Origin of the sequence: Pseudomonas sp. MH9.3 (assembly GCF_034354675.1) — a bacterium.
Lineage (GTDB): Bacteria > Pseudomonadota > Gammaproteobacteria > Pseudomonadales > Pseudomonadaceae > Aquipseudomonas.
In genome coordinates, this window is the sequence record NZ_CP133785.1 from 3,438,648 (window position 1) to 3,551,920 (window position 113,273).

Below are 113,273 nucleotides of genomic sequence, written 5' to 3' on the forward strand. Positions count from 1 at the left end.
AAAGCACACCACAAAACAAATGTGGGAGGGGCTTGCTCCCTCCCACATTTTCAGACCCTATTGTCTGTTAGTTCACCGACAAAATCGGGCTACCCAGCTTCTCCAGCAACGTCGCTTGCGCACTGCGCGGGTTCTGGTTGCCGGTTGGCGTGTTGCGCACGTAGCGGCCGTCCGACTGCAGGCTCCAGCTGTGGGTGTTATCGGTGAGATAACTTTCCAGCTCCTTCTTGACCCGCATGATCAGCTTCTTGCCCTCTACCGGGAAGCAGGTCTCCACGCGCTTGTCGAGGTTGCGCTCCATCCAGTCGGCACTGGAGAGGAACATCTGCTCTTCACCGCCGTTGAGGAAGTAGAACACCCGTGTGTGCTCCAGGAAGCGGCCGATGATCGAGCGCACGTGGATGTTGTGCGACACCCCGACGATGCCCGGACGCAGGCAGCACATGCCGCGCACCACCAGATCGATGCGTACGCCGGACTGGCTGGCCTTGTACAGCGCGCGGATGATCTTCGGATCGGTCAGCGAGTTGAACTTGGCAATGATGTGCGCCGGTTTGCCGTCGAGGGCGAACTGGGTCTCGCGGGCAATCATGTCGAGCATGCCCTTCTTGAGCGTGAACGGCGCGTGCAGCAGCTTCTTCATGCGCAAGGTCTTGCCCATGCCGATCAACTGGCTGAACAACTTGCCGACGTCTTCACACAAGGCGTCGTCGGAGGTCAGCAGGCTGTAGTCGGTGTAGAGCTTGGCGTTGCCGGCGTGGTAGTTGCCGGTACCCAAGTGCGCGTAACGCACGATCTCACCGGCCTCGCGGCGCAGGATCAGCATCATCTTGGCATGGGTCTTGAAGCCGACCACGCCGTAGATCACCACCGCGCCGGCCGCCTGCAGGCGGCTGGCCAGTTGCAGGTTGGACTCTTCGTCAAAGCGCGCACGCAGCTCGATCACCGCCGTGACTTCCTTGCCGTTGCGCGCGGCGTCGACCAGGGCGTCGACGATTTCCGAGTTGGCGCCGGAACGGTACAGGGTCTGGCGCACGGCCAGCACATGCGGGTCCTTGGCAGCCTGACGCAGCAGGTCGACCACTGGCGTGAACGACTCGAACGGGTGCAGCAGCAGGATGTCCTGCTTGCTCACCACGCTGAAAATGTTCTCGCTGTTTTGCAGCAGCTTGGGGATCTGCGGGGTGAACGGCGTGTATTGCAGCTCCGGGTGACTGTCCAGGCCGGTGATGCTGAACAGCCGCGTGAGGTTGACCGGGCCATTGACCTGGTACAGCTCGGACTCGGCGAGGTTGAACTGCTTGAGCAGGTAGTCCGACAGGTGTTTGGGGCAGGTGTCGGCCACTTCCAGGCGCACGGCATCGCCGTAGCGTCGCGAAAACAGCTCGCCACGCAGAGCGCGGGCCAGGTCTTCGACGTCTTCGGAATCCAGCGCCAGGTCGGCGTTACGGGTCAGGCGGAACTGGTAGCAGCCCTTGACCTTCATGCCCTGGAACAGGTCATCGGCGTGCGCGTGGATCATCGACGACAGGAATACATAATTGTCGCCAGCGCCCCCCACCTCTTCCGGTACCTTGATGATGCGTGGCAACAGGCGCGGCGCCGGGATGATCGCCAGGCCCGAGTCGCGGCCGAACGCATCGATGCCTTCCAGCTCGACGATGAAGTTGAGGCTCTTGTTCACCAGCAACGGGAACGGGTGCGTCGGGTCGAGGCCGATGGGGGTGATGATCGGCGAAATCTCGTCGCGGAAATAGCGACGCACCCAGGTCTTGATCTTGGTGGTCCACTGACGACGACGGATAAAGCGAACCTGATGCTTTTCCAGCTCCGGCAGCAGGATGTCGTTGAGGATCGCGTACTGGCGGTCCACATGGCCGTGCACCAGCTCGCTGATGCGCGCCAGTGCCTGGTGCGGCTGCAGGCCGTCGGCGCCGGCCTGTTCACGGGCGAAGGTGATCTGCTTCTTGAGGCCAGCCACGCGGATCTCGAAGAACTCGTCCAGGTTGCTGGAGAAGATCAGCAGGAACTTGAGCCGCTCCAGCAGCGGGTAGGACTCATCCAGCGCCTGCTCCAGCACGCGGATGTTGAATTGCAGCTGTGACAGCTCGCGGTGGATGTACAGGCTGCTGTCATCCAGGTTGGTCACCGCGACCACCGGGGCCGGCGCAGGCACATCGGCGACCACGGCAGGCGGGGCCTGCTCAAGCTCCGGCGGGGTCTCGGCGACTTGTTCAACCACCGGGTGAGCGTCTTTTACGGCAACGTCGGTAAGTCCTTCGGTATTCATCGAGTGTTCCTGTGAGGGCTATTGTTGCTCTCTAAGCAATTGGGCTGCGCGGGCGGCAAAATAGGTCAGGATGCCATCGGCCCCGGCACGTTTAAAGGCAGTCAGGGATTCCAGGATTACCCCTTCACTCAACCAGCCATTCTGTATTGCCGCCATGTGCATGGCGTATTCGCCGCTGACCTGATAGACAAAGGTCGGCACCTTGAATTCCTGTTTGACCCGGTAAAGGATGTCCAGGTACGGCATACCGGGCTTGACCATCACCATGTCGGCGCCTTCGGCCAGGTCGGCCGCCACTTCGTGCAGGGCCTCATGGCTGTTGGCCGGGTCCATCTGGTACGAGGCCTTGTCGGCCTTGCCCAGGTTAAGCGCCGAGCCCACCGCATCGCGGAACGGGCCGTAATAGGCGCTGGCGTACTTGGCCGAATAGGCCATGATCCGCACATTGACGTGGCCGGCCAGCTCCAGGGCTTCGCGGATCGCCTGGATGCGACCGTCCATCATGTCCGACGGCGCCACCACCTGGGCGCCTGCGGCGGCATGGGACAACGCCTGTTTGACCAGCGCATCGACGGTGATGTCGTTCTCGACATAACCGTCCTGATCCAGAATGCCGTCCTGGCCATGGGTGGTGAACGGGTCTAGCGCCACGTCGGTGATGATACCCAGTTGCGGGAAGCGCTCGCGCAGGGCGCGGGTAGCGCGCTGCGCAATGCCTTGCGGGTTCCAGGCTTCGGCGGCATCCAGAGACTTGAGCGCAGGCGGCGTCACGGGAAACAGCGCCAGCGCCGGGATCCCCAGTTCAACCCACTGCGCCGCTTCTTCAAGCAGCAGATCAAGGGTCAAGCGCTCCACACCCGGCATCGACGCCACCGCTTCCCGGCGATTTTCACCGTCGAGCACAAACACCGGCAGGATCAGGTCATTCGTCGTCAGCACATGTTCACGCACCAGGCGGCGAGAAAAATCATCACGACGATTGCGACGCAGACGAGTGGCGGGGAACAGGCGATTGGCAGGGGTAAAGCTCACGACAGACTCCTGAGCCCGCGTTTCACGGGCGAGCGTTGCAGTTATAAGCGGCCATTATGACGAAGGAATGACAGTTGTGCTTATCGGCGCGACCTGTAGGCACATTCGTCATTCACGTAGGAATTGTTCACTTCGTGACACATCTCGATACTTTCATGAATCTTCGTGAAGGCGTAGGCTGCGCGTTCATTTCGCCAGCACCCAGACCATGCTTCAACAATTTCTGCATGACTTCGGCTACTTTGCCCTCTTCCTCGGCACGTTCTTCGAAGGTGAGACCATTCTGGTACTCGCAGGCTTCCTGGCGTTCCGTGAATACATGGACATCAACCTGGTGGTGGTGGTGGCCTTTTTCGGCAGCTACGCCGGCGACCAGCTTTGGTATTACATGGGCCGCAAGCACGGCCGCAAATTGCTGGCGCGCAAGCCGCGCTGGCAATTGATGGGTGACAAGGCCCTGGAGCACATCCGCAAGCACCCGGATATCTGGGTGCTGAGCTTCCGCTTCGTCTACGGATTGCGCACGGTGATGCCCGTGGCAATCGGCCTGTCGGGGTACCCGCCGCTGCGCTATCTGGTCCTCAACGGCATTGGCGCTGCGATCTGGGCCGCAGCGTTGGGCGCAGCGGCCTATCACTTTGGCGCTGTGCTTGAAGGCATGCTGGGCAGCGTGAAGAAATACGAGCTGTGGGTGCTCGGCGCCCTGATCCTGCTGGGCTTTGTGCTGTGGCTGCGGCGCCGCTTCAAGAATGCGCGGATTGCCCGCGAAGAATGCGCCCAGGCCAGGGCCCGAGAGGCGGCCGACCCCGTTGCGGCCGAAACGCCTGTCGAGCAAACCGACCGCAAATAATGAACACCCCGCCGCCGTTGCGATCCATCTAGAGAGCGTTCCATGCGCGGGGTGCCGGTTACCCGTCAATCGCCATCCCACGCCATCAACCAGGAGAAATGCCCATGAGCAAAAAAATTGCAGTGATCCTTTCCGGCTGTGGCGTGTACGACGGTGCAGAAATCCAGGAATGCGTGATCACCCTGCTGCGCCTGGATCAGCGCGGTGCTCAGGTCCAATGCTTTGCTCCGGATATGGCGCAGTTGCACGTGATCAATCACCTCACGGGCGAAGAGATGCTCGAGTCGCGCAATGTGCTGGTGGAGTCGGCGCGCATCGCCCGTGGTGAGGTCAAGGACATTGCTGAAGCCAGCGCCGCCGACTTTGACGCGCTGATCGTGCCGGGCGGGTTTGGCGCGGCGAAGAACCTGTCGAATTTCGCCGTGCAAGGTGCCGCTTGCAGTGTCAACCCGCAGGTACTGGCGCTGGCCGAAGCCTTTGCCGAAGCCGGCAAGCCAGTGGGCCTGATCTGCATCTCGCCAGCCCTGGCCGCGAAGATCTATGGCCCGGGCGTGACCTGCACCATCGGCAACTGCGCCGACACCGCCGCCGCCCTCGACAAGATGGGCGCCACGCATCAGGAATGCGCGGTGGAGGATATTGTCGAGGACTACGCGCGCAAGCTGGTGAGTACGCCGGCCTACATGCTGGGCAAGAACATCAGTGAGGTGGCTTCGGGCATCAATAAGCTGGTGGATCGCGTGCTGGAACTGACTCACGAGAACGACTGAGGGTCAGGACTGGCGCATCAATTGGGTCAGAATACGGTCCAGTGAGTTGGCGAACGCCTGTTTGTCCTTCTCGCCATGGGGCGGCGGCCCGCCACCCATCTGACCTTGTTCACGCAGGTCGGTGAACAGGTTGCGCACCGCCAGCCGTTCGCTCATGTTGGCCGGGCTGAATTCCTTGCCACGCGGGTCAAGGGCGGTGACGCCCTTTTTCACCAGGCGATCGGCCAGAGGCACATCGCTGCAAATCACCAACTCGCCGGGCGCGGCGTGTTCCACCAGGTAATCGTCCGCCGCATCCGGCCCGCTGGGCACCACGATCAGCTTCACGCAGGCAAAGCCTGGCTTGATCTGACTCTGCCCGGCTACCAGAACCACTTCGAACCGGCGCTTGAGGGCGAACTTCACCACCTGATCCTTGGCCGCCCGAGGGCAGGCGTCGGCATCGATCCATACGCGCATACAGCATCTCCACACATGCAATTGTGGGAGCAAGCCCCCTCTTATCAAACACAAAATAGCGTGCTGATTTCAAACCCTGAAATTTCAGGCAGCCACAAAGGCTCCAGTTTGCTGCGCGACAGCGCTAAGCCGAAGACCCGGCCGAGCCTCCCACATTTTTTACCGGCTGCGGCGGTACAACACCACAATCGCCAGGATAGCCACCGCCTGCGCGCTTAACGAATACGCGTCGGCGTGAATCCCCAGCCAGTCGAACTCAAAGAACGCCACCGGCCGTGTGCCAAAGACACCGGCCTCCTGCAGGGCCTTGACGCCATGCCCGGCGAACACCACCGACAGCGCGCACAGCAGCGCTGCGTTGATGCCGAAGAACAGTGCCAGCGGCAACCTCGCCGAGCCGCGCAGAATCACCCAGGCCAGGCCCACCAACAACACCAGCGCCGTGGCGCCACCGGCCAGTACCGCGTTGTGCCCGGCCGGGCCGGCTTGCAGCCACAGGGTTTCGTAGAACAGGATCACCTCGAACAGCTCGCGGTACACCGAGAAGAACGCCAGCAGCGCAAAGCCGAACCGCCCGCCGCCGCCCACCAGGCTGCTCTTGATGTAATCTTGCCAGGCCGCCGCATGACGGCGGTTGTGCATCCACACGCCAAGCCACAGCACCATCACGCTGGCGAACAGCGCCGTGCAGCCTTCGAGCAGTTCGCGCTGGGCACCGCTGACGTCGATCACGTACGCCGCCAATGCCCAGGTCGCGAGGCCGGCCACCAGCGCCAGGCCCCAGCCCACATTGACACTGCGCACCGCCGATTGCTGGCCGGTATTGCGCAGGAACGCAAGGATCGCCGCCAGCACCAGAATCGCCTCCAGGCCTTCGCGCAGCAGAATCAACAGGCCGGAGATATAGCTCAGCGACCAGCTCAAACCGTCGCTGCCGAGCAGGTCGGCGGACTCGCCGAGCTTGCCCTTGGCCACGTCCAGGCGCTGCTGCACCTGTTCCAGCGGCAGGCCGTCCTGCAGCGACTGCCGATAGGCCATCAGGGCTTTCTCGGTGTCCTTGCGCACGTTGGCGTCGACGTTGTCCAGCGAGCTTTCCACCAGCTCGAAGCCTTCCAGGTAGGCCGCAACGGATAAGTCGTAGGCCTGCTCGTGATCACCGTTACGGAACGCGGCGATGCTTTTGTCCAGCGTGGTGGCGGTGTATTCAAGCAATTGCGCGGGGCCGCGCGTGACCTGCGGTGGCTGCGCACGCTGGGCGCGGAAGGTCGCGGCGGCGGCCGGGCCGCTGGTGGTCAGCACCTCATTGGGGGTCTGCCGGGCCAGGTCAGCGAGGTTGAAGGGCTGCCCGCTCCTGGCCGCGGCCGGGTCGGCGGTGAAGCCCGCAAGGTAGGTGGCCAGGTCCCAACGCTGACGGTCGTCCAACTGATCGGCGAACGATGGCATATCGCTGCCTTCGATGCCCAGGCCAAGGGTGTTGTAGATCGCGTAGAGGCTCAGGCGGTCGAAACGTGCCGCGTCGCGCAGGTCACCAGGCGCAGGCTCCATGCCCAGCGCGGCCGGGCCGTCTCCGGCGCCGGTGGCGCCATGGCACACCGAGCAATGCTGAGCGTAGAGCGGCGCGCCGCGCGCCGGGTCCGGCGTAATGGCCGGTGCCTGGCTGATTTCATAGGCCACCGCCAGCCTGGCGCCCAATTGCCGGGCCTGGCGGGCGACTGTGGCGCCGTCCGCACGGGCGCTGACAGCGGCCAGCAACTGATCGACGCCTGTAACCAATTCGGCGCGTTCAGGCTTTTCCGGCAACTGCGCGACCAGCCCCTGCAATGCGCCGATAGACTCCACTTGCTCGCGGTAGCGCGATGGATCCACCACCTCGCCCGCCGCCACGGTCGGTGGGTAGTCGGCGCTAACGTAGTCCAGCAGATGCAAGGCTTGTGGGGCACCTTCGGCGGTGGCGGCCAGCAGATTGAGGCTGCACGACATCAACCCCGGCAACAGCAGCCAGGCGAGAAAACGGAAGGGGGCGGTCATGAATGAATCTCAGGGGGAAATACGAAGTAACACTATTGTTCAGCTTTAACCGATTGGACTCAAGCTTATTTGACACCGCCACACACCACTGTGGGGGGACTTGCTCCCTCCCACAGGTCGATCTGTGTTCAGTGCACGTTATGCCGTGGCGCGGTGCAGGCTGGCGAGGAAACCTGCTGCCCCCACGAACAACCCGGCGAACGTGCGGTTCACGCGCTTCTGCTGCGTGGGCGTGCGCAACAGGCGCAGGACTTTGGAGGCCAGCCCGGTGTAACCGGCCATCACGATCATGTCGACGCTGATCATGGTCGCGCCGATGATCAGGTACTGGATCGCCAGCGGCGCCTGCGGATTCACGAACTGCGGCAACACCGCCAGCATGAACACCAAGGCCTTGGGGTTGCTGGCATTGACCAGGAAACCGCGAAACATCATGGCCATCGGCTTGCCGATCTGGCGCGGAGTGGCGTCATCGGTGAGGTCCATGGGCAAGGCGCGCCATTGCTTGATGGCCAGGTACACGAGATACGCTACGCCAAACCATTTGATCGCATAGAACGCGGTGGACGACGTCGCCAGAATGGCACCCAGCCCCCCCGCCACCACGGCAATCTGCATCGCCAGGCCCAGTTGCAGGCCAATGGCGTTCCAGTAGCCACGCGCAAAACCGTATTGCAGGCCGCTGGACATCGAGGCGATAGCGCCCGCGCCAGGGGACAGGGAGATGATCCAACTGGCGAGGAAAAACGCCAGCCATGTGTCGAGTGCCATTGCACACCTCAAGGGGGAGTTTGCTGTTGTGCCCTAAGCTAACGCCGCCGAATGAACGCTGGCTATCAGTTTTTTACAGCGGCGAGATATTGCCGGGCCAGCGCCGCACCGAACGCTGGAAGAACAGGCTGTTGGGCACCTGCACAATGGCACTGTTGGTGCCGGCCTCTTCCACTTCGATCAACGTGGTGTAAAGCAGGTTGATCGCGACCACGCGCCCCTTAACGCCGGGCTTGTCGACGGTGTCCACCAGTTCGACGATGTCACCCAGGCGAAACGGCCCGACGGTAAAGATCAAAATCGCGCACAGCAGGTTGGACAACACCGACCACATGGCGAAGAACGCCACCGCCGCCACCGCCACGAACCCTGACAACGCCGTCCACAACACCGTGGCGGAAACGCCCAGGCGGCCCAGCACGAAGATCAACGCACTGCCCATGATCAGCCAGCGCAGCCCACCGCGCAGGGGCATCAGCAACTGGGGCGGGAACGGGTAGCGCTCACCCAAGCGAGTCAGGCCCTTGGCAACGAAGCGCTGGGCAAAATAGCCGGCCAGCAGAATGAGCAGGATCTGCACACCGATCCAGATCGGCGCCACCCATTGCGCCGGCAGTGGCAGTTGCAGCGCTTCCATCAGGACAGCGCCTCCAGCTCCGCTTGCAGGGATTCCAGCAGTTCGAGGGCTTCCATCCAGGTTTCCTCCAACTGGCCTTCACGCACCTTGAGTCTGGCCTGCTCGGCCAGCAGGTCGCGCAACTCATCCTTGCGTGCGGCCTCGTACACGGCGCTGTCACCCAGGCTGGCTTCGATGCTGGCCAGGCGCTCGTGCACCTTGCCCAACTCAGCTTCCAGCTTGTCGGCTTCGCGCTTGTGCGGCGCCAACTGCTGGCGCAAGGCGGCAGCGGCCTGGCGCTGGGCCTTCTTGTCGGTCTTGTCCGGGTTGACTGGCGTGTTGCTGGCCGGCGCGTTGCGCAGACGGTAATCAGTCAGCCAGCGCGCGTAGTCATCCAGGTCGCCATCGAACTCTTCGACTTTGCCGTCAGCCACCAGCAGGAAGTTGTCGGTAGTGCTCTTGAGCAAGTGACGATCGTGAGACACCACCAGAACCGCGCCGCTGAACTCCTGCAGGGCCATGGTCAGCGCCAGGCGCATTTCCAGGTCCAGGTGGTTGGTCGGTTCGTCGAGCAGCAGCAGGTTCGGCCGGTCCCAGGCGATCAAAGCCAGGGCCAGGCGGGCCTTTTCGCCGCCGGAAAAGTTCAGCACCGGTTCATCGATGCGCGCGCCACGGAAGTCGAAACCGCCGAGGAAATCGCGCAGGACCTGTTCGCGTTCGGTCGGCGCCAGCCGCTGCAGGTGCAGCAACGGGCTGGCCTTGGAATCGAGCGAGTCGAGCTGGTGCTGGGCGAAGTAGCCCACCACGGTGTTTTCGCCGCGGGTGAGGCGGCCGGCCAGCGGCGAGAGCTCACCGGACAGGTTCTTGATCAGCGTCGACTTGCCCGCGCCGTTGGGGCCGAGCAAACCAATGCGCGCGCCCGGCGTAAGCTGCAGCCGGACCTTCTCCAGGATGGTCTTGTCGCCGTAACCCAGGCGCGCATCCGAGAGGTCCAGCAACGGGCTGGAGATTTTCACCGACTCGCGGAACACGAAGTCGAACGGCGAATCCACGTGGGCCGCCGACAGCTCTTCCATGCGCTCCAGGGCCTTGATGCGGCTCTGTGCCTGGCGCGCCTTGGTGGCCTGGGCCTTGAACCTTGCGATGTAGCTTTCCATGTGCGCCCGCTGCGCCTGTTGTTTCTCGAACGCCTGTTGCTGCTGGGCCAGGCGTTCGGCGCGCGCGCGCTCGAAGGCGGTGTAGCCGCCACGGTAGAGGGTGATTTTCTTCTGTTCGACGTGGGCGATGTTGTCGACCACGGCGTCAAGGAAATCCCGGTCGTGGGAAATCAGCAGCAAGGTGCCGTGGTAGTTCTTGAGGAAGTCTTCCAGCCACAGGATCGCATCGAGGTCCAGGTGGTTGGTCGGCTCATCGAGCAGCAGCAGGTCGGAGGGGCACATCAGCGCCTGGGCCAGGTTCAGGCGCATGCGCCAGCCGCCGGAGAAGTCGGCGACCGGGCGGTCCATCTGTTCGTTGGCAAACCCCAGGCCGGCGAGCATTTTGCGCGCGCGGGCGTCGGCGGTGTAGCCATCGGCGCTGTCCAGCTCGGCGTGCAGGCGGGCCTGGGCGGCGCCGTCCTGGGCTTTCTCGGCCTCGGCGAGGTCGTGTTGCACCTGACGCAGACGCAGGTCGCCATCGAGCACGTAGTCGATCGCGATGCGGTCCAGGGTGTCGATCTCCTGGCGCATATGGGCGATGCGCCAGTCGGCCGGCAGCAGGCAGTCTCCGGAATCCGGGGTCAGCTCACCGAGCAACAAGGCGAACAACGTGGATTTTCCGGCGCCATTGGCACCGATCAGGCCGGCTTTGTGACCGGCGTGCAGGGTCAGCTCGGCATCTTCAAGAAGACGTTGCGGGCCACGCTGTAATGTTAGGCTTTGAAGTCGGATCATAATGGCGGCGGAGTCTACCAGCTTCGTTGGCCGCTGGCTTGGGTGTGAATATGTGCGCTGACCTGTGGAGCTTTGCCCTATCGACCTACGCCCGTCCCGGCGTCGAAGCCGCGTGCCTGCGCTTGCAGGAAACTGGCGCGGATGTGTGCCTCTTACTGTGTGGCGCCTGGCTGGAGGCGCGGGGCGTAGCGCCGAAGGCCGAACGTCTGGAGGCGTTGCAGCAGCTTGCTCGTCCGTGGCGCGAACAGGTTGTCGAGCCGTTGCGAGCGCTACGCGTGCAATGGCGTGAATTGGCGCAGCAGGAGGGTCAACTGGAGACGTTACGCACGGCGGTCAAGGCGCTGGAACTGGAAGCGGAACGGGCGCTGTTGACTCGCCTGGAACAACTGGCGCAGGGCTGGCCGCAGGATGAGGCGAAGGGTCACTACGGATGGCTTGAAGGCCTGGCGACCGAAGTCGCCAACCTTGACCACAACGCGCTCCAGCAACTGCGCGTCGTGGTTGCCAGTACTTAGGAAGCGCTGGTTGGCGTGGTGCCTGGTGCAGCCGGTGCAGAGGTGCTGCTGGCCGGCGCGGTTGGAGCGGTGGATGCTGTCGAAGTAGCGGTCGATGCAGCAGGCTTGGCCGGTGCTGGTTTTGCAGCAGCTGGTTTGGCAGCTGGCTTGGCGGCCGGTTTTGCAGCAGCTGGTTTAGCAACTGGCTTGGCGGCCGGTTTTGCAGCAGCTGGTTTAGCAACTGGCTTGGCGGCCGGTTTTGCAGCAGCTGGTTTAGCGGCTGACTTGGCGGCCGGTTTTGCAGCAGCTGTTTTGGCAACTGGCTTGGCGGCCGGTTTTGCAGCAGCTGTTTTGGCAACTGGCTTGGCGGCCGGTTTTGCAGCAGCTGTTTTGGCAACTGGCTTGGCAGCAGGTTTTGCAGCAGCTGTTTTAGCAACCGGCTTGGCAGCTGGTTTTGCAGCAGCTGTTTTAGCAACCGGCTTGGCAGCTGGTTTTGCAGCAGCTGTTTTAGCAACCGGCTTGGCAGCTGGTTTTGCAGCAGCTGTTTTAGCAACCGGCTTGGCAGCTGGTTTTGCAGCAGCTGTTTTAGCAACCGGCTTGGCAGCAGGTTTTGCAGCGGCTGTTTTAGCAACTGGCTTGGCAGCGGCTTTAGCCGGAGCCTTCGCTGCAGCGGCCTTGCTCGCAGGCTTTTTAGCCGTGCTTGCCGCGACCGCTTTGGCTGGCGTACGCGCGCCCAGGGCCTTGGCGACGGCCTCTTTCACACGACCAACGCCCTGGGCCAGCTTCAGGCTTTCCTGAGCGTCTTTTTTCAGTTGGGCAATATAAGTGCGGGTCTCAGACTGGCGATCTTTGAGAGCGTCCAGCAAGTCTTCGAGTTCTTTGACTGCGTCTTTGGCCTTGGCTTGTGCCTTGGACTTGCCGGCAGTGGCGGCGTCTTGCAGTTTGGTGCGGGATTTGTGCAGCTTTTCCTGCGCTTTGCCGCGTTGTTTTTCCAGTTTGGCGAGCAGTTTTTCTGCATCGGCCAAGGCCTGGGCACAAGCGCTTTCCAGATGTTCGAGCAGGCTGCCCGACAGTTGTTGGAGCAAATGCAACGGGGTATTAACAGGCTTCTGTTTGGCCGACATGGTTTACCTCCTGACTGACGTGGGTGCGGCTCATACTAGCCCTCTGCTCTTACCGCCGCTAGCGCATGTTGACAGTATCGATTGACTTGCGTTGCGCCCTGCGAAAATTCTTATCGGCCTGACCGGAATCCACGACACTTTTTACCCTTCCACACTGGCATAATCCGTCGCACTTTCGGCGGGAGCATGCCCATGTCGCGTTACCTTTTTCTTGTGCTTGGCTTGAGTGTTTGTGTCGCTGACGCAAGCGAACAATCGCCGTCCAGCGCGGCTACCCAAGACCAGCATGACCTCGCGTACAGCCTGGGCGCCAGTCTTGGTGAACGGCTGCGCCAGGAAGTCCCCGACCTGCAGATCCAGGCCCTGATCGACGGACTCAAACAAGCCTATCAAGGCAAGCCGTTGGCGCTGGACAGCGCGCGTATCGAAAAACTGCTTGCCCAGCACCAGGCACAGACTGAGGCCGATGCACAGGCGCCCCAAAGTGAAAAGGCACTGGCCGCCGAGCAACACTTTCTCGCCAAGGAAAAAGCCGCGCCCGGTGTGCGCGAATTGGCCGATGGAATCCTGCTCACGGAGCTGACGCCGGGTAACGGCAACAAGCCGGCAGCCAGTGATCAGGTTCAAGTCAAATACGTGGGTCGGTTGCCGGACGGCACGGTGTTCGATCAGAGCACGCAACCGCAGTGGTTTCGCCTGGACAGCGTGATCAGCGGCTGGCGCAGTGCGTTGCAGCAGATGCCGGTGGGCGCAAAATGGCGCCTGGTGATTCCATCGGCGCAGGCCTATGGCGCAGACGGCGCGGGAGAGTTGATCCCGTCCTACACACCGCTGGTGTTTGAGATCGAATTGCTGGGCACGCGTCATTGAGCCAAAAAAACGGTGCGACATGCGCACCGTTTTTTGTACCGCCAAGGGTCAGGCCTGGGTCACAGCCTCGTCCTTGTGAGCGTTGTGCAGCACTTCGATCAGGCAATCTTCCAGTTCGAAACGCTCATGCAACAATGCACCCAACTCTTTGAATTTTTCAGCAACACATTTGCCCGCATCACACAGGTCGTTGAAGGCAACGAGCTTCTCAGTGATCGCGTCGAGGCGAGGATAAAGCGTATCTGCCAACTCCAACCCACGCTCATCACCGAAGGCTTCTGCTTCCTTGGTCAATTGATCGTAGACGCCGAAATGGCCGGCTGACACGTAGTCCATCAGCACACCGCAGAAGTCCTGCAGCAATTCGCCGTTTTCGGCCAGCGCTTCGGGCTTGGCGCCTAGCGCATCGAAGGACCGAATCAGTTCGTGACGTGCCTTCAACCAGCTGTCTATCAGCTTGTGCACCCCACCCCAGCGTTCCTGGGCATTCCGGCAACTTTCCAACATGATGATCTCTCTTCCCTAGGGGATGCGTTCGCCTTGTGCCGCGCAACACTCAACGGTGAAGCGCCAGCCGCACGAAGCTGCAACTGACAATCGGTTTCAATGACGCGTGCGGGCCAGATTATGCCCGCATGACTATGGCTTCAAGGTACGCAGGACAGAAAGTTCATACAAGCGTTTAATCCCGTCCTACGAATAGCCTTGCACAGTCATTGCCTCGCAACGGCCGCTCGGCGACCGGACAACAGCGGTGAAAACTGCAGGATGCCCAGTATCAGCATCGCTACGAAAAACAACAGGCTCCACTCTGGAAGGCTCAGGTCAAACAGTGTCCAGTTGATCTCGACGCAATCGGCGGTGCCCCTGAACGTCAGTTGCAGCGCCTGCCATGGCGACAGGTTTTCAATCATGTATTGCAGGTTCGGCCAGCAGTCGCCTGTCTGCTCCGGAGCGGCATTCTGCAACAGCACTTGGCGCGCGGCCGTAACGGCACCGAGTAATGCGCAGCCCATGCTCGCCAGACCGTAAAAGTAGCTGGCCGAACGTTTTGGATTATGGAGGGCGGCGAGAAGATTGATCAGCACGAAGGTGGCAATCAGGATGCGTTGCACCTGGCACAGGAAACAAGGCCGTAACAACGCACCGTACTCAAGATAAAAAGACGCACCCAACGTCAGCGCACCGGCCACGAAGGCCAGAAGAAACAAGGAGCGTGAAGGGGCCAAAGACATTGTTATCCGTACCGCAAGAGATAGGTCGTTACGGTAGAGGAAAGTCCTGCCGCCTTTCAATACGCGCAGGGGCAGACAATTCCGCGAGAACACAGGGATATGCCGTCAGACCCTGGATGACTTCAAGAAGCTGTCGGTAGGAATTTACTACGCGGCGACCTGAACCAGGTGTTACGCGGTAATTGATGGGTTGACCCTCAGAATCGTCCGAGCCAACCCACATCACTTTTCCTACTTCAAACCCGTGCGGGGACCGGCAAGGGAGACGCCAGAAGCCGGCTGTCCAACAAGCCCAGGCCTTCCTGGAACAACTGGTTGCTGCGCTCGGTATCGCCCAATTGAGCCAACAGGCGTGCCAGTTCAGCACAGGCCTCAGGATTGCGCTGCACCCGCAGGCTGCTTTCCAGGTAGTCACGTGCCTTGCCCCACAGACTATTCTGCAGGCACAGGCGGCCCAGAGTCAGCAACAGGCTGGCATCGCCAGGGTGGTCCTTGAGCCAGCCTTCGGCAAATTTCAGCTGCCGCGCCGGATCGCTGCCGCGCAGCAAACCGTAGAGTCGGATCAGGTGACTGTCGTAGCCGCGCTTGATAGCACCGCGCAGGGCTTCCTCGGCTTGCGCATCCGCCCCCAATTGGCGCAGTTGCTCAGCGTAGGCCAGTACCAGTTGCGGCTCCTGACGCTGTGCGGATGTCAGCTGCTGCCAAGCCCGCTCCAGCGACTGCAACCCCGCTTCGCCCTGTTCTTCGCGCTGTACGGCCAGACCGAGATTTTCACCCCAGGCGCGGCGCTCCAGTTCAGCCAGCTCGGCGGCAGGCAGCACCTTGTCCTTGCGCAACTCGGGCAGCAATCGGATCACCGACGACCAATCGCCACGCTGCTGATGCAGACGTTGCAACTGGCGCAGCACCTGCGCGTTATGAGGATGACGTGAATGCATGGTCTGCAGGGTGGTCAACGCGCCGTCGGTATCGCCGCGATCCATCTGCAACTGTGCATGACTCAAGGCGACCGCCAGTTCGGCCTGGGGCTGACGCTCCAGCGCGCGCTCCAACAGGCTGTCGCACTCCTCGTAACGCCCTTGCTCGTTGGCGGCGCGGGCGGCGCCGAGGTAGTAAAGCAAAGGCTGACGCTCCGCCTCGGCAGCGCGGTGCAGATGGCGCTCGGCGCTGGCCCAACGGCCTTCGGCGAGGTCCATCTGGCCTTGTTCGATTGCGATCTGCACGCGACGGCTGCGATTGCGCCGCGACCACGGGTTGACCACACCACCGGAGGTCATCACCAGACTCAGCAATACCCGCAGCAGGTAGATCACCAGGCCGATCACAAAGATCGCGACCAGCGTCGCCCAAAGGCTCGACTCATAATGCAGCAGGTGCGGATAGGTAATCAGCACGTAGCCGGTGTGTTTCGAAATGCCCACAGCCAGAGTCAGAGCAATGACAATCGCCAGCACCAGGATCACATAGAAACGCTTCATCGGCTCTACTCCTGGGTCGTCGGCTTGCTTGCCGACGCCTTGGCCTCATCGGCAGACAAATGACGACGCTCGAGGTAGGCCTGCACAGCAGCCAGGCTCGCGGCGAGGTCCGGCGTCACCACCGAAACGGCCTTGGGCTCAAGCTCGGCGATACGTGCCAGCATGGCCTTGCTCTGCGGATTGTCCTGATTGAAGTTGTCCTGCAACACGCTGCGCGCCTCGCCCAGCGAGCGGCTGTACACCGCCGATTCGCCATTGAGCGCCGCCCACTGCGCCTGCTCCAGGGCCAGGCTGAGGGCCAGGCGCACCTGATTCAGGCCCTGGCCTGCCAGCAATGGGCGAATCGTGTCGTCAGGGTTGAAGTTGATGCGGAAGTAACGGGAAATCTGTTCCCACCACTGGCTCAGGCGGTTTTGCGTATCGTCGGTAGGGCGCCCCTGGGACGCGGGCTCGGTGAGTGAATACTCCGGCGCGATAGCCGACAGTTGCACCACCTGATCACGCAGGGCCGCCAATTGCAGGTACAACCCGGTGCGGTCCGGCTGCTCGGTGCTGCGCAGCGCCGCCAGGCTCTTGGCCAATTGTTCACGGGCGGCGTAAGCGCCAGGATCGCTCTGTTCGCGAAGGATCTCGTCGGCACCCTGGACCAGCGACTGGGCACTGTTGATGTCCTGCAGGGCAGACAGGCGCAGGCTCGCCAGGCGGATCAGGTGCTCGGCCTCAGCCAGACGCCAATCCTTGCGGCTGGCGCCCAGCACGGTTTCCAGGCGCTGGTTCAGCCGCTGCTGGTCACCCTGCAATTGGGCAACCAGGCGCCGACGCTCTTCCAGTTCATCCGCAGCCGGCAGTTGCGCCAGACGCGCGGCCAGTTGCTGCTGGCTCTGCTTGAGGCTCTGGGACTGGTCGTCGAGGGTCTGCACCTGGCCCAGCTGTTGCTGGCTGCTGGCTTGCAGCGCACGCACCTGCCACACCCCCCAACCGCCAACGGCAACGCCTGCGGCGCCGAGCAGCAAGGCGACGATTGCCAGGCCATTACCACGGCGTGGCGCGGTAACCGGTGTCTCGACCGGCGCATCGAGCGCGGGCTGAGTCTCATCTTTAGGCAAGGCTGTTTCGCTCACGTATCCGTCCTTTGCGTATCAGAGAGTGGGAACGGGATAACTCCGTAACGCCACTAACAAAGCCGCGGCACTCGCACCGCGACAATCCACAACTTTTTCTGCGCCGGCAGCCTGCGCCATCTCACAGACTCGCGGGCTGGGCACGAACAATGGCAACTGTGCCACCAGCGGCCAATCGGCGCCCGCCAGGGCCTGCAGGTGTGTAAAACCCTGCCCACTGCTGACCACCAGCCCGTTCAAGCGTTCCAACTGGATGCGTTGTACCAGCACCCGCGAATCATAGGTCGGAAGAAAACGCCGATACAATTCCAGATAGTCGACACTAGCACCTCTGGCGCGCAAACACTGCGCAAGCAACTCCCGTCCGCCTTCGCCGCGCAGGATCAGCACCCTTGCACCGGGACGTGAGACGGCCTCCTGCAGAGCGGGCAATGCGAGCAACGCCTCGCTGTCATCGCCGGTTTGCGGGCAGTGAACCTTGAGGCCCTGATCGGCCAATACCTGCGCCGTCGCGGCCCCCACGCTGAACCACGGCACTTGCCGCCAATGGGGTTGCATCTGTTGCAGGGCCGCGCGGGCGGCCGGCTTGCTCACGACGATGACTGCGCAATAGCGGCCCAGGTCACGGAACACCGCCTGCTGCTCGGGGGTGACGGGCAACGGTTCGATGTCCAGCAAGGGCAGGCTGCTGCTGAAAATACCGGCGTCGGCCAGCGACGCCGCCAGGGCCGTCGACTCCTCGGCCGGCCGCGTCAGCAGCACCCGCCAGCCGCTCACTGCGGTCCGGCCTCGCCGTACACTTTTTGCAGAATGGCGCCGGCGCCTTTTTCCAGCAATGCTTCGGCCACCTGGATGCCCAGTGCCGTCGCTTCACGCTGTGGCCCGCGCGTCTCGGCGGTGAGCAGCAAACCACCGTCCGGGTCGCCAACCAGCCCGCGCAGCCACAGGTTTTCGCCCTCAAGCACCGCGTAGCAGGCAATGGGCACCTGGCAGCCGCCGTTGAGGTGTTTGTTCAGGGCGCGCTCGGCGGTGACCCGCACCTCGGTGTCCTGGTGATCCAGCGGCTTGAGCAGCGCGTGGATTTCACTGTCGACGGTGCGGCATTCGATGCCTACCGCGCCCTGCCCGCCGGCGGGCAAGCTGTCTTCGACGCTGATCGCCGAGGTGATACGGTCTTCGAAGCCCAGGCGGATCAAACCGGCGGCGGCCAGAATGATCGCGTCATATTCACCGGCATCCAGCTTGGCCAGGCGGGTGTTGACGTTGCCCCGCAGAAAGCGGATTTGCAGGTCCGGACGACGCGTGAGCAACTGGGCCTGACGGCGCAGGCTCGACGTGCCGACGATGCTGCCAAGGGGCAGCTCATCCAAGGATGCGTAAGTATTGGAGACAAAGGCATCACGCGGGTCTTCACGCTCGCAGATACAAAAAAGGCCCAGGCCTTCAGGGAAGTCCATGGGCACATCTTTCATCGAGTGCACGGCGATGTCGGCGTGGTTTTCCAGCAGTGCGGTTTCCAGTTCCTTGACGAACAGACCCTTGCCGCCAATCTTGGACAGTGGCGAGTCGAGCAGCTTGTCGCCGCGACTGACCATGGGCACCAGACTCACCTTGAGGCCCGGATGGGCCAGCTCAAGACGGGCCTTGACGTATTCGGCCTGCCACAAGGCCAAGGCACTTTTACGGGTGGCGATGCGGATTTCGCGAAGAGACATTGAACGATCCGTACTGGGTAGATACGGCAGATAATAACAGCTCAGGCCAGTGCGCCTTGACTTGAATCAGCACGGGCAGCACCCCATCCGTGGGGCTAAAGCTGCTGCATCATCTTGCGCACGCCGGCGACATGGCGCCGACTCACGATCAACGCATCGCCATTGAGCCCTTTGAGAAACAACTGAAAGTGTCCCAGCGGCGTGCGCTGCAAACGTTCGATACGCTCACGGGCCACCAGCGCATTGCGATGGATGCGCACGAAGCGCTCGCCAAACTCATCCTCAAGCGCCTTGAGCGGCTCGTCGAGCAACACTTCGCCGGCCTCGTGACGCAAGGTCACGTACTTGTGATCAGCAATAAAATAGACCACCTGATCCAGTGGGATAAGCTCGATGCCTTTGCGGGTACGCGCGCTGATATGGCTGCGCGGCCCGTTACCGCTTTGGGCAGCAGGCTGAGTCAGGGCGGCCAGTTGCAGGCGGTTCGGGCGCTCGGCTTTTTTCAGGGCCTTGAGCAGACCTTCGCCGGCCACCGGTTTGGTCAGAAAGCTCACACCGCTGTCTTCCAGGGTCTGCGCAGAAAATTCTTCCTCTGCCGCACACAGCACCACCGCCGGCGGGGATTCGCGCTCGCTCAGGCGGGCTGCGACTTGCAGGCCATCGAGGCCCGGCATGCGAATATCGAGCAGCACTACGTCGGGCTTGAGGCTGTCGATCAGCGTCAACGCCTCTTCGCCGGTGGTGGCACTCGGTTCCAGGACTGTATAACCCTCGAGCTCTTTGACCAGACGGCTCAGACGCTCGCGGGCTTGGGGTTCGTCATCAACGATCAGGACATTCATATTGCGCTGGATTCCTGCGTGAGTCTCGCACAAGGATAGCGTAGACAGGTGCGGTGACTTGCGTCACAGCGATCCACGCTAAGACTGGTACGAACGGCAAAAAGTGCCCCGGCAGCGGCACCCATGTTTACCCGGACCTGTTCATTAGCGCCCAGGACCTGCTGCCTCCGGGCATCTTCGTAGGGTTTGCTGATACACAATCCGAATACCCCCTTTTTCAATGGACAGTCAGCCTCTGACCGCATTACCCGACTTTGGTGCGTTCATACACTGTCAGTCCAACTGTAGACGCTCGCCAGAACGATATTGCTCAATCGTCAAATATCGTATCAATAAGCCCGCGCTTGCAGTCTCGTCTCGGACGCGGCCGGCGGCAAGGCGCTTGGCCACCTCTGGCACAAATAAATTGCCGATCACCCGCAGCAGCGCCTCCAAGGGCAACCCTGTTATTATCGGCGCCACATTCCACGCCTCTTTCAAGCAGACCACGAGCGAATCCATGAGCACCGACAAGACCAACCAGTCCTGGGGCGGCCGCTTCAGTGAACCCGTCGACGCCTTCGTCGCCCGCTTCACCGCCTCCGTTAATTTCGACCAGCGCCTGTACCGCCACGACATCATGGGCTCCATCGCCCACGCCACGATGCTGGCCAAGGTCGGCGTGCTGACCGATGCCGAGCGCGACAGCATCATCGACGGTCTGACCACCATTGGCGGTGAGATCGAAGCCGGCACGTTCGACTGGCGCGTCGATCTGGAAGACGTGCATATGAATATCGAGGCGCGCCTTACGGACCGCATCGGCGTAACCGGCAAGAAGCTGCACACCGGTCGCAGCCGTAACGACCAGGTGGCCACCGATATCCGCCTGTGGCTGCGCGATGAAATCGACCTGATCCTGGCCGAAATCACACGCCTGCAAAAGGGTTTGCTGGAGCAGGCCGAGCGTGAATCGGACACCATCATGCCAGGGTTCACCCACCTGCAGACCGCGCAGCCAGTGACTTTCGGCCATCATTTGCTGGCCTGGTTCGAAATGCTCAGCCGCGACTACGAGCGCCTGGTGGACTGCCGCAAGCGCGCCAACCGCATGCCCCTGGGCAGCGCCGCACTGGCCGGCACCACGTACCCGATCGACCGCGAATACACCGCGCAACTCCTTGGCTTTGATGCCGTGGGCGGCAACTCCCTGGACGGCGTGTCGGACCGTGACTTCGCCATCGAATTCTGCGCTGCCGCCAGCATCGCCATGATGCACCTGTCGCGGTTCTCCGAAGAGCTGGTGCTGTGGACCAGCGCGCAATTCCAGTTCATCGACCTGCCGGACCGCTTCTGCACCGGCAGCTCGATCATGCCGCAAAAGAAAAACCCCGACGTGCCCGAGCTGGTTCGCGGTAAGAGCGGCCGCGTATTCGGCGCGCTGATGGGCCTGCTGACCCTGATGAAAGGCCAGCCGCTGGCCTACAACAAGGACAACCAGGAAGACAAGGAACCGCTGTTCGACGCCGCCGACACTCTGCGCGACTCGCTGCGCGCGTTCGCCGACATGATCCCGGCGATCAAGCCCAAACACGCGATCATGCGTGAAGCGGCCTTGCGTGGTTTCTCCACCGCGACAGACCTGGCCGACTACCTGGTGCGCCGTGGCCTGCCGTTCCGCGACTGCCACGAAATCGTCGGGCATGCGGTGAAGTACGGCGTGGACAGCGGCAAGGACCTGGCAGAAATGAGCCTGGAAGAACTGCGCCAGTTCAGCGACCAGATCGAGCAGGACGTGTTCGCTGTACTGACCCTGGAAGGCTCGGTGAATGCCCGCAACCACATCGGCGGCACTGCACCGGCACAGGTGAAAGCTGCGGTCGCGCGCGGCCAGGCGCTGCTCGCCAGCCGCTGAAACCATTGCAGGCGAGCAGCTCCCCCGCTGGAATGCATTCCAACGGTGGGAGTGGACTTGCTCCCGATAGCGCAGAGTCAGCCAACACATGTGCTGACTGACATACTGCTATCGGGAGCAAGCCCCCTCTCACACTGGCTTACTTTTTCGCCGCAATCATCGCCCGAAACGCCGGCATCGCCGCCTGCCGGTCCGCCTCGACCTTACGTGCGTTCGGCATGTCATTCAAACGCTCGAGCAACGCCCTCGCCTTCGGCAACTCAGCCAGCAAATCCAGGCCAAACAGCTTCTCGCCCACGCCACACGCCAGGTTCAAGCTGTACATGAAGTACAGGTCGGCAATCGTGAAGCTCTCCCCCGCCACATACGGCGCAAACTTGCCGTGACGCCCCAGGGAACCAACGCCCAACAGCAACTCGGCGCGGGACTTTTCCTTGATCGCCTCCGGCACCGACAGGCCAAAAAATGCCTCGGCGAAACACGCGCGGGCGGGCAACTCGATGTACAGCTCGATTTCCCGGCACAGCGCCAGCACCTGGGCCCGCGCGAAGGGGTCGCCCGGCAACAGCGCCGGCCCTTCCTGGGTTTGCTCGATGTATTCGAGGATCACACTGGTTTCGTTGATGAAACCCTGTTTTACCTCCAGCACGGGCACTTTGCCGCGCGGGCTGATCGTCAGGGTTTCCTGAGTTTGTCCGGCATAAAAAGGCACCTCTTCAAAGGGCAGCCCCTTTTCCAGCAGCGCCAGCTTGACCATGTTGTAGTAGTTGCTGACCGAAAATCCGTAAAGCTTGAGCATCGCAAAGCCTCCAGGCCGTGTGCGGGGTTGGCTGCAAGCGTTATAGATCCTCGCGACCTGCCTGACCAGCAGCATCACCCACCTGAATGGAGGTAGACTGGCGCCCTTTCCTTGAGGAGCCTGCCATGAGCGAGCCAACCGACATCGACAACGACGAAGAAGAATTCACTGAAAACACGCTGATCGAAGCGATCGAAAACCAGATCGAAAGCGACAACCCGCCGGCTGCCAAAGCTGTGTTCAACAAGCTGACGCTGGTGGGTTACGAGCGCGAAGACATCCTGAATTTGATGGCCCATGTGCTGGCGTTCGAGATCGACGCGATGCTCGACGAAGACCGCCCCTTCGATACCCACTGGTACGAAACAGCGTTGCGGGCACTGCCTGAGCTGCCACCGGAAAAGGAATAAGCCCGGCACGCAGCAACACGCTGGACAGTTCGGCAAAGTGCGTTCACCTTATGGCCTGCTAGCCTCTAATAAATTTAGAACGTCTGGAGTCCTTATGTCGTATACCCCTGAGTTGGTTGCCGAACTGGAAATCCTTGCACTCTTCAACCTGGACAGCTCCCAGGAAGGCCTGAAAGTCCATCAGACCGCCGCCCCCACTGCCGTTGCCGCCGCCAGGCGCCTGTTTGACAAAGAACTGATTACCCAGCCCGATGGTGGCTATCTGACCAGCCTTGGTCGCGATGCTGCCGAACACGCCCAAGGGCTGCTGACCATCCTGAGCACCACCCAAAAAGAAGCCGCCTGACACCTGATACCGCCCATGGAGTCCGCTGCCTGCGGATTCTGCGGGCGTTGCTGTGGGTGAGCGAAAAATTCCGGCACTAAACACCACTCCCCTCTAAAACTCCTGCGCATCTGACTGTAGACTCCTACACGGCCGCCCGCGTCGGGCTCTGCGAGCCACCGAGTTCGACATGACCCGCACCCATGAAATACGCCCTGACCTGGACGAGGGCATCGACCGCAAGGTGCTGGCCCAACTGCGTGGGCGTTTCATGGCGCTCAACGAAGGTCGCATGGCCCGTGCCGTCGAAGGGCTGACGCCGCGCCAGCACAGCGTATTGACGCTGCTTCCGCTGTTTTTCCACGTCAACCATCCGCTGTTGCCCGGCTACGTATCGGGCAGCACGCCGGCCGGACTGTCGAATTTCGAACCCGATGCCCAGGCCCTGGCCGAAGCCCAGCGGCTGACCCGCTCGTTCTCCTACAAGCCGCGCCCCGGCAACCAGCCCAGACCGATCCACGGCCTGTTTCTGATGGGCAGCCTGGGCACTCTGGCCCAGGCGGACCAGAGCGACATGGACGTGTGGGTGTGTCATGCCGCAGACCTTGGCGACATCGAACTGGCCGAACTGCGTAAAAAATGTCAGTTGCTGGAAGCCTGGGCGCTGACACTGGGCGCCGAGGCGCATTTCTTCCTGATCGAGCCGACGCGGTTTGTGCTGGGGGAGCGCGATACGCAACTGAGTTCCGACGATTGCGGCACCACTCAGCACTACCTGCTGCTGGACGAGTTCTACCGCACCGCCATCTGGCTGGCCGGTCGCACCCCGATCTGGTGGCTGGTGCCGGTGTACGAAGAATCGCGATATGCCGAGTTCACCCACACGCTTATTTCCAAGCGTTTTATCCGCGCCGATGAAACCCTCGACCTCGGCCACCTGGCACGCATTCCCCCGGGCGAATTCATTGGCGCCGGGCTCTGGCAACTGTTCAAAGGTATCGAGTCACCCTACAAGTCGCTGCTCAAGCTGTTGCTGACCGAGGTCTACGCCAGCGAACACCCGAACGTGGACTGCCTGAGCCTGCGCTTCAAACGCGCCGTGTTCGCCGACCGTATGGACCTGGATGAGCTGGATCCATACATCGTGGTGTACCGCCGTATCGAGGAATACCTCAACGCGCGCAACGAACCCGAGCGCCTGGAGCTGGTACGACGTGCGCTGTACCTGAAGGTCAACTGCAAGCTCAGCGCCGGCCAGCGCACCGCCAGTTGGCAACGCTTGCTGCTCGAGCGCCTGGCCGATGAGTGGGGCTGGGACCCGCGCCAACTGGCCCTGCTGGACAGCCGCAGCCAGTGGAAAGTGCGCCAGGTGGCGGCCGAGCGCCGCGCCCTGGTCAACGAGCTCAATTACAGTTACCGGTTCCTGACCCAGTTCGCCCGTACCGAACAGACCGTCAGCCTGATCAACAGGCGCGACCTCAATGTACTGGGCCGGCGCTTGTACGCAGCGTTCGAGCGCAAGGCCGGCAAGGTCGAATTCATCAACCCCGGCATTGCCCCGGACCTGGCCGAAGACACGCTGACGCTGGTGCAGTCGCCTAACCGCAAGGAGCCCGACCAGCACCACTGGGGCCTGTACAACGGCAGCCTCACCGCCCTGGAGTGGGAGCACTTTGCACCGATCAAGCGCAGCCGTGACCTGCTCGAAATGCTCACCTGGTGCCACCGCAACGGCGTGATCGACAGCAGCACACGCCTGGCCCTGCACCCGGGCACCAGCGACATGACCGAGTTCGAACTGTTCAACCTGCTGGGCAGCCTGCAGCAAACCCTCCCCCTGCCCTTGCCCAGCGTCGATGAAACCCGCCTGCTGCGCTCGGCGGTGCCCGACGAGGTGTTGCTGCTGATCAACGTCGGCGTCGATCCGCTCAAGCACCACCGCGACCTGAATATCCTGATGACCACCGAGCGCACCGACTCCCTGAGTTACGCCGGTGTGCGCGACAACCTGGTGCTGACCCTGGACCAGGTCACCCTCAACAGCTGGAACGAGGTGATGGTCAGCCGTTACGACGGGCCCCACGCGCTACTCGACTGCCTGCGCGACTACCTCAACCAGTTGCCTCTCGACCATCTGCCGCGCCTGCGCGTGCGCTGCTTCTGCCACAACCGTGCGCCGTTCATTGCCCAGCGCGTGGAGGAGATTTTCGACACCGCGCAACACTTGATGCTGGGGCAATCCAACCACCGTTACCTGCTGCAGGTACAACAGCACTATCACGTAATGGAATTGACGCCTGGCCAGGCCAACCATGTGTCGCTGCCGACTCAGCAAGCACTGATCGCCTACCTCGGCGAAGAACTGGCCAGTTACAGTCCCTGGCACCTGGATGCCATGGCCCTGGAAGGTCACGACCTGGCGCTGTTGCTGCCGATGGGCCTGGCCGATTGCGTGCAGGTGTTCTACCGGGTCAATGAAGGCTTCGCCGAGCTGTATGTGCTGGATGAGTTCAATGCGCTCTGGCAACAGCGCTTGCCGCTTCACGACGAGCAGAGCCTGCTGGCGCCGTTGCAGCGTTTTCTGCAATCGATCATCTATCGGCGTGACGCGTTATCGCCGCTTGACCCACAGCAACCGCAGGGCGCAGTCCACGTCCTGTATTACCAACTGCTGCCTTCGGGCAGCAACCGCGCGCGCGGGGTCGAGCCGCGTCCGGCGCCTTCGACGCCGGCCAACACGTCCTTTTATGAGGTGCAGGCAATCATCGCCAGGGCGGCGCCAGGCCAGGTGGGCATTACCCTGTACTGCAATCAGCGGGAGTTTTGCGAACTGGAGTTCGGCGACCAGCTGTTCACCGTGGTCGCCCGGGAAATCGTCGGGCAACGCCGGGAAACCGAGCGCTACCGCTGCTACATCACCGACCTCGACCTGTCCGGCCTGCTCGGTGATGTGCAAAGTCCGAGCAACCTGTACCTGCGCTACAAGGCCGAACTGGAAGTGTCGCTGAACGAGGCACTCAGCCAGATTTAAAGCGGAAAGGCGCCGCCGTCCTTTGGCTGGCCTTCGACGCTGAGCAACTCCAGCTTGAGGGTCTTGCCGCCGGGCGCCGGCCAGTCGATGTGCTGGCCAACCTGCAGGCCGAGCAGCGCGCTGCCGACCGGCGCCAGGATCGAAACCTTGCCTTCGTCGGCATTCGCGTGCTTTGGGTACACCAGGGTCAGGTGGTAGTCCTTGCCGCTGCCTTGTTCGCGGCAATGCACGCTGGAGTTCATGGTCACGACACCCGCAGGCACTTCATCGTGGCCAACCACGTCGGCGCGGTCGAGTTCGGCTTGCAACGCTTCGACACCGGGAAACTCGTCGCCCAGGCGGTCGATCAGTTGCTCCAGACGCTGCACGTCAAGACGGGTGAGGATGATGGACGGTGCGGTGGTCATGATTCAGGCAGACTCCTTTTTTCTGCACAAAAAAGCAAAACCCCGCCAGGAAAGGCGGGGTTCTCACAGGCCTCGATGGGTTGAGGCGTAGCCGGACACTACCACAGCGTCACAAATAAACAAGACGACCTCAGGCGAGTGCCCGGCGCTGCTCGGCCTCGGCACAGATAGTGCGGCGCCGGGCATCGTCGGCGGAGCGCCATTCGCGGATGTCTTCCACGTGACGGAAGCAGCCACGGCAGACTTTCTCATCGTCCAGGCGACACAAACTGATACAAGGTGACGGCACCGCCGGGCTCACATTACTGAACAGCGGCTTGGGCGGACGCGTGGGGGCAGGCTGGCTCACGGTCAAATCTCGTCGAAATCCAGCTCGGCGCCGGATTGTTCCAGAACCAGACGGGCCAGCATCTCGCTGAGCAGCTCATCGCTGGTATCGCACTGCCAGTTGTTGTCTTCTTCGTTGTAGTCGAAGTGAAAACCACCGGAACGTGCCGCCAGCCACAACTGCCGCAACGGTTCCTGCCGGCTGAAGATCAACTGAGTGCCGTTCTCGAACTTGACCGTCAACACGCCGGCCGAGTTTTCCAGGTCCACGTCCAGGCCGCTGTCGTCGAAAATATCCTCCAGCGCCTGCTGGGTAGAATCCACCAGATCGTGAAAACGGGCTTCGGTCAAACTCATTGTGGCAACCTCAAAAGTGTCGGGTTCTGCTCAAGCGCCGCACGATACGGAGGCGCCTGCGTGAATGCAACGGATACCGATTTCATTACCGATGACGGTACGAATTATCACCGGCCAGCGTAGCTCTATTCCCGAACAAGTCGGCAAACCCCCGCCGGACGGGTATTTCGGCGCATAGGCAAGCTGCCGGGTGGTCGGTATACTCGGGCGCAATTAATGCATATTCAAGGATTTCGCCATGAAGCGCCTGATCTCTTCCCTTGCTGCGCTCGTCGCGGTCGCTTGCCTCGTTAGTGCTTGTGGACAAAAAGGCCCACTGTACCTGCCCGATGACAGCAAGGACCCCAACGAACAGGCGCAATCGTCGCAGAAGCCTTCAAAAGCGCACAAGCACGACACTTACTAAGGGAACACCATGGACGCTTTTAACTACCGGGACGGTGAACTGTTCGCGGAAGGCGTGGCGTTGTCGGCAATTGCCGAGCGCTTTGGCACCCCGACCTACGTGTACTCGCGTGCGCACATCGAGGCGCAGTACCGCTCCTTCACCGACCCGTTGAACGGCGTGCCGCACCTGGTGTGCTACGCAGTCAAGGCCAACTCCAACCTGGGCGTACTCAATGTCCTGGCGCGTCTGGGCGCCGGTTTCGACATCGTGTCCCGTGGCGAGCTGGAGCGCGTGCTCGCCGCCGGCGGCCAGGCTGACAAGATTGTGTTCTCCGGTGTCGGCAAGAGCCGCGACGACATGCGCCGCGCCCTGGAAGTAGGCGTGCACTGCTTCAACGTCGAATCCACCGACGAGCTGGAGCGCCTGCAGGTGGTGGCCGCCGAGCTGGGCGTTCGCGCGCCGATCTCGCTGCGCGTCAACCCGGACGTCGACGCCGGCACCCACCCTTACATTTCCACCGGTCTCAAAGAGAACAAGTTCGGCATCGCCATTGCCGACGCCGAAGACGTGTACATCCGCGCCGCCCAACTGCCGAACCTGGACGTGCTGGGCGTCGACTGCCACATCGGCTCGCAACTGACCAGCCTGCCACCGTTCCTTGATGCCCTCGACCACCTGCTGGCGCTGGTCGACCGCCTCGGCGACTGCGGCATCTACCTGCGCCATATCGACCTCGGTGGCGGTGTGGGGGTGCGTTATCGCGACGAAGAGCCGCCGCTGATCGCCGACTACATCCAGGCTGTGCGCGAGCGTATCGAAGGCCGCGACCTGGCGCTGTTGTTCGAGCCAGGCCGCTACATCGTCGCCAATGCCGGCGTGCTGCTGACTCAGGTCGAGTACCTCAAGCACACCGAACACAAGGATTTCGCCATCGTCGATGCGGCGATGAACGACCTGATCCGCCCGGCGCTGTACCAGGCCTGGATGAATGTCACCGCCGTGGCCCCTCGCGACAGCGAAGCGCGCGCCTACGATATCGTCGGGCCGATCTGCGAGACCGGCGACTTCCTGGCCAAGGATCGTCAACTGGCGCTCGCCGAAGGCGATCTGCTGGCCATTCATTCGGCCGGCGCCTATGGGTTTGTCATGAGTTCCAACTACAACACGCGCGGGCGTACCGCCGAGGTGCTGGTGGACGGTGATCAAGCATTTGAAGTGCGTCGCCGCGAGACGGTAGCCGAGTTGTATGCTGGCGAAAGCCTGCTGCCGGAGTAAGCCATGCTGCTGCGTTTTACCAAGATGCACGGGCTGGGTAACGATTTCATGGTCCTCGACCTGGTCAGCCAGCACGCGCACATCCTGCCCAAGCACGCCAAACAATGGGGCGACCGGCACACCGGCATTGGTTTCGACCAGTTGCTGATCGTCGAGGCGCCGAGCAATCCGGAGGTGGATTTCCGCTACCGGATCTTCAACGCCGACGGCACCGAAGTGGAACAGTGCGGCAACGGCGCCCGCTGCTTCGCGCGCTTTGTGCTGGACAAGCGCCTGACCGCCAAGCGCCAGATCCGCGTCGAAACCAAAGGCGGCGTGATCGAGCTGGATATCCGCAATGACGGCCAGATCAGCGTCAACATGGGCGCGCCGCGCCTGGTGCCGGCGGACATCCCGTTCCAGGCCGACGCACAGGCCGCAAGCTACCCGTTGGACGTGGACGGCAACAGCGTCGAGATCGCCGCCGTGTCCATGGGCAATCCCCATGCGGTGCTGCGGGTCAATGACATCAACAACGCGCCGGTGCATGAACTGGGGCCTAAGATCGAGCATCATCCGCGCTTTCCGGCGCGGGTGAACGTGGGCTTCATGCAGGTGATCGACCGCTCCCGCGCGCAACTGCGTGTGTGGGAACGCGGCGTCGGCGAAACACAGGCCTGCGGCACCGGTGCCTGCGCCGCCGCCGTGGCCGCGATCAGCCAGGGCTGGATGGATTCGCCGCTGCTGATCGACCTGCCCGGTGGACGCCTGTCCATCGAATGGGCAGGCCCGGGCCACCCGGTACTGATGACCGGGCCGGCCTCGCGCGTCTACGAAGGACAGGTCCGTCTATGAGTGAGCCAAGCCAATGACCGATAAACCTCGAGTACCCGCACACGCTACCCCGAGCGAAAGTCTGGAGGCCGCTGCAGTCGCGGCGTACCTTGAGGCTAATCCGGACTTCTTCGTCGAACACGAAGAGCTGCTGCCGGCCCTTCGTATTCCGCACCAGCGCGGCGATACCGTGTCGCTGGTGGAGCGGCAGATGAAGATCCTGCGCGAGCGCAACATCGAAATGCGCCATCGGCTCTCGCACCTGATGGACGTGGCCCGTGATAACGATCGCCTGTTCGACAAGACCCGTCGCCTGATCCTGACCCTGATGGACGCCGCCAGCCTGGAAGAAACGGTAATGGCCGTCGAGGACAGCCTGCGTGAGGACTTCCAGGTGCCTTTTGTCAGCCTGATCCTGTTCAGCGAAAACCCGATGCCGGTAGGGCGCTGGGTCAGTGGCAGCGACGCACAGACCGCCATCGGCGGCCTGTTGTCCGAAGGCAATAGCATCAGCGGCACCTTGCGTGAACACGAGCTGGACTTTCTGTTCGGTGCCGAACAGCGCAAGCAGATTGGCTCCACCGCCGTGGTCGCCCTTAGTCACCAGGGTCTGCACGGCGTACTGGCCATCGCCAGTCGTGACCCGCAGCACTACAAAAGTTCGGTAGGCACGCTGTTTCTGACCTACATCGCCGAAGTGCTGGGCCGCGTGTTGCCGCGCTACACCACCGCCCTGCGCGCGGTGCGCTAGCCATGCAAGGGCAACTGGACGCTTATTGCGCGCACCTGCGCAACGAGCGCCAGGTGTCGCCGCACACCCTGGAAGCCTACCGGCGCGACTTGAACAAGGTGCTGGCCTGGTGCGAAAAGCAGCACGTCACCAGTTGGAAGGACCTGGACATCCAGGCACTGCGCAGCCTGATCGCCAGGCTGCACCAGCAAGGCCAGTCGTCGCGCAGCCTGTCGCGCCTGCTGTCGGCGGTGCGCGGCCTTTACCATTTCCTGAACCGCGAAGGCTTGTGCGACCACGATCCGGCCAATGGCCTGTCGCCGCCCAAGGGCGAACGGCGCCTGCCCAAGACCCTCGACACGGACCGCGCCCTGCAATTGCTCGATGGCGCGGTGGAGGATGATTTCCTCGCCCATCGCGATCAGGCGATTCTGGAGCTCTTCTACTCCTCGGGGCTGCGCCTCTCGGAGCTGACCGGCCTGAACCTCGACCAGCTGGACCTCGCGGATGGTCTGGTGCAGGTGCTGGGCAAAGGCAGCAAGACCCGCGTCCTGCCGGTCGGTAGAAAGGCCCGCGAAGCCCTGCAACTGTGGTTGCCGTTGCGGGCACTGGCCAATCCGGTGGACGACGCAGTATTCATCAGCCAGCAAGGCCGGCGACTGGGGCCGCGAGCCATCCAGGTGCGGGTCAAGGCGGCGGGCGAGCGTGAGCTGGGGCAGAACCTGCACCCGCACATGCTGCGGCACTCTTTTGCCAGCCATCTGCTCGAATCCTCCCAGGACCTGCGCGCGGTCCAGGAACTGCTCGGCCACGCCGACATCAAGACCACGCAGATCTACACCCACCTGGACTTCCAGCACCTGGCAACGGTGTACGACAGCGCCCATCCACGGGCCAAACGCATCAAGGGCGGCGACTCATGAGTATTAAGCTGATCACCTTCGACCTGGACGACACGCTCTGGGACAACGTACCCGTCATCATCAGCGCCGAAGCATCGATGCGCGAATGGCTGGCGCTCAATGCATCCAAAGTCGGCGACCTGCCCCTGGAGCATTTCGCCAGCTTGCGCCAGCAAGTGCTGCAGCGCCATCCGGAGCTCAAACACCGTATCAGCGTGCTGCGCCACCGCGTGCTGATGCTGGCCTTCGAGGAAGCGGGCTACCCACAGCCTGAAGCCACGCAGATGGCCGACATCTGCTACGAGGCGTTCATCCACGCACGGCATCAGCTCACCGTGTTCCCCGACGCCGAGCCCATGCTCAAGGCACTGCGCCAGCACTTCCTGCTCGGCGTAATCACCAACGGCAACGCCGACGTGCAGCGTGTGGGCCTGGCGGATTATTTTCACTTTGCGCTGCGCGCCGAAGACATCGGCATCGCCAAGCCGGACTCGCGATTGTTTGAGGAAGCGCTGCAACGTGGCGGCGTGGCGGCCAGTGAGGCGGTGCATGTGGGCGATCATCCCGGGGATGATATTGCCGGCGCGCAGCAGGCCGGGTTGCGTGCGGTGTGGTTCAACCCGACGGGCAAGGCGTGGGAGGCGGACAAGCACCCGGATGCCGAGATTCGCAGCCTGACGGAGTTGCCGGGGTTGCTCACAGGCTGGAAGTGACGCGCTTGCTGCAACACTGAGTATCAATTGTGGGAGGGGGCTTGCTCCCGATAGCGGGCTGTCAGCCCATACACCTGTTGGCTGACCCACTGCTATCGGGAGCAAGCCCCCTCCCACATTGCCTTGTGTTGATTTATAAATTTGTATCAGGCATGAAAAAGCCCGCAGCGACGGCGGGCTTTTTCCTACAGGCAGGTAGCTGACCTCAGATAGGTCGGCTGCCGTACTTGTTATCCGGTTTTTTCGGCGGATCCGCTACGACATTGGGCTCGACCTCGACCACTTTGCCGCCTTTGGCGAGGAACTCTTCCATCGCACGGGCCAGGGCATCGCGCTCTTTGTTCTTGGCTTCAACGCTCGGCAACTCGTCTACCGACACGGCAGCCTTGGCTTTGCCTTTGGCCTTGGGCGCCGCATCATCGCCACCGCCATCATCGGCCTCGTCGGCAACGTCTTCAGCCGCTGCCTCAAGACCTTCTTCGGTGTCGTCTTCATCACCTACTTCGAGGTCGTCTTGTTCCAGATCATCGTCGCTCATGTTCTACCTCATGACTTGCGAAAAGCAGATTAGTTATAGCCCAGCTTTATCCTCTGTCGAGGTCGCCGGAAAAAAATCACATCCACCGGATAACCAGTGGCTTACGCCTCGTCACCGTACAACGTGGCGAGGACTTTTCGAGCACCGCCTTGATCACGGTGCTCGCCCAGATAAACACCTTGCCAGGTCCCCATCGCCAAGCGGCCGGCGCTTACCGGCAGACTCACCTGGCAGCCCAGCAGACTGGCCTTGAAGTGCGCAGGCAGATCATCCGGTCCTTCGTCATTGTGTTCGAACCCGGAACGACCTTGCGGCACCAGCGAGTTGAAAAACCGTTCGAAGTCACGACGTACCGCCGGGTCGGCATTCTCGTTGACCGTCAACGAGGCCGAGGTGTGCTGCAGCCACAGATGCAACAGGCCCACGCGACACGACTTCAGCTCAGGCAAGCCGGCAAGCAGCTCGTCGGTCACCAGGTGAAAGCCCCGAGGCTTGGCCCGCAGGGTAATCAGGGTCTGTTGCCACATACAGTTCTCCGCCCATCGGCGCGCATTCTAGCGCGCTCTGGGAAAAAACAAAGTGCCGAATACGCCTACATGCCTGTAAGACTTTCGCACCCTTGAAAGCACCGAGTGCGCCCCATTACAAACTCGGCGCAAAAACCGGTACAGCATGTTATGACTGACAAACGCCAGACAAAAAAATGCCCGGCAAGCCGGGCAGTTTTTTTCGCATGCTTACAAGTTGTAACCACGCTCGTTGTGTTGCGCCAGGTCGAGGCCCACCGCCTCTTCTTCTTCGGTAACCCGCAGGCCCATGACCATGTCGAGTACCTTGAGGATGACGAAGGTCACAATGGCTGTGTAGATCACCGTGAAACCGACGCCTTTGCACTGGATCCAGACCTGTGCAGCGATGTCGGTCACAGTGCCGAAGCCGCCCAATGCAGGGGCTGCGAATACACCGGTGAGGATCGCACCAACGATACCGCCGATACCGTGCACGCCGAAGGCGTCCAGGGAGTCGTCGTAGCCCAGTTTGCGCTTGAGCGTGGTGGCGCAGAAGAAGCAGATGACACCGGCCGCCAGGCCGATGATCAGCGCGCCCATCGGGCCCACGGTACCGGCAGCCGGCGTAACGGCAACCAGACCGGCGACAACACCCGAGGCAATACCCAGTGCGCTTGGCTTACCGTGCGCGATCCACTCGGCGAACATCCAGCCCAGCGCCGCGGCAGCGGTAGCGATCTGGGTCACCAGCATCGCCATGCCAGCGGTGCCATTGGCCGCCGCCGCGGAACCGGCGTTGAAACCGAACCAGCCGATCCACAGCATCGCCGCGCCCACCAGCGTGTAACCCAGGTTGTGCGGAGCCATCGGGGTGGTCGGGAAACCTTTACGCTTGCCGAGCACGATGCACGCCACCAGGCCAGCCACACCGGCGTTGATGTGCACCACGGTGCCGCCGGCGAAGTCCAGCACGCCCCAGTCCCACAGCAGGCCGCCATTACCACTCCAGACCATGTGCGCAATCGGCGCATAGACCAGGGTGAACCAGATGGCCATGAAGATCAGCATCGCGGAGAATTTCATGCGCTCGGCGAATGCACCGACGATCAGCGCCGGGGTGATGATGGCGAAGGTCATCTGGAAGGTGATGAACACTGCTTCGGGGAACAGCGCCGCAGGCCCGGTGATGCTGGCCGGGGTCACGCCCGCCAGGAACGCCTTGCCCATGCCGCCGAAGAACGAGTTGAAGTTGACCACGCCCTGTTCCATACCGGTGGTATCGAACGCGATGCTGTAGCCGTAGACGACCCACAGGATGCTGATCAGGCCAGTGATGGCAAAGCACTGCATCATCACCGACAGAATATTTTTGGAGCGGACCATGCCGCCGTAGAACAGCGCAAGGCCCGGGATGGTCATGAACAGCACCAGGGCGGTGGCGGTCAGCATCCAGGCGGTGTCGCCGGAGTTGAGGACTGGAGCCGCCACTTCGTCTGCCGCCATGGCCAGGCTTGGCATTACGATGGACAACAGGGCTCCGAGCCCTGCGAGTTTACGCAGAGTCATATTGTTTTCTCCTGGGGCGTTGGGGTTTGGCGGCTTAGATTGCGTCGGTATCGGTTTCGCCGGTACGGATGCGAATAGCCTGTTCCAGATTGACCACGAAGATCTTGCCGTCACCGATCTTGCCGGTGTTGGCGGCCTTGGTTATCGCTTCGATAACCCGGTCAAGATCCTTGTCGTCAATGGCGACATCAATCTTCACCTTCGGCAGGAAATCCACCACGTATTCCGCGCCGCGATACAGCTCGGTGTGACCCTTCTGCCGACCGAAGCCTTTGACCTCAGTAACGGTAATGCCCTGCACGCCGATCTCGGACAATGACTCGCGGACATCGTCCAACTTGAACGGCTTGATGATGGCAGTGACTAGCTTCATGAAAACTCTCTCCCGAATTGGTGGACTTGCCCCAGGAAAACAAACCCGACTCAAGTCTAAGCGCAGTGCCTGGCTTTGTAACGCATCGTTGCCTCGGCATTCACCGTTGCAACGCAAGCAAACCACTGGTGACGAAACCTGTACCCCTGATCCATCGGCGCACTGCATTCGTCACAACGACTGCATCAGTGCATGGGTCATGATCGACTAAGCAGAAACCTTGCCAGCTCCGTAAAAACCACTTAAATCAGCCATTTGCCCGTTTATGCCGCAACGCACGTGAGCCTGGCGGTCGCAATGCGCACAAAAACAGTGCGCAGCCGCCCGGCGCGATGCGCGAAAAGCGTGCGTCTGCGCGTTTGAAAAAGACTATAGACGCTGCGTGATACACTGCCGGCCAACAGTTATTCCGGAATATTTCCCATGCTCGCGCCCAAAGACTTCCTCGACGCCCTGAGCGGCCACGCCTCTCGCCTGTTCAGCGGCGACACCCCGCTGCCCCGCAATGAAATCGAAAGCCAGTTCAAGGCATTGCTGCAAAGCGGCTTCAGCAAACTCGACCTGGTAAGCCGCGAAGAATTTGACAGCCAGATGGTGGTATTGGCCCGCACGCGTGCGCGGTTGGAGAGCCTGGAGGCGAAGGTGGCAGAGCTGGAGGCGCGGCTGACACCCACTGCCGCTGAATAACCGCGAAAATTGTGGGAGGGCTTGCTCCCGTTATCGGCGTGTCATACACCCCATAGACGCCTGACACACTGCCATCGGGAGCCAGCCCCCTCCCACATTTATCCTGTGTCGTGCACCGGATACGTTCTGTAAAACCTCCTCGCCTCGCTCTGTCCAGTCTCGTCTACCCTTGAAAAACCCGCACAAGGCGGCCCTCCATTTCAAGGAACGAGCATGTCCCTCGCCATCGTCCACAGCCGCGCCCAGGTTGGCGTCGAAGCGCCCGCCGTCACCGTCGAGGTGCATATGGCCAATGGTTTGCCGTCCCTGACGCTGGTGGGGTTGCCCGAAACCGCCGTCAAGGAAAGCAAGGACCGCGTACGCAGCGCCATTCTCAATTCGGCCCTGCAATACCCGTCGCGCCGCATCACCCTCAACCTCGCGCCCGCCGACCTGCCCAAGGACGGCGGGCGTTTTGATTTAGCGATTGCGCTGGGCATTCTGGCGGCCAGTGTGCAGGTGCCGACGTTGATGCTCGATGACGTGGAGTGCCTCGGGGAATTGGCGTTGTCCGGCGAGGTGCGCGCCGTCAAAGGCGTGCTGCCGGCGGCGCTGGCTGCGCGCAAGGCCGGGCGCACCTTGATAGTGCCGCGGGCGAATGCCGAGGAGGCCTGCCTGGCGTCGGGGTTGAAGGTCATAGCGGTGGATCACCTGCTGCAGGTGGTCGCGCACCTGAATGGGCATGTGCCGATTGAGCCCTACAAGTCAGACGGCTTGCAGTACCTGAACACGCCGTATCCTGACCTGAGCGAAGTGCAGGGCCAGCTCTCGGCCAAGCGCGCCTTGCTGATCGCGGCGGCGGGCGCGCATAACCTGCTGCTCAGCGGCCCGCCCGGCACCGGCAAGACCTTGCTCGCCAGTCGCCTGCCCGGTCTGTTACCCCCGCTGAGTGAGCAGGAGGCGCTGGAAGTCGCGGCGATTCAATCGGTCGTCAGCCTGGCGCCCTTGAGCCACTGGCCCAATCGGCCGTTTCGCCAACCCCATCACTCTGCATCCGGCCCGGCGCTGGTGGGCGGTGGGTGTGACAATTGAAAATAATTGCAACTGTACGGAAATAGATGCAACTGAGGCTACGCCGGCACTCACGACTGAACTTCCGGCCAATCCCATTAAAGACGGGGGCTGCAGCGAGGTTAGAAGTGCTACTGAAACGTGGGTACGATCATTGGTCACGGCAACCGGGGGCTCCGCCTATTTTGAGCTTCACAACATCAGCGATGCCTGGTGTTTACGAAGTCATACACCTGTGATACCAATGTGCCACCCGTAACCCAGCGTTCGGGACTGTGAAAAACCTCGATGTATAAGGATGAGTAATGTCTAGTCCAGACAGCGCCGCTCTGCGGGTGGCATACCTGAACATTGTTCAGGGAATAGTTTCACGCTTGGCCAATAGCTCCTCGGTCATCAAAGGTGCCAGCGTTACAGTGTTGAGTGCACTGCTAGCCTTCGCCGGCGGAGAACATGTCACGTTTCATGCCTGGATGTTCCTTCTGCCAGGCGTGATATTCATGTGTTACCACGCCTACTTTTTGCAGCAGGAACGTGCATTTGTAAAGCTCTACAATGCAGCAGCGGCGCAGCCACTCTCCAAGGAAGTAAGTTTCGTGATTGATGCGGTAACGATCAATGCTGTCAAGGAAGCCTACTGGTCTGTATTGGCAAGGAAGTCTATCTGGGGGTTCCATATCCCCATGATCGCTGGTTTTGTTTTCGCCTTCTGGCTTTCATCGAGAGGTTGATATGTTTCTGGACTTACAGATAAATGGATTTTCCGGGGCGGGTTTGAGCGCCACCAGTGATGAAATTGCGGTGTTTGAATCGCGAAATGCCAACCTCACCGCCGATATGGAGAAGTACCTAGTCGACGGCGAAAAAAACCTCAATGCCGCAGCGATCGAGGATCACCTCTTTCCCAAACTGCATGTTGACATCTTCATCTCACACGCTCATGCAGACCAAGCTAAAGCGATCAACCTCGCTATCGCTTTTCAGAGACTCGGGCTGACTGCGTTTGTGGATTCGTGCGTGTGGGGCCATGCGGACGACCTCTTGCTAAAGGTAGACAAGAAGTTCAGCGCTAACAAAAAGGCAGAAAATTCGTATTTTTATGAATTGAGAAATCGGACCACATCCAACGTCCATATGATCTTGAATTCAGCGTTGCATGAGATGATCGACCGATCTGAGCTGCTGATTTTTTTGGATACGGATCACTCCGTGAAGGTTAGAGATCTCATGGAAGATGACCAATATCTTTCCTCTCCCTGGATTTTTTCCGAGCTCATGTTTGCCAAACGCGCCAGACGTACGCCCAGGCAGGCTATACGAATGTCACTGGAACACCAGTTCGAGGCGTACGCCGGCACCGAGAAGCGCAAGTTTGAATTCCAGTACGAACTCCCTCAACTCACCAGCAGCGTCTCGTATCCTGAATTCCTGATGTGGATAAAAAGCGGCAACACCTCGTCTACGAATCGGCTCAATGCTCTTAAGCATCTTGATGTGCTCTACAAGCAAGTTGGCGTGTCAGCGGAGCTGCTAAAAGACCCTCGGTTCTTCGGCTGACAGGATGATCACATCGTGGGCGAAAGCCTGAACCATGATCTGGCCTTCATGACCTTCTTGATAGGTGTTGCCCACGGAGTCGGCGGTGAATGGACCGACAGTGATCAAGCCTTGTTTTTCGCTGGTGACCGAAATGTACGCTGGTGTTGTCACGGGGCGCTCTCATTGCTTGAAAAGACATACCTCAAAGGCACCATTGCCTGAAAGGATGGATACGAAATCAAAATACCGCCAGCTTTTATGCAGCCAATCCGGATCAAGGCTTCGAGCTCATAGGCTCATTGCTTATGAGTCCGCCCCCTCCAGAATACAGCAAGAAATGCGCAACTCTTGCGCAACTCAACAATCAGATTTTTTGAGTAGGAAGGCGTTGCCCTGGGAATTAGCCATGATTGGGGCTGAACGAGACACCGCTCAGCCCAGTCATCCAGCTAGATATTTTCATCAATGTAATGGTACAAAGGAAAATAGATTCGTGATCTCATTAAGAAAATTGCCGTGAAGAAAGAATTCTCTACCGCAGCATTTCGCTCCTTCAAAACGTTTGTTGGCGAGTTGACAGCTACCGCTGCTGGTATCTACATAGGAATACAGGAAGTCTTACCCTCTATAGATGAACTCGGGCTAGTTGATCCATGGGAATTCGTAGCTAAAAAACACAAAATAAAGCTTACGGGACTTAAATCAGAGCGAGTTCTCAGTAGCGCGATCCGACTGAATCTGGTCAGTCTTTACAGCGGTCTTGATCTGTTTTTTGCAGACACTCGAGGTCAGTTCCATCTTCTTCACGGCAAACAATGGAAACACTTTGAAGGTGATAGTCCATTTGCGGCGGTCGCACGAAATACACCGTCGACAATTCAAGTGCACGAAAGCAGACTCGGTTTGGGACGCATCGCATCTTTAAATTATTACAGGCTCGTCCGTAACTCCATCGCTCATCCAAGCGAGGAAGCTGAGGCATCAGCAAAAAAATTCTATGCTGAAAATAAAGAACTACTTGCCGGCACCGCTGACAGTTACGGTATGGAATCAGTCCCCAGCCAAGTTGACTCTCTCAGCTTTCATGATATTAAGTATCTGGCGCGTTTGGCCCTCGACCTGGCTTCAGCCGTAGACGCCGATTTCGATCCAGGGAACGAAAGGCTCGCAGCCCTAGTACCGAAAAAAATTTTGAAGTTGCCTAAAACCGAAGAACGACTTCATAATGCACGAAAGGGTTGGCTTTCTGTCACATACGGTATTAAGTCTGAGCGCGCAGAACAAATCCTTTCCCTCATTAAGACTCATTAGCTTAGTGGTTGAGCGTCCTCCTTCACAAGCGAATTGCACCCAGTTCGCTTGTGAAGGGGAAGGGTCCAGTTCGATTCTGGAATGAGTCACCAATTCTCTGGCTTGGTTCGCGCGCTGCCATTCGAACAAAGGCCGTCAAGTCCAGCGCGAACCGGTGCCTCAAGCAAGTCACCTATAGCCTGCCCGCTCGCCCTAGTCCACGACCTAGTCTCTATAGGTCGTTGGGATCAGCTTGCTTTTGCGTGCCATCAAATACCCGTGTTTTTTCCTCCAAAGAACCAGTGCTAGCGTGAATTTGAGAATCGAGCCGCTGCGTTGCAGTTGTGACATTTCAGAATAAATGAAACTTTCGGGCAAGGCGATTCAATTAGAGGCCATTGCTATGCTGAGCACCTATGACTGGCGTAGTGCTTTAAATCCGCGCGCTTAATTGCAGGACGCTCTTCTCCTGCCTAAGCTATGTCAGCATGCGATAAATTCATATCCGTCGCGGCATAGAGGAAGGGATCCTGTGCTAATCGAATCTGTAGTCCTATCTGGTTTCCGTTGCTTTGCGCCCCGTCCTATCAGCGTAACAATCTCGCCAAAGATCACGACCATCGTCGGCCCTAACGCGGCAGGGAAAACTGCACTTCTACACGCGTTAGCGAAGCTGTTTGGAGTGACTCGGGTACAACGCACCGTACGTCGCTCGGACTTTCATCTGGGACCTGATGACGATCCCACCAGTCTCGAATCAAAGCACCTCTACATTGAGGTTCTGATCACCCTTCCCGAACTGATTGATGGTACTGCAACACCAGAAACAATCGCACCTTCATTTCGGCATATGCTAATCGAGCGACCAGACGATGCTCCCGTCTGTCGTCTTCGGCTTGATGCTCAGTGGGAGGACGATGGAACCGTGGAAGGCGAGGTTTCGCAAACCCTGCACTGGGTCGACACGCTCGACGATGAACCGCAAGAAGACAAGTGTCACCCCGTCTCCGTGGCCGATAGGGGACTAATTCAGTTGTATTACACACCGGCAAGCAGAGACGCTGCTGCTCAGACCCAGGCGACAGCCGGAGCATTGGCGGCTCGTTTGTTACGCGCGATCGAGTGGTCTTCCGATACCGAAGAGGCGGTTCATGACGCTACCGAAAATCTTGCCTCTGCCTTCGAGGGAGAAGCGGCAATTGCCGCAATCACACAAGCTCTGCAGACGCGGTGGTCGGCACTTCATGATGACGTCGTCGACACTAATCCGCGACTGAGTCTGGTAAGTCGCAGGTTCGAGGAGGTCGTCAACAAAATTGCAGTCATGTTCGAACAGGGGCCTGACGGTCAGGAACGCAGTATCGAGGCGCTCAGCGACGGTCAACAATCGCTCTTTTACTTCGCTCTGGCTGCGGCAGTCTTCGACCTAGAGCGTGAGGTTGTAGCGGGGTCAATTGAGGGCTTCCGAAGTGACGCTCTGCGAATACCGGCGTTGACGATCTTCGCTTTGGAGGAACCAGAGAATCACCTTTCGCCATACTTCCTTGCTCGCATCATCCGCCAAGTCCGATCACTCACAACCGATGGCAGCGCGCAAGCCATTGTCACCAGTCACTCACCGGCCGTGCTTAGCCGCGTCAATCCGACGGAAGTTCGATACTGTAGATGCGACCCCAAAACGCGCGTGTCTACGGTCAAGCGGATTAAGCTTCCAGTCAACGACGTGGAGGCTAGCAAGTTTGTACGGGGTGCGATGTTGGCCTACCCAGAGCTTTATTTTGCGCGGTTTGTTTTGCTGGTTGAGGGAGATTCGGAAAGAATTGTTTTACCAAGACTCGCAGAGGCGCTGGATTTGCTGATCGATCCAGCCTTTGTCGCCATTGTCCCATTGGGTGGACGCCATGTTCAGCATTTTTGGCGCTTGCTTAAACATCTGGGCATTCCTCACGCCACGCTGCTGGATCTTGACCTAGGGCGCGATGGGGGCGGTTTTGGACGAGTCAAAACGGCGCTCGAAAAGCTGATCGAGTTCGGTGCACCGAAAGCCGAAGTGCTGAGAATTACAACTGGCATCTTGTCCGATGCTGACTTAGCGAACATGCATAATTGGTCTGATTCGGTCGATCATAGCGTCCTCCTGTCATGGATCAACAACAACCTAAAAGCTCATAGCGTGTATTTCTCCTCACCGCTGGATTTAGATCTAGCAATGCTGGAAGCATTCCCCGCCGCCTATGCAGCCATCGTCCGCGAGGGTGGGGGTCCTCGCATGGCCGCTGACAAAGCCGCCGAAGTGGTCTTAGGAACGGCAGGCCCCGGGCTAAAAGTCTACACCGGCCCCTTTGAGAATTATCCCCCTCAATTCCCGAGTTACCGCTACCACTTTCTCACCAACAGCAAGCCTGCAACCCACCTTGCAGCGCTGACTCGGATCACAAAGGCGCAACTGGTGGAGAACATGCCGGAGGTGCTTGCTTCAGTGCTCAAGCACATTTCCGCGTCGTTAAGGCGGGACTAAACATGACCTTATCGTCACGCAGAATCCGCTTAGTAGACTGGAAACCCATAGGGGTAAAATCGCTCGAAACGCACGCACTGGAGGTGGTTCGTTCACACGAGAACCGATCAGTCATCGCAGGCCCCGGCGCGGGCAAGACGGAATTGCTCGCGCAACGCGCCGCCTATTTGTTGCAAACCGGCGCGGCACCGGCGCCTAGACGTATTCTTGCGATTAGTTTCAAACGCGATGCTGCCTCCAACCTCGCCGCGCGAGTGCGAAAACGCTGCCACCCTGACCATGCCGGACGCTTGGATTCCATGACGTTTGATGCGTTTGCAAAGAGCCTGGTCGACCGCTTTGGCCAGTCACTGCCCGATCGTTGGCGACCACGACCCGATTACGACATCACCAGCTACTACGAACGCGACTACAAGGACTTCCTCTTTCAAGAGGTTGGCTTGCCCCCAGCAACAGTTGGCACAAGGGCTGATCTGCGCGCAATAGGACCGAAAACCTTCGAACGCAGCCATCTGCTCGGTCAGCCGCTGCCGATTGATGGATGGTCCTGTCCGACTGTCGGCCAATGGGCTGCGGATTGGTTCTGGCAGGCATCCCTGCACGGTGGGAAGAAAAGCGTCTTGTCCTTCCCCATGATAGGCAGGCTCGCTGAGCTCTTACTGCGAGTCAATCCCATGGCACGGGATGCGCTGCGGCTGACTTACTCACACCTGTTCATGGACGAGTTCCAGGACACAACACAGGTCCAATACGATCTTGTAAGCACCATCTTCCGAGGTACCGACACTGTGTTAACCGCCGTCGGTGACAACAAACAGCAAATCATGCGCTGGGCGATGGCCATGGATGATCCTTTCTCCGAATTCGACGCAGATTTTGCGGCTAAGCGGATATCCCTCTACAACAACTACCGCTCTTCACCCGACCTGGTCCGGATCCAGCACGTTCTAGCTCAGGCTTTGGACGCCGCAGCCGTTGCGCCTGTTTCCCAGACGGCAGGTACGATAAGCGGAGAAAGTTGTTCAATCTTCGACTTCCCCAGCCCGCATGCAGAAGCACGCAATCTGGCCATATCCGTAGCGTCGAACGTCGCGACTGGCAAGTTTACGCCACGCGATTTTGTTCTCCTTGTTCGCCAGAAGGCGGGGGAATATGCCGAAGTGTTGGAGCCGGCTTTTACAGCCCAGGGGCTGAGCTTGCGAAACGAGGCGGGATTGGTCGGAGCGATCATGCTGCAGGAGCTGCTTGTAGAAGAGGTATCGGTACTCCTGGTTTCGCTACTGCGCCTTGCCATGACATCGCGGGCAGGACGCTACTGGTCTGAATGCCAAAAATGGATGGCATCGTTGCGGGGAGTCGAGTTCGACGATGAAATTGGGCACTCCAAACTTACACTCGAACTGGACGCCTGCGCGATCTGGCTTGGTGCGAACCGGTCAAGATTACCAACTACGCTGAAAGCCGCACGATCACTAGTTGATGAGGTCATGGGCTTTGTTGGGCTTGACCACCTCAAGAGCCAACACCCTGCTTACGCGCAAGGAGAATGGCTCGAAAAGGTGCTCGACTCTGCTGCAACACATCTATTTAACTGTGCAATCAAATGTGCAAGTTGGTCTTCGGCACTCGACACCTATGAAGGCGTCAACGCCATTCCACTGATGACCATTCACAAAAGTAAAGGGCTGGAGTATCACACTGTCATCTTTGTTGGCTTGGACGACGGAGCATGGTGGAGTTTTTCCAACGATGAGATTGAAGCAACCGCCGGATTTTTTGTCGCCTTCACCCGAGCCAAGCAGCGTGTAATTTTCACATATTGTGCCAAACGCGGAGGCCGCACGAAAATTGCCACGTTGTATCACCTGCTTCAGACAGCAGGCGTTCAAATAACACAAATATCCTGATTACTAGTAAACTCCATTGACCCACATCTTGATGTCCGCAGGCGTAATTCGGAACGTAGTAGTGCTTCAGTCCTATATTTAAGTGAATTACTTAGGATTCTCCGATCAAGTCAGCACAGGCCGTCTGACCTGTGCTGAAATAGCCATCCGCTCAACTGCCCCCGTCAGTCCTCCATCCATGAGTCGGATGAGCTTTTCCGATTTCGAGTACGCCGGTAAGCGCAAGCAAACACGCCGCGAGCGTTTTCTGGCCGAGATGGAGCAGGTCGTACCGTCGAGTGGGTTGATGGCGCTGATTGAGCCTCTCTACCCAAAGGCCGGTGGTGGTCGCAGCCATACCCATTGGAAACAATGCTGCGTGTCCACCTGCTGCAAAACTGGTTCTCATTGAGCGGCCCGGCCATGGAGGAAGCGTTGTATGAGATTACCTCGATGCGCCAGTTTGCTGGACTGGCGCTCAACGCTACAATTCCCGAAGACACGACGATCATGAACTTCCTGCACCTGCTGGAGAAACACCAGCTCGCGGAATGGATTCAGGGTACGCGCCCGGCAATCCCGTCTTGCGTAATGTCATTGCCTGGCAAGCAATGACTGGCGGGGCCATCTTGATGACCTAAGCCCGAACGCCTTAGATAACTGCGAGCATGCCACGAAACGCTTGTGCCTCCATCTCCACGAGACTAGAAGAGGTACTGCCCTCATGCTCCAGCAGGAATCGTTTTACGAGCTGAAATCCAAGGGAATAGCCCAACCATCTCGGGAGGTCGGATGCACCAAAGAACCACGCGTCGTGGCCATAATCCTTGCGACTCCAGTAGCTCGCCGCCATTCCGACATGGCGTCGAATGTCAGACACATCAAGGCGCTCCCATGGTTCAGGTAAACCACCACAGATTTCCTGTGCAAAAGCGCCCGCCAGCCCCTCCGAAACAAGCGCTTCACCTAATGATGATCCATAACCTGGCCCATCCCATCGGGCAGCATGGTGAAGCTCATGTGCGAACATTCGTTCGAGCGACGCTTCTTGGTTTGCTCTGAAAATGTCACTCGCAGGATCTACGGTCAAAAAAATAAGGCCTGGTTCGGGCGCATATCCTAGATGCCCCTTTTCTGGAATGACATGAGTGCCAGCTTTCACGATCACATCAAGTGGGCGCAACGGCATCAACACAATTGCTTTTTCGTAGGTTTCTAACAGGCGGGTGTGAAGCCAATTACGGTGATCGATAAGCGCGCCACGCGCGTCGATGAAATGGAAATTTATGGATGTCATTGGTATGCCTCCTTGCGTAAAGCCTTGCGTAACGAGATAGGTTGCCACCTATGCGGCAACAACTGATCGATTTCACTCGCCCGCTGCGTCGGCAGGCGCGTGAGCACGTCCTTCAAATAAGCATACGGATCATGCCCATTGAGCCGCGCAGATTGGATCAAACTCATGATCGCCGCCGCCCGTTTGCCGCTACGCAACGACCCTGCGAAGAGCCAGTTCTTGCGTCCAAGAGCCCATGGTCGGATCTGGTTCTCGCACCAGTTATTATCAATGGGTACAGCCCCGTCATCGAGGTAGCGCGACAGCGCTGCCCAGCGTTTCAGGCTGTAATCCAGCGCTCTGCTGATAGCCGAACCTTCAGGCACAAGGTCGCGCTGGGCGATCATCCAGGCATGCAGCATCTCCACCACCGGTACGGCTTTTTCTTGCCGTATTCGACGGCGTAAATCCGGTTCCAGGTCGCGGACTTCGCTCTCGATTTCGTAAAGCAACTGGATGTAGCGCAGGGCCTGCTCGGCGAGCATGCTCTTGTTGGTGGCGTGCAGTTCGAAGAACTTGCGCCGCGCATGGGCCATGCAGCCGATCTCGGTCACGCCGAGTTCAAAACTGGCTTTGTAACCGCCAAAATCATCACAGACCAGCTTGCCCTTCCAGTCTTTCAGGAAGTTGCGAGCATGCTCTCCGGCACGGCTGGGGCTGAAGTCATAAACCACCGCTGCCAAGTCCGAGAACTGGCTGGTGGCATAGGCCCAAACATAAGAACGGTGGGTTTTCTTCGAGCCGGGAGCAAGCATCTGTACGGGTGCTTCATCGGCGTGGATGACTTGCTGCCCAAGCACCACGTCGCGCAGCGCGTCGACCAGAGGCTGTAACTGCACGCCAGTCATGCCAACCCATTGAGCCAAAGTTGAACGTGGAATTGCCAAGCCGGCACGACCGAAAATCGATTCCTGACGGTACAGCGGCAGATGGTCGGCAAACTTGGCGATCATGACGTGGGCCAGCAACCCGGCGGTCGGGATGCCTTTGTTGATGACCTGCGCCGGAACCGGTGCCTGGATCAGGGTTTCGCAGTCATCACATACCCATTTGCCACGGACATGGCGCTCGACGGTAAATACGCCGGGCGTGTAGTCCAGCTTCTCGCTGACGTCCTCACCGATGCGTTTGAGTGCGCAGCCACATTGGCAGTGAGTGTTGTCCGGTTCGTGATGGATCAACGTGCGTGGAAACTCTGCCGGCAACGCAGTGCGCTTAGGCTTTTGCTTTTTCTCGATCGGCGATGGAGCGGTTTGCAAGGCTTGAAGCTCAGCTTCAATCGCCGCGATATCGGTATCGATCAGGTCATCGAGCAAGCTGGCCTGCTGCGGATTCAACTGCTCGCTGCGCTTGGCAAACTTCAAGCGCTTGAGTTGCGCGATCTCGTGGGTCAGCTTCTCGATAACCGTTTGGTCGCGGTGGATCTTCTTGCCCATTGTCTCGACTGTCTGATCGAGACTCTCCACACGCTGCATCAACTGCGCTGCCAGAGCGCGCAGTTGTTCAGGAGTAAGATGGTCGAGATTGGGGTGCGAAGTCATGGCGCCGATTTTGCCAGAGCAGGCAGTTCGCGGCGATAGACCGATAGGCTAATGGCAGCCGTTAAAGCAGTGTGATCGCGCCGCCAGACCCCACGCGCTGCCAAGGCAGGCCCAGCACCAAGACCTGAAGTTGCTCAGTATCCAACTGTATTTCAGAGCCATGGCGAATGCTTGGCCAGTGGAACTTGCCTTGGTTCAACCGGCGAGCAGCCAGCCAGATGCCGAAACCGTCATGCACCAGAACTTTCATACGAGTGGCGCGGCGGTTGGCGAATAGATAAGCACAGTGCGGCTTCGCCGCACCGAACACCGCGATCACTCTGGCCAACGCGGTCTCGGTGCCAGCGCGCATGTCCATCGGCTCGGTGGCGAGCCAGATGGAGTCGATGCGAATCATCGCAGCAGGTCTCGAAGGAAGGTCGCGCACGCAGCAGCACTTTCAGTTGGCCAGTTCACTTTGACGGTGCCACGCGGGTGCTGGATCTCAACGCAGATAGTCGATGATGCAGCTTGCGAATTTACTCCGGCCAGCTGCATGGGTAACGGAATAAACGCAGGTTGCAGCGCCGTGCTTTTCTGCGCTTGTACCCGAATCCATTTATGGACGAGGTTTGCGTTGAGGCTATGGCTGAGCGCGATGCTGGCAATAGAAGCGCCTGGCTGGGCACACTCTTGAATGACTTGAGCCTTGAAGGACTTGGAGTAGGAACGGCGTTGTGGCTGCATGAAATACCCGCTTAAAAGGCTAGAACTGGTGCCCACTTAAATTTAAGTGGACACCATGTCGTGGCTTTGCGGGGCTGGGTAGATGACTTGGCCGGACGGATACGATTCAGGAAACCATCAGTAACTACCTACGAGACCAAGGCCTGTCGTTGCGCCAGGGAACGATAGTCGATGCCACCATCATCCATGCGCCCAGTTCGACCAATAACAAGGAAGGCAAACGCGATCCTGAAATGCATCAAACCAAGAAGGGCAACCAGTATTTCTTCGGTATGAAGGCGCATAGGTCACTAAGGCATTCCACCAGCGGCATAGGTATTAGCTAATAGCCAAGCGCAGCTTCGGCAAATTGATCTAGAGAACCATAGATGCTTCGGCCCTGCCGATCCAGCCAGAACCCTCTCATCCCGAACGCACTTGGGCCATCGCAATCGCACTCTTTGGAATCACCAATCATCCAAACCTCTGTAGGCGAAGCCGATACAGCGTGAATCGCATGGCTGTATATTTTGAAAGAGGGCTTAACAGCGCCAATCTCAAAGCTGTAGGAGTATCCATCGAGTGTTGGATAGAGGCGTTCAATGGCCGCCGCATAGGGTTTTGCAAGATTTGAACAAACCGCTACCTTAACGCCCGCGTCTTGCAGCAGTCGAACGGCATGAATGCCATCCGAGTAGGCTTGGATGTCAGCAAGTTCACGATTGAGGCCTGACTCCAAACAACCCATCACTGATGGATCGATACTAATCCCGAAAAAATCAGCAGCCTGGCGCAAGTCCATAGGCAAAGACAGGATGTATTCTCCATCGCGTGGCTGAGGGCGGCGCCCCTGCTCAATCCCGATTTTAAGGATTTTTCGGTAAGGGCTACTGCCTTTACTGATCTTTATGAGCGTGCCGAAGGCGTCGAAGATGACCGCGGGAATGGGCATAAAAGCACAGGTTCTCGAAAGGATGCGTTTCTAGACAATTTGAAAAATTCAGCCTATTCCAAACAATCATTCTCCAAGCCGCTTGTAACTTTACCTGCCAAAGGCCCCACAGGCTCGAGCGACAGTGCGCATGCCAATCGATCAAGCAACTGAATATCCGTGCGATTGGACTTCGCTACAACCCGCCTCAAACTCTCGATGCGAGCTACCGCAGCTGTCTTAGGCCGGCTAGGGTTTGGTCGTTTGCGTGGACTACTCATAAATCAGACCTTCGATCAGCTAAAAAACAGCCAGAGCACTTACAAAACGATGGATCTCTGAGAATGGCTCTCCACGACTGTAATCTTCGTACTGGTCCCGCGCACGGTCAAGGATGTGACGTAATCACCGTGCTGCCGCCCCTAGAAAACTCGCAAGAAAGCCGATGAGCGGGCGCGGGGAGCATCGTGAGTTCTAATCGATTGAAGACAAAGAGCTACTCACAGACATACTTGCGGGAAGCTCCGCGACGACAACAAGGCTAAGGAATATCGAAAGCCCAGAGATGCCAGAGGCTAATCTCCCCAGGTTCCCCGCCGGCTTGGTAATTCCACTGACGCTCATGCGTGGTCTTGCCACAGGCAGGCACCGGCAGCCCGGACTGAATGAGATGCTGAGCATTGTCTTGAATTACCAGCAATGACTTATCCTTTTTCAGCGGTGCCTCTAGCGTAGCTATTCCCCGATGGGGCTGCTTTCGATACGCGATCATGAGCCCATCTTGCATTGCCCAAGCATAATCACCACGCACAAATCGAGAAACGCCTTCCCTGGTGTAATTAGTGAGACTTTTCTTTTGGGATACGACTTTTGTCTCAGCAAATATGCCAACGTAACGGCGAGTATTAGAGATCGGACGATTCGCAAGACGGATCACGAGGTCCGGCTGTTTGTTGATGACTTTTAAATCGAAGTTTCCAATATTGGGTGAGCGCTCCACATTTTCAAACACATCGGAAGTAAAACCATCAATAGGACAGTCATCAGAATCCAGAAAATGAGAAAGTATTTCGCAAAGAGCGTCCGTGTAGCGATCTTCCTCTGGATTGCCTGGCGTAATAGGCGAGAGGTGCTCTGTCGGGTCTGAGCAGATAACTGTCCATGCCTGCTGCAATGCTTGGATCACTACGGCCAAGATATTCGGGGAGACCCTAACGGGGAATCCGGCGTTACCCGAGATCAATTTTCCAGGACTTCCATGTGGACCAATCATCTAGCGACCCTGCTCCTTGTCACACGGTTGAGGATTGCATCGTTACGTTTGATTAAGTCCAAAGCAAGCGTACGTGCAGCGGTTCGGGTCCAGTATCGACGCTGATTCAAGATGCCTAAATAGACAGCGCTCTCCTGATGGAACTCCACAAGTGTACATCCCATGTCATCTGCCATGTTCAACGCCCCAAGCAAATCAGAAGTTTTGGGCATGTCATCAAGACTGCGTTCCCCGACTCTTATGAATCGCCATGGTGAAAGCGGACTCTGTGGGTATGCAGTTAGCTCAAGAGGTTCATCACTAAGATCGAAAGGCGTAAGGATCTTTTCAAGCGACTCTAGGTATCGGTTTACATCCGCGTCATTGGGTGGGGACACAGCGAATCGTTTAACCCGAGAGAAAGGAAGAGCAGTGGACAGGCGGTCCTCAACGAGAGTGATATCCGCCGGTGCTAATCGATAGATAGCGCTGACAATCGAATCAACGTCCCGCATTACGAACTCACGAGATTCGGCCTGCGCGAGGAGTTCGTGTAAGAGATCGATACTCTTCTTAGGTAGCGAATCGAGCGGGATCACCGGAAATTGCTCGATATCCGATTTTTGTATAGCTTCTCGCTCGCAGCCAAAGATGCTGCTGGTCATCAATGCGTAGTACAGAAACAGCTTGCTGTTCATCAAAGCCCACAGGTACACGGACATAAGATGAGGCTCTGCCACTGCTGCGCAGCTGTATCCAATATAAGATTCGCGATAGGCGACTCGGTCAAGAGCCAGCATTGCTGTAGGCGCGTTGTCCTGAGTACTAGGTGACTTCCTCAGCAACACCAACGGCGGATCATAGATATTGGAATGGCGTTTGCGGTGCACGCGCTCAAGTTCGAACGGGAGCAAATCTTGAGTTGGTACTACGTGCCATAGCGCATCCCTAGGATCCGGCATCATCGGCAACCCAGTAAGAAACCCAGCGTCTTCTTCTTCGCTACTGGTCTGATATCCATGGCCATGGTGGATGCCGACACTATCGGCATATGCTCTTAACGTTGGCCGATGCGCATCGGGTTGCACGCCAGGCCCACGCTTTTCGGAACTCTTGGGAGACCGCTTAACGTCACGCTGTATTTTCTCCAGCAACGCAACATCCAATCCATTCCCTTTTGCGAGCGTTTTAAACAGATGAGGCATTTGACCGACCATATCGGCATCAGATGCCCATGCATCTTTGTGATCGATACGTATACGGCCCTCTGCATTGAGCACTCGGTCAATTGCAGGTGTCACTGCATAGAACTGACTTCCCGCCTCAGCGGCGCGATTGCGCGCGAAAAGAAGACAGAAATATGCGGCGTTGCTAGGCCAAACCGGGGTATTACGCAGCTCCATTCCGTTCAGAACGTATTTGACATCCAATCCGCTGAAAAGCGCCTTGCGCGCATCCAGCCCCTGCGGTGTCGTTTTGATCAGTAAACGGGCATGGAGAGCGAAAGCCAACACGGCATCGGGCTTTGCCCAGCGGGTGGACTGCCAAACGAATGGCAAATCTGGCACCCCATCAGGATTGGCCACCGGAGTGATGCCACGCTCTACCATTGCCTGACGCGAGACTTGGTCAAACGCTTTCTTTTGCTTGGGCGCGGCAACGGAGGTCCAGGGTGGATTACCGACGATCACATCAAACTGTCCGCACAAGAACTCGTTGGCCGGACTACTCAAACTGCCTAAATGCAGGCCACTGGTCTCATCTACCCAGTTTTCGGCGTCAAGCAATACCCGCCCTTGGAGATGATCAAACTTTAGATCCTGCAACTTGGCGACATCAGGATCCAGCTCCAAAGCGGTCAAATACAAAGCCAAAGCACTCAACTGACGTGCTGCCGGGTTGATGTCCATTCCAACCAACTGGTTGTTCAGTATGTGCCGTATAACTTTCGTAGTTGGCTGCTTGCCGGTAGCTCGCCAGTATCCTTGGACAAGTCGTCGAAATGCAGCAAGCAGGAACACGCCACCACCTGCAGCAGGGTCTAATACCTTGGCCTTGTAGGCTTCTTCGCCCAGCATACCCAATGCTTGGTCTACGACGTACTCTGCCAAGTGCCGGGGCGTGTAATAGACACTCTGCGCTTTGGCAGTTGCCGTCTCAAAGCGATGGATGTACTCCTCATACACTTGACTGAGGAGGCCTACGGGAATATAGGCAAAGTGAAGATCGCTCCAAGAAAACTGCGTCTGATAAGCACCACCACCCACCGGCTTGTCGCCTCTGATTATCGCGCTCAGATCGTCCAAAGCCGAGGTACCGTTGATGACATTCAGTCCCTTGAAATAGAACTCACTTCCATCATTCGGGAGGGTCAGCAAATCGCCGTTAAAAGTCTCGTCAAGCCACGCCGAACTGATCGCGGCGAACTCTGGCGTAGACAAGCAATCCATAAAACGCGGCACGCCAGGGAACGGATTTTGATCCTTAAGAATTCCCCGGTCGTGCAGGAATCGAAGAAAAATTGCTCGCCCCGTCAATGCCAAAGCCTCAGTTGCACTGACTCCTCGGAACTCAATCAACTCCTCAGTGACGACATTCAGCAACTCAAGCATTAGGGCGTGCGTACTGATACCGTCTGAGCGTGCCGATACATCCCCAAAGGCAAGTTTGGCAAGCAGACCTGGATGCAGCTCTGCAGTCTCCAATAGCGGAGAGGCATTTACATCCCGAGCTTGCCCTAGTGCGTAAACCTGCACACTGCCAGGACGCAGAAATACGACATAGGGAGCATCCGCCCTGAGTGCTAGTCGAGACATGTCCCGGCATCGATCTTGAGAATGCTGCAGGGGCTCATGTCTAAGATCCCAGATGTAAAACAGTGGCTGATCGTCCTTAAGCACCACTGCATCCGGTGTAGGTTCCTCACGAGCGTACGCATTGACCAGACCCAAGAAATCTAGGTGCTCTGGCCGAAGTGCAAATGACGCCTGCGCAAAAGTCACCACTGTCTCAGGCTTTGTGCCCAAGGCAGTAGCAATGGTTTGGCGGGTTAACTCAGCAGGCAACATCGTCAACTTTTCCCTGTTTTTGCACTGTGTAGAGTGGTTTCTCTACCCGCAAGCAACGTGATGAGCAGCTTTGTATTGGCATCACCCCGGCCTTCCTTTCATCATTTCGAGCGGAGGAAACACTAAATTGGACTGAGGGCTCGCCTCATCAACAGAGAGACATTTACGAAGCGCTGAGATCAACGGGCTAAGCGGTATCACGATGCGAGCGCACACATTCCATTTCGGCTCAGCAGCTAAGCCAATCAACTCAACGGACGTCCCATCGAAAACAACCGCCTTGTCCTCAAGACCAAACCAGGCCACTTGAGAGCAGCTCTGGAATAAAGCATCAGCATAGGGGGCGACGTGGCGCACTTGAATACCCAATGCATGCAGTTGAGCCACGACCTTAAGCGAGAGTAGATCGCCAGAGGAAAAACAAGGGCCGTAACCACGCTTCCCTTTCAGAGGTGAAAGTGTCTGTCGCCAATGCCGGAATGTCTCTTCTGAGATTCCGATGGCTTCTTTGACTTGGGCAGGTACAAATCTCATATCGGGAGTATACCCATTTTAATTCGTTGCTATCCACGAATTAGAATAGCGCTAATCACGTAACCATGCACGCTGAGTAGACGGACGCAGAGCCGACGTCGCTCTTCCGAGAAATCTTTTGCGTTTCGCGAGCGCACATGACACCGATAGCTGCTCTAGTTTTCTCCAAGTAGGATCTCCTTCATTGGTGCTTGCTCCTCTGCCGTCAATCCAGTCAAGCGGCCTGGCTGTTGCCGCTCTCAACAACTCTCAGAAAGTGAAAAATGACAGAAGTAGAAAACCGTGGCTCGATCTTCATTTCCTATGCATGGGGCAATGAATTAGAAAACAAGGAATGGGTACGTCAGCGCATCGTTAGCAGTGTGGATTGGAACCACGACGTATTTTGGGATCGCGACAGTATTGCCTATGGGGAATCAATCGATGGTGTAATTGCTCAGGCATTGGCTAACCGCCCGATACTGATCCTGTGCCTATGTGACCAGGACTATGTGAGGGCCGCTCATCAAGTGGGCTCGGGACTGTTCCGCGAATTGCAGATGCTGGCCAAGATTGCCGAGGAGCCAGGAGTTCGTATCGTCCCTCTCATCCTTGAAAACGGATGTACTGACAATCTGCCCGCCCCTCTGGCTGGTCGCCTCTACCTAAATCTGCAACCCCTACACCAACTGAACATCGATCTCGGGATGGCTGTAATGAGCGTGGCCGAAGGTATGAAACCGGCACAGGTACAAAACGGCATCAACTCTCAACTGGCTGCTTTCAAGTTACGCCAGCGCGCACTCGACTTCCTGCGCAAGCGCCCAGTGACGATCTGGGGTAATGGCCGCACCCACGAGGTGATGATTTATCGACAAGATGCGGCACCCCATCCATTGCTGCCGGCACAGTGGATGTGGGAAAGCGATCACTGGAATTACATGCTCAACGACGACGGCCCTACGTTCTGCCCAACCAAGGGTCGCTGGCATTGGGAGCTATCGTCCTCGTCAATCGATATGCGTCCACTCGCGACAGCAGTGTTGTCTACATTCTTTGAGCAGCTAACCGGCGAGAACGAACAAAAATTCCTAAATCAGGGAGGCGTCGTGCTCGCTAATACGTTCTTCAGAACGGTCATGATTACCGAGCCATTCAGTTTTGATGCGGAAGACATCGTTGGATTCATGATGCGCCGCGATGAGGGTTACGAAGCACTGGAGATGCTATTAGACGCATCAGATACGGATCTCGAAGTCGCCTCGTGACAAGCAGCATAACGCTTTAATCCCAGAGCTAAGGGCCACGGCCCTTCGTCCGACGTACTGCCCCCTTGGTGAGACTGCGACATACAACCTACGAAGCCTAACTGAGCAACACCATTCGCCCGATGCGTTACTCCCTTAATCGCGATGAAGGTGTAAGTAGCTACCGTCCCACTATAAGGTAAAGCCTTGAGATATGCCTTTTGACTACCAGCCGAAACACTCTCACCCTCAAGCTCAGACGCAATCGCTGACGTGCGTTGATAAGAGTATCAATGAGGACATTGCGCTTCAGCGCGCACCTCAGCTCACAACTTGGTGCTGCATCGTTTTGCAGGTAACGTACGGCTCCTCTGGAGGAGCTTCAAACAGAATGAAGACGATATGTGAAGTAGGCCAGGAGTCTTGTTTAGTCAGCCAATAATCAGCGACGAGCTTGATACCCCTGCATATTCGGAGCTGCGAATTGATCCAACGAATTAAGCGAGTCCCGCCCCGCAACAATCTATGCACTACTAATGACGGCGAAGCCATTAAGCATATCCGCAACGGAACGGTGGTGGTTTGGTCTTACGAGCGCATCAGAAAAAACTTCGAAGCTGAAAGCATTCCGTACGTGGACGTCATCTTTCGGTTTCTAGATCGTAATGATGATCCCGCAGGCGTGACAGAAGCACGAATCGGCGTGAGCCGTCTAGGAAGCTTTCGGTTGGGGACGATTTGGCAAAGGGGAAAATGCATTGCTGAAACCGACCTTGGTAAAGACCGTGAGTTTTCTGTGGACTTCACTACCGGCACCTGGTCTTACATCAGTATCCAGGGCAATCACCAACCTGTTTCATATTTTAAGAACGACTATCCGCTTCGAAGCCAACCAACGGATAAGGTACTGACCGAGTTTCTCAGCTTCCCCATATCGGGGAACAAAAACCTCCTGGTTCCCTGTATCGAATTCTTGTACCGGTGTTATGGCAGTACTTCCGACATGGCCAGAATACTGACGACGTACCCGTGGCCAAAGGTGCTTGAGCTTCTCTATGCCGACACCACGAAAAATCCCCACTCTTGGGTTGTGCGACCACAACCCCATGTTCCCAACGACGATGGGTTATTTCTGGCATATGCTCAATACGATGAATACGCAGAAAATACTGCAAAACGGATTTACGCAGAGCTGGACAATGCACACGGCAAGCGCATGAAAGAGACGAGCCTTCGAGTCAAACCCTGGTTCCAAGGCCCTGCAAAACTGAAGGTGCGTGGCCGCTGGATCAACAATAACAATTCATTTCTGTGCTACGAAATCACTGGCATGAGCCAGCCGCAGGATCATCCCTACGAGATAAGACGGGTCAAATACTCCAAGGAAGACACCGAGCAGGATGAGACCCTTATCGACACGATCAGGGTCAAGGTTGACGTATCAAAGCCAACGGATCCTTTTGCGCTCACCGACCGTCAGGAACCGGATCAAGGATCTGCCCACTGGTCAAAGCCAGACCCAGGGTTCCAAATCCTGCATCCAGAATGCCCCCATGCCGTGTCATATGAAGAGCGTTCGCTCGTTAAGAAAAATGTCAACCTGATTCCGTCGGGAGCGGCCAAAATGCTCTCCACCGGGGACCCTCGGGGCTACAACAAAGACGTCGGCAAATTCACCGCGGTCGCGAAGCGCGTTCTGGGGGATGGAGGTGCAGTCCAGGATGTATGGGAATCGCTTCAACGCTTGAAAGACAATAACCGCATTTCAAGCTTGGCTTGGCAGTCAGAGCGCCAAGGTTTCGTACAGAGCGCAGATCTTAGATTACTGGCACTTGCGGCCTTTGCCCATTCCGAAGCCCCTAAAGGTGGAGACCGAACTTGGCTGTCTTACAAAGAAAATGCCAACCGTCGACGAGGAATATTGGTCGCACGCGCCGTGATTGGTAGCCGCTCTTTCTATCTGTTTGAGCTGCAGCGCAAGAAAATTCGAAAAGGAACAGTGTACGGTGAAGAAAAAATTTCAGGGCTACTGATAGAAATCAATAATGACGCCGAGGCGTTGGTCGAGATCTCCAGAATCTGCTGCGAAATTCGATTTACCAAGGGTAACTTTCGAAATCTGAAAACACCCTTTAAACATCCGTACGTCATATTCCGCCACCACCCGGATGTCGGTACGACGATATTCTACGCTTTCTACCACTTTGGCATCCTATGCAGATAAACCACGTGAATGCCTGACGAAAGCGCGACCAAGTAAATCAGTGCCCCCTACGGCGTGGCAATAAGTATCAGATTATGAACTCCATAATTTCAGTTCACCTGCGCTTAGGCAGAACAGTACATGCGATTAGTGGCAGCATTGTCAGCCTAGACTTAGGGATGACGGAAAATGGTCGAGCACCAAGGCAGCAAGCCTTGATGCCTTTAATCAACGCTGGAGGCTATTGTCCTGAGCGCTTAGTTCATTAGCTTATTTTTATCACGCTCAGCTTTGCCAGAGCGCAGGTAGAGTTCGACAACATCAATGAATTTCTCAGCGAAGTGCGCATCGTTGCTGATCTTGAATTTATTCAGTCGGTGCAGCTTGAGATCGGACGCAGCCCAGATTTGCAGGACTTGCTAGGTGGTAACGCGAGCGTACTTGGCCATCAACCAGACGCTCCAATGCGTTGCTTCCTTGGGAACCCGGTGCGTTGTCAGGGTCAGGATTTTTTTGACTTTCTCAGCCCCAAGCTTCAAAGGCTGACCGCTACGCGGCAGGTCGCTCATGCCTTCGATGCCCGACTCCAGCTAAGGCTTTCGCCACTTGGACACCGTCGGTGACGTGATCCGTAACTGCCCACAGATGGCCCCCGTCATTGAGCAAAAGCAGTATCAGCGCCCGCTGAGCGAGGCTCTGCTCCACAGTACCCATGCGCCGCCAGCCTTGAGGCGTAAGAACGTCGGCGGGTTGCAATGCAAGGGGAGCGATTGGACGAGGCATGCCTGGAACCATCTCGTGGTGAGGGTTGCACAGTGTGTGGCTGCACGTTAGAAAATGAACTAGCCGCTCACGACGCTAGGAGCGGTGTTGATCATTTTTTGCTCTATCTAATACCGCTAAAAATTTTGCACATAAAAATCTAGACTCCACGCCATCAAAATAGTAGCGTCTGAGTGAGTGGAGAGTGCGGATAAAAAAACACCTTCTAAAATTAAAGTAAATCATAATAAATTCATACCACAAGGATTAGGTCATGACAAAAGTAGTTAGCTTCATCAATCTAAAAGGTGGTGTTGGAAAAACCACTACCACTGTGAATATTGCTGCAACTCTTGCAACAGACGGTTACAAGGTTCTAGTAATCGACCTAGACCCACAAACAAATGCCACTGTATCGCTAATCGACCAGGAGGACTGGCAAGATCGGCATGACTGCGGGCAAACGTTATATCACATGTTCAATGACATGTTAAAAGGTGAGAACCAATTCAACATAGATGAAGCCATACTCAACGATGTCGGGGACATAGACGGATTAGACTTATTACCATCAAGCATACACCTAGTAGAGATCCAGGATGACATACCTGACATGGACAACAAAGCATATGTCAGTCACGTCGACGTGCTTGGCAATATAATTGAAAACATAAAAGAAAATTACGATTTCATACTCATTGACTGCCCACCGAATCTTGGTGCAATCACATTAAACGGAATAAGTATTAGTGACTATTATATAGTCCCAACAGTCCCAGATATTTTATCAAAAATCGGTATAAGCCTGATACTAAACAGAATAAACTCCTTCAAAAAAAGAAAGCACAGTTGCAAAATAGAGTTAGCAGGAATTATTTTTACAAAAGTTGACTATAGAACGAACTTGCACAAGTCCACCATGACAGAGTTACGCTCAGGCGACTATAGTGAAGTCGTTTTCAAAAATGATTTCCCTCAAAGAATCTCGGTCGCTGAAGCACCAGTAGATTCAAGGCCATTCATAACATCTGCTACAGCCAAAAGAAAACCGGACTTCCACGACACGAAAGGAATTATCACCGCACTCACTAATGAGTTTCTTGAGCGAGTAGGAGATTAAAGTATGAAAAACATAAGCAGAAAAGACATAGAAGTATTTGGAAAGGTACTGTCTGAAATCGGCGAAACGATTGAAGAAAATCCAGAAATTCTTCTAAGCTTATTAAGGCCATTTTATGAAAAAAATCAAAAAGAACAAAAAGCCAAAGAGCTAATCCGAGCAGAAGTTGAAGATCTAAATATTTTCGACTCATTCAAGGAGAAGAAGAAAAGTGAAATCGAAAAAGAACTCACTGCATTTAACAAAGAGGAATTAAAATTTATAATTAAAAAATATAGCCTTGGCGCAACCAAGCTAACCTCTAACGAAAAACTATCTGAGTTCATTGCTGACCAAGTAACAAAAAGAACAAAAGATGTATTTATAAACCAAGAATAAAGCAACTTCAGCTGCGTTGATTTTCTCAGCGCAGCCAAACCTTCTCCACGACCCTGCCCATTTTCAACTAACTAAATGACTCAGCACCTACGAGCGCTGAGAGGTACCGAAGGCGAATCAAGGATGTTCACTCCAAGCAGATCATCAACTACTCATCGAAATCGGCAGTTGGCCGCTCGGAGGACTCGGTCGCAAAGGAAGGAGCCGATGTTGGGCCTGGAACCCAGTAGACTTTTGCGTTGAGCACCACGTTAAAGCCATCCACACCCTGCTGAGTCAGAGCACCGTAAGTTAGCGCCTTCTTGTTCACGCTTTTCACTCTGTGCAAAAGCATCAGAGCGGTCTTGATCCATGTACGTTCGAAGGCTTCACCTTCACAATTAGTGGAATATAGAGCGTACAGCTTCGCTTCCAACTTATGTTTTTTTGCCCGTGTGACCGCACGCTCGCTCAGCTCTGTTTTAAGATTCAGACTATGAGTACGGTTCAGGTACCCGATAAAACCCTGCGCAGCCGCACGCTGTCCGGGCGTCTGCGTGAGGTAGGCCGTGACCGTCTTCTGCGTGGGCAACATATCAAACAGCTGGGAATCAGATGCCAACACATTTTTTGCGGCGCGCAAGGAGAGCCGAACGGAGCTGATCGACGTGCTTCCATCGGCTTGCTTAGCCCGGAGATGTGCCCAATATCCTAGCAACGCGTCTAGGCCGACACCGGCGGGCGTCGATTCGATCATCTCTTCAATTCTGCGCTTTTCGGAATGCTCCTTGCGCAGTTGTTCATCGGCCGCGACGCCGTACCGAGTATTGAGCCATAGCATCGGGGTCTGCATTCGGCGAAGGCCTTCGGCGCTGAAGTGCTCAAGCAGAAAAACGTACGAAGGCAATCCAACGGGATGCGCATCCAGGAAACTAAAAAAGGGGACGTAGTGTTTGAGTTTCAGCGCAGCTTTGTGAGCTCCCATCTGGTTTTTGAGCCATTGACAGAACTCATTGAAGCGTTGACGCGTGCTGGCATTGTCAAACACCTCGACATGAATACGCGCGCGCCTATCGAGGCTCTTTTCCCAGGCGCAGTTCTCGCATTCGTTTTTGCGTCCCGCCGGCATCAACCGGGCGCAGGTGGCGCACTGGACCTCGCCTTTTTCAGCGCACAACTTGCACCGCATGCAACCATCGTCGCACTGGACCAAGAAACGGTGATGCCGGCAATCCGGGCATGTTGCCGCGCCTTCTCTTGCGCATTGAGGACAGCAACGAACATCGGGGTCGGTCGCAAGCACTCGGGTTAATCGCGTAGACACTCTGCCGCACCGTTCACACGGTTCAGGCTCGGAAAAGTGATGAGCGCAGCTAGCGCATGCAGGGCCATAGGGCGTCATCACTCCAACCGGCTTGCCGATCTGCTTGCACCGTACACAAGGCGCCTTCGATTCGCAGCGAATGCATTTTGCATCCTTTTCAAATATCGGTAGCCGCCCGAAATTGCCACAGCACGAACACAACCGGCGCTTGAACAGTCGGGCATAGCAAGTGTTGCAGAATCGCCGCCCATTGTGGACCCGATGAATCTTCGTTGCGATGCATTGGCATTCATCGCATTGCAGCGACAATTCAGAGGGCGTCATCGTTGAAACTTCCTGAGCAATCGTTGCCACCTCATCAACACGCTTTTGACAGAGCGCGGATTATCGATTGGAGACTGGCGGTTGTTGCGGTGTCGCATGCTTTTCAGCACTGCATCCAGCCCAGAAAGTGAGACGGGTAATTCACCAGCGCGTGGCAGCAACAGCGACGGCCGGATGCGCTCGCGTTCGGCCACTGCCATCAATCGTTCGGGACCGACTTCCAGCATGCTCCACACGTTGGCCAGAAGGCTTGCGCGGTCTGCGGGTGACAAATACTCGAACGGCAGGCCTGTCGGTGGGGGCTTAAGATCGGTCAAGTTGACACCAAGCTCACGAAAAAACATCTGCGCGCAGGAGCTGGGTGCACGCGCTGCGGTGCGCAATATAGCAATCATCCAGCGTGATAGCGCAAGCCATTCTTTCAGCAGCAGAAGGTGATCGCCATAGTGTAGCGCTGGTCGGGAAAATAGGCCGTCGGTTGCCCGTTGAAAACTCAGCGCATTGACCTCTGCCCCCTCCGTTGACGCGCAGCGCAGCTCATATTCACACCGATGACACCGACCAAGCGTCTCTTTCGGTGGGCTTATTAACTGGGGGCACAAAGGTGCCTGGCAGCATTCACAGCGATCAAGCAGGATCACCTGATGCACCGGGCATGTGCTGTGCCAGGCCAGTCGATCCTGAATCAAGTAATGAGGGATTTGTTCCTTGAAGCACTCTGGGCAGTATTGAAGGCCGCCACATCGGCGTCGGTTTCGAGATCCCAGACAAAGAAACCAGGGAGCTATGCCTCTTGGAAAGTTGAGTGTCCCCGTCATCGCCTCGTACAGCGGCTGTAGAGTGGCCGCCTGAAGCGCAGCTGCAGGTATGCCCGAAACCAGACTTAAGCAGTGGGCTTGCTCAAGGGGTAACTCCCTGTCCGGATCGCGGCACCAGAATCTCAGCCTTGGCCAGACCTCGCCTGTGAGCGTTGTTCCATCGCACCCCTCCGCCAAAGCGCATCGCATCAACCAAGATGAGATGACCTCGTCCTGGAGAAGAGGTGGCACCAATGGCCACACGGCATTTACAGGACTCGCTCCCGCACCCCATCTGCGCTGGTAGGACGCATCCATTGGTTTTTCTCCAGCAATCGACGGTCAATCACTTCCGAGCCGTTTCGGATCGCCTCTCTTGCACACTCACGTAAAAGGTATTCGATGTTGCCCGTGTTGCCATTGGAGATCGCGTGAATGAGCGGGGTGAGCTCCGGCGAGTACAGTTTTGAAGCGAATTTGAGCGGGAGCACTGACTCAAAGCTTTTCAGGAAACGTTGGAATTCGACATTGACCGACCAGTTGGGCAGCGAGACCACCTCAAACCGGCTTGAGTACTGCGAATCCAGCACCAATAGCTGAAGTGCCGTTCGAGTGCCGACCAACACCAAAGGAATGTGGAGAATGTTCGAGAGCATCTTCAACTCGTTCATAACATCCATACGTTTGGCAGCCGATCCGTTATTAATCGTATGCACTTCGTCAAGGATGAGCATGCGAGTGCGCGCATCACGCAAGAGATGGATAGCCTGATGTCGAAGTTTTTCCAACGGCGCGACGGGGTTGTGAGGTGCCCAAAACTCTCGGAGGATGGCGTTATAAAGCTCTCGCTCCTCGGGCTTGTGAACTTCAGCGCAAATCACGGGCCGCACGCTCACTGCATCATCGCTGATGTAGGGCTGCCCTGATAGCTCCTTGAACCGCGTGACCACTGTGGTTTTGCCAGTGTTGGATTCACCGACAAGCATGAGGTTTGGCATACGAGGACGCTCGGGCTTACGTAACAGGCCGTTGAGGATGTCCATCAGGTTATTAGCCGCCTGGTAATCAACCCAGCGCGGCTCATCCAGAAATGCGAGCCGATCAAGATCGGACTTTTGCATCACGTCTCTGAACTGGGGTGTGATATGAGCGTAATCGGTCACCAAACTTCTCCAAACGTATCCACTTCATCAACCGACAACAACTGCGGCGATTCAGGTAAACCAGTAGGTGGAAACTTAGGCTCAACGTGTGGCGTGGGCCGCGCCGGCGTAGTTTGCTTGGTGTTGTTCGTACGCTTTTGAGCACTTTTTCGGGCCTGCTTGGTGCGCACAGCAGCCTCAGTCTCCTGCTGCTTGTTCTCGTCCAACATCCGTTCGATAACGTCGTGGTTCACCGCGTCGCGTCCTGCTTTCCTCGCTTTTTTCTTGGCATTGACGTATTCACCAACCGTAACGCCGGCGTATCGGCCTCGAATGATCGGCACCTCGAAGTGTTCTTTCAAAGCTGGGTCATAGAACCAGATCCGGTTGATGTCCCGAGGGTCGCGCCGAAAAAGGAATTTTCGGGCCTTGCCTGTTTTGGAATCGGTTGCACCTATCCACGGCCGAAGTGCTTCAGCGAAATACATCGCATCCATTTCCACACCATAGGGATGGATGGTTCGCAGCTTCGAGGGCAAGAAGTCGAGTTGGAAACCCCAAGGATCCGCGACCCTGGGCGGTAGCGGCACAATAGGGTCGTGCTCTTTGTCTCCGAAGAACGCCAGATTCCATTTTTTGATCGGTGCCATATCGATCTCTTCATGGAACTTGTTGTTGTACTTGATGAGGTTTCTGACCAACCGCTGCTCGTACTCTGCAAACGTGTAGATCGACTGCTTCTCAGAGTCGTATTCACGACGCTCGGCAGGATTGCTGAAGGTAGCGCCCCGGTCTTTTTTGTTGATGCCGGCGAACGTGCCCATCCAGCGCTCAATGTGTCCGCCCCATTGCGGGTTTCTCTTTGGCCTGAAGTCACGACGGATATTGTGATTCACACAAGACTGCACAAGGCTGTTGGTCTTGAAGTCAGCGCCGTTATCACTGTGCAGGGTGCCCATTTTGCCCCAAACCGGCCATTCAGCATCCACCCCATGAAGTGCCAGCCACTTTTCCTTGGGTAGGATGGAATGAACAACGCACATTGCCACCGAGACCGCAGAGGGGGCATCCATCGACAGGTAATAGCCGGTCACCATTCGCGAGTAGACACAGATTGCTAGAGTCAACCAAGGACGACCGATGGGACGCCGGTAGACGTCGTCAACAATGATCATGTCCGCAGGCGTGTGGTCGATCTGGACGATCTGGAGTGGGTACTCAGTGTTGAGCCCGCCCGGACGCGGGTCATATTTATTGCCCGCGAGCTCTTTATCGCCGCGTCTTCGCAAACGCATACGATCAGGAATTTTCTTGATGCGCGCCTGCACCGTCGACACGGTTGGAGGAGACAGCTTCAAAGCCTTGCAACGCTTTCGGACTTCATAAACTGTCGAGGCAACATCCGGGCGTTGCTCGGTCAGGTAAAAATCTTCGATAGTTGACGCAATAACCTTCTCGACGCCTTCAGAGATCCTGGAACGACCTTTGCCCCATCCACGCTTGAACGGAATGAGTGCGGTCACTTCGCCTTGCTCTTTGTAACGGCGCAGCCATCGGTAAACCGTAACGGCATCAACACCGGCATCTTTCGCACGTTGCTCGACCACGCTACGTGACTGACCGTCGATGCCCAGAAGAGGTGCAATGACGGCGTAGCGTTTCTGTGCAATGGCCCATTCCTCGGCACCGATGTCCTCCAAGTCGTAATCGGCATACGGTCCTTTAACCTTGTCTCCAAGAAAGGGCTTGAGCTCGCCGATTTGCAGCACCTTCGGTTGCCCGGTTTCGACATTGATCGCAAGCACGGATTGAAAATCCAATACCTGAGTGATCCGAAATACCTCTTTCTGGTAGCAGGCAAGCTCGCCCGGCGCGATATTGACGAACGACCGATCGATCTTCCCGCTCTGCGGCTGTCCAACCACGTATTCATTCATTCGGCCACCATGACCTCTAGGGAATCGCTCAGAGGCCCAGAAATGTCGCAATCCAGCTCACGGGTCGCGATGAGATGAAAAATGTGGGACTTGCCCAAGGCTTCAGCGCCTTGAAAGTGCAGTGCCAAGAGATAGCTGATTGATGCAATGCCCTTGAAAGCGACCGTGCGAATAATGGCGTCCAGATCCTGATCCGCGTAATCCGCATTCTTAAATCGTTCCAGGTACTGGATATTCTTCAGCGATTGGCCTCTGATCCGCGATTCGTCATAGATATGGAAGCGCCAGCTTCGCTCCTTCGCATACCGCAACGCTGCCTTCCATTTTGGTAACAGGTCGCGCCAGTTCTCACGCCAGTTTTCAGCCGGTTTGACCTCCACCAGCATGGGGAGCTGGTGGGTGTGGGAATGGAAATGGACAAGATAATCGGGGGTATAGGTGTAAGACCGGCCGCTGCGAGCAACGAAATCCAGTTGCACCGGCTGCGATACGACAGTCAGAACGTCCTTCCTGAAATCCATGCGACTGAGGAAGTCGCGTTCAAGCATGGATTCGAAAGCAACGCCCTGTCCGCGAAAAGCAAACACTCCAGAAAGGCTACGCGTCGTAGATTTTATGCGCCTCGCAACTGAGAACCGAGGCTGGTTGCAGCTATTGCTATCCATAATCTGGCCAGTTGCACCTATTGATAGGTTTGAGTTGCATATTATTCGGGTAAATCATACGACAGAATGCGGGTAGCAGCGTAGCTGCGTTGCATCTATTGCCATATGTCACAGTGGGTCAAAACCGCAACCGGGTGAAATCACCCTGGCGCACCATGGCGTGCTGTTCCTCGATGAATTGCCGGAGTTTGATCGCAAGGTGCTGGAGGTGCTGCGCGAACCTTTGGAGTCGGGACACATCGTGATCTCCCGTGCCCGCGACCGCGTGAGCTTCCCGGCGCGCTTTCAACTGGTGGCGGCGATGAACCCGTGCCCCTGCGGGTATATGGGTGAGCCCAGTGGTCGCTGTCGCTGTACGCCGGAACAGGTTCAGCGCTATCGCAACAAGCTCTCCGGACCGTTGCTGGACCGGATCGACCTGCACCTGACCGTGGCACGGGAGACCACAGCTCTCAACCCCATTCAACACGGCGGTGACACAACAGCCACCGTCTCGGCGCGAGTAGCCGAGGCCCGTGAGCGTCAACAGCAACGCCAGGGGTGTGCAAATGCCTTTCTGGACCTGCCGGGATTGCGCGAGCACTGCACGCTGACAAAGGTCGACGAGCGCTGGCTGGAGACGGCCTGCGAACGGCTGACGTTGTCCCTGCGTGCGGCGCATCGGCTGCTCAAGGTGGCGCGCACGCTGGCGGACCTGGAACAACAAGACGCCATCGCGCGTCACCATCTGCAAGAGGCACTGCAATACCGCCCGGCAGCACTCACTTGAGCCTTGGCGCAGGCTCAACTGTGGGAGCGGGCTTGCCCGCGGAGACGTCGGCCCAGCCAACATTGACGTTGACTGATCCACCGCTTTCGCGGGCAAGCCCGCTCCTACAGGGGGCATTAGGGCAAGCCCCCTCCCACAGTTGATTGTGTCTGTAAGGTCTTAGCGGAACCGGTCCACTTCATGGCGCAAGCCTGCCGCCAACGTCTCCAGCTCCTTGGCGGTAATCGCCAGGTTCGACACCACTTCGCGCTGCTCGCTGTTGGCCATCGCAATGCTCTGCAGATTGCTGCTGAGCAGCGTCGCAGTGCTGCTCTGCTCTTGGGTAGCCGTGGTGATGGCGGCAAACTGCTGACCGGCCGAGCGGCTTTGCTCGTCGATACGCGCCAGGGCCGAGGCCACGTCGGCGTTGCGCGACAGGCCTTCCTGCATCAGGACATTGCCTTGTTCCATGGTGCTGATGGCGTTACCGGTTTCCTGCTGGATGCTCTGGATCATCACGGAAATTTCATCGGTGGCCTGGCGGGTGCGCGAGGCCAGGTTGCGCACCTCGTCGGCGACCACGGCGAAGCCACGGCCTTGCTCACCGGCGCGGGCAGCTTCGATGGCCGCGTTGAGCGCCAGCAGGTTGGTCTGTTCGGCGATGGCGGTGATCACACCGACAATGCCGCCGATTTCCTCGGAGCGCTGGCCGAGGGTATTGATCACCGTGGCGGTGCTGTTCAGGGCGGTGGCGATATGTTCCAGAGACGACGACGCCTCTTGCATCGAGGTACGGCCGATGCGGGTTTGCTGGGCGTTTTCCTGGGCGAGACGCTCGGTGTTGCCCATGTTGTCGGCGATGTTCAGGGAGGTGGCGCTGAACTCCTCCACCGCGCCGGCCATGCTGGTGATCTCACCCGACTGCTGCTCCATGCCTTCATAGGCACTGCCCGACAACCCGGACAACGCCTGGGCACGGCTGTTGACCTCTTCGGCCGCCTTGCGGATCTGCGACACCATGGTCGACAGCGCTTCGCCCATCTGGTTGAAGCTGCGCGCCAACTGGCCGATCTCGTCATGGCTGGAGACGTTGAGGCGTGCGCTCAAATCGCCCGCACCCAAGGCTTCGGCCTGACGCACCAGGTCGCTCAGCGGCGCCAGCTTGCTGCGCAACAGCCACACGATTGCGCCCACCGCCAGCAACATCGCCAGCACACTGCCGATCACCAGCCGCATGCCGACTTCCCAGGTCACGGCACGAATTTCGGCTTTCGGCATGCTCGCCACCACGGCCCAGGGGCCGCCCTCGAAGGGCACCGACACGCTGTAGAAATCTTCGTTTTTGTCACTCCAGAAGCGGCCTGCGCCAGGCTTTTTCGCCAGGTCCAGCATCACCGGCACTGCTTGATCCGGCGCCTGCACGCCAGCGGGCGGCACCAGCCAGTGCTTCTGTTCGTCGAGCAGGGCCAGGGAACCGGTCTGGCCGATGCGGAAGCGCTTGAGGTTTTCGAACTGCGCGGCCTGCGCATCGGTGTAGTCAAAGCCGATGAACAGCACGGCGATGACCTTGCCGCTGCTGTCGCGCACCGGGCTGTACTGAGTCATGTAGGAGCGGTCGAACAACACGGCGCGGCCGATATAGACCTGGCCATTGAGCACGCGCTGATAGGCCGGGCCCTGGCGGTCCAGCACGGTGCCGATGGCGCGGCTGCCGTCCTGCTTGGTCAGGGAGGTGCTGACGCGGATGAAGTCGTCGCCGCTGCGCACGAACACCGTGGCCACACCGCCGGACATCTGCTTGAACTCATCCACTTCCGTGAAGTTGTTGTTGAGCACATCGCTGCCCAGCAACAGGCTCGGGGTCTGCACGCCGCCCACGGCGATCATCTGATCGGCGCGCACGCTCAACCCGGCGCTGAAGCGCTTTTCAAACAGGCCGGTGAGGCGCTGCGTGCTCTCGCGCAGGGTGCTGTGGAAGGTATTGAGCTGATCGGCGAGCAATCGCGCCTCGCTGGCCAGATGCTCCTCGCGGGTGGCAAGGTTGGCGGAGTCGAGAGAACGCAAGGCGAAAACGGTACTGCCGCCGATGGCGACAGCCAGAATCACGGCCAGTGCGAGACCTAACTGTGAGGCAATCCGGGCGCGAGGTTGAGACATGACAGCTCCTGACCGAGGCCAGGATCATCCTGATCTCATAGCGATGCTCGGCAAATTATCTAGTGGGAAACGTCGGGGTGAAGGTCCGACACACCTACTTCGGCGGGGTTTGCCAATACTTGAGAGAATCAAGGGGGCATTACGCAAACGATTGCATTCATCTCTTTTTACAATTGCGCGCAAAGCACCGAGAATCCCCCTTCGCCATCCTTCCGCCTTTTCGAGTGTGATGATCATGCAGCCTGCGGCACGTACCGAACTCTGGGCCATTCTGCGGCTGTCTGGGCCGTTGATCGCCTCACAGCTGGCGCACATGCTGATGGTGCTGACCGACACCTTGATGATGGCCCGCCTGAGCCCGGAAGCCCTGGCCGGTGGTGGCCTGGGCGCGGCGACTTATTCGTTCGTGGCGATTTTCTGCATCGGCGTGATTGCGGCGGTGGGCACGCTGGTCGCCATTCGTCATGGTGCAGGGGATATCGAAGGCGCCACCCGCCTGACCCAGGCCGGGCTGTGGCTCGCCTGGTTGATGGCGTTGGCGGCGGCCTTGCTGTTGTGGAACCTCAAGCCGGTGCTGCTGATGTTCGGCCAGACCGAAACCAACGTGCATTCGGCGGGGCAGTTCCTGACCCTGCTGCCGTTCGCCCTGCCCGGCTACCTGAGCTTCATGGCCTTGCGCGGCTTCACCAGCGCCATCGGCAAGGCGACGCCCGTGATGGTGATCAGCCTGGGCGGCACGGTGGTCAACTACCTGCTCAACCATGCATTGATCGAAGGCATGTTCGGCCTGCCCAAGCTCGGCCTGATGGGCATCGGCCTGGTGACTGCCATTGTCGCCAATGGCATGGCGCTGGCCCTGATGGCGTACATCCGCAGCAACCGCGTCTATGCCGCCTACCCGCTGAGCACCGGCCTGCTGCGCCTCAATACCCATTACCTGCGCGAGCTATGGCGCCTGGGCCTGCCGATTGGCGGCACCTATGCGGTGGAGGTCGGGCTGTTCGCCTTTGCGGCGCTGTGCATGGGCACCATGGGCAGCACGCAGTTGGCGGCGCATCAGATTGCCCTGCAGATCGTCTCGGTGGCGTTCATGGTCCCGGCGGGTATGTCCTACGCGGTGACCATGCGCATCGGCCAGCACTACGGCGCCGGGCAATTGCTGAAGGTGCGTACGGCCGGGCGCGTAGGCATGGGCTTTGGCGGCGTGGTGATGCTGGGGTTTGCCGGGGTTTTGTGGCTGTATTCCGACCCGCTGATTGGTCTGTTTCTCGACCACAACGACCCGGCGTTCCACGATGTGATCGTACTGGCCGTCAGCCTGCTGGCGGTGGCGGCCTGGTTCGAACTGTTCGACGGTGTGCAAACCATCGCCATGGGCTGCATCCGTGGGCTCAAGGACGCCAAGACCACCTTTCTGGTGGGGCTCGGTTGCTACTGGCTGATCGGCGCGCCGTCGGCGTGGTTGATGGCGTTCACCTTTGGCTGGGGGCCGACAGGGGTGTGGTGGGGGCTGGCGCTGGGATTGGCGTGTGCGGCGGTGAGCCTGACCTGGGCGTTTGAAGCGAAGATCAAGCGGATGATTCGGCAGGCGGCACTGCCTGGTTAAAACGGTGGGAAGCGGCTTGCTCTCTCCCACCGTTTATGGGGTTTGCACGTCAGCCCAGTTGCGCCTGCTGGCCCTTGCCGTGAGTCAAATACTGCACCAACTCCGGCAACGGTAACGGCTTGCTGATCAGGTAGCCCTGGGCCTGGTCGCAGCCGAACAGGCGCAGCAACGCCAGTTGCTCCGGCGTTTCCACGCCTTCGGCCACCACTTCCAGGTTGAGGTTGTGGGCCAGGTTGATCATGGCGTGGACCAGCTTGCGGTTCTCTTCGCGCTCCTCCATGCCGCCGACAAAGCTCTTGTCGACCTTCAGCAAGGCAATCGGCAGGCTGTTGAGGTGCACGAACGACGAAAAGCCAGTGCCAAAGTCGTCCAGGGAAAACCGCACGCCGAGGCGGCCGAGGGCGTCCATGGTCTGCTTGACCAGGTCGCTGCGGCGCATCACGGCGGTTTCGGTCAGCTCGAATTCCAGCCATTGCGCTTCCACGCCACGCTCGGTGATCAGCCGACTGAGGGTGGACAGCAACTGGCTGTCCTGGAACTGGCGAAACGACAGGTTGACCGCCATGTGCAGCGGCGGCAGGCCGCGTTCGCGCAGGTCCTGCATGTCGCGCAGGGCGCGGGAGATCACCCAGTAACCCAGCGGCACGATCAGGCCGCTCTGTTCGGCCAGGGGCACGAATTCGCTGGGCGCCAGCAGCCCGCGCTCGCCGTGGCGCCAGCGCACCAGGGCTTCGAGGCCGACGATACGGCCGTCGCCCAGGTCCAGGCGCGGCTGGTAATGCAGTTCCAGCTCGTCACGGCGCAAGGCGCGGCGCAGTTCGCTTTCGAGGTCGGCAAGGCTGCGCGCATTGCGGTTGATGCGCTCGTTGAAGATATGAAAGGTGCAGCCCTGGGTGCTCTTGGCTTGCTGCATGGCGATGTGCGCATGCCACATCAACGGGTCGGCGCCAGCGCGCGCGCGGGCATGGGCCACGCCCAGGCTGCAGCCGATCAGCAGGCTTTCACCGTCTACCCAGTACGGCTCGGCCATGACCTCGGTGATGCGCTCGGCCATCCATTCGGCGCGCTGAGGGGCGCGGCGGGTGTCGATCAACAGGGCGAATTCGTCGCTGCCCAGGCGTGCCAACTGGTCGCCGGCTTCGAGTTGGCTCTTGAGCCGTGAGACCACTTGCAGGATCAGCCGGTCGCCGGCCTGATGGCCTAGGGCGTCGTTGGCATGGCGGAAGTTGTCGAGGTCCAGATGACCGAGCGCCAGGCCGCGTCCTTCATTATCGGCCAGCCGCGCCGCCAACAGGGTCTGGAAGCCCTGGCGGTTGGCGATCCCGGTGAGCGGGTCCTGCTCGGCCAGACGCTGCAGCGTGTGTTCGAGCACGCCACGTTCACGCACATGGCGCAGGCAACGGCGCACCGTGCCGGCGTCCAGTGCATCGCGCACCAGCCAGTCACTGACCCCCAGCGGTGAAACCAGCGGCTCCTGCTCCAGCAACAATACGCACGGCAGGCTGCAGCGGCCTGGCCCGGGTTGCAGGCCGGGGGTGGTCAACAACACGGCGCTGTGGTCGTCATCGAACAGACGGCTCACCGAGTCCCAGTTGGGCGCGCTGATCAACACAGCTGCGTCGCCCATCGGCGCCAGGCACTCGCGCAACAAGGCTGCCCACTCAGGCGCATCGGACAGCAGCAGCAAACGCAAGGGTTCGACAGGCGTAGCCAAGCTAGCTCCCTAGACTCTGCAAAATTTCGTTGGCGGCGGGCATTATGACGTGCGGCCTGATAATCACCAATGATAGGGGTTATCAAATACGCAAGTTGTCAGAAAAAGTCCTGAAAACGCGTCACATCCTGCGGCAAAGTAACAAAACCGGCAAATTTAGATCGAGTGGTACGTCACACCGTCGATCCAGAGCAGCAGAATCTTGCCAGCCTGTTAAAATGCCCGCCCTTTTGAACAACGACTTCCCGAATTCTGTATGTCCCGACTCAATCCCCGGCAGCAAGAAGCCGTGAACTACGTCGGCGGCCCTCTATTGGTGCTCGCCGGCGCGGGCTCCGGCAAGACCAGCGTGATCACCCGCAAGATCGCGCACCTGATCCAGAACTGCGGCATCCGTGCCCAGTACATCGTCGCCATGACCTTTACCAACAAGGCGGCGCGGGAAATGAAAGAGCGCGTCGGCACCCTGCTCAAGGGTGGCGAAGGCCGTGGGCTCACCGTGTGTACGTTCCACAACCTGGGGCTGAACATCATCCGCAAGGAGCATGCGCGGCTGGGCTACAAGCCGGGCTTTTCGATCTTCGACGAGACGGACGTCAAGTCGCTGATGACCGACATCATGCAGAAGGAATACGCGGGCGACGACGGCGTCGACGAGATCAAGAACATGATCGGGTCGTGGAAAAACGACCTGATCCTGCCTGCCGAGGCGCTGGAAGCGGCGCGCAATCCCAAGGAGCAGACCGCCGCCATCGTCTACACCCACTACCAGCGCACGCTCAAGGCGTTCAACGCGGTGGACTTCGACGACTTGATCCTGCTGCCGGTAAAGCTGTTCCAGGAACACAAGGACATCCTCGAAAAGTGGCAGAACAAGGTGCGCTACCTGCTGGTGGACGAATACCAGGACACCAACGCCAGCCAGTACCTGCTGGTGAAGCTGCTGATCGGCACGCGCAACCAGTTCACCGTGGTCGGCGACGATGACCAGTCGATCTACGCCTGGCGCGGCGCCCGCCCGGAAAACCTGATGCTGCTCAAGGACGACTACCCGTCGTTGAAAGTCGTCATGCTGGAGCAGAACTACCGCTCCACCAGCCGCATCCTGCGGTGCGCCAACGTGCTGATCTCCAACAACCCTCACGCGTTTGAAAAACAGCTGTGGAGCGAGATGGGCCATGGCGACGAGATCCGCGTGATCCGCTGCCGCAACGAAGACGCCGAAGCCGAGCGCGTGGCGGTTGAACTGCTCACGCTGCACCTGCGGACCGACCGGCCCTACAGCGATTTCGCCATCCTGTATCGCGGCAACTACCAGGCCAAACTGATCGAGTTGAAGCTGCAGCACCATCAGATTCCCTATCGCCTGTCGGGCGGCAACAGCTTCTTCGGGCGCCAGGAAGTCAAAGACCTGATGGCCTACTTCCGGCTGATCGTGAACCCCGATGACGACAATGCCTTCCTGCGCGTGATCAACGTCCCACGCCGGGAAATTGGCTCGACTACGCTGGAAAAGCTCGGTAACTACGCCACCGAACGCAAGATCTCGATGTACGCCGCCACCGATGAAATCGGCCTGGGCGAGCACCTGGACACGCGCTTCACCGATCGCCTGGCGCGCTTCAAGCGCTTCATGGACAAGGTGCGTGAACAATGCGCCGGCGAAGACCCGATCAGCGCCCTGCGCAGCATGGTCATGGACATCGATTACGAGAACTGGCTGCGTACCAACAGCTCCAGCGACAAGGCCGCGGATTACCGCATGGGCAACGTCTGGTTCCTGATCGACGCGCTGAAGAACACCCTGGAAAAAGACGAAGACGGCGAAATGACCGTCGAGGACGCCATCGGCAAGCTGGTGCTGCGCGACATGCTCGAGCGCCAGCAGGAAGAGGAAGACGGCGCCGAAGGCGTGCAGATGATGACCTTGCATGCCTCCAAAGGCCTGGAATTTCCCTACGTGTTCATCATGGGCATGGAGGAGGAAATCCTCCCGCACCGTTCCAGCATCGAAGCCGACACCATTGAGGAAGAACGCCGACTGGCCTATGTGGGCATTACCCGCGCACGTCAGACGCTGGCCTTCACCTTTGCCGCCAAGCGCAAGCAATACGGCGAAATCATCGATTGCGCCCCCAGCCGGTTCCTGGACGAACTGCCGCCGGACGATCTGGCCTGGGAAGGCAACGACGACACCCCGACCGAGGTCAAGGCCGTTCGCGGCAACACTGCCCTGGCCGACATACGCGCGATGTTAAAGCGCTAGAATCGACTACTTTTTAATCTACTTTCGGCGCAGACCGCGCCATTAGAGGAAGCTTTCCGTGGAAGCACTGCACAAGAAAATTCGCGAAGAAGGCATCGTGCTTTCCGATCAGGTTCTCAAGGTCGACGCCTTCTTGAACCACCAGATCGATCCGGCGCTGATGAAACTGATCGGCGACGAGTTCGCCGCGCTGTTCAAGGATTCGGGCATTACCAAGATCGTCACCATCGAAGCCTCGGGCATCGCGCCGGCGATCATGACCGGCCTGAACCTCGGCGTGCCGGTGATTTTCGCCCGCAAGCAGCAGTCCCTGACCCTGACTGAAAATCTGCTGTCGGCGACCGTATATTCCTTCACCAAGAAGACCGAAAGCACCGTGGCCATTTCGCCGCGCCACTTGACCAGCAGCGACCGCGTACTGGTGATCGATGACTTTTTGGCCAATGGCAAGGCCTCCCAGGCACTGATCTCGATCATCAAGCAGGCCGGCGCGACCGTTGCCGGGCTGGGCATCGTGATCGAGAAGTCGTTCCAGGGCGGCCGTGCGGAACTCGATGCGCAGGGTTATCGGGTTGAATCGCTGGCGCGGGTGAAATCCCTGGCCGGTGGTGTCGTCACCTTCATCTGAGCCAACACCGCTCTAAAAAGTGGGAGGGGGCTTGCTCCCGATAGCAGGGTGTCAGTCGCCGGATGGACGACTGATACACCGCCATCGGGAGCAAGCCCCCTCGCACGTGAGTCTTTCAGTGTGCGGTGGCCTGGAGGCCCGCGAGCAGCAGGCGCTGATACAGGTCTTCTTTTAACCCCTCGGGCTTGTTCAGGCGCATCCGCTCCAGGTGCCTGGGAAAGGCCTCCGGCTCCGGCGCATCCAGCGCCGCACGGCCCAACTCAAGAATCTCCGTCAGCTTGAATTTGCTCTTGAGCCAATTCAGCGCGCGCAACAGATCCCGTTCTTCGTCGGTAAAATCAGTGCCCAGCGGGTACTCAGGGAACAACCGGCCATGCCGTGCCTGAATCGCTTTCAAGCGCTCCGGCGTGTTGTCACGAAAGCGCGGATCCAGCTGGAAATCCCTGGGCAACTTGCCGGCCTTTTGCGCGCGCTCGATCAGGTCACCCTGAAACCGTGAGTCGGTGATATTGAGCAGCGCCTCGATCACCTGGGCATCGGTCTGACCCCGCAGGTCGGCGATGCCGTACTCGGTGATGACGATATCGCGCAGGTGCCGAGGAATGGTGCAGTGGCCATATTCCCAGACGATATTGGAGCTGACCTCCCCCGCCGACTCGCGCCAGCTGCGCAGGATCAGGATCGAGCGTGCACCTTCCAGCGCATGCCCTTGGGCGACGAAGTTGTACTGCCCGCCGACGCCGCTGAGTACCCGGCCATCTTCAAGCTGGTCAGCCACGCCGGCGCCGAGCAGGGTCACCATGATCGCGCTGTTGATGAACCGCGCATCCAGGCGTTGCAAGCGCTTGAGTTCTTCCTGGCCATACAGTTCGTTGATGTAGCTGATGCGCGTCATGTTGAATTCAAGGCGCTTGGCGTGCGTCATTTCCTGCAGGCGCTGGTAAAAACTGCGCGGGCCCAGGAAGAAGCCGCCGTGAACCGACACACCGTCGGGCTGCGCCGCATCATCGAGCAGGCCGGCGTTGGCCTGCTCCTGAGTCGCCACATCCGGGTAGACCTTGCGCCGTATGATCCCGGCATCCGCCAGCACCAGCAGGCCGTTGACGAACATTTCGCTGCAGCCGTAGAGGCCACGGACGAAGGGATCGACACCGCCTTCACGGCTGATCAGGCGCGCCCACTGGTACACATTCAGGTCGGTAAGTAGCAGACGGTAGGCCTCGTTATCGGCCTGGCGCGCGAGCAAGGCGGCGGTCAATGCGTCGCCCATGGAGCCGATGCCGATCTGCAGCGTGCCGCCATCGCGCACCAGGGTGCTGGCATGCACGCCGATAAAGTGGTCCTGGAAGCCCACCGGCATATTGGGCGTGGAGAACAGCGTGGTGTTGTCTTTCTCGTCGAGCAGGTAATCGAAGGCGTCCATGCCCAGCTCGGCATCGCCGGGCATGTAGGGCAAATCGCTGTGCACTTGGCCGACGACGAGAATGGTTTCCCCGGCTTCGCGGCGCTTGGCGATCATCGGCAACAGGTCGAGGGAAATATCCGGGTTGCAGCTCAGGCTCAGGCGGTCGGGATGCTCAGGGCTGCTGGCGACCAGTTGCGCCACCAGGTTCAGCCCGGCGGCGTTGATATCGCGCGCCGCGTGGCTGTAGTTGCTGCTGACGTAATCCTGCTGCGCGGCCGCACTGTGCAGCAGGCTGCCGGGCTGCATGAAAAACTGCTGCACGCGGATGTTCTTCGGCAGGCTGTCCTTGTTCAGGTCAGCGAGGAAATCCAGCTCAGGGTAATCGCCAAACACGCGCTCGATGAAGGGTTCGAGGAAACGTTTCTGCAAGCCATCGCCCATCGTCGGGCGGCCCAGGCTGAGTGCGGTGTAGACAGTCAAGGCGCGGTCCGGCAGCGTGGCGATGCGCCGGTAAAGCGCATTGACGAACTGATTGGGTTTGCCCAGACCCAGGGGGATGCCCAGGTGGATATGCGCCGGCAACCGCGCCAGTACGTCGTCAACTGCTTGCTCGATTGAACACAACTGCACCATCCGACCCTCCTGACATTCCATGATGTGGGGTTGGACCGAGATTGCCGGGTCTTTGCTGCAATGAACAGCATCGAAACAAAAATGACGCCCACAAAAAAGCCACGGCGCAGCGGCTTTTTGACGAAGATCGGACTATTTCAGCCCAGACATTTTCTCGATGGCGCCCTTGAGTTCGTCATCCGAGCAATCCCCGCAGGTGCCCTTGGGCGGCATGGCATTGATACCGGTGATGGCTTTGGCAAGCAAGCCATCAAGACCTCCCTGCTCCTGGGCGCGTTTACCCCAGTCTGCCGCATCGCCAATTTTCGGCGCGTTCAACAGGCCGGCGCTGTGACATGCGGTGCAATGCTGGGCGATCACCTCATCCGGCGTTCTCGCACTGGCGCCGCCCGCTGTTACGGCAACGTCCGTGCCTGTGCAGGCCTTACCCTGAACGCACACCTGGCCTACAGGCTCCAGGCGCTTGGCAATGTCGTCGTCGGTTGCCGCCTGGGCGCTGAACGCCCACAGGGCCAATAAAGTGGCTGGTGCAGCCAGCATTCTGCTGATCCGGTTCACGCGTTCACCCTCATGGTGGCTGTTCACGCCTGCGGCCAGGGTTTCGCAGGCAGCGCGCCTCGTTGCTTAAAAATTCGCGGGGGTGGCTGCGCTGATCAGTCGCGCCGGCACGTCGAACGGGTTGCGAAAACGATGAGGTCTGCTGCTCTCGAAGTAGTAGCTATCGCCCGCTTCGAGCACAAACGTTTCAAGACCGACCACCAACTCCAGACGCCCTTCCACCAGGATCCCGGTTTCTTCGCCTTCGTGGGTGAGCATTTCTTCGCCCGTGTCGGCGCCCGGCGGGTAGATCTCGTTGAGAAACGCAATCGCCCGGCTGGGGTGCGCCCGGCCGACCAGCTTCATGGTGACGGCGCCGTCGGAAATGTCGATCAGCTCGTGGGCCTTGTAGACGATCTGCGTGGGGACTTCCTGGAGAATCTCCTCGGAAAAGAACTCGACCATGGACATGGGGATGCCGCCCAGCACCTTGCGCAAGGAGCTGATCGAGGGGCTGACGCTGTTTTTTTCGATCATCGAAATGGTGCTATTGGTGACACCCGCGCGCTTGGCAAGCTCACGCTGGGAAAGACCTTTGAGTTTACGGATGGATTGCAGTCGTTCGCCGACGTCCAATGCTGGTGCCTCCTGGGATTCAGGCTTTGTTGTAGTTGAGCGTTATCATGGCGACAGCGTTCAGTATTTACAACACTTGGGCCTGAATCCCGGACGGCCGTCTCGCTCGCTTGCGATCAAGCGCCGCAATAGAGCCTTGGCACGCGGCGCAGATTGCAGAAGATCTGATAGGGGATGGTCTCGGCGGCAGCGGCTACGTCACTGGCAAGAATGTGTTTGCCCCATAGCTCCACGGTGGAACCGAGGCCGGCGTGCGGGATATCCGTGAGATCGACGCACAGCATGTCCATGGACACACGCCCCAACAACTGGCTGCGCTGGCCCGCCACCAGCACCGGCGTGCCGGTAGGTGCATGGCGCGGGTAACCATCGGCGTAACCCATGGCAACCACGCCGACGCGCATCGGCCTGGGCGTGATGAACCTGGCGCCGTAACCCACCGGCTCGCCGGCCGGCAGTTCACGCACGCAAATCACCTTCGACTCCAGGGTCATCACCGGCTGCAGGCGCGCGGCGATGGCCTGGTCTTCGCCAAACGGGGTGGCGCCGTACAGCATGATGCCGGGGCGTACCCAGTCGCTGGAGACCTGTGGCCAGCCCATCACCGACGGTGAGTTGCGCAGGCTGACCTCGGCCGACAAGCCCTGGCGCGCCGCCTCGAACACCGCCACCTGTTCATCACTGCGCACGCAGTCGAGTTCATCGGCACGGGCGAAGTGGCTCATGAGTACGATCTTCGCCGCCTTGCCACTGGCCAGCAGGCGCTGATAAGCCGACGGGTAATCCTCGGGATGCAGGCCGACGCGGTGCATGCCCGAGTCGAGCTTGAGCCAGACAGTCAGTGGTTTGCTCAAGGGGGCCTGTTCGATGGCCTCCAGTTGCCACAGCGAATGCACCACGCACCAGAAATCATGCTCGATGATCAGCGGCAGTTCGTCGGCTTCGAAAAACCCTTCCAGCAGCAGCACCGGCGCACGAATGCCGGCCGCTCGCAGTTCCAGCGCTTCCTCGATGCACGCCACGGCAAACCCGTCGGCTTCGGCTTCCAGCGCCTGGGCCACGCGCACGGCGCCGTGGCCATAGGCGTCGGCCTTGACCACCGCAAGGGCCTTAGCTCCCGCGACCTCACGGGCCAATTGGTAGTTGTGGCGCAGGGCCTGGAGATCAATGAGGGCACGGGCAGGACGCATGGCGGCGGGCTTCTATCCAGTAGGCGGCAAGGTGAAAAAAAACCGGCACCGACTGAACGCGTCGGCGCCGGATCGGTAGTTATGGCAACGCAGCCACGACGGACAGCTCTACCAGAATGTCCGGTTCGCACAACCTGGCCTCAACCGTGGCGCGAGCCGGGGCGACACCCTTGGGCAGCCACTGGTCCCACACCGCGTTCATGCCGGCAAAATCAGCGTTGATGTCTTTGAGGTAGATGGTCACCGACAGCAACCGGGTTTTGTCGGTGCCGGCGAGGTCCAGCAAACGCTCGATGTTGACCAGGGTTTCGCGGGTCTGCTGTTCGATACCGGCGCTCATGTCGTCGCCGACCTGCCCCGCCAGATAGACAGTGCCGCTGTGGACCACAATCTGACTCATGCGCTCATTGGTGAGCTGGCGCTGGATGGACATGTTTTGCGGACTCCTGGTGACTACCGTAACGGGAAATATCGAGGCCTTCGGCGCTGATCTGCGGAGTTTTACGCGCGATCAGGTCGGCCAGCAAGCGACCGGAGCCACAGGCCATGGTCCAGCCGAGGGTGCCATGGCCGGTATTGAGGAACAGGTTCCTGAACGGGGTGGCACCCACAATCGGCGTGCCATCCGGCGTGGTCGGGCGCAGGCCGGTCCAGAAATTCGCCTGGGCCAGATCGCCGCCCTGAGGATAAAGGTCGTTGACGATCAGCTCCAGGGTTTCGCGTCGACGCGGGTTCAGCGACAGGTCAAAACCGGCTATTTCGGCCATGCCGCCGACGCGGATGCGGTTGTCGAAACGGGTGATCGCGACCTTGTAGGTCTCGTCGAGAATGGTCGACGTTGGCGCCATCGCCGGGTTGGTGATCGGCACGGTCAACGAGTAACCCTTGAGCGGGTACACCGGCGCCTTGATCCCCAGCGGTTTGAGCAGCTTGGGCGAGTAACTGCCCAACGCCAGTACGTAGCGGTCGGCGGTTTCCAGCTTGCCGTCGACCCACACGCCATTGACGCGGTCGCCGGCCCAGTCGAGGCGCTGGATATCCTGTTCGAAGCGGAACTCCACACCCAATTGCCTGCACATGTCAGCCAGGCGCGTGGTGAACAGCTGGCAATCGCCGGTCTGGTCGTTCGGCAGGCGCAGGGCGCCGGCAAGAATATCAGTGACACTGGCCAGGGCCGGCTCAACGCGGGCGATGCCGGCGCGGTCGAGCAACTCGAACGGCACACCCGACTCCTGCAGCACGGCGATGTCCTTGGCAGCGCCGTCGAGCTGCGCCTGGGTGCGGAACAACTGCGTCGTTCCCAGGCTGCGGCCTTCGTAGGCAATGCCGGTTTCGGCGCGCAATTCGTCGAGGCAATCGCGACTGTACTCGGACAGGCGCACCATGCGCTCCTTGTTCACCGCATAACGGCTGGCCGTGCAGTTGCGCAGCATCTGCGCCATCCACAGGTATTGGTCGATATCGGCAGTGGCCTTGATCGCCAGCGGCGCGTGGCGTTGCAGCAACCACTTGATCGCCTTGAGCGGCACACCCGGCGCGGCCCATGGCGAGGCATAACCTGGCGACACCTGGCCGGCGTTGGCGAAGCTGGTTTCCATGGCAGCGGCAGGCTGACGGTCGACCACAACCACCTCATAGCCGGCCCGTGCCAAATAGTAGGCACTGGTCACACCAATGACGCCGCTACCCAAAACCAGAACGCGCATTTTTTATCCTCATCGCGGGCTCAGCCGCTGACGTGTGTTATTGGAGCAATGATGGGCGCAGTGTAAAAAAGAATCTCCAGTGCATTTCACTATATAAGTGCCTATATTTGGCGACAATTCTCGGCAAAAACCCTTTTCACAGAGGCGTATCCCCTATGCGTACCAACACCCAGACCAAGCGGGAGCTGGACAAGATCGACCGCAATATCCTGCGCATCCTGCAAGCCGATGGGCGTATTTCGTTCACGGAGCTGGGGGAAAAGGTCGGGCTGTCGACCACGCCCTGCACCGAGCGGGTGCGGCGCCTGGAGCGGGAGGGGATCATCATGGGCTATAACGCGCGGCTCAATCCGCAGCATTTGAAGGGGAGTTTGCTGGTATTTGTCGAGATCAGCCTGGATTACAAGTCGGGCGACACCTTTGAGGAGTTCCGCCGCGCGGTGCTGAAACTGCCCCATGTGCTGGAGTGCCACTTGGTGTCAGGCGACTTCGATTACCTGGTGAAAGCGCGGATTTCCGAGATGGCGTCGTACCGCAAATTGCTCGGCGACATCCTGCTCAAGCTGCCCCATGTGCGCGAATCCAAGAGCTATATCGTGATGGAAGAGGTGAAGGAGAGCCTGAACCTGCCGATTCCGGACTAACCGCGCGCATTCAATTGCTAGACCAGCACCTGGCGAGTGCTGGCCATGTAGGCGTGAATCTGCTTTTCCACCCGTGGATGGATCAACTCCACCGGCCGCCGCCCATTGGGGCAAGGCAGGGTTTTGGTTGTGCCAAACAGCCTGCAAATCAGCGGGCGCTCGTCATACACGGTGCAGCCGTTGGGGCCCAGGTGCACACAGTTCAGCTCATCCATTGCCGCGTCCTGTTCGGCAGCCGTCTTGCGCGGCAGGCGTGACATTTCCTCGGGCGAGGTGGTCACCGGCCCACAGCAATCATGGCAGCCGGGGACGCACTCGAACGAAGGAATCTGCTTGCGCAGTGCGCTGATTTTCTGGCTATTGCAACTCATCGAAACCCATACCAAACGGCGAACAGGCGTGGATTCTGCCGCAAAACGCCGCCCACAGACAGCTCCGCCCGACCGTTGTATCCTGCGTCAAATTTTTCACACAGGGAGGCTCCCATGACCATCAGCGCCCGGCACACCACGTCCTACTACGCCGCCAGCAGCGTGCCGCAGCCCGATTACCCGGCGCTTGCAGGCGACGCGAGCGCCGACGTGTGCGTGATCGGCGGCGGTTATTCGGGGCTCAACACGGCGCTGGAGCTGGCCGAGCGCGGCTTCAGCGTGGTGTTGCTGGAAGCGCGCAAAATCGGCTGGGGCGCCAGCGGGCGCAACGGCGGTCAGCTGATTCGCGGCGTCGGCCATGGCCTGGATCAGTTCGCCAATGTGATCGGCAGCGACGGCGTGCGCCAGATGAAACTCATGGGTCTGGAAGCGGTGGAAATCGTGCGTGAGCGCGTCGAGCGCTTTCAGATCCCCTGCGATCTCACCTGGGGCTATTGCGACCTGGCCAACAAGCCCCGCGACCTGCAAGGCCTGGCCGAAGACGCCGAAGAACTGCGCAGTCTCGGCTATCGCCACGAAGTGCGCCTGCTGCAAGCCTCAGAGATGGGCAGTGTGATCGGCTCCGAGCGCTATGTGGGCGGCATGATCGACATGGGTTCCGGCCACCTGCACCCGTTGAACCTGGCGCTGGGCGAAGCGAACGCCGCGCAGCAACTGGGGGTGCGACTGTTCGAACAATCCGAGGTCACGGGCATCGACTACGGCCCCGAGGTCACCGTGCACACCGCCCACGGCCAGGTACGCGCCAAGACCCTGGTGCTGGCCTGCAACGCCTACCTGAACGGGCTCAACCCGCACTTGAGCGGCAAGGTGCTGCCCGCCGGCAGCTACATCATCGCCACCGAACCGTTGGACGAGGCGCAGGCTGCCAGGCTGTTGCCGCAGAACATGGCTGTATGCGATCAACGGGTGACAGTGGATTACTTCCGCCTGTCTGCCGACCGCCGCCTGCTGTTCGGCGGTGCCTGCCACTATTCCGGGCGCGATCCCCAGGATATCGGTGCCTACATGCGGCCCAAGATGCTGAAGGTGTTCCCGCAACTGGCCAACGTGAAGATCGACTACCAATGGGGCGGCATGATTGGCATCGGCGCCAACCGTCTGCCGCAGATCGGCCGGCTGGCGGACCAACCCAATGTGTATTACGCCCAGGCCTACGCGGGGCACGGCCTCAATGCCACGCACCTGGCCGGCAGGCTGCTGGCCGAAGCCATCAGCGGCCAGCAACAGGGGCGCTTCGACCTATTCGCCCAGGTGCCGCACATGACCTTCCCCGGCGGCAAGCATTTGCGCTCACCGCTGCTGGCCCTTGGCATGCTCTGGCATCGTCTCAAAGAACTGGTGTGATCAGTCGCGCCAGAACGGCTTGAGTCCTTCCTCGCGCGCCTGTTCTTCGGTCAGGCCGATGTCACGCAATTGCTCGCGGGTCAGCGTCAGCAGGGCCTTGCGGGTATGGCGACGCAGCCAGAACAAATCCCAGCGCTCGCGGGCAGGCGCCGACCGCACGCGCCGCTGCCCGGCTTCCAGTTCCTGACCCTGTAGCGCCAGCCGCACATCACAGATCCCGTTCATATTGCTGCCCCTTTGTTGGCTCGCTGCCTTGAGTGACAAGCATGGGCGTTGCGGCAAAACCAATACAGATCCAACACAGCTTTATTAAATCCATACAGACGCTGCCTATTTGTGGCTGAATCCTGTATTTTTCGCCTATCTGTATTGGTCTCCGGGAATGGCCGTCATGACGCTTTACGTCAATCTTGCCGAATTGCTCGGCACTCGGATCGAACAGGGCTTCTACCGCCCCGGCGACCGTCTTCCTTCAGTGCGGGCTTTGAGCGTGGAGCACGGCGTCAGCCTGAGCACCGTGCAACAGGCTTATCGCGTGCTGGAAGACAGCGGCCTGGCGACGCCCAGGCCCAAGTCGGGCTACTTCGTACCGGTGAGCCGCGAGCTGCCGGCGCTGCCCGAAGTGGGCCGCCCGGCGCAGCGGCCGGTTGAGATCTCGCAGTGGGATCAGGTGCTGGAACTGATCCGCGCAGTGCCGCGCAAAGATGTCATACAGCTGGGGCGCGGCATGCCGGATGTATTGTCGCCCACCCTCAAACCGCTGCTACGCAGCCTCGCCCGCGTGAGTCGGCGCCAGGACCTGCCGGGCCTGTATTACGACACGATCCTCGGCTGTATGGAGCTGCGTGAGCAAATTGCGCGGCTGTCACTGGATTCCGGCTGCCAGTTGACCGCCGACGACATTGTGATCACCACCGGCTGCCATGAAGCGCTGTCGGCCAGCATCCACGCGATTTGCGAACCCGGCGATATCGTGGCGGTGGACTCGCCCAGCTTTCACGGCGCCATGCAGACCCTCAAGGGCCTGGGCATGAAAGCCCTGGAAATCCCCACCGACCCGCTCATCGGTATCAGCCTGGAAGCGCTTGAGCTGGCCCTGGAACAGTGGCCGATCAAAGTCATTCAACTGACCCCAAACTGCAACAACCCGCTGGGCTACATCATGCCCGAGGCACGCAAGCGCGCACTGCTGACCCTGGCCCAGCGCTTTGACGTCGCGATCATCGAAGACGACGTGTATGGCGAACTGGCCTACAGCTACCCGCGCCCGCGCACCATCAAGTCCTTCGACGAAGACGGTCGCGTGCTGCTGTGCAGTTCGTTCTCCAAAACCCTGGCGCCGGGCCTGCGTATTGGCTGGGTGGCGCCGGGCCGTTACCTGGAGCGGGTGCTGCACATGAAATACATCAGCACCGGTTCTACCGCCACCCAGCCGCAGATTGCGATTGCCGAATTTCTCAAGGGCGGGTATTTCGAACCGCACGTGCGGCGCATGCGCGCGCAATATCAGCGCCAGCGCGACCTGATGCTCGACTGGGTCAGCCGCTATTTCCCCGCTGGCACCCGCGCCAGCCGGCCGCAGGGCAGCTTCATGCTGTGGATAGAGTTGCCGGAGGGCTTCGACACCTTGAAGCTCAACCGCGTCCTCGTCGAACAAGGCGTGCAGGTAGCGGTGGGCAGCATCTTTTCTGCGTCGGGCAAGTACCGCAATTGCCTGCGCATGAACTACGCTGCCAGGCCGACGCCGCAGATTGAAGAAGCCGTGCGCAAGGTCGGCGCCGCCGCGATCACCCTGCTGGCCGAGGCGGCGCACTGACCTTTCCCGTAAACTCGCCGTCAGATGTCGACAACCGCCCTGATCTGGAAACCACGCCCTTGATGATTCGACGGCTTTTACCGTTTTGCCTGTTGGGCGCCCTGGCGCTGGGCGGTTGCGCCACCACGAGTGCACCGCGTATCCCCAGCGACGCGCTGCCCGCCGCGCAATCGTCATTCGGCCGCTCGATCCAGGCTCAGGCGGCGCCGCATCAGGGTCAGTCGGGCTTTCGGCTGCTGCCCAACAGCAGCGAAGCCTTCATGGCCCGCGCCGAGCTGATCCGCAATGCCCAGAGCAGCCTCGACCTGCAGTACTACATCGTTCACGACGGCATCAGCACGCGCATGCTGGTGGATGAGCTGCTCAAGGCCGCCGACCGTGGCGTGCGCATCCGCATTCTGCTGGATGACACCACCAGCGATGGCCTCGATCAGATCATCGCCACCCTCGCCGCCCATCCCAAAATCGACATTCGCCTGTTCAACCCGCTGCACCTGGGGCGCAGCACCGGCGTCACCCGGGCCATGGGCCGCCTGTTCAACCTGTCGCTGCAACACCGGCGCATGCACAACAAGCTATGGCTGGCGGACAACAGCGTGGCCATCGTGGGCGGTCGCAATCTGGGGGACGAGTACTTCGACGCCGAGCCGAACCTGAATTTCACCGACATCGACATGCTCAGCGTTGGACCGGTGGCCGAGCAACTGGGCCACAGTTTCGATCAGTACTGGAACAGCGCCCTGAGCAAACCCATCGATGAGTTTGTCTCCAACGTGCCCACCAAAGGTGACCTGGCGGTTGCGCGCAAGCGGCTGGAGGCCTCGCTGGCCGAGTCACGCCAGCAGAATCACGTGCTGTACAACCGCTTGCGCACCTACCAGACCCAACCGCGCATGGACATCTGGCGGCGCGAACTGATCTGGGCCTGGAACCAGGCGCTGTGGGACGCGCCGAGCAAGGTACTGGCCAAGGCCGACCCGGACCCGCGCCTGCTGCTGACCACCCAATTGGCGCCGGAGCTGGAAGGCGTCAAGCAAGAGCTGATGATGATCTCGGCGTACTTCGTGCCCGGCCAGCCGGGCCTGGTGTACCTGACCGGACGCGCCGACGCCGGCGTGTCGGTGAGCCTGCTGACCAACTCGCTGGAAGCCACCGACGTGCCGGCCGTGCACGGCGGCTACGCGCCCTATCGCAAGGCGTTGCTGGAACACGGTGTGAAACTCTATGAACTGCGTCGCCAGCCCGGCGACCCCAGTGCCGGCAGCGGGCCGCACCTGTTCCGGCGCGGCAGTTTCCGGGGCTCGGACTCCAGCCTGCACAGCAAGGCGATGATCTTTGATCGGGAGAAGTCGTTTATCGGCTCATTCAACTTCGACCCGCGCTCGGTGCTGTGGAACACCGAAGTGGGCGTACTGGTCGACAGCCCGGAGCTGGCCGAACACGTGCGCAACCTGGCGCTGCAAGGCATGGCGCCAGCGTTGAGTTATGAGGCGCAACTGCAGGGTGGCAACGTGGTGTGGGTGACCGAGGATAACGGCCAGATGCACACCCTGACCCGCGAGCCGGGCAACTGGTGGCGGCGCTTCAATGCCTGGTTTGCCACCAGCGTTGGCCTGGAACGCATGCTCTAAAAGCAATACAGATCAGGCGGGTTGGGCGGTGCCGAATGCGCCTTGGCGCAGCAAAAGTATGACCAACCCCAGCGCCCCTGCCGCCATCAGCAACGGCAGCGCATGCCCACTGATCCACTGGCTGCCCGCACCGGCCACCAGCGGCCCGATCAGGCAACCGATGCCCCACAACTGGGCCACGTGGGCGTTGGCACGCACCAGCGCATCATCGCGATAGCGTTCGCCGATCAGGATCAGCGACAGCGTAAACAACCCACCCGCACTCGCACCAAACAGCACCCACACCGGCCAGATCAGCGGCGTATGCATCACCAAGGGAATCGCCAGGCTCGATGCCAGCAACAGCACCGCACAACTCAGGAACAAGGTGCGCCGTGGCAGGTAATCCGCCAGGGCGCCGATGGGCAATTGCAGCAGCGCATCGCCGACCACCACCGTGCTGACCATCGCCAGCGCGACCTCGGCGGTGAAGCCTTGCTGCAGGCAATACACCGGCAGCAGCGTCAGAATCATCGCCTCGAACGCGGCGAACAGCGCCACCGCCCAGGCAATCGCAGGCAGGCTCAGGCAGAAGCGCCACAAGTCGCCGAAGGTCACGCTGAAAGCATCCGCCGTCGGCGCGCCGGAGCGGCCCAGCAGTGACAGCGGCGCCACCAGCAGCAGGCCCACGCCCACCCAGAAACCATAGTCATGCCCGGTGCCGATCACGCCCAACAGCAGCGGCCCCGACAATTGGCTCAGCGCATAACTGCAGCCATACAGCGCCACCAGCCGGCCGCGCCACTGCTCCACCACCAGTTGGTTGATCCAGCTTTCGCCGAGGATAAACACGATGGTCAGGATCACCCCGATCATCAGCCGCAACACCAGCCATACCGGGTAGCTGGGCAGAATCGCCAGCAGGCCGATGGACACGGCCCCTGCCCACAGGCACAGGCGCATCAGGTTGGCCGTGCCGAGCCACGCCGCCAGCCGGCTGGACACCTTGGCGCCAAGCAGCACGCCAAACGCCGGCATCGCCGCCATCACGCCAATGGCGAAACTGCCGTAGCCCCAGCCTTCAAGGCGCAGGGACACCAGCGGCATGCTCACGCCCAACGCCAGGCCGACGCTGAGTACCGAGGCCAACACGGCGAAGTAGGTCGCCCAACGCATTGCCATGCTCCAGTGGATAATTCTTGAGTACACACAAAACAGTGCGGGAGGGGGCTTGTCCCCCGATAGCGGTGAATCAGCCAGCACTCGTGGTGCCTGACACACTGCTATCGGGGGCAAGCCCCCTCCCACATTTCTACTGCTGTGCTGGTTAGAGCTTGATCCAGGTCGACTTCAGTTCGGTGTATTTGTCGAACGCATGCAGCGACTTGTCGCGACCATTACCCGACTGCTTGAAACCACCAAACGGCGCGGTCATGTCGCCGCCGTCGTACTGGTTGACCCACACACTGCCCGCACGCAGCGCCTTGGCGGTCAGGTGAGCCTTGGAGATATCGGCGGTCCACACCGCGGCGGCCAGGCCGTAGACGGTATCGTTGGCGATCCTGACCGCCTCTTCAGCACTGTCGAAGGTGATCACCGACAACACCGGGCCGAAGATCTCTTCCTGGGCGATTTTCATGGCATTGGTCACGCCATCGAAGATCGTCGGCTCGACGTAGGTGCCACCGGTTTCCTCAAGGATCCGCTTGCCGCCAACGACCAGCTTGGCGCCGTCCGCATGGCCGGCTTCGATGTACGACAGCACGGTGTTCATCTGCTGGGTGTCCACCAGCGCGCCGACAGTGGTGGCCGGGTCCAGCGGGTTGCCTGGCTTCCAGCCTTTGAGGGCTTCGATCACCAGGGGCAGGAAGCTGTCCTTGATTGAACGCTCGACCAGCAGGCGCGAACCGGCGGTGCAGACTTCGCCCTGGTTGAAGGCGATGGCGCTGGCGGCGGATTTGGCGGCGGCCTGCAGGTCCGGCGCATCGGCGAACACGATGTTCGGGCTCTTGCCGCCGGCTTCCAGCCACACGCGCTTCATGTTCGATTCGCCGGAGCGGATCAGCAGTTGCTTGGCAATCTTCGTCGAACCGGTGAACACCAGGGTGTCGACGTCCATGTGCAGCGCCAGCGCATTCCCCACGGTGTGGCCGTAGCCCGGCAGCACGTTGAACACGCCTTTGGGAATACCGGCTTCAACGGCCAGGGCGGCGATGCGGATGGCGGTCAGCGGGGATTTTTCGGACGGCTTGAGGATCACCGAGTTGCCGGTGGACAGCGCAGGGCCGAGTTTCCAGCAGGCCATCATCAGCGGGAAGTTCCACGGCACAATTGCGCCAACCACGCCGACCGGCTCGCGGGTGACCAGACCCAATTGATCGTGCGGGGTGGCGGCGACTTCATCGTAGATCTTGTCGATCGCCTCGCCACTCCAGCTCAGCGCATTGGCGGCGCCGGGCACGTCGATGTTCAGGGAGTCGCTGATCGGCTTGCCCATGTCCAGGGTCTCAAGCAGCGCCAGCTCTTCGGCATTGGCCTTGAGCAGCGCGGCAAAGCGGATCATGGTGGCTTTGCGCTTGGCCGGCGCCAGGCGCGACCAGACACCGGAATTGAAGGTAGCGCGGGCGTTTTCGACGGCGCGCTGGGCGTCGGCGACGTCGCAGCTGGCGATAGTGGCCAGCAGGCGGCCGTCGACCGGGCTGATGCATTCGAAGGTGTCACCGGAAACGGCATCGGTGTATTCGCCATTGATGTAGGCGCGACCTTCAATCTTCAGGTCCTTGGCGCGTTGTTCCCAGTCGGCACGGGTCAGGGTGGTCATGCGAGTGTCCTCCTCTTATGAATACAAGGGCCGGGCTATGCCCGGCGGCCTTAAAGAATGCGTGCCCGGCCAGCCTGCTGTTCGGCTCAAGGCAGCTGCCACCCTAAACCAGCGGCTGGTGATGTTTCAATATATTTGACATAACGCCGGAAAACGCCCTTGCGATGTTCATTTTAATAAACATAGACTTTGGGCTCTCCTACCGCAGGCCAGACGGGACACGCACATGAGCATCCAGGATATCGTCGACTTCAGCCAAGCCAGCACCGCCCCCGAACGCTATCGCCCTGCCGCCGAAAAAATCCTCAAAGGCGATCCCGAACAGACTCTCTACAACCACTACAACAGTCCGTGCGGCCAGATGAGCGCCGGGGTGTGGGAAGGTGAAGTCGGGCAGTGGAAGGTCAACTACACCGAGCACGAGTACTGCGAGATTGTGCAGGGTGTGTCGGTATTGCGCGATGGCGACGGCAACGCCAAAACCCTGCGCGCCGGCGACCGCTTCGTCATACCGGCCGGCTTCAGCGGCACCTGGGAAGTGCTGGAGGCGTGCCGAAAGATCTACGTGGTGTTCGAACAGAAAGCCTGATCAGGCAAATCCCAGGCAAAAAAAAGCCCGAATCGTGAGAGACGGGCTTTTTTCACAAGGAGGAAAACCAATTACTTGATTTTGCCTTCTTTGTAGATCACGTGCTTGCGAACGCGCGGGTCGAACATTTTCTTTTCGAGCTTGTCCGGGGTAGTACGCTTGTTCTTGTCGGTAGTGTAGAAGTGACCAGTACCGGCGCTAGAGATCATTCGAATCAATTCACGCATGATAGAGCTCCTTAGATCTTGCCGGCGGCGCGGATTTCGGCCAGCACGACAGTGATGCCACGCTTGTCGATGATACGCATGCCTTTGGCAGATACACGCAGGCGAACAAAACGTTTCTCTTCTTCAACCCAGAAGCGGTGATGCTGCAGGTTCGGCAGGAAACGACGACGGGTTTTGTTATTTGCGTGGGAAATGTTATTCCCAGTCACCGGACCCTTACCGGTAACTTGACAGACTCTCGACATGCCTCAGCCCTCTAAAACCACATGCCCAACCCGGCATGGGTTGGCCGCTTAATCTCTCAGTCATTTGGCGCCAGGCGCCGCGTTTCTTTAAGGGTCTTACCGGCTACACCTACAGTGAAGGAACCGGGCCCCTAGAAAAGAGCGCTGCTTTATACCAGAAAGACCCTGGCGCAACAACAGCCCGTATGTTTTTACCGGAGTAAATCTGCGCCGTTGTCGCCTGAACCGTTGCCAGGAGGGGCCGCTGTCACAGCCGACCGCTCGTCGCACAGAATGATTTCCAGCGCTCGCGCGCACCGCAAAGGGCAGCGCGAAACCGTCTGAGGCGCCATCAAAACAGCATTTGCGGCAAAAGCACAGGCAAAAATGGGCTAGTCATTTATTCATCAGACCACTACGGTAGGACTTTTCCAGACTGCACTCGCAGATGGGCCTTCGATCTGCAAAGGAAACCGACTATGCGCCTCGCTGCCCTACCGCTCCTGCTAGCCCCTTTCTTCATCGCCCCGCTGGCGTCTGCTGCCACCAACCTGAGCGTATGCACCGAGGCCAGTCCCGAAGGGTTCGATGTGGTGCAGTACAACTCGCTGACCACCACCAATGCCTCGGCCGATGTGCTGATGAACCGCCTGGTGGACTATGACGCAGCCAGCGGCAAGCTGGTGCCGAGCCTGGCGGACAGCTGGGACGTCTCGCCGGACGGCCTGACCTACACCTTCAAGCTGCACCCTGACGTGAAATTCCATCGCACCGCATATTTCACGCCGAGCCGCACCCTCACGGCGGAAGACGTGCGCTTCAGCTTCGAACGCATGCTCGATCCGGCCAACCCATGGCACAAGATCGCCCAGAGCGGCTTCCCCCACGCGCAATCCCTGCAGTTGCCCACGCTGGTCAAGAAGATCGATGCCCTCGACCCGCTGACGGTGCGCTTTACCCTGGATCACGCCGACTCGACCTTCCTCGCGGCGCTGAGCATGGGCTTTGCCTCGATCTACCCGGCCGAATACGCCGACAAACTGCTCAAGGCCGGCACCCCGGAGAAGCTTAACAGCCAGCCCATCGGCACCGGCCCATTCATCTTCACGCGCTTCCAGAAGGACGCCGTGGTGCGTTACAAGGCCAACCCGGAGTACTTCGCCGGTAAACCGGCGGTGGACAACCTGATCTTTGCCATTACCCCGGACGCCAACGTGCGCCTGCAGAAACTGCACCGTGACGAATGCCAGATCGCCCTGTCGCCCAAGCCGCTGGATGTGGGCGAAGCCGAGAAAGACCCGGCGCTCAAGGTGGAAAAAACCGCAGCGTTCATGACCGCTTTCGTTGCCATCAACAGCCAGCATCCACCGCTGGACAAACCGGAAGTGCGCCAGGCCATCAACCTGGCCTTCGACAAGGACAGCTACCTTAAAGCGGTGTTTGAAGGCACTGCCGAAGCAGCCAACGGTCCGTTCCCGCCCAACACCTGGAGCTACGCCAAGGATTTGCCGGGTTATCCACAGGACCTCACCAAGGCCAGGGCCCTGCTGGCGCGTGCCGGGCTCAAGGACGGCTTCAAAACCACTATCTGGACGCGCCCCACCGGTAGCCTGCTGAACCCCAACCCTAATCTGGGCGCACAACTGTTGCAGGCGGACCTGGCCAAGGTCGGCATTCAGGCCGAAATCCGCGTGATCGAATGGGGCGAACTGATCCGCCGCGCCAAGGCCGGAGAGCATGACCTGCTGTTCATGGGCTGGGCCGGTGACAATGGCGACCCGGATAACTTCCTGACCCCGCAATTTTCCTGCGCGGCAGTCAAATCCGGCACCAACTTCGCCCGCTATTGCGACCCTGCGCTGGACAAACTCATCAGCGCCGGCAAGACCACCAGCGAGCAAGGGGTGCGCAGCAAGCTGTATCAGCAGGCCCAGGCGCAGATCCAGCAGCAGGCGCTGTGGTTGCCGCTGGCACATCCAACAGCGTTTGCCCTGACGCGCAAGAATGTCGAGGGGTACCAGGTGAGTCCGTTTGGCCGGCAGGATTTCTCCAGGGTCAACGTCAAACCGTAATCGCTGCAGCGGGTGGCATTACATCCACCCGTACTCCGCCATCGACAATGGATCACCGTCACCCACGATGATGTGATCCAGCACCCGCACATCCACCATTTCCAGGGCATCTTGCAAGGTCCTGGTCAATTTTCGATCAGCCGCGCTGGGCTCGACACTGCCCGAAGGATGGTTGTGACACAGGATCAACGCCGCCGCGTTGTAGGCCAGTGCACGCTTGACCACCTGCCGGGGATAAACCTGCGCCTTGTCGATGGTGCCTTGGGACAAGGCCTCGAAACCCAGCACGCGGTGCCTTGAATCGAGAAACAGGCAGCCAAAAATCTCGTGAGGCTCATGACGCAGCAGCGCCTTGAGGTAATTACGCACGGCTTCGGGGCTTTCCAGCACCGAATAATGGCGCAAACCCTCGGCCATATGGCGCCGGGCGATTTCCAGCACCGCCTGCAATTGGGCGTATTTTGCCGGGCCCAGGCCCAATTGCTGATTAAACAGGGTCTGACTGGCCTCCAGCAACGGGCGCAGGCCGCCAAAGCGCGTCAACAAATGGCGCGCCAGGTCCACCGCGCTCAGGCCACAAACCCCGGTACGCAGGAAGATTGCCAGCAATTCGGCGTCGGACAGGCTCGCCGCGCCCCATTCCAGAAGCCTCTCTCGCGGCCGTTCAGCGGCTGGCCAATCGCGAATACTCATGTCACGTCCCTCTCCATATGCACCCTGCGCGCCGCTGTTGCCAGACGGGCGCTGTGTTATCGTAGGCCCTCTTTTTTGCCTGCGATTTCACCTGGGGAGCAGGCATCGCAGGCGTCACTGAACTGGCTTCACTGAACTGGAAAGGCAAACCAATGCAGCGTCTGTATCGGAAACGCATCGTTCTCGGCGTCGGCGGCGGCATTGCCGCCTACAAGAGCGCAGAGCTGGTTCGCAGGCTCCTGGACCAGGGCGCCGAAGTGCGCGTGGTCATGACCCGCGGCGGCAGCGAATTCATCACGCCGCTGACCATGCAGGCCCTGTCCGGCCACCCGGTTCACTTGGACCTGCTGGACCCGGCCGCCGAAGCCGCCATGGGTCATATCGAACTGGCCAAATGGGCCGACCTGGTGCTGATCGCCCCGGCCACCGCTGACCTGATCGCCCGCCTGGCCCAGGGCATTGCCGATGACCTGCTGACCACCCTGGTACTGGCCACCGACGCCACCGTCGCCATCGCCCCGGCGATGAACCAGGCCATGTGGCGCGACCCGGCCACCCAGGCCAACACCCAACTCCTGCAAAGCCGTGGCCTGAAGGTGTTCGGCCCGGCGTCCGGCAGCCAGGCCTGCGGCGACGTCGGCATGGGCCGCATGCTCGAAGCCAACGACCTGGCGCTGTGCGCCGCCGAGTGCTTCCAGCACCTGGCCCTGACCGGCAAACACGTGCTGATCACCGCCGGCCCGACCCAGGAAAACATCGACCCGGTGCGCTACATCACCAACCATAGCTCAGGGAAAATGGGCTTTGCGCTGGCAGAAGCGGCGGTCGAGGCAGGCGCACGCGTCACCCTGATCACCGGTCCGGTGCATTTGCCGACCCCCGATCGCGTCACGCGAATCGACGTAGTCAGCGCCCGGGACATGCTGGCGGCCTGTGAAGCCGCGATTCCGTGCGACCTGTTTATCGCCTCGGCAGCGGTTGCGGATTACCGCCCGGAAGTCATCGCCCCGCAAAAGCTCAAGAAAGACCCTACGAGCGGTGACGGCCTGCTCCTGCAAATGGTGCGCAACCCGGACATCCTGGCCACCATCGCCACCCGCCCGGACCGCCCTTTCAGCGTCGGCTTCGCCGCCGAGACCGAGCACCTGCTCGACTACGCCGCTCGCAAACTGAAAGACAAAAACCTCGACCTGATCGTTGCCAATGATGTCGCCAACCCCAGCATCGGCTTCAACAGCGAGGAAAACGCCTGCAGCGTGATTGACCGCGAGCTGCATGCCACCCTTTTCGCCCAGACCAGCAAGGGCAAAATTGCCCGCCAACTGATCTCCTTTATCGCCCAACGGCTGAACCAGGTTTAATCTCCATGCACGCTTTGCAAGCCAAGATCCTCGATCCCCGCATCGGCACCGACTTCCCGCTGCCCGCCTACGCCACTCCCGGTTCAGCCGGCCTGGACCTGCGCGCCATGCTCAAGCAGGACACTGTTCTCGAGCCTGGCCAGACCATCCTGATTCCTACCGGCCTGTCGATCTACGTAGGCGACCCAGGCCTGGCCGCGCTGATCCTGCCGCGCTCGGGTCTTGGCCACAAACACGGCATCGTGCTGGGCAACCTGGTGGGCCTGATCGACTCCGACTACCAGGGCGAACTGATGGTGTCGTGCTGGAACCGCGGCCAGACCGCGTTCAACATCGCCATAGGCGAGCGCATCGCCCAACTGGTGCTGGTACCGGTGGTGCAGGCGCAATTCGAACTGGTCGAGGAATTTGACGAAACACAACGCGGCGCAGGTGGTTTTGGGCATTCCGGCAGCCACTGACTAAGCTGAACCTGGCCGGATGCGTTTATCCGGCCAGACGCCACCGCATGGCTTTTCAGGAAGAAGAATGCGCGGTTTTAATCAGCGAGATTTTCACAGCAAAATCAAAGCATTACGCTTTAACAAGGCAGGCACCGACGCGCCGATGGCCTTTTTGCACTACGAACTCCCCGCCGAAAACGCCGTCATACCCTTCAGTTTGAGCCTGCCGGTCAGTCAGTTAAAGGCCAGCCTTGCCCCTTTCCAATGGAGATTCCCCCCGCGATGAGTACCGCACCCCGCGTCGCCCCGAGCTTTCCCGACAGCATCTTCCGCGCCTACGACATTCGTGGCGTTGTGCCCAAGACCCTGACCGCCGAAACCGCCTATTGGATCGGCCGCGCCATCGGCGCCCAGAGCCTGGCCCAGGGCGAGCCGAACGTGTCGGTAGGCCGCGATGGACGCTTGTCCGGCCCGGAGCTGGTGGAGCAGCTGATCCAGGGCCTGGCCGACAGCGGCTGTCATGTGAGTGACGTCGGCCTGGTGCCCACGCCAGCGCTGTACTACGCGGCCAACGTACTGGCCGGCAAATCCGGCGTGATGCTGACCGGCAGCCACAACCCGTCCGACTACAACGGCTTCAAGATTGTCATTGCCGGCGACACCCTGGCCAACGAACAGATCCAGGCCCTGCACACGCGCCTGAAGACCAATGACCTGACCAGCGGCCAGGGCAGCATCACCCGGGTCGACATCCTGCAGCGCTACTCCGATGAAATCACCCGTGACGTCAAACTCGCACGCCGCCTCAAGGTGGTGGTGGACTGCGGCAACGGCGCGGCCGGCGTAATCGCCCCGCAACTGCTCGAAGCGCTGAACTGCGAAGTGATCCCGCTGTTCTGCGACGTCGATGGCCACTTCCCCAACCATCACCCGGACCCGGGCAAGCCTGAAAACCTGGTGGACCTGATCGCCAAGGTCAAGGAAGTCGGCGCCGATGTAGGCCTGGCCTTTGACGGTGACGGCGACCGTGTCGGTGTGGTGACTGAAACCGGCGAGATCGTGTTTCCGGACCGCCTGCTGATGCTGTTCGCCCGCGACGTAGTGGCGCGCAACCCTGGCGCCGAGATCATCTTCGACGTCAAATGCACCCGCCGCCTGACGCCGTTGATCAAGGAGTACGGCGGTCGTCCGCTAATGTGGAAGACCGGTCATTCGTTGATCAAAAAGAAAATGAAGGAAACCGGCGCTCTGCTCGCCGGCGAAATGAGTGGTCATGTGTTCTTCAAGGAGCGCTGGTTCGGGTTCGACGACGGCATCTACAGCGCTGCGCGTCTGCTGGAGATCCTCAGCAAGGAAAAATCCACCTGCGAAGAGCTGTTTCAGACCTTCCCGAATGATATTTCCACGCCAGAGATCAATATCCATGTGACCGAGGAGAGCAAATTCAGCATCATTGACACATTGCACGATGCACAATGGGGCGAAGGTGCCAACCTGACCACCATTGATGGTGTGCGAGTCGATTACGCCAAAGGCTGGGGCCTGGTTCGCGCGTCCAACACCACGCCGGTGCTGGTCCTGCGTTTCGAGGCGGATACCGAGGCTGAGTTGCAGCGCATCAAGGACGTGTTCCACGCCCAGTTGAAACGTGTTGCCCCTGATCTCCAATTACCGTTCTGATTTTTTGCCCGGAGCCCTGAATGACCCTCGAACGCGAAGCCGCTGCCAATACCGCCAAGGTCCTGTCCGAAGCGTTGCCCTACATTCGACGCTACGTCGGCAAGACGCTGGTGATCAAATACGGCGGCAATGCCATGGAAAGCGAGGAGCTGAAAACCGGCTTTGCCCGCGACATCGTGATGATGAAGGCCGTGGGCATCAACCCGGTGGTGGTACACGGCGGCGGCCCGCAGATCGGCGACCTGCTCAAGCGCTTGTCGATCGAGAGTCATTTCATCGATGGCATGCGCGTCACTGACGCGCAGACCATGGACGTGGTGGAGATGGTCCTTGGCGGCCAGGTCAACAAGGACATCGTCAACCTGATCAACCGCCACGGCGGCAGCGCCATCGGCCTGACCGGTAAAGACGCGGAGCTGATCCGGGCAAAAAAAATGACCGTGACCCGGCAGACGCCGGAGATGACTCAACCGGAAATCATCGACATCGGCCAGGTGGGCGAAGTGATCGGCATCAACACCGATTTGCTGAACCTGCTGGTCAAGGGCGATTTTATCCCGGTGATCGCGCCCATCGGCGTGGGCGCAAACGGTGAGTCCTACAACATCAACGCCGACCTGGTGGCGGGCAAGGTGGCTGAAGCGTTGAAGGCTGAAAAGCTGATGCTGCTGACCAACATCGCCGGCTTGATGGATAAGGAAGGCAAGGTGCTGACCGGTCTGACCACGCAACAGGTAGACGATCTGATCGCCGACGGCACCATCTACGGCGGCATGCTGCCGAAGATTCGTTGTGCGCTGGAAGCCGTGCAGGGCGGCGTTGGCAGCTCGCTGATCCTGGATGGCCGCGTGCCGAATGCGATCCTGCTGGAAATCTTCACCGATACCGGTGTGGGCACCCTGATCAGTAATCGCAAGCGTCCCTGAACAACGCCGTAATCAAAATGTGGGAGGGGCTTGCTCCCGATGGCGATGGGTCAGTCACCGAAGATGTTGACTGATACACCGCCATCGGGAGCAAGCCCCCTCCCACATTGTCTTTCTGATACAGAGCTATCGGTGTCAGACGCCGAATTGCTCGCGGTATGCACGCACCGCCGGCAAATGCTGCTTGAGCTGCGGATCATCTTCCAGGAACTGCAACACCTGGTTCAGCGACACGATGCTCACCACCGGAATACCGAAATCGCGCTCCACTTCCTGGATGGCCGACAACTCGCCGTTGCCGCGCTCCTGGCGGTTCAGCGCGATGAGCACGCCGGCGGCTTTGGCGCCGTCCTGGGAAGCGATGATCTGCATCACTTCGCGGATTGCGGTGCCGGCGGTGATCACGTCGTCGATGATCAGCACGTCGCCGGTCAGCGGTGCGCCCACCAGGCTGCCACCTTCACCGTGGGCTTTGGCTTCCTTGCGGTTGAAACACCAAGGCAGATCCTGTCCGTGGTGTTCGGCGAGGGCCACAGCGGTCGCGGCGGCCAGGGGGATGCCCTTGTAGGCCGGGCCGAACAGCACGTCAAAGGAAATCCCGCTTTCAACGATGGCCGCCGCATAGAAACGACCCAACTGAGCCAGGGCCGAACCCGAGTTGAACAAGCCTGCATTGAAGAAGTAGGGGCTGGTGCGCCCGGACTTCAGGGTGAACTCACCGAAGCGCAAAACGCCGCGATCGATGGCAAAACGAATGAAATCGCGTTGATACGCCTGCATGAAAAAAGCCTCAGATACCACGGATTTAGCTAATTAGGTAGACGGCGTGTATCATACACGCACGCGATTTTTGGGGCCATTTATGCGGATCATCAGTGTGAACGTCAATGGTATTCAGGCTGCAGTCGAGCGTGGTTTGCTCAGTTGGCTGCAAGCACAGAATGCCGACGTCATCTGCCTGCAGGACACCCGCGCCTCCGCCTTTGAACTGGACGACCCAGCCTTCCAACTGGATGGCTACTTCCTTTATGCCTGCGATGCCGAAGTGCCCACCCAAGGTGGCGTGGCTTTGTACTCGCGGTTGCAACCCAAGGCGGTCATCAGCGGCCTGGGCTTTGAGACAGCCGACCGCTACGGGCGCTACCTGCAAGCCGATTTCGACAAGGTCAGCATCGCGACCTTGCTGCTCCCTTCGGGGCAGAACGGCGATGAAGACTTGAACCAGAAGTTCAAGCTAATGGACGATTTCGCCCGTTATCTGGATAAACAGCGACGCAAACGTCGCGAGTACATTTACTGTGGCTCGCTGTACGTGGCGCAACAGAAGCTGGATATCAAGAACTGGCGCGACAGCCAGCAATCCCCGGGTTTCCTGGCGCCGGAACGGGCCTGGATGGACGAGATTGTCGGCAACATGGGCTATGTGGATGCCCTGCGCGAAGTCAGCCGTGAAGGCGACCAGTACAGCTGGTGGCCGGATAACGAACAGGCCGAGATGCTCAACCTGGGCTGGCGTTTCGACTACCAGTTGCTGACCCCGGGGCTGCGTCGGTTCGTTCGCAGCGCACGCCTGCCCCGTCAGCCGCGCTTCTCGCAGCATGCGCCGCTGATCGTGGACTACGACTGGACCCTGACCATCTGAGGTCTTTTCCAGGCACAAAAAAACCGACATCGCTGTCGGTTTTTTTGTGGGCGCTCATTATTTGACCAGTCGCCAGGTCAAGGGATAGCGATAAGCGATGCCCTTGTTGGCCTTGATCGAACCGATGATTGTCAGCACCACGCTGGCGATGGCCAGGGCGGTCATCAGGAAAAACCCGATGACTGCAAACGCCAGCACGATGCAGACGATCCAGGCGATGGCCACGGTGATCTGGAAATTCAAGGCTTCCTTGCCCTGATCATCAATGAACGGGTCCACTTCCTTCTTCATCTGCCACAGGATCAGCGGCCCCACGACGCTGCCGAAGGGGAAAACGAACCCCAGAAACGCCGCGAGATGGCACAACATTGCTGCTTGGCGCACTTCGTACGAAGGCGTGGGCACCGGTAGTTGCTGGTCATTCATGGCGCTTCTCCTTGAGGCGGATTTCAGTCAGCCAGGGCGGCGTTCTGCAGTGCGAAAATCTCGGTCATGCCTTTCTGGGCCAGGGCCAGCATGGCATTCAGTTCGGCCGGCTGGAATGGCGCGCCTTCAGCGGTGCCCTGTACTTCGATAAAGCCACCGGTACTGGTCATCACCACGTTGAGGTCGGTCTCGGCGGCCGAGTCTTCCAGGTAGTCCAGGTCCAGCACAGGCTCGCCCTGGTACATGCCCACCGACACGGCGGCGATCATCTGCTTGAGCGGGTCACCGCCCTTGAGGCCACCGCGCTTCTTGATGACTTTGAGCGCATCCACCAGGGCCACCATGGCGCCGGTGATGGACGCGGTGCGCGTACCGCCGTCGGCCTGGATCACGTCGCAGTCGACGTACAGGGTCACATCGCCCAGCTTGGACATGTCCAGGGCCGCGCGCAGGGAGCGGCCGATCAGGCGCTGGATTTCCAGGGTACGGCCGCCCTGCTTGCCACGGCTGGCTTCACGCTGGTTACGCTCGCCGGTAGCGCGCGGCAGCATGCCGTACTCGGCGGTCAACCAGCCCTGGCCCTGGCCCTTGAGGAAACGCGGCACGCCGTTCTCGACGCTGACGGTGCAGATCACCTTGGTATCGCCAAACTCGACCAGTACGGATCCCTCGGCGTGTTTGGTGTAGTTGCGGGTGATGCGGATCGAGCGGAGCTGATCGGCAGCGCGACCACTTGGACGTTTCATAGGGAATTCCTGTACTGAGGACGAAAAACTGCCGAGCATTATAGAGCCGCGAACCGATTCGGGGCACTTCTTAAAATCCGGTTACGAATGCTCGGGTTTGGGCGCATCCGCCCCACTGCGCTACAATCCTGCGCCTTCTTAACCATCAGCCCGTGTGTGCGGGCTGCAACGCGAGGTACCTCCATGGTGCACAGCATGACCGCCTTCGCCCGCGTCGAACAAGCCGGCGCCCAGGGCACCCTGAGCTGGGAGCTGCGCTCGGTCAACAGCCGCTACCTGGAGCCGCACCTGCGTCTGCCGGAATCGTTCCGCGACCTCGAAGGCGCCGTGCGTGAAGCCCTGCGCCAGGGCATCTCCCGGGGCAAGCTGGAATGCACCCTGCGTTTTACCGAAGAAACCACCGGCAAGCCGCTGCAAGTGGACCGCGAGCGCGCCGCGCAACTGGTCGCCGCCGCCGAAACCATCGCCGGCCTGATCAAGCAGCCGGCGGCATTGAACCCGCTTGAAGTATTGGCCTGGCCCGGCGTGCTGGTGGCCGACGCCAGTGACCCGCAGGCCCTCAACGCCCAAGCCCTCGCGCTGTTCACCCAGGGCTTGAAGGAGCTCAAGGCCGGCCGCGAACGCGAAGGCGCCGAGCTGGCGCGGTTGATCAGCGAGCGCCTGACCTCCATCGAAGCCGACGTGATCATCCTGCGCGAGTTGGTGCCGCAGATGCTCGCCACCCAGCGCCAGAAGGTGCTCGACCGCTTCACCGACATGAAGGCCGACCTCGACCCCGTGCGCCTGGAGCAGGAAATGGTGCTGCTGGCGCAGAAAAGCGACGTCGCCGAAGAACTCGACCGTCTCAGCACCCACATCCTCGAAGTGCGCCGCGTGCTCAAGTCCGGCGGCGCCGCCGGTCGGCGCCTGGACTTCCTGATGCAGGAACTCAACCGCGAAGCCAATACACTCGGCTCCAAGGCGTTTGACCCGCGCAGCACCACCGCCGCGGTCAACCTCAAAGTGTTGATCGAGCAGATGCGCGAACAAGTACAGAATATTGAGTAAGGCAACCTTCATGACCCACAGCACCGGCACCCTTTACATCATTTCCGCCCCTTCGGGCGCGGGCAAGAGCAGCCTGGTCAAAGCCTTGACCGACGCTGACCAGCAGATCCGCATTTCGGTCTCGCACACCACCCGCGCCATGCGCCCGGGCGAAGTGAACGGCGTGCACTATCACTTCGTCGAGCGTACCGAGTTCGTCAGGATGATCGAACACGGCGACTTTCTGGAGCGCGCCGAAGTGTTCGGCAACCTCTACGGCACCTCGCAAAGTCACCTGCAGCAGACCCTGGACGAAGGCCATGACCTGATCCTGGAAATCGACTGGCAGGGCGCCGAGCAAGTACGCCAATTGATGCCCAAGGCACGTTCGATCTTCATTCTGCCGCCCTCGCTCGAAGCCTTGCACCAGCGCCTGACCAACCGTGGCCAGGACAGCGACGCGATCATCGAAGGCCGCATGCGCGAAGCCGTCAGCGAAATGAGCCACTACGTCGACTACGACTACCTGATCATCAATGACGATTTTGCCCACGCGCTGGACGACTTGAAGGCGATTTTCCGTGCCAATCAGCTCCAGCAAAAGCGCCAGCAGCAACGTTTCGGCAAGTTACTGGCCGAACTGCTCGGCTGATTGACGCTTCCCAAAACCGCCGCAAGGGCCTTACATTGGCACTTGCAGCGGTTTTGCGAAGGTGTCGCGAAAATCAGCGCTTCCCTAAACGCTGGTGTTTTTTTAAACTGCTCAGTCCGCTCGCCCAGCCGGGCAGCGCGCATCTTGCATTCGCTCCGAGGAATACCATGGCCCGCGTAACCGTTGAAGACTGCCTAGAACACGTGGATAACCGTTTTGAGCTGGTCATGCTCTCTACCAAGCGTGCCCGTCAACTGGCCACTGGCGGCAAAGAGCCTCTGGTCCAGTGGGAAAACGACAAGCCCACCGTTGTAGCCCTGCGCGAAATCGCCGAAGGCCTGATGAGCTACGAGTTCATCGCCAACGCCGAAATCGTTGAAGACGAACCGCTGTTCGCAGCGTTCGAGGACGAGTCCAACGAGGCCGTCTAAGCCTATGCCTGGTCGACGTAGCACGGCGCGGGGTCACAGCCTTCGGCAGGAGTTCACACTTTGCCGAGCATAGACGCCCTCGCCGATCGCTTATCGGCCTACCTCGGTCCAGACCAGGTCAACCTGGTCCGCCGGGCGTATTTCTACGCCGAACAAGCCCACGACGGCCAACGCCGCCGCAGTGGCGAGGCGTATGTCACCCATCCTCTTGCGGTGGCAAATATTCTTGCCGACATGCACATGGACCATCAGAGCCTGATGGCCGCGATGCTGCATGACGTGATCGAAGACACCGGCATTGCCAAGGAAGCGCTCAATGCGCAATTTGGCGAAACCGTGGCCGAACTGGTCGACGGGGTCAGCAAACTGACCCAGATGAACTTCGAGACCAAGGCCGAAGCCCAGGCGGAGAACTTTCAGAAAATGGCCATGGCCATGGCCCGCGACATTCGGGTCATCCTGGTGAAGCTGGCCGACCGGCTGCACAACATGCGCACGCTGGAAGTGCTGTCCGGCGAAAAACGCCGGCGCATCGCCAAGGAAACCCTGGAAATCTACGCGCCCATCGCCAACCGGCTGGGCATGCACGCCATTCGTATCGAATTCGAAGACCTCGGCTTCAAGGCCATGCACCCGATGCGTTCGGCACGCATCTACCAGGCGGTCAAGCGCGCCCGGGGCAACCGCAAGGAAATCGTCAACAAGATCGAAGAGTCCCTCAGCCATTGCCTGGCAATCGACGAAATCGAGGGCGAGGTCAGCGGGCGGCAAAAGCACATCTACGGCATCTACAAGAAGATGCGCGGCAAGCGTCGGGCCTTCAACGAGATCATGGACGTGTACGCGTTCCGCATCATCGTTGACAAGGTCGACACCTGCTACCGCGTGCTCGGCGCTGTACATAATTTGTACAAACCCCTGCCGGGCCGCTTCAAGGACTACATCGCAATTCCCAAGGCCAACGGCTACCAATCGCTGCATACCACGTTGTTCGGTATGCATGGCGTGCCGATCGAGATCCAGATCCGCACCCGCGAAATGGAAGAAATGGCCAATAACGGCATCGCCGCCCACTGGCTGTACAAATCCAGCGGCGACGAGCAGCCCAAAGGCACCCATGCCCGCGCCCGCCAGTGGGTCAAGGGCGTGCTCGAAATGCAGCAACGGGCCGGCAACTCCCTGGAATTCATCGAAAGCGTGAAGATCGACCTGTTCCCGGACGAGGTCTACGTGTTCACGCCCAAAGGCCGCATCATGGAGCTGCCCAAAGGCTCCACGGCGGTCGATTTTGCCTACGCGGTGCACACCGACGTCGGCAACAGTTGCATTGCCTGTCGGATCAATCGCCGTCTCGCGCCGCTGTCCGAGCCGCTGCAAAGTGGCTCCACGGTGGAGATCGTCAGCGCACCGGGCGCCCGCCCGAACCCCGCCTGGCTCAATTTCGTGGTCACCGGCAAGGCACGCACGCACATCCGCCATGCGCTGAAACTGCAGCGCCGTTCCGAATCGATCAGCCTGGGCGAACGCTTGCTGAACAAGGTGCTCAACGGTTTCGACAGTGCTCTGGACAAGATCGCGCAGGAGCGTGTGAAAGCGATGCTCCACGAGTATCGCCAGGAAACCATCGAAGACCTGCTGGAAGACATCGGCCTGGGCAATCGCATGGCCTATGTGGTGGCGCGTCGCCTGCTCGGCGAAGGCGAACAACTGCCGAGTCCGGAAGGCCCGCTGGCGATTCGCGGCACCGAGGGCCTGGTGCTCAGCTATGCCAAGTGCTGCACACCGATCCCGGGCGACCCGATTGTCGGGCATCTGTCGGCAGGCAAGGGCATGGTGGTGCACCTGGACAACTGCCGCAACATCACCGAAATCCGCCACAATCCGGAAAAATGCATCCAGCTCTCGTGGGCCAAGGATGTCACCGGCGAATTCAATGTCGAGCTGCGCGTGGAGCTGGAACACCAGCGTGGCCTGATCGCCCTGCTGGCCAGCAGCGTCAACGCGGCCGACGGCAATATCGAAAAAATCAGCATGGACGAGCGCGATGGCCGTATCAGCGTGGTCCAGCTGGTGGTCAGCGTGCACGACCGCGCGCACCTGGCCCGCGTGATCAAAAAGCTGCGCGCTTTGATCGGGGTTATCCGCATCACCCGTATGCGTGCCTAACCCACCTCTAACAAGGAGTCACACATGACCAAGACCGTAATCACCAGCGACAAAGCCCCGGCCGCCATCGGTACCTACTCCCAGGCGATCAAGGCGGGCAATACCGTCTACATGTCGGGTCAGATCCCGCTGGACCCAAAGACCATGGAACTGGTTGAAGGCTTCGAAGCACAGACCGTACAGGTGTTCGAAAACCTCAAGTCCGTGGCCGAAGCTGCAGGCGGTTCGTTCAAGGACATCGTCAAACTGAACATCTTCCTTACCGACCTGAGCCACTTCGCCAAGGTCAACGAGATCATGGGCAAATATTTCGAACAGCCCTACCCGGCACGCGCGGCCATCGGCGTTGCTGCTCTGCCAAAGGGCGCACAGGTCGAAATGGACGCGATCCTGGTCATCGAATAAAACACCCGGCGCAGCCTTCTCAAGAGGCCGCGCCGACTTTGTTTCAGAAGGATTTCATGATGCGCAAAGCGCTTGTAGCCTCTTCGTTGCTCGCCCTGTTGCTCGGCGGCTGTGCCAGCAACCCTGCCGACCGGGATGTAAGCGGCACCTGGATCAATCAGGTCGCCATCGACGCGGCAGCCAAGGGCGGTCCTTTGCGTGAAGCATTGCAACGCTTTGGCCCGAACCTCGAATGGGAGGTCAACACCAAGGCCGCGCAGGCGCGTTATTACAACGGCTTTGAAGTGGCCGAAGGCAAGCTGACCGGCGAGAAATCCGGCGCCTGGAGCGTGGACTTCTACGGCAGCTCCGCCACCGAACTCAAGCGCAAAGGCCGGCAACTGCTGCAAGTGGCCAATGACAACGAGCCCGAGCAGCTGTTTGCCCGCGCCAAGGACCCTGCGCCGGAAGGCGCGCCACTGGGCGCCAACTTCGAACGCGCCCTGTACGGGGCCTATATGGGCGGCGACTGGAAAATCACCGACGGCTTCGGCGACGGCGCCACGGTGCAGTTCCAGGCGGACGGCAAGGTCGCCGGCTTGCCCGGCGTAGATCGCTACTCGCTGTGCCTGGCAGGCGACTGCGCCTCAATGAGCGGCGGCTACGACAGCATCTGGCTACAACTGAACGGCCAGGGCAACCCGTGGATTTTTGCGCGCAAGGGCAAGCAGCTGGAGATTTTTCAGGCGGTGAATACTGCACAGGCGGACGAAGTGCCGTCGTTTACCCCTGGCCCTCGTCAATGGTTGCTTGAAAAGTAACAAGCACCAAAGCTCGAATCAACATGTGGGAGGGGGCTTGCTCCCGATAGCGGTGTATCAGTCACAGATGGTTTGACTGACACACTGCCATCGGAAGCAAGCCCCCTCCCACATTTTTTGACCGTGTTTTTCAGCCTTTGAGGATCGCGGCATAACCTTCACGATAAGTCGGGTAGGTCGGCTCCCATCCCAACGCCTTGACCCGCTTATTGCTGCACCGCTTGCTGCCCGCGCGCCGCACACTGGCGTCCTCGGACCACTCGGTCACTCCCAGATACTCACGCAACCAGCCCACCACATCGGCCAGCGGCGCAGGCTCGTTGTCCACGCCGATATAGACCTTGTCCAGCGAACCGCCCTGCTCCACATGGCGCAATAAAAACGCCAGCAAACCGGCCGCGTCGTCCGCGTGGATGCGGTTGCCATATAAAGGTGGATCAGTCGCCACGCGATAACCTTTGCGCACCTGAGTCAGCAGCCACTCACGGCCCGGGCCATAAATGCCGGTCAAGCGCACGACGCTCGCCGGGATGGCGCTGTTGAGTGCCACCTGCTCGGCTTCCAGCATCACCTGACCGGAATAGCCCTGCGCCTGGGTGTCGGACGTTTCGTCGACCCACTCACCATGCTGCTGACCGTAAACGCTGCTGCTGGAGACAAACAGCAGATGCCTGGGCTGCTGGCCATAGTCATCCAGCCACTCCAGCACATGCTGCAAACCGTGCACGTAAGCCGCACGATAGCCGGCCTCGTCGTGGTCGGTCGCGGCGGCGCAGTACACCAGGTAATCCACCCCGCCAATCGGCCAGGTGTCCGGACAATCCTTTTTGAACAGATCGCCGGCGATGCCAATGACGCCCTCGGGCAGGCGCGAAATATCGCGCCGCAGACCATGAACCTCCCATCCCGAGGCCAGCAATTGGCTAGCCAGCCGACTACCCACATCGCCGCAACCGGCAATCACAACAGAAGGCGCAGACATCACAAAACTCCATTCTCAAAGGCGCAGGTTAGCTGCGCTCGGGGTTCAGCGGCCAGTAAAAATAGAAATAAAGTAACACTGGCACTTTAGTTAACAAGAATTACTTGCAATAATGACCGCCCATTTGTCCTCGGCCCGCGACGGGTCTGGAAGGACGATCACTCCATTTTTTCTTCTCATCAGGTCCGGCCAGCATGACACGTATTACAACCCCCGCTTCGCCAACCAAGCTGCACAGCCCATCCCGCGCCTGGCGCGCGATTGCTGCGTTGCTGTTCAGCGTAATGCTGGCACCGACCGCCGCATTCGCTGATGCCAGCGCTCCCGCAGCGCCCGCCGCTGCCGAGCAAAATGCCGCGAACCCGGCCGCACCCGCCGCCGCGCCGGCAGCAACCGACCCTGCTGCGCCAGCCCCCGCCGATGGCACCGGCGTCGTACTGGAAGAAGACAACACCCTGGGCATGGCCCACGACCTGTCCCCATGGGGCATGTACCAGAACGCCGACGTAGTGGTGAAGGCCGTGATGATCGGCCTGGCCATCGCCTCCATCATTACCTGGACCATCTGGATCGCCAAAGGCTTCGAGCTGCTGGGTGCCAAACGTCGTCTGCGCACTGAAATCGTCCACCTGAAAAAAGCCACCACCCTCAAGGAAGCCAGTGAAACGGCGACCAGGAAGGGCACCCTGGCCAACACGCTGGTGCACGACGCGCTCGAAGAAATGCGCCTGTCAGCCAACGCCCGCGAAAAAGAAGGCATCAAGGAACGCGTGGCCTTCCGCCTCGAGCGCCTGGTAGCTGCCTGCGGCCGCAACATGAGCAGCGGCACCGGCGTGCTGGCGACCATCGGTTCCACCGCGCCCTTCGTCGGCCTGTTCGGCACCGTGTGGGGCATCATGAACAGCTTCATCGGCATCGCCAAAACCCAGACCACCAACCTCGCCGTCGTTGCCCCCGGCATCGCCGAAGCCCTGCTGGCCACGGCCCTGGGCCTGGTTGCGGCAATCCCTGCGGTGGTGATCTACAACGTCTTCGCCCGTTCGATTGCCGGCTACAAGGCCCAGGTATCGGACGCATCGGCAGAAGTCCTGCTGCTGGTCAGCCGCGACCTCGATCACCTGCCTCCCGAGCGCAGCTCGCAACCGCAGATGGTAAAAGTGGGGTAATCGGCCATGGGCCTGCATTTGAATCAAGGCGACGACGAGCTCGTCGAAAACCACGAAATCAACGTCACGCCGTTTATCGACGTGATGCTGGTGCTGCTGATCATCTTCATGGTCGCGGCGCCTCTGGCCACCGTGGATATCAAGGTTGACCTGCCCGCGTCCAGCGCCAAGCCGGCACCGCGTCCGGAGAAGCCGATTTTCCTCAGCGTCAAGGCAGACCAGCGTCTGTTCCTGGGCGAAGAAGAGGTCAAGCCTGAGTCCCTGGGACCGGTGCTCGACGCCAAGACCCAGGGCAAGAAAGATACGACGATCTTCTTCCAGGCCGACAAGGGCGTGGACTACGGCGACTTGATGAGCGTGATGGATGCCCTGCGGGCAGCCGGCTACCTCAAGGTAGGTCTGGTCGGACTTGAGACGGCAGCCAAAAAATGATCACGACGCGCCACAAACTGACGCGTTATGGCACCAGCCTCGCCGTCGTACTGGGCGTGCATGCCGTCGCGATTGCCATCGCGCTCCATTGGTCGGCCCCGCGTACGGTAGTGCTGCCGCCAGCAGCCATGGTCATCGACCTGGCGCCTGCGCCTGCGCCGCCGCCACCACCGGCACCGCCAAAAGTGGTAACGCCGCCACCGGCACCGGTGGAAGAACCGCCGCTGCCGAAACTGGCCGAAGCGCCCAAGCCGACCATCCAGGTGCCCAAGCCGGTCAAGCCCAAACCCAAACCGCAGCCGCCCAAGCCGGTGGAGAAAAAGCCCGAGCCGCCCAAGGAGAAACCTTCCGATCAGCCGCCGAGTGACGCGCCGCAGAACAACGCCCCGGTTGAAAAATCGGCGCAGCCCACACCCGGCCCATCGCCGCAACAGTTGGCGGCCAAGGCTTCCTGGGAAGGCACACTGCTGGCGCATTTGCAGAAGTACAAGAAGTACCCGCCAGGCGCCCAGGCCCGTGGCAAGGAAGGCCTGAACCGCTTGCGCTTCGTGGTCGATGGCGAAGGCAACGTGCTGTCCTATGAGTTGGTAGGCCGCTCCGGCAACGCCGATCTGGACCGCGCGACCCTGGACATGATCCGTCGTGCCCAGCCGCTGCCCAAACCGCCGGCCGACATGTTGAAAGGCGGTAGCGTCGAAATCGTCGCGCCGTTTGTCTACAACATCGAAAAGCGTCGCCGGTAAGCGATGCTTCTGTGGGAGGGGGCTTGCTCCCTCCCACATTGTTTTTCAGCACATCTCTGACAGTCCTCGCTCAATCCCCAACAAACTTCTGATAACGTGCGTCTATCGATTGCAGTCGGTATGCTTGGCCCGCAACTTCATGGACGCCCGCTATGACTCTTACAGAATTACGCTACATCGTGACCCTCGCCCAGGAGCAACACTTCGGCCATGCGGCCGAGCGTTGCCACGTCAGCCAGCCGACGCTGTCGGTGGGCGTGAAAAAGCTTGAAGACGAACTCGGTGTGCTGATTTTCGAGCGCAGCAAAAGCGCCGTGCGCCTCACGCCGGTAGGCGAAGGCATCGTCGCCCAGGCCCAGAAGGTGCTGGAGCAGGCGCAAAGCATTCGCGAACTGGCCCAGGCCGGCAAGAACCAGCTGACCGCACCGCTCAAGGTCGGCGCCATCTACACCGTCGGCCCGTACCTGTTCCCCCACCTGATTCCGCAACTGCACCGCGTCGCGCCGCAGATGCCGCTGTACATCGAAGAAAACTTCACCCACGTGCTGCGCGACAAACTGCGCAACGGCGAGCTGGACGCGATCATCATCGCCCTGCCGTTCAATGAAGCCGATGTACTGACCCTGCCGCTCTACGACGAGCCGTTCTATGTGCTGATGCCGGCTTCCCACCCCTGGACGCAGAAGGCCACCATCGACGCCGGCCTGCTCAACGACAAGAGCCTGTTGCTGCTCGGCGAAGGCCACTGCTTCCGCGATCAGGTGCTCGAGGCCTGCCCGACCCTGACCAAGGGCAACGACGGCGCCAAGCACACCACCGTTGAATCCAGCTCCCTGGAGACCATTCGCCATATGGTCGCGTCCGGCCTGGGTATCTCGATCCTGCCGCTGTCGGCGGTGGACAGCCATCACTACGCCCCCGGTGTGATCGAAGTGCGTCCACTCACGCCGCCGGTGCCGTTCCGCACCGTGGCGATCGCCTGGCGTGCCAGCTTCCCACGGCCAAAGGCCATTGAGATCCTCGCCGACTCGATCCGCCTGTGTTCGGTGGCCAAGCCGCCCGCGGCGAGCTAAGCAGACGTATGACTGAGCTGTCGCAGGTGTCGGTGACGGCACTCAAGGGTGTCGGTGAGGCCATGGCCGAGAAACTGGCCAAGGTCGGCCTGGAAAACCTCCAGGATGTGCTGTTCCACCTGCCCCTGCGTTATCAGGACCGCACCCGCGTCGTGCCCATCGGCCACCTGCGCCCCGGGCAGGACGCGGTGGTCGAAGGCACCGTCAGCGGCGCCGATGTGGTGATGGGCAAGCGCCGCAGCCTGGTGGTGCGCCTGCAGGACGGCACTGGCGGCCTGAGCCTGCGCTTCTATCACTTCAGCAATGCACAAAAGGAAGGCCTCAAGCGCGGCACCCGCGTGCGCTGCTACGGCGAAGCGCGCCCTGGCGCCTCCGGGCTGGAAATCTATCACCCGGAATACCGCGCCATTACCGGCGACGAACCACCGCCGGTGGACACCACCCTCACGCCCATCTACCCGCTCACCGAAGGCCTCACCCAACAGCGCCTGCGCCAGTTGTGCATGCAGACGCTGACGATGCTCGGCCCCCAGAGCTTGCCCGACTGGCTGCCCCTGGAGCTGGCCCGCGACTATCAACTGGCGCCATTGGCCGATGCGATTCGCTACCTGCATCACCCACCGGCCGATGCCGATGTCGACGAACTCGCCCTCGGCCACCACTGGGCCCAGCATCGCCTGGCCTTTGAAGAGCTGCTGACCCACCAGCTGTCCCAGCAACGCCTGCGCGAAAGCATGCGCTCCCTGCGCGCGCCGGCGATGCCCAAGGCCACGCGCCTGCCTGCGCAATACCTGGCCAACCTGGGCTTTGCGCCGACCGGTGCGCAACAGCGCGTGGGCAATGAAATCGCCTACGACCTCAGCCAGCACGAACCCATGCTGCGCCTGATCCAGGGTGACGTGGGCGCGGGCAAGACCGTGGTCGCCGCCCTCGCCGCCCTGCAGGCGTTGGAAGCCGGTTATCAGGTGGCGCTGATGGCGCCCACCGAGATCCTCGCCGAACAACACTTCATTACCTTCAAGCGCTGGCTCGAACCCCTGGGCCTGGAAGTTGCCTGGCTGGCCGGCAAGCTCAAGGGCAAGGTGCGCGCAGCCGCGCTGGAGCAGATTGCCAATGGCGCCCCGATGGTGGTCGGCACCCACGCGCTGTTCCAGGACGAAGTGCAGTTCAAGAACCTCGCCCTGGTGATCATCGACGAACAACACCGCTTCGGCGTGCAGCAACGCCTGGCACTGCGTCAGAAAGGCGTGGGCGGGCGCATGAACCCGCACCAGTTGATCATGACCGCCACGCCGATTCCACGCACGCTGGCCATGAGCGCCTACGCCGACCTCGACACCTCGATCCTCGACGAACTGCCGCCCGGCCGTACGCCGGTCAACACCGTGCTGGTCACCGACACGCGGCGCGTCGAAGTGATCGAACGCGTGCGCGGCGCCTGCGCCGAAGGGCGCCAGGCCTATTGGGTGTGCACGCTGATTGAAGAGTCCGAAGAGCTGACCTGCCAGGCCGCCGAAACCACCTTCGAGGACCTCACCAGCGCCCTCGGTGAGCTCAAGGTCGGGCTGATCCACGGGCGCATGAAGCCTGTGGAAAAGGCCGCGGTCATGGCTGAGTTCAAGGCCGGCAACCTGCAACTGCTGGTCGCCACCACCGTGATCGAGGTGGGTGTGGACGTGCCCAACGCCAGCCTGATGATCATCGAAAACCCCGAACGCCTGGGCCTGGCGCAACTGCACCAGCTGCGCGGACGCGTGGGCCGCGGCAGCGCCGCCAGCCATTGCGTGCTGCTGTACCACCCGCCGCTGTCGCAGATCGGCCGCCAGCGCCTGGGGATCATGCGCGAGACCAACGACGGTTTTGTGATTGCCGAAAAAGACCTCGAACTGCGCGGTCCCGGCGAAATGCTCGGCACCCGCCAGACCGGCCTGCTGCAATTCAAGGTCGCCGACCTGATGCGCGACGCCGACTTGCTGCCCGCCGTGCGCGATGCGGCGCAAGCGCTGCTGGAGCGCTGGCCCGAGCACGTCAGCCCGCTGCTGGATCGCTGGTTGCGGCATGGGCAGCAATACGGCCAAGTGTAACGGCTGGCGCAGTTATCCAACCCTCACCCGTAACAAGCTGGTTATACTTCGGTGACTGTACGAATTTGGATCAGGCCATGTCAGAAGTCGCCCTCGCCTCCGCCCCACTGACCGCCCCGTCGGTTATTCAGGCGCTGCTCGCAAAACTCGCCATCCCCTACACGGAAGTCGCCGAACACGCGGGCCTGAACCCAGCGCGAAAGGTCCAGGCAGTCTTGTTGGAAGACGCGGTAGGCGCCCTGATGGTGCTGTTCCCCCAGAACCAGTTGCTCGACCTCAACCGCCTCGCCGAACTCACCGGCCGGCGCCTTACGGCCGTAGCGCCGGACCGCGTCAAACGCATGCTCAGCAAACACGACCTGAACCTGCTGCCGGGCCTGCCGCCACTGACCAGTTCGCCGTGCCTGTATGAAGGCAGCCTGCTGAATGAGCCCAGCCTGCTGGTGCATTCGGGCGAAGCCGGTCTGCTGCTGGACATCCCCACCGACGCCTTCAAGACCCTGCTGACCAAAGCCAGCGCCGCGCAGTTCGGCGAGCCGCTGCGCAATATCCGTCCCAACCTCGACCGCCCCAATGACGACCGCGAGGAAATCACCCAGGCGATGCAGGCGTTCACCGCCCGCCGTATCCAGCAACGCCTGGAAGCGACCATCGAAATCCCGCCGCTGGCCGACACCGCGCAGAAGATCATCAAGCTGCGTGTCGACCCCAATGCAACCATTGATGACATCACCGGCGTAGTCGAAACCGACCCGGCCCTGGCCGCCCAGGTCGTCAGTTGGGCCGCGTCGCCGTACTACGCCTCGCCGGGCAAGATTCGCTCGGTGGAAGACGCCATCGTGCGCGTGCTGGGCTTTGACCTGGTGATCAACCTGGCGCTGGGCCTGGCCCTGGGCAAGACCCTCAGCCTGCCCAAAGACAACCCACACCAGGCCACGCCGTACTGGCACCAGTCGATCTACACCGCCGCCGTCATCGAAGGTCTGACCCGCGCCATGCCGCGCGCCCAGCGACCGGAAGCCGGCCTGACGTATCTGGCCGGCCTGCTGCACAACTTCGGTTACCTGCTGCTGGCGCACGTGTTCCCGCCGCATTTCTCACTGATCTGCCGGCACCTGGAAGTCAACCCGCACCTGTGCCACAGCTATGTGGAGCAACACTTGCTGGGCATCAGCCGCGAACAGATCGGCGCCTGGCTGATGCGCTTCTGGG

General features: G+C 59.7%; 107 protein-coding genes, 1 tRNA gene and 8 pseudogenes (2 of these 116 cut by a window edge). 57 read left to right on the forward strand and 59 right to left on the reverse strand.

The genetic code is table 11. The features are described 5' to 3' along the window. On the forward strand, positions 1-2 hold a 2-nt sliver of the coding sequence (gene ppx / locus RHM60_RS15255) for an exopolyphosphatase (RefSeq protein ID WP_209986242.1). 1,501 nt of this gene lie to the left of the window's left edge; a 2-nt sliver of its 1,503-nt coding sequence is all that appears in the window; its start codon lies beyond the left edge, outside the window; the stop codon is cut by the window's left edge — 2 of its three bases fall inside, at positions 1-2. Positions 3-67: 65 nt separating this feature from the next. Here the strand turns inward: ppx and ppk1 are convergent, their stop codons facing one another. Together ppk1 and hemB are read right to left on the reverse strand one after the other, a co-directional pair. Then, a complete protein-coding gene (ppk1, locus tag RHM60_RS15260) occupies positions 68-2,290 on the reverse strand; it encodes a polyphosphate kinase 1 (RefSeq protein WP_209986245.1) in 2,223 nt (740 codons plus the stop codon). Positions 2,291-2,308: 18 nt separating this feature from the next. Then, positions 2,309-3,322: a porphobilinogen synthase gene (gene hemB, locus RHM60_RS15265; RefSeq protein ID WP_322212156.1), complete on the reverse strand. Its 1,014-nt coding sequence runs from the start codon at positions 3,320-3,322 to the stop codon at positions 2,309-2,311. A gap of 208 nt (positions 3,323-3,530) precedes the next feature. Between hemB and RHM60_RS15270 the strand changes: the two genes are divergently transcribed. Both RHM60_RS15270 and elbB read left to right on the forward strand, forming a co-directional pair. Beyond that, complete coding sequence (locus RHM60_RS15270; RefSeq protein ID WP_209986252.1) at positions 3,531-4,172, forward strand: DedA family protein; 642 nt, start codon at positions 3,531-3,533, stop codon at positions 4,170-4,172. Between the two features lie 104 nt (positions 4,173-4,276). Next, positions 4,277-4,942, forward strand: a complete 666-nt coding sequence (gene elbB, locus RHM60_RS15275) for an isoprenoid biosynthesis glyoxalase ElbB (protein WP_322212157.1) — start codon at positions 4,277-4,279, stop codon at positions 4,940-4,942. A gap of 3 nt (positions 4,943-4,945) precedes the next feature. Here elbB and RHM60_RS15280 read toward each other — a convergent pair whose 3' ends face one another. From RHM60_RS15280 to RHM60_RS15300, 5 genes are all read right to left on the reverse strand, one after another. Continuing rightward, positions 4,946-5,401: a YaiI/YqxD family protein gene (locus RHM60_RS15280; protein WP_209986257.1), complete on the reverse strand. Its 456-nt coding sequence runs from the start codon at positions 5,399-5,401 to the stop codon at positions 4,946-4,948. Positions 5,402-5,560: 159 nt separating this feature from the next. After that, the gene (locus RHM60_RS15285) at positions 5,561-7,429 is read right to left on the reverse strand and encodes a cytochrome c/FTR1 family iron permease (RefSeq protein WP_322212158.1); all 1,869 of its coding nucleotides are present in this window, start codon (positions 7,427-7,429) and stop codon (positions 5,561-5,563) included. 138 nt (positions 7,430-7,567) lie between these two features. Continuing rightward, positions 7,568-8,200, reverse strand: coding sequence for a LysE family transporter (locus RHM60_RS15290; protein ID WP_209986263.1), 633 nt, complete (start codon positions 8,198-8,200; stop codon positions 7,568-7,570). Positions 8,201-8,273: 73 nt separating this feature from the next. Then, positions 8,274-8,837, reverse strand: a complete 564-nt coding sequence (locus RHM60_RS15295) for a mechanosensitive ion channel family protein (protein ID WP_057006403.1) — start codon at positions 8,835-8,837, stop codon at positions 8,274-8,276. Next, the gene (locus RHM60_RS15300) at positions 8,837-10,747 is read right to left on the reverse strand and encodes an ATP-binding cassette domain-containing protein (protein ID WP_322212159.1); all 1,911 of its coding nucleotides are present in this window, start codon (positions 10,745-10,747) and stop codon (positions 8,837-8,839) included. The genes RHM60_RS15295 and RHM60_RS15300 overlap by 1 nt, the downstream gene beginning before the upstream one ends. Before the next feature lie 50 nt (positions 10,748-10,797). Between RHM60_RS15300 and RHM60_RS15305 the strand changes: the two genes are divergently transcribed. After that, positions 10,798-11,262, forward strand: a complete 465-nt coding sequence (locus tag RHM60_RS15305) for a TIGR02444 family protein (protein ID WP_322212160.1) — start codon at positions 10,798-10,800, stop codon at positions 11,260-11,262. On the opposite strand, the gene RHM60_RS15310 is transcribed toward RHM60_RS15305, so the two are convergent. After that, entirely contained in the window at positions 11,259-12,365 is a 1,107-nt protein-coding gene (locus tag RHM60_RS15310; RefSeq protein ID WP_322212161.1) for an AlgP family protein, read from the reverse strand. The genes RHM60_RS15305 and RHM60_RS15310 overlap by 4 nt on opposite strands. 192 nt (positions 12,366-12,557) lie before the next feature. Here RHM60_RS15310 and RHM60_RS15315 point away from each other — a divergent pair, with 192 nt between their 5' ends. Continuing rightward, positions 12,558-13,235 (forward strand): FKBP-type peptidyl-prolyl cis-trans isomerase, encoded by a 678-nt coding sequence (locus tag RHM60_RS15315; protein ID WP_322212162.1) that lies wholly within the window; start codon positions 12,558-12,560, stop codon positions 13,233-13,235. Positions 13,236-13,283: 48 nt separating this feature from the next. Here RHM60_RS15315 and rsd read toward each other — a convergent pair whose 3' ends face one another. The 8 genes from rsd to RHM60_RS15355 all read right to left on the reverse strand — a co-directional run bounded on the left by rsd (position 13,284) and on the right by RHM60_RS15355 (position 20,139). Continuing rightward, entirely contained in the window at positions 13,284-13,742 is a 459-nt protein-coding gene (rsd, locus tag RHM60_RS15320) for a sigma D regulator (protein WP_169896174.1), read from the reverse strand. A gap of 206 nt (positions 13,743-13,948) precedes the next feature. Further along, the gene (locus tag RHM60_RS15325) at positions 13,949-14,470 is read right to left on the reverse strand and encodes a disulfide bond formation protein B (protein WP_209990569.1); all 522 of its coding nucleotides are present in this window, start codon (positions 14,468-14,470) and stop codon (positions 13,949-13,951) included. Positions 14,471-14,706: 236 nt separating this feature from the next. Further along, a complete protein-coding gene (locus RHM60_RS15330) occupies positions 14,707-15,948 on the reverse strand; it encodes a heme biosynthesis protein HemY (protein WP_322212163.1) in 1,242 nt (413 codons plus the stop codon). A 5-nt stretch (positions 15,949-15,953) separates the two neighbouring features. After that, positions 15,954-17,069 carry a uroporphyrinogen-III C-methyltransferase gene (locus tag RHM60_RS15335; protein WP_307497079.1) on the reverse strand — a complete coding sequence of 372 codons (1,116 nt, stop codon included), beginning with the start codon at positions 17,067-17,069 and terminating at the stop codon, positions 15,954-15,956. 18 nt (positions 17,070-17,087) lie between these two features. After that, the gene (locus RHM60_RS15340) at positions 17,088-17,846 is read right to left on the reverse strand and encodes a uroporphyrinogen-III synthase (protein WP_231422789.1); all 759 of its coding nucleotides are present in this window, start codon (positions 17,844-17,846) and stop codon (positions 17,088-17,090) included. Further along, positions 17,843-18,784 carry a hydroxymethylbilane synthase gene (gene hemC, locus RHM60_RS15345; RefSeq protein WP_231422790.1) on the reverse strand — a complete coding sequence of 314 codons (942 nt, stop codon included), beginning with the start codon at positions 18,782-18,784 and terminating at the stop codon, positions 17,843-17,845. The genes RHM60_RS15340 and hemC overlap by 4 nt, the downstream gene beginning before the upstream one ends. Before the next feature lie 95 nt (positions 18,785-18,879). Next, entirely contained in the window at positions 18,880-19,626 is a 747-nt protein-coding gene (locus RHM60_RS15350; RefSeq protein WP_209986288.1) for a LytR/AlgR family response regulator transcription factor, read from the reverse strand. Between the two features lie 273 nt (positions 19,627-19,899). Then, complete coding sequence (locus RHM60_RS15355; RefSeq protein WP_209986291.1) at positions 19,900-20,139, reverse strand: hypothetical protein; 240 nt, start codon at positions 20,137-20,139, stop codon at positions 19,900-19,902. Between RHM60_RS15355 and argH the strand changes: the two genes are divergently transcribed. Further along, entirely contained in the window at positions 20,126-21,520 is a 1,395-nt protein-coding gene (gene argH / locus RHM60_RS15360) for an argininosuccinate lyase (protein ID WP_057006391.1), read from the forward strand. The genes RHM60_RS15355 and argH overlap by 14 nt on opposite strands. 139 nt (positions 21,521-21,659) lie before the next feature. On the opposite strand, the gene RHM60_RS15365 is transcribed toward argH, so the two are convergent. Further along, positions 21,660-22,319, reverse strand: a complete 660-nt coding sequence (locus RHM60_RS15365; RefSeq protein ID WP_231422791.1) for a glutathione S-transferase family protein — start codon at positions 22,317-22,319, stop codon at positions 21,660-21,662. A gap of 125 nt (positions 22,320-22,444) precedes the next feature. Between RHM60_RS15365 and RHM60_RS15370 the strand changes: the two genes are divergently transcribed. From RHM60_RS15370 to RHM60_RS15380, 3 genes are all read left to right on the forward strand, one after another. Next, positions 22,445-22,729, forward strand: coding sequence for a hypothetical protein (locus tag RHM60_RS15370; protein ID WP_209986296.1), 285 nt, complete (start codon positions 22,445-22,447; stop codon positions 22,727-22,729). Positions 22,730-22,823: 94 nt separating this feature from the next. Beyond that, positions 22,824-23,075, forward strand: coding sequence for a TIGR02647 family protein (locus RHM60_RS15375; protein WP_209986299.1), 252 nt, complete (start codon positions 22,824-22,826; stop codon positions 23,073-23,075). A gap of 169 nt (positions 23,076-23,244) precedes the next feature. After that, complete coding sequence (locus tag RHM60_RS15380; protein ID WP_322212164.1) at positions 23,245-26,085, forward strand: class I adenylate cyclase; 2,841 nt, start codon at positions 23,245-23,247, stop codon at positions 26,083-26,085. On the opposite strand, the gene rnk is transcribed toward RHM60_RS15380, so the two are convergent. From rnk to cyaY, 3 genes are all read right to left on the reverse strand, one after another. Next, positions 26,082-26,492, reverse strand: a complete 411-nt coding sequence (gene rnk / locus RHM60_RS15385; RefSeq protein WP_209986305.1) for a nucleoside diphosphate kinase regulator — start codon at positions 26,490-26,492, stop codon at positions 26,082-26,084. The two genes, RHM60_RS15380 and rnk, sit on opposite strands and share 4 nt — an antisense overlap. Before the next feature lie 130 nt (positions 26,493-26,622). Then, positions 26,623-26,841, reverse strand: coding sequence for a DUF1289 domain-containing protein (locus tag RHM60_RS15390; RefSeq protein ID WP_209986307.1), 219 nt, complete (start codon positions 26,839-26,841; stop codon positions 26,623-26,625). Between the two features lie 2 nt (positions 26,842-26,843). Beyond that, entirely contained in the window at positions 26,844-27,176 is a 333-nt protein-coding gene (gene cyaY, locus RHM60_RS15395) for an iron donor protein CyaY (RefSeq protein ID WP_003231561.1), read from the reverse strand. Between the two features lie 238 nt (positions 27,177-27,414). Between cyaY and lptM the strand changes: the two genes are divergently transcribed. From lptM to RHM60_RS15425, 6 genes are read left to right on the forward strand one after another with little or no spacing between them, the layout of a single operon-like run. Continuing rightward, positions 27,415-27,582 carry an LPS translocon maturation chaperone LptM gene (lptM, locus tag RHM60_RS15400; protein WP_003195417.1) on the forward strand — a complete coding sequence of 56 codons (168 nt, stop codon included), beginning with the start codon at positions 27,415-27,417 and terminating at the stop codon, positions 27,580-27,582. Between the two features lie 9 nt (positions 27,583-27,591). After that, positions 27,592-28,839 carry a diaminopimelate decarboxylase gene (gene lysA / locus RHM60_RS15405; RefSeq protein ID WP_322212165.1) on the forward strand — a complete coding sequence of 416 codons (1,248 nt, stop codon included), beginning with the start codon at positions 27,592-27,594 and terminating at the stop codon, positions 28,837-28,839. A gap of 3 nt (positions 28,840-28,842) precedes the next feature. Continuing rightward, positions 28,843-29,673, forward strand: a complete 831-nt coding sequence (gene dapF, locus RHM60_RS15410) for a diaminopimelate epimerase (RefSeq protein WP_057006386.1) — start codon at positions 28,843-28,845, stop codon at positions 29,671-29,673. 13 nt (positions 29,674-29,686) lie between these two features. Further along, the gene (locus tag RHM60_RS15415) at positions 29,687-30,403 is read left to right on the forward strand and encodes a DUF484 family protein (protein ID WP_322212166.1); all 717 of its coding nucleotides are present in this window, start codon (positions 29,687-29,689) and stop codon (positions 30,401-30,403) included. 2 nt (positions 30,404-30,405) lie between these two features. Beyond that, complete coding sequence (gene xerC, locus RHM60_RS15420; RefSeq protein WP_231422796.1) at positions 30,406-31,305, forward strand: tyrosine recombinase XerC; 900 nt, start codon at positions 30,406-30,408, stop codon at positions 31,303-31,305. Next, the gene (locus RHM60_RS15425) at positions 31,302-31,997 is read left to right on the forward strand and encodes an HAD family hydrolase (protein ID WP_209986321.1); all 696 of its coding nucleotides are present in this window, start codon (positions 31,302-31,304) and stop codon (positions 31,995-31,997) included. The genes xerC and RHM60_RS15425 overlap by 4 nt, the downstream gene beginning before the upstream one ends. Positions 31,998-32,202: 205 nt before the next feature. Here RHM60_RS15425 and sutA read toward each other — a convergent pair whose 3' ends face one another. From sutA to glnK, 4 genes are all read right to left on the reverse strand, one after another. Continuing rightward, the gene (gene sutA, locus RHM60_RS15430) at positions 32,203-32,535 is read right to left on the reverse strand and encodes a transcriptional regulator SutA (protein ID WP_057006382.1); all 333 of its coding nucleotides are present in this window, start codon (positions 32,533-32,535) and stop codon (positions 32,203-32,205) included. 101 nt (positions 32,536-32,636) lie between these two features. Beyond that, positions 32,637-33,062, reverse strand: a complete 426-nt coding sequence (locus tag RHM60_RS15435; RefSeq protein ID WP_322212167.1) for a secondary thiamine-phosphate synthase enzyme YjbQ — start codon at positions 33,060-33,062, stop codon at positions 32,637-32,639. A 210-nt stretch (positions 33,063-33,272) separates the two neighbouring features. After that, positions 33,273-34,610 (reverse strand): ammonium transporter, encoded by a 1,338-nt coding sequence (locus tag RHM60_RS15440; RefSeq protein WP_057006380.1) that lies wholly within the window; start codon positions 34,608-34,610, stop codon positions 33,273-33,275. 34 nt (positions 34,611-34,644) lie between these two features. Beyond that, complete coding sequence (gene glnK, locus RHM60_RS15445) at positions 34,645-34,983, reverse strand: P-II family nitrogen regulator (protein WP_002555808.1); 339 nt, start codon at positions 34,981-34,983, stop codon at positions 34,645-34,647. 423 nt (positions 34,984-35,406) lie between these two features. On the opposite strand from glnK, the gene RHM60_RS15450 reads away from it, so the two are divergent. The 4 genes and pseudogenes from RHM60_RS15450 (at position 35,407) to RHM60_RS15465 (ending at position 38,277) form a co-directional block, all read left to right on the forward strand. After that, the gene (locus tag RHM60_RS15450) at positions 35,407-35,670 is read left to right on the forward strand and encodes an accessory factor UbiK family protein (RefSeq protein WP_209986328.1); all 264 of its coding nucleotides are present in this window, start codon (positions 35,407-35,409) and stop codon (positions 35,668-35,670) included. A gap of 213 nt (positions 35,671-35,883) precedes the next feature. Further along, positions 35,884-36,729 (forward strand): annotated as a pseudogene (locus RHM60_RS15455) (YifB family Mg chelatase-like AAA ATPase); the annotation flags it as partial. Positions 36,730-37,025: 296 nt separating this feature from the next. Then, positions 37,026-37,451, forward strand: coding sequence for a hypothetical protein (locus tag RHM60_RS15460; protein WP_322212168.1), 426 nt, complete (start codon positions 37,026-37,028; stop codon positions 37,449-37,451). A 1-nt stretch (position 37,452) separates the two neighbouring features. Then, positions 37,453-38,277: a toll/interleukin-1 receptor domain-containing protein gene (locus RHM60_RS15465; RefSeq protein ID WP_137204120.1), complete on the forward strand. Its 825-nt coding sequence runs from the start codon at positions 37,453-37,455 to the stop codon at positions 38,275-38,277. A 3-nt stretch (positions 38,278-38,280) separates the two neighbouring features. Here RHM60_RS15465 and tssD read toward each other — a convergent pair. Next, positions 38,281-38,430, reverse strand: a pseudogene (gene tssD, locus RHM60_RS15470) (type VI secretion system tube protein TssD); the annotation flags it as partial. A gap of 345 nt (positions 38,431-38,775) precedes the next feature. Here tssD and RHM60_RS15475 point away from each other — a divergent pair. From RHM60_RS15475 to RHM60_RS15495, 5 genes and pseudogenes are all read left to right on the forward strand, one after another. After that, positions 38,776-39,570 (forward strand): hypothetical protein, encoded by a 795-nt coding sequence (locus RHM60_RS15475; RefSeq protein ID WP_137204119.1) that lies wholly within the window; start codon positions 38,776-38,778, stop codon positions 39,568-39,570. Continuing rightward, positions 39,561-39,662 (forward strand) — tRNA-OTHER (locus tag RHM60_RS15480). Before RHM60_RS15475 ends, RHM60_RS15480 begins: the two co-directional genes overlap by 10 nt. A gap of 419 nt (positions 39,663-40,081) precedes the next feature. Further along, complete coding sequence (locus RHM60_RS15485; protein ID WP_322212169.1) at positions 40,082-42,067, forward strand: ATP-dependent nuclease; 1,986 nt, start codon at positions 40,082-40,084, stop codon at positions 42,065-42,067. A gap of 2 nt (positions 42,068-42,069) precedes the next feature. Continuing rightward, positions 42,070-43,974 carry a UvrD-helicase domain-containing protein gene (locus RHM60_RS15490; RefSeq protein ID WP_137204117.1) on the forward strand — a complete coding sequence of 635 codons (1,905 nt, stop codon included), beginning with the start codon at positions 42,070-42,072 and terminating at the stop codon, positions 43,972-43,974. Between the two features lie 178 nt (positions 43,975-44,152). Next, positions 44,153-44,511: pseudogene (locus tag RHM60_RS15495) on the forward strand (transposase); the annotation flags it as partial. Positions 44,512-44,605: 94 nt separating this feature from the next. Here the strand turns inward: RHM60_RS15495 and RHM60_RS15500 are convergent. The 4 genes from RHM60_RS15500 to tnpA form a co-directional block, all read right to left on the reverse strand. After that, the gene (locus RHM60_RS15500) at positions 44,606-45,250 is read right to left on the reverse strand and encodes a DUF2268 domain-containing putative Zn-dependent protease (protein WP_231665351.1); all 645 of its coding nucleotides are present in this window, start codon (positions 45,248-45,250) and stop codon (positions 44,606-44,608) included. Further along, positions 45,247-46,830, reverse strand: coding sequence for an IS66 family transposase (gene tnpC, locus RHM60_RS15505; RefSeq protein ID WP_322212170.1), 1,584 nt, complete (start codon positions 46,828-46,830; stop codon positions 45,247-45,249). The genes RHM60_RS15500 and tnpC overlap by 4 nt, the downstream gene beginning before the upstream one ends. Positions 46,831-46,891: 61 nt before the next feature. Next, positions 46,892-47,227 (reverse strand): IS66 family insertion sequence element accessory protein TnpB, encoded by a 336-nt coding sequence (tnpB, locus tag RHM60_RS15510; RefSeq protein WP_322212171.1) that lies wholly within the window; start codon positions 47,225-47,227, stop codon positions 46,892-46,894. After that, on the reverse strand, positions 47,224-47,556 hold the full coding sequence (tnpA, locus tag RHM60_RS15515) for an IS66-like element accessory protein TnpA (protein WP_322212172.1): 333 nt from the start codon (positions 47,554-47,556) through the stop codon (positions 47,224-47,226). The genes tnpB and tnpA overlap by 4 nt, the downstream gene beginning before the upstream one ends. 116 nt (positions 47,557-47,672) lie before the next feature. Between tnpA and RHM60_RS15520 the strand changes: the two are divergent. After that, a pseudogene (locus RHM60_RS15520) lies at positions 47,673-47,840 on the forward strand (IS5/IS1182 family transposase); the annotation flags it as partial. A 38-nt stretch (positions 47,841-47,878) separates the two neighbouring features. On the opposite strand, the gene RHM60_RS15525 reads toward RHM60_RS15520, so the two are convergent. From RHM60_RS15525 to RHM60_RS15540, 4 genes are all read right to left on the reverse strand, one after another. Then, positions 47,879-48,487, reverse strand: coding sequence for an HAD family hydrolase (locus RHM60_RS15525; protein ID WP_137204116.1), 609 nt, complete (start codon positions 48,485-48,487; stop codon positions 47,879-47,881). A gap of 520 nt (positions 48,488-49,007) precedes the next feature. Next, complete coding sequence (locus RHM60_RS15530; protein WP_137204115.1) at positions 49,008-49,661, reverse strand: hypothetical protein; 654 nt, start codon at positions 49,659-49,661, stop codon at positions 49,008-49,010. A 74-nt stretch (positions 49,662-49,735) separates the two neighbouring features. Then, positions 49,736-52,534, reverse strand: a complete 2,799-nt coding sequence (locus tag RHM60_RS15535) for an N-6 DNA methylase (RefSeq protein ID WP_194251641.1) — start codon at positions 52,532-52,534, stop codon at positions 49,736-49,738. Between the two features lie 333 nt (positions 52,535-52,867). Further along, complete coding sequence (locus RHM60_RS15540; protein WP_137204113.1) at positions 52,868-53,320, reverse strand: MerR family transcriptional regulator; 453 nt, start codon at positions 53,318-53,320, stop codon at positions 52,868-52,870. A gap of 263 nt (positions 53,321-53,583) precedes the next feature. Here RHM60_RS15540 and RHM60_RS15545 point away from each other — a divergent pair, with 263 nt between their 5' ends. Beyond that, positions 53,584-54,567, forward strand: coding sequence for a toll/interleukin-1 receptor domain-containing protein (locus tag RHM60_RS15545; RefSeq protein ID WP_137204112.1), 984 nt, complete (start codon positions 53,584-53,586; stop codon positions 54,565-54,567). Between the two features lie 463 nt (positions 54,568-55,030). Next, the gene (locus RHM60_RS15550; protein ID WP_322212173.1) at positions 55,031-56,770 is read left to right on the forward strand and encodes a hypothetical protein; all 1,740 of its coding nucleotides are present in this window, start codon (positions 55,031-55,033) and stop codon (positions 56,768-56,770) included. Positions 56,771-57,051: 281 nt separating this feature from the next. Here RHM60_RS15550 and RHM60_RS15555 read toward each other — a convergent pair. Then, a pseudogene (locus RHM60_RS15555) lies at positions 57,052-57,532 on the reverse strand (helix-turn-helix domain-containing protein); the annotation flags it as partial. 253 nt (positions 57,533-57,785) lie between these two features. Here RHM60_RS15555 and RHM60_RS15560 point away from each other — a divergent pair. Together RHM60_RS15560 and RHM60_RS15565 are read left to right on the forward strand one after the other, a co-directional pair. Beyond that, positions 57,786-58,631, forward strand: coding sequence for a ParA family protein (locus RHM60_RS15560; RefSeq protein WP_137204110.1), 846 nt, complete (start codon positions 57,786-57,788; stop codon positions 58,629-58,631). A gap of 3 nt (positions 58,632-58,634) precedes the next feature. Beyond that, positions 58,635-59,009 carry a hypothetical protein gene (locus RHM60_RS15565; RefSeq protein WP_137204109.1) on the forward strand — a complete coding sequence of 125 codons (375 nt, stop codon included), beginning with the start codon at positions 58,635-58,637 and terminating at the stop codon, positions 59,007-59,009. A gap of 148 nt (positions 59,010-59,157) precedes the next feature. Here RHM60_RS15565 and RHM60_RS15570 read toward each other — a convergent pair whose 3' ends face one another. From RHM60_RS15570 to RHM60_RS15590, 6 genes and pseudogenes are all read right to left on the reverse strand, one after another. After that, positions 59,158-60,177 carry a hypothetical protein gene (locus tag RHM60_RS15570; RefSeq protein ID WP_241666021.1) on the reverse strand — a complete coding sequence of 340 codons (1,020 nt, stop codon included), beginning with the start codon at positions 60,175-60,177 and terminating at the stop codon, positions 59,158-59,160. Between the two features lie 455 nt (positions 60,178-60,632). Next, positions 60,633-60,953, reverse strand: coding sequence for a hypothetical protein (locus tag RHM60_RS15575; protein WP_241666020.1), 321 nt, complete (start codon positions 60,951-60,953; stop codon positions 60,633-60,635). A 378-nt stretch (positions 60,954-61,331) separates the two neighbouring features. Further along, positions 61,332-61,751 (reverse strand): annotated as a pseudogene (locus RHM60_RS25710) (TniQ family protein); the annotation flags it as partial. After that, entirely contained in the window at positions 61,703-62,596 is an 894-nt protein-coding gene (locus tag RHM60_RS15580; protein ID WP_137204107.1) for a TniB family NTP-binding protein, read from the reverse strand. The gene RHM60_RS15580 and the pseudogene RHM60_RS25710, both read right to left, overlap by 49 nt. Then, positions 62,593-64,512, reverse strand: a complete 1,920-nt coding sequence (locus RHM60_RS15585; RefSeq protein WP_137204106.1) for a Mu transposase C-terminal domain-containing protein — start codon at positions 64,510-64,512, stop codon at positions 62,593-62,595. The genes RHM60_RS15580 and RHM60_RS15585 overlap by 4 nt, the downstream gene beginning before the upstream one ends. Next, entirely contained in the window at positions 64,509-65,060 is a 552-nt protein-coding gene (locus RHM60_RS15590; protein WP_241666019.1) for a TnsA endonuclease N-terminal domain-containing protein, read from the reverse strand. The genes RHM60_RS15585 and RHM60_RS15590 overlap by 4 nt, the downstream gene beginning before the upstream one ends. A 217-nt stretch (positions 65,061-65,277) precedes the next feature. Here RHM60_RS15590 and RHM60_RS15595 point away from each other — a divergent pair. Next, positions 65,278-65,946: pseudogene (locus RHM60_RS15595) on the forward strand (ATP-binding protein); the annotation flags it as partial. Positions 65,947-66,105: 159 nt separating this feature from the next. Here RHM60_RS15595 and RHM60_RS15600 read toward each other — a convergent pair. Beyond that, entirely contained in the window at positions 66,106-68,082 is a 1,977-nt protein-coding gene (locus RHM60_RS15600; protein WP_322212174.1) for a methyl-accepting chemotaxis protein, read from the reverse strand. Positions 68,083-68,311: 229 nt separating this feature from the next. Between RHM60_RS15600 and RHM60_RS15605 the strand changes: the two genes are divergently transcribed. After that, the gene (locus RHM60_RS15605; protein ID WP_231422318.1) at positions 68,312-69,688 is read left to right on the forward strand and encodes a NorM family multidrug efflux MATE transporter; all 1,377 of its coding nucleotides are present in this window, start codon (positions 68,312-68,314) and stop codon (positions 69,686-69,688) included. 49 nt (positions 69,689-69,737) lie between these two features. On the opposite strand, the gene RHM60_RS15610 is transcribed toward RHM60_RS15605, so the two are convergent. Continuing rightward, positions 69,738-71,402, reverse strand: coding sequence for a putative bifunctional diguanylate cyclase/phosphodiesterase (locus RHM60_RS15610; protein WP_209986389.1), 1,665 nt, complete (start codon positions 71,400-71,402; stop codon positions 69,738-69,740). 256 nt (positions 71,403-71,658) lie between these two features. Here RHM60_RS15610 and rep point away from each other — a divergent pair, with 256 nt between their 5' ends. Then, positions 71,659-73,668, forward strand: coding sequence for a DNA helicase Rep (rep, locus tag RHM60_RS15615; protein WP_209986392.1), 2,010 nt, complete (start codon positions 71,659-71,661; stop codon positions 73,666-73,668). Between the two features lie 58 nt (positions 73,669-73,726). Beyond that, positions 73,727-74,296: a xanthine phosphoribosyltransferase gene (locus RHM60_RS15620; RefSeq protein WP_003176890.1), complete on the forward strand. Its 570-nt coding sequence runs from the start codon at positions 73,727-73,729 to the stop codon at positions 74,294-74,296. Between the two features lie 115 nt (positions 74,297-74,411). Here RHM60_RS15620 and RHM60_RS15625 read toward each other — a convergent pair whose 3' ends face one another. From RHM60_RS15625 to dadA, 6 genes are all read right to left on the reverse strand, one after another. Further along, on the reverse strand, positions 74,412-76,334 hold the full coding sequence (locus tag RHM60_RS15625) for an acetyl-CoA hydrolase/transferase C-terminal domain-containing protein (RefSeq protein WP_322212175.1): 1,923 nt from the start codon (positions 76,332-76,334) through the stop codon (positions 74,412-74,414). Between the two features lie 132 nt (positions 76,335-76,466). Continuing rightward, entirely contained in the window at positions 76,467-76,892 is a 426-nt protein-coding gene (locus RHM60_RS15630; protein ID WP_209986397.1) for a c-type cytochrome, read from the reverse strand. 66 nt (positions 76,893-76,958) lie between these two features. After that, positions 76,959-77,507 carry a cupin domain-containing protein gene (locus tag RHM60_RS15635; protein ID WP_209986400.1) on the reverse strand — a complete coding sequence of 183 codons (549 nt, stop codon included), beginning with the start codon at positions 77,505-77,507 and terminating at the stop codon, positions 76,959-76,961. A gap of 116 nt (positions 77,508-77,623) precedes the next feature. Beyond that, entirely contained in the window at positions 77,624-78,697 is a 1,074-nt protein-coding gene (gene alr / locus RHM60_RS15640; RefSeq protein ID WP_231422315.1) for an alanine racemase, read from the reverse strand. 79 nt (positions 78,698-78,776) lie between these two features. Further along, complete coding sequence (locus RHM60_RS15645; protein ID WP_209986407.1) at positions 78,777-79,130, reverse strand: RidA family protein; 354 nt, start codon at positions 79,128-79,130, stop codon at positions 78,777-78,779. Beyond that, positions 79,102-80,403: a D-amino acid dehydrogenase gene (gene dadA, locus RHM60_RS15650; RefSeq protein WP_322212176.1), complete on the reverse strand. Its 1,302-nt coding sequence runs from the start codon at positions 80,401-80,403 to the stop codon at positions 79,102-79,104. The genes RHM60_RS15645 and dadA overlap by 29 nt, the downstream gene beginning before the upstream one ends. A gap of 155 nt (positions 80,404-80,558) precedes the next feature. Between dadA and RHM60_RS15655 the strand changes: the two genes are divergently transcribed. Further along, the gene (locus RHM60_RS15655; RefSeq protein ID WP_003206849.1) at positions 80,559-81,047 is read left to right on the forward strand and encodes an Lrp/AsnC ligand binding domain-containing protein; all 489 of its coding nucleotides are present in this window, start codon (positions 80,559-80,561) and stop codon (positions 81,045-81,047) included. 17 nt (positions 81,048-81,064) lie between these two features. On the opposite strand, the gene RHM60_RS15660 is transcribed toward RHM60_RS15655, so the two are convergent. After that, positions 81,065-81,418, reverse strand: a complete 354-nt coding sequence (locus tag RHM60_RS15660; protein WP_209986414.1) for a YkgJ family cysteine cluster protein — start codon at positions 81,416-81,418, stop codon at positions 81,065-81,067. Positions 81,419-81,532: 114 nt separating this feature from the next. Between RHM60_RS15660 and RHM60_RS15665 the strand changes: the two genes are divergently transcribed. Beyond that, complete coding sequence (locus RHM60_RS15665) at positions 81,533-82,825, forward strand: FAD-binding oxidoreductase (protein ID WP_322212177.1); 1,293 nt, start codon at positions 81,533-81,535, stop codon at positions 82,823-82,825. Here RHM60_RS15665 and RHM60_RS15670 read toward each other — a convergent pair whose 3' ends face one another. Then, positions 82,826-83,050, reverse strand: coding sequence for a DUF1127 domain-containing protein (locus tag RHM60_RS15670; RefSeq protein ID WP_209986423.1), 225 nt, complete (start codon positions 83,048-83,050; stop codon positions 82,826-82,828). A gap of 166 nt (positions 83,051-83,216) precedes the next feature. Here RHM60_RS15670 and RHM60_RS15675 point away from each other — a divergent pair, with 166 nt between their 5' ends. Both RHM60_RS15675 and RHM60_RS15680 read left to right on the forward strand, forming a co-directional pair. After that, positions 83,217-84,641: a PLP-dependent aminotransferase family protein gene (locus tag RHM60_RS15675; protein WP_322212178.1), complete on the forward strand. Its 1,425-nt coding sequence runs from the start codon at positions 83,217-83,219 to the stop codon at positions 84,639-84,641. Positions 84,642-84,703: 62 nt separating this feature from the next. Continuing rightward, positions 84,704-86,272 carry a phospholipase D family protein gene (locus RHM60_RS15680; protein WP_231422311.1) on the forward strand — a complete coding sequence of 523 codons (1,569 nt, stop codon included), beginning with the start codon at positions 84,704-84,706 and terminating at the stop codon, positions 86,270-86,272. A gap of 12 nt (positions 86,273-86,284) precedes the next feature. Here the strand turns inward: RHM60_RS15680 and RHM60_RS15685 are convergent, their stop codons facing one another. Together RHM60_RS15685 and RHM60_RS15690 are read right to left on the reverse strand one after the other, a co-directional pair. Beyond that, positions 86,285-87,427 (reverse strand): MFS transporter, encoded by a 1,143-nt coding sequence (locus RHM60_RS15685; RefSeq protein WP_231422310.1) that lies wholly within the window; start codon positions 87,425-87,427, stop codon positions 86,285-86,287. A 151-nt stretch (positions 87,428-87,578) separates the two neighbouring features. Next, positions 87,579-89,072, reverse strand: a complete 1,494-nt coding sequence (locus RHM60_RS15690) for an aldehyde dehydrogenase (RefSeq protein ID WP_209986435.1) — start codon at positions 89,070-89,072, stop codon at positions 87,579-87,581. Between the two features lie 226 nt (positions 89,073-89,298). Between RHM60_RS15690 and RHM60_RS15695 the strand changes: the two genes are divergently transcribed. Then, entirely contained in the window at positions 89,299-89,661 is a 363-nt protein-coding gene (locus tag RHM60_RS15695; protein ID WP_209986437.1) for a cupin domain-containing protein, read from the forward strand. A gap of 71 nt (positions 89,662-89,732) precedes the next feature. Here RHM60_RS15695 and rpmG read toward each other — a convergent pair whose 3' ends face one another. Together rpmG and rpmB are read right to left on the reverse strand one after the other, a co-directional pair. Beyond that, positions 89,733-89,888 (reverse strand): 50S ribosomal protein L33, encoded by a 156-nt coding sequence (gene rpmG / locus RHM60_RS15700; RefSeq protein WP_003176906.1) that lies wholly within the window; start codon positions 89,886-89,888, stop codon positions 89,733-89,735. Positions 89,889-89,899: 11 nt separating this feature from the next. Beyond that, positions 89,900-90,133, reverse strand: a complete 234-nt coding sequence (gene rpmB, locus RHM60_RS15705; protein ID WP_003176907.1) for a 50S ribosomal protein L28 — start codon at positions 90,131-90,133, stop codon at positions 89,900-89,902. Positions 90,134-90,591: 458 nt separating this feature from the next. Between rpmB and RHM60_RS15710 the strand changes: the two genes are divergently transcribed. After that, positions 90,592-92,184 carry an ABC transporter substrate-binding protein gene (locus RHM60_RS15710; RefSeq protein ID WP_322212179.1) on the forward strand — a complete coding sequence of 531 codons (1,593 nt, stop codon included), beginning with the start codon at positions 90,592-90,594 and terminating at the stop codon, positions 92,182-92,184. An 18-nt stretch (positions 92,185-92,202) separates the two neighbouring features. Here the strand turns inward: RHM60_RS15710 and radC are convergent, their stop codons facing one another. Next, positions 92,203-92,877 carry a RadC family protein gene (gene radC / locus RHM60_RS15715; RefSeq protein ID WP_322212180.1) on the reverse strand — a complete coding sequence of 225 codons (675 nt, stop codon included), beginning with the start codon at positions 92,875-92,877 and terminating at the stop codon, positions 92,203-92,205. 152 nt (positions 92,878-93,029) lie between these two features. Here radC and coaBC point away from each other — a divergent pair, with 152 nt between their 5' ends. The 5 genes and pseudogenes from coaBC to argB all read left to right on the forward strand — a co-directional run bounded on the left by coaBC (position 93,030) and on the right by argB (position 97,287). Next, the gene (coaBC, locus tag RHM60_RS15720) at positions 93,030-94,238 is read left to right on the forward strand and encodes a bifunctional phosphopantothenoylcysteine decarboxylase/phosphopantothenate--cysteine ligase CoaBC (RefSeq protein ID WP_057006359.1); all 1,209 of its coding nucleotides are present in this window, start codon (positions 93,030-93,032) and stop codon (positions 94,236-94,238) included. 5 nt (positions 94,239-94,243) lie between these two features. Next, the gene (gene dut, locus RHM60_RS15725; protein ID WP_322212181.1) at positions 94,244-94,699 is read left to right on the forward strand and encodes a dUTP diphosphatase; all 456 of its coding nucleotides are present in this window, start codon (positions 94,244-94,246) and stop codon (positions 94,697-94,699) included. 67 nt (positions 94,700-94,766) lie between these two features. Then, positions 94,767-94,967 (forward strand): hypothetical protein, encoded by a 201-nt coding sequence (locus RHM60_RS15730; RefSeq protein WP_209986449.1) that lies wholly within the window; start codon positions 94,767-94,769, stop codon positions 94,965-94,967. Continuing rightward, a pseudogene (locus RHM60_RS15735) lies at positions 94,946-96,361 on the forward strand (phosphomannomutase/phosphoglucomutase); the annotation flags it as partial. The gene RHM60_RS15730 and the pseudogene RHM60_RS15735, both read left to right, overlap by 22 nt. Before the next feature lie 20 nt (positions 96,362-96,381). After that, positions 96,382-97,287 carry an acetylglutamate kinase gene (argB, locus tag RHM60_RS15740; protein WP_209986455.1) on the forward strand — a complete coding sequence of 302 codons (906 nt, stop codon included), beginning with the start codon at positions 96,382-96,384 and terminating at the stop codon, positions 97,285-97,287. Between the two features lie 135 nt (positions 97,288-97,422). Here argB and pyrE read toward each other — a convergent pair whose 3' ends face one another. Further along, positions 97,423-98,067, reverse strand: coding sequence for an orotate phosphoribosyltransferase (pyrE, locus tag RHM60_RS15745; protein ID WP_003195489.1), 645 nt, complete (start codon positions 98,065-98,067; stop codon positions 97,423-97,425). An 82-nt stretch (positions 98,068-98,149) separates the two neighbouring features. Here pyrE and RHM60_RS15750 point away from each other — a divergent pair, with 82 nt between their 5' ends. Further along, the gene (locus RHM60_RS15750; protein WP_003195493.1) at positions 98,150-98,929 is read left to right on the forward strand and encodes an exodeoxyribonuclease III; all 780 of its coding nucleotides are present in this window, start codon (positions 98,150-98,152) and stop codon (positions 98,927-98,929) included. A 57-nt stretch (positions 98,930-98,986) separates the two neighbouring features. On the opposite strand, the gene RHM60_RS15755 is transcribed toward RHM60_RS15750, so the two are convergent. Next, a complete protein-coding gene (locus tag RHM60_RS15755; RefSeq protein WP_209986459.1) occupies positions 98,987-99,355 on the reverse strand; it encodes a DUF4870 domain-containing protein in 369 nt (122 codons plus the stop codon). 23 nt (positions 99,356-99,378) lie between these two features. After that, the gene (gene rph, locus RHM60_RS15760) at positions 99,379-100,101 is read right to left on the reverse strand and encodes a ribonuclease PH (RefSeq protein ID WP_003176917.1); all 723 of its coding nucleotides are present in this window, start codon (positions 100,099-100,101) and stop codon (positions 99,379-99,381) included. Between the two features lie 183 nt (positions 100,102-100,284). On the opposite strand from rph, the gene RHM60_RS15765 reads away from it, so the two are divergent. The 6 genes from RHM60_RS15765 to RHM60_RS15790 all read left to right on the forward strand — a co-directional run bounded on the left by RHM60_RS15765 (position 100,285) and on the right by RHM60_RS15790 (position 105,581). After that, positions 100,285-101,148, forward strand: coding sequence for a YicC/YloC family endoribonuclease (locus RHM60_RS15765; RefSeq protein ID WP_209986461.1), 864 nt, complete (start codon positions 100,285-100,287; stop codon positions 101,146-101,148). Between the two features lie 10 nt (positions 101,149-101,158). Next, positions 101,159-101,779, forward strand: a complete 621-nt coding sequence (gene gmk / locus RHM60_RS15770) for a guanylate kinase (RefSeq protein ID WP_209986464.1) — start codon at positions 101,159-101,161, stop codon at positions 101,777-101,779. Positions 101,780-101,946: 167 nt separating this feature from the next. Next, positions 101,947-102,210 (forward strand): DNA-directed RNA polymerase subunit omega, encoded by a 264-nt coding sequence (rpoZ, locus tag RHM60_RS15775; protein WP_003176920.1) that lies wholly within the window; start codon positions 101,947-101,949, stop codon positions 102,208-102,210. A gap of 60 nt (positions 102,211-102,270) precedes the next feature. Beyond that, complete coding sequence (gene spoT, locus RHM60_RS15780; protein ID WP_322212182.1) at positions 102,271-104,376, forward strand: bifunctional GTP diphosphokinase/guanosine-3',5'-bis pyrophosphate 3'-pyrophosphohydrolase; 2,106 nt, start codon at positions 102,271-102,273, stop codon at positions 104,374-104,376. A gap of 24 nt (positions 104,377-104,400) precedes the next feature. Then, positions 104,401-104,781 (forward strand): RidA family protein, encoded by a 381-nt coding sequence (locus tag RHM60_RS15785; protein ID WP_003176922.1) that lies wholly within the window; start codon positions 104,401-104,403, stop codon positions 104,779-104,781. A 59-nt stretch (positions 104,782-104,840) separates the two neighbouring features. Next, entirely contained in the window at positions 104,841-105,581 is a 741-nt protein-coding gene (locus RHM60_RS15790; protein ID WP_231422306.1) for a hypothetical protein, read from the forward strand. Between the two features lie 130 nt (positions 105,582-105,711). Here the strand turns inward: RHM60_RS15790 and RHM60_RS15795 are convergent, their stop codons facing one another. Continuing rightward, positions 105,712-106,563, reverse strand: coding sequence for an SDR family oxidoreductase (locus tag RHM60_RS15795; protein WP_209986471.1), 852 nt, complete (start codon positions 106,561-106,563; stop codon positions 105,712-105,714). Between the two features lie 194 nt (positions 106,564-106,757). Between RHM60_RS15795 and exbB the strand changes: the two genes are divergently transcribed. The 6 genes from exbB to RHM60_RS15825 form a co-directional block, all read left to right on the forward strand. Then, positions 106,758-107,729: a tonB-system energizer ExbB gene (gene exbB, locus RHM60_RS15800; RefSeq protein WP_322212183.1), complete on the forward strand. Its 972-nt coding sequence runs from the start codon at positions 106,758-106,760 to the stop codon at positions 107,727-107,729. 6 nt (positions 107,730-107,735) lie between these two features. Beyond that, the gene (gene exbD / locus RHM60_RS15805) at positions 107,736-108,161 is read left to right on the forward strand and encodes a TonB system transport protein ExbD (RefSeq protein ID WP_003231649.1); all 426 of its coding nucleotides are present in this window, start codon (positions 107,736-107,738) and stop codon (positions 108,159-108,161) included. Beyond that, the gene (locus RHM60_RS15810) at positions 108,158-108,904 is read left to right on the forward strand and encodes an energy transducer TonB family protein (protein WP_209986476.1); all 747 of its coding nucleotides are present in this window, start codon (positions 108,158-108,160) and stop codon (positions 108,902-108,904) included. Before exbD ends, RHM60_RS15810 begins: the two co-directional genes overlap by 4 nt. A gap of 152 nt (positions 108,905-109,056) precedes the next feature. Then, positions 109,057-109,977 carry a hydrogen peroxide-inducible genes activator gene (locus RHM60_RS15815; protein ID WP_057006348.1) on the forward strand — a complete coding sequence of 307 codons (921 nt, stop codon included), beginning with the start codon at positions 109,057-109,059 and terminating at the stop codon, positions 109,975-109,977. 8 nt (positions 109,978-109,985) lie between these two features. Further along, positions 109,986-112,061 carry an ATP-dependent DNA helicase RecG gene (gene recG / locus RHM60_RS15820; RefSeq protein WP_209986479.1) on the forward strand — a complete coding sequence of 692 codons (2,076 nt, stop codon included), beginning with the start codon at positions 109,986-109,988 and terminating at the stop codon, positions 112,059-112,061. 77 nt (positions 112,062-112,138) lie between these two features. Next, positions 112,139-113,273, forward strand: the 5' portion of a protein-coding gene (locus RHM60_RS15825) for an aminoacyl-tRNA deacylase and HDOD domain-containing protein (RefSeq protein ID WP_231422304.1). Its footprint extends 266 nt past the window's final position; the window shows 1,135 of its 1,401 coding nt (coding positions 1-1,135); its start codon is at positions 112,139-112,141; the stop codon falls past the right edge of the window.

Excerpts from the sequence above, each read along its gene's own strand:
- ppk1 (WP_209986245.1), bottom strand. The coding sequence starts at position 2,290 with ATGAATACCGAAGGACTTACCGACGTTGCCGTAAAAGACGCTCACCCG.
- RHM60_RS15270 (WP_209986252.1), top strand. The coding sequence starts at position 3,531 with ATGCTTCAACAATTTCTGCATGACTTCGGCTACTTTGCCCTCTTCCTC.
- elbB (WP_322212157.1), top strand. The coding sequence starts at position 4,277 with ATGAGCAAAAAAATTGCAGTGATCCTTTCCGGCTGTGGCGTGTACGAC.
- RHM60_RS15280 (WP_209986257.1), bottom strand. The coding sequence starts at position 5,401 with ATGCGCGTATGGATCGATGCCGACGCCTGCCCTCGGGCGGCCAAGGAT.
- RHM60_RS15285 (WP_322212158.1), bottom strand. The coding sequence starts at position 7,429 with ATGACCGCCCCCTTCCGTTTTCTCGCCTGGCTGCTGTTGCCGGGGTTG.
- RHM60_RS15290 (WP_209986263.1), bottom strand. The coding sequence starts at position 8,200 with ATGGCACTCGACACATGGCTGGCGTTTTTCCTCGCCAGTTGGATCATC.
- RHM60_RS15295 (WP_057006403.1), bottom strand. The coding sequence starts at position 8,837 with ATGGAAGCGCTGCAACTGCCACTGCCGGCGCAATGGGTGGCGCCGATC.
- RHM60_RS15300 (WP_322212159.1), bottom strand. The coding sequence starts at position 10,747 with ATGATCCGACTTCAAAGCCTAACATTACAGCGTGGCCCGCAACGTCTT.
- RHM60_RS15305 (WP_322212160.1), top strand. The coding sequence starts at position 10,798 with ATGTGCGCTGACCTGTGGAGCTTTGCCCTATCGACCTACGCCCGTCCC.
- RHM60_RS15310 (WP_322212161.1), bottom strand. The coding sequence starts at position 12,365 with ATGTCGGCCAAACAGAAGCCTGTTAATACCCCGTTGCATTTGCTCCAA.
- RHM60_RS15315 (WP_322212162.1), top strand. The coding sequence starts at position 12,558 with ATGTCGCGTTACCTTTTTCTTGTGCTTGGCTTGAGTGTTTGTGTCGCT.
- rsd (WP_169896174.1), bottom strand. The coding sequence starts at position 13,742 with ATGTTGGAAAGTTGCCGGAATGCCCAGGAACGCTGGGGTGGGGTGCAC.
- RHM60_RS15325 (WP_209990569.1), bottom strand. The coding sequence starts at position 14,470 with ATGTCTTTGGCCCCTTCACGCTCCTTGTTTCTTCTGGCCTTCGTGGCC.
- RHM60_RS15330 (WP_322212163.1), bottom strand. The coding sequence starts at position 15,948 with ATGAAGCGTTTCTATGTGATCCTGGTGCTGGCGATTGTCATTGCTCTG.
- hemC (WP_231422790.1), bottom strand. The coding sequence starts at position 18,784 with ATGTCTCTTCGCGAAATCCGCATCGCCACCCGTAAAAGTGCCTTGGCC.
- RHM60_RS15350 (WP_209986288.1), bottom strand. The coding sequence starts at position 19,626 with ATGAATGTCCTGATCGTTGATGACGAACCCCAAGCCCGCGAGCGTCTG.
- argH (WP_057006391.1), top strand. The coding sequence starts at position 20,126 with ATGAGCACCGACAAGACCAACCAGTCCTGGGGCGGCCGCTTCAGTGAA.
- RHM60_RS15365 (WP_231422791.1), bottom strand. The coding sequence starts at position 22,319 with ATGCTCAAGCTTTACGGATTTTCGGTCAGCAACTACTACAACATGGTC.
- RHM60_RS15370 (WP_209986296.1), top strand. The coding sequence starts at position 22,445 with ATGAGCGAGCCAACCGACATCGACAACGACGAAGAAGAATTCACTGAA.
- RHM60_RS15375 (WP_209986299.1), top strand. The coding sequence starts at position 22,824 with ATGTCGTATACCCCTGAGTTGGTTGCCGAACTGGAAATCCTTGCACTC.
- RHM60_RS15380 (WP_322212164.1), top strand. The coding sequence starts at position 23,245 with ATGACCCGCACCCATGAAATACGCCCTGACCTGGACGAGGGCATCGAC.
- rnk (WP_209986305.1), bottom strand. The coding sequence starts at position 26,492 with ATGACCACCGCACCGTCCATCATCCTCACCCGTCTTGACGTGCAGCGT.
- cyaY (WP_003231561.1), bottom strand. The coding sequence starts at position 27,176 with ATGAGTTTGACCGAAGCCCGTTTTCACGATCTGGTGGATTCTACCCAG.
- lptM (WP_003195417.1), top strand. The coding sequence starts at position 27,415 with ATGAAGCGCCTGATCTCTTCCCTTGCTGCGCTCGTCGCGGTCGCTTGC.
- lysA (WP_322212165.1), top strand. The coding sequence starts at position 27,592 with ATGGACGCTTTTAACTACCGGGACGGTGAACTGTTCGCGGAAGGCGTG.
- dapF (WP_057006386.1), top strand. The coding sequence starts at position 28,843 with ATGCTGCTGCGTTTTACCAAGATGCACGGGCTGGGTAACGATTTCATG.
- RHM60_RS15415 (WP_322212166.1), top strand. The coding sequence starts at position 29,687 with ATGACCGATAAACCTCGAGTACCCGCACACGCTACCCCGAGCGAAAGT.
- xerC (WP_231422796.1), top strand. The coding sequence starts at position 30,406 with ATGCAAGGGCAACTGGACGCTTATTGCGCGCACCTGCGCAACGAGCGC.
- RHM60_RS15425 (WP_209986321.1), top strand. The coding sequence starts at position 31,302 with ATGAGTATTAAGCTGATCACCTTCGACCTGGACGACACGCTCTGGGAC.
- sutA (WP_057006382.1), bottom strand. The coding sequence starts at position 32,535 with ATGAGCGACGATGATCTGGAACAAGACGACCTCGAAGTAGGTGATGAA.
- RHM60_RS15435 (WP_322212167.1), bottom strand. The coding sequence starts at position 33,062 with ATGTGGCAACAGACCCTGATTACCCTGCGGGCCAAGCCTCGGGGCTTT.
- RHM60_RS15440 (WP_057006380.1), bottom strand. The coding sequence starts at position 34,610 with ATGACTCTGCGTAAACTCGCAGGGCTCGGAGCCCTGTTGTCCATCGTA.
- glnK (WP_002555808.1), bottom strand. The coding sequence starts at position 34,983 with ATGAAGCTAGTCACTGCCATCATCAAGCCGTTCAAGTTGGACGATGTC.
- RHM60_RS15450 (WP_209986328.1), top strand. The coding sequence starts at position 35,407 with ATGCTCGCGCCCAAAGACTTCCTCGACGCCCTGAGCGGCCACGCCTCT.
- RHM60_RS15460 (WP_322212168.1), top strand. The coding sequence starts at position 37,026 with ATGTCTAGTCCAGACAGCGCCGCTCTGCGGGTGGCATACCTGAACATT.
- RHM60_RS15465 (WP_137204120.1), top strand. The coding sequence starts at position 37,453 with ATGTTTCTGGACTTACAGATAAATGGATTTTCCGGGGCGGGTTTGAGC.
- RHM60_RS15490 (WP_137204117.1), top strand. The coding sequence starts at position 42,070 with ATGACCTTATCGTCACGCAGAATCCGCTTAGTAGACTGGAAACCCATA.
- RHM60_RS15500 (WP_231665351.1), bottom strand. The coding sequence starts at position 45,250 with ATGACATCCATAAATTTCCATTTCATCGACGCGCGTGGCGCGCTTATC.
- tnpC (WP_322212170.1), bottom strand. The coding sequence starts at position 46,830 with ATGACTTCGCACCCCAATCTCGACCATCTTACTCCTGAACAACTGCGC.
- tnpB (WP_322212171.1), bottom strand. The coding sequence starts at position 47,227 with ATGATTCGCATCGACTCCATCTGGCTCGCCACCGAGCCGATGGACATG.
- tnpA (WP_322212172.1), bottom strand. The coding sequence starts at position 47,556 with ATGCAGCCACAACGCCGTTCCTACTCCAAGTCCTTCAAGGCTCAAGTC.
- RHM60_RS15525 (WP_137204116.1), bottom strand. The coding sequence starts at position 48,487 with ATGCCCATTCCCGCGGTCATCTTCGACGCCTTCGGCACGCTCATAAAG.
- RHM60_RS15535 (WP_194251641.1), bottom strand. The coding sequence starts at position 52,534 with ATGTCTCGACTAGCACTCAGGGCGGATGCTCCCTATGTCGTATTTCTG.
- RHM60_RS15540 (WP_137204113.1), bottom strand. The coding sequence starts at position 53,320 with ATGAGATTTGTACCTGCCCAAGTCAAAGAAGCCATCGGAATCTCAGAA.
- RHM60_RS15545 (WP_137204112.1), top strand. The coding sequence starts at position 53,584 with ATGACAGAAGTAGAAAACCGTGGCTCGATCTTCATTTCCTATGCATGG.
- RHM60_RS15560 (WP_137204110.1), top strand. The coding sequence starts at position 57,786 with ATGACAAAAGTAGTTAGCTTCATCAATCTAAAAGGTGGTGTTGGAAAA.
- RHM60_RS15565 (WP_137204109.1), top strand. The coding sequence starts at position 58,635 with ATGAAAAACATAAGCAGAAAAGACATAGAAGTATTTGGAAAGGTACTG.
- RHM60_RS15570 (WP_241666021.1), bottom strand. The coding sequence starts at position 60,177 with ATGCGGTGCAAGTTGTGCGCTGAAAAAGGCGAGGTCCAGTGCGCCACC.
- RHM60_RS15585 (WP_137204106.1), bottom strand. The coding sequence starts at position 64,512 with ATGAATGAATACGTGGTTGGACAGCCGCAGAGCGGGAAGATCGATCGG.
- RHM60_RS15590 (WP_241666019.1), bottom strand. The coding sequence starts at position 65,060 with ATGCTTGAACGCGACTTCCTCAGTCGCATGGATTTCAGGAAGGACGTT.
- RHM60_RS15600 (WP_322212174.1), bottom strand. The coding sequence starts at position 68,082 with ATGTCTCAACCTCGCGCCCGGATTGCCTCACAGTTAGGTCTCGCACTG.
- RHM60_RS15605 (WP_231422318.1), top strand. The coding sequence starts at position 68,312 with ATGATCATGCAGCCTGCGGCACGTACCGAACTCTGGGCCATTCTGCGG.
- rep (WP_209986392.1), top strand. The coding sequence starts at position 71,659 with ATGTCCCGACTCAATCCCCGGCAGCAAGAAGCCGTGAACTACGTCGGC.
- RHM60_RS15625 (WP_322212175.1), bottom strand. The coding sequence starts at position 76,334 with ATGGTGCAGTTGTGTTCAATCGAGCAAGCAGTTGACGACGTACTGGCG.
- alr (WP_231422315.1), bottom strand. The coding sequence starts at position 78,697 with ATGCGTCCTGCCCGTGCCCTCATTGATCTCCAGGCCCTGCGCCACAAC.
- RHM60_RS15645 (WP_209986407.1), bottom strand. The coding sequence starts at position 79,130 with ATGTCCATCCAGCGCCAGCTCACCAATGAGCGCATGAGTCAGATTGTG.
- dadA (WP_322212176.1), bottom strand. The coding sequence starts at position 80,403 with ATGCGCGTTCTGGTTTTGGGTAGCGGCGTCATTGGTGTGACCAGTGCC.
- RHM60_RS15655 (WP_003206849.1), top strand. The coding sequence starts at position 80,559 with ATGCGTACCAACACCCAGACCAAGCGGGAGCTGGACAAGATCGACCGC.
- RHM60_RS15660 (WP_209986414.1), bottom strand. The coding sequence starts at position 81,418 with ATGAGTTGCAATAGCCAGAAAATCAGCGCACTGCGCAAGCAGATTCCT.
- RHM60_RS15665 (WP_322212177.1), top strand. The coding sequence starts at position 81,533 with ATGACCATCAGCGCCCGGCACACCACGTCCTACTACGCCGCCAGCAGC.
- RHM60_RS15670 (WP_209986423.1), bottom strand. The coding sequence starts at position 83,050 with ATGAACGGGATCTGTGATGTGCGGCTGGCGCTACAGGGTCAGGAACTG.
- RHM60_RS15675 (WP_322212178.1), top strand. The coding sequence starts at position 83,217 with ATGACGCTTTACGTCAATCTTGCCGAATTGCTCGGCACTCGGATCGAA.
- RHM60_RS15680 (WP_231422311.1), top strand. The coding sequence starts at position 84,704 with ATGATTCGACGGCTTTTACCGTTTTGCCTGTTGGGCGCCCTGGCGCTG.
- RHM60_RS15685 (WP_231422310.1), bottom strand. The coding sequence starts at position 87,427 with ATGCGTTGGGCGACCTACTTCGCCGTGTTGGCCTCGGTACTCAGCGTC.
- RHM60_RS15690 (WP_209986435.1), bottom strand. The coding sequence starts at position 89,072 with ATGACCACCCTGACCCGTGCCGACTGGGAACAACGCGCCAAGGACCTG.
- RHM60_RS15695 (WP_209986437.1), top strand. The coding sequence starts at position 89,299 with ATGAGCATCCAGGATATCGTCGACTTCAGCCAAGCCAGCACCGCCCCC.
- rpmG (WP_003176906.1), bottom strand. The coding sequence starts at position 89,888 with ATGCGTGAATTGATTCGAATGATCTCTAGCGCCGGTACTGGTCACTTC.
- rpmB (WP_003176907.1), bottom strand. The coding sequence starts at position 90,133 with ATGTCGAGAGTCTGTCAAGTTACCGGTAAGGGTCCGGTGACTGGGAAT.
- RHM60_RS15710 (WP_322212179.1), top strand. The coding sequence starts at position 90,592 with ATGCGCCTCGCTGCCCTACCGCTCCTGCTAGCCCCTTTCTTCATCGCC.
- radC (WP_322212180.1), bottom strand. The coding sequence starts at position 92,877 with ATGAGTATTCGCGATTGGCCAGCCGCTGAACGGCCGCGAGAGAGGCTT.
- coaBC (WP_057006359.1), top strand. The coding sequence starts at position 93,030 with ATGCAGCGTCTGTATCGGAAACGCATCGTTCTCGGCGTCGGCGGCGGC.
- dut (WP_322212181.1), top strand. The coding sequence starts at position 94,244 with ATGCACGCTTTGCAAGCCAAGATCCTCGATCCCCGCATCGGCACCGAC.
- RHM60_RS15730 (WP_209986449.1), top strand. The coding sequence starts at position 94,767 with ATGCGCGGTTTTAATCAGCGAGATTTTCACAGCAAAATCAAAGCATTA.
- argB (WP_209986455.1), top strand. The coding sequence starts at position 96,382 with ATGACCCTCGAACGCGAAGCCGCTGCCAATACCGCCAAGGTCCTGTCC.
- pyrE (WP_003195489.1), bottom strand. The coding sequence starts at position 98,067 with ATGCAGGCGTATCAACGCGATTTCATTCGTTTTGCCATCGATCGCGGC.
- RHM60_RS15750 (WP_003195493.1), top strand. The coding sequence starts at position 98,150 with ATGCGGATCATCAGTGTGAACGTCAATGGTATTCAGGCTGCAGTCGAG.
- RHM60_RS15755 (WP_209986459.1), bottom strand. The coding sequence starts at position 99,355 with ATGAATGACCAGCAACTACCGGTGCCCACGCCTTCGTACGAAGTGCGC.
- rph (WP_003176917.1), bottom strand. The coding sequence starts at position 100,101 with ATGAAACGTCCAAGTGGTCGCGCTGCCGATCAGCTCCGCTCGATCCGC.
- RHM60_RS15765 (WP_209986461.1), top strand. The coding sequence starts at position 100,285 with ATGGTGCACAGCATGACCGCCTTCGCCCGCGTCGAACAAGCCGGCGCC.
- gmk (WP_209986464.1), top strand. The coding sequence starts at position 101,159 with ATGACCCACAGCACCGGCACCCTTTACATCATTTCCGCCCCTTCGGGC.
- rpoZ (WP_003176920.1), top strand. The coding sequence starts at position 101,947 with ATGGCCCGCGTAACCGTTGAAGACTGCCTAGAACACGTGGATAACCGT.
- RHM60_RS15785 (WP_003176922.1), top strand. The coding sequence starts at position 104,401 with ATGACCAAGACCGTAATCACCAGCGACAAAGCCCCGGCCGCCATCGGT.
- RHM60_RS15790 (WP_231422306.1), top strand. The coding sequence starts at position 104,841 with ATGCGCAAAGCGCTTGTAGCCTCTTCGTTGCTCGCCCTGTTGCTCGGC.
- RHM60_RS15795 (WP_209986471.1), bottom strand. The coding sequence starts at position 106,563 with ATGTCTGCGCCTTCTGTTGTGATTGCCGGTTGCGGCGATGTGGGTAGT.
- exbB (WP_322212183.1), top strand. The coding sequence starts at position 106,758 with ATGACACGTATTACAACCCCCGCTTCGCCAACCAAGCTGCACAGCCCA.
- exbD (WP_003231649.1), top strand. The coding sequence starts at position 107,736 with ATGGGCCTGCATTTGAATCAAGGCGACGACGAGCTCGTCGAAAACCAC.
- RHM60_RS15810 (WP_209986476.1), top strand. The coding sequence starts at position 108,158 with ATGATCACGACGCGCCACAAACTGACGCGTTATGGCACCAGCCTCGCC.
- RHM60_RS15815 (WP_057006348.1), top strand. The coding sequence starts at position 109,057 with ATGACTCTTACAGAATTACGCTACATCGTGACCCTCGCCCAGGAGCAA.
- recG (WP_209986479.1), top strand. The coding sequence starts at position 109,986 with ATGACTGAGCTGTCGCAGGTGTCGGTGACGGCACTCAAGGGTGTCGGT.